This is a genomic window from Paenibacillus radicis (ex Xue et al. 2023), assembly GCF_024722015.1.
Taxonomy (GTDB): domain Bacteria; phylum Bacillota; class Bacilli; order Paenibacillales; family NBRC-103111; genus Paenibacillus_S.
This window is the reverse complement of record NZ_JANQBD010000011.1, coordinates 115,343-230,685: the sequence shown is the minus strand read 5'-3', so window position 1 is coordinate 230,685 and position 115,343 is coordinate 115,343. Positions and strand designations below refer to the sequence as shown.

Here is a 115,343-nt window from a genome sequence, read left to right as displayed (position 1 = left end):
AGAATACTACAAGCCCTCCCACGACAAAATTAAGCTGTAGACCTGTTCGTACCGCCTGCTGGAGCATCTCGCCCAAAGATCGGCCATCCATCATACGGGCTGTATGCATCGCATCAAATGCCCGAATCAGTATGCTGCGGGAAGCTGTGTTGGACTTTTTCGTGATCGGCATCGGGTCGTGGGTCATGGCGGCTTGCGATCCACCATGGAAACGCATCAGTAAACCTAGCAGTATCGCCGTCCCATAATGAGCCGCGGCTAAAATTCCAGCCAAGCTGGCATCATGGAAAAAGCCTAGAGATACCGCTCCAATCAGAAAGATAGGATCGGAGGAAGTAGTGAATGCGACGAGTCGTTCTCCCTCCTCGCGATTGATGAGCCGCTGCTCCCATAGCTGTGACGTAAGTTTCGCAGCTACAGGATAGCCAGCAGCGAAACCCATAGCCATAACGAAGCCGCCGATTCCAGGAATCCGAAACACAGGACGCATTAGCGGATCAAGCAGCGTGCCAAAGAAATGGACAAGACCGACACCCAACATCATTTCGGAAATAACGAAAAAGGGAAAGAGTGCAGGAAACAGGACATCCCACCATATGGAAAGCCCCTTTAGCGATGCATGAAATGACTCCGTTGGGAAGAATAACATCAAGCATAGTAAGCTTAGACCAAGTAAGGCGATGGCATATACGATTGGAAACCTTTTTAACAGCATAGTGGGTGTCCTCCTGAGAGTTTCGCTCTGGCGAAATGGCATCGTAAGCATGAGCTGTCTTTGTGTAAGAAATTAACAATGCATGGGCTGGGCTGGAATGCTTTTGAAGCTTTGAGGCTTTAGGCCTCATCAGTAACTATATGTACAAGGCTATATAGACATGCATGCTCAAAGTAGGACAAACAGGTATAAAAAAATAGCGCATACCTGTAAATTTGCTGAATTATCAAAATGTTTATGGTACAATAGTACCAATATGAGAGTAGGAGTTGATCCTTGTGATGGGTGTAATTGCTGGGATTCTCGTATGTGCGTTCGTTTATGTGATCAGGGAAACATTGATGACCTCCGGCGAGGAGGATTTGTAAACTGAAGCAGGCGTTTAGTTTGTTTCACTTAGTAGTAGATGCTAATCGCCGAGGCATTAGCATCTATTTTTGTTTTGAAAAAAATATATTCACAAGTCAGGTGAAGAAACGATATGTCCGATCAACAGAATTCACAGCAAGAGAGAACATTGTTCGAAATGATCGGTGGAGAGACAACAGTCCGCCGCATAGTGGAAGCATTTTATCCGCTTGTACAGGCTCATCAACTGCTCGGGCCTTTATTTCCCGAAAATATAGAACCAGTCATGGAGAAGCAATATTTGTTTTTGACACAGTTTTTTGGAGGACCCCCATTATTCTCCCAGCAATACGGACATCCCATGATGAGAGCCCGTCATATGCCGTTTGAGATTACTCCGCAGCGTGCCGACGCTTGGCTTGGGTGCATGGAGCAGGCGCTTACAGACATCGGAATAGATCCCCAATTGAGAGAACTGCTGCTGCAGCGGCTGCAAGGTCCAGCGTATCATTTTGTTAATACGGATAATTAGTTTATTGATGATGGGGATGGACTACTTTTATCATAAGGAAGTGAGCTAATGGTTGAACCGTTATTTCATGTAAAGGTGGAGTGCGTGTATTGCAAAGCTACATACCGCACTTCAAGAGTAAGGCCCAGCTTTAAAAAGGCCAAGCATACGGATACCGATTTCTGCATTCATTACAAGGAAATAAATCCTGATTACTATGTGGTTCGTGTATGTCCTTTGTGTGGATACGCGGATTCAGAGAATTCTACCAACAAGCTAACTGCCCCTCAAATGCAGGAGTTTCGTGAGAAGGTTGCTGATAATTGGCTGCAGAAGGAATTCGGTAATGAGCGTACCTGGGAGGAGGCCATGCAGACTTACAAGCTTGCGCTGGTTTGTGCCCAGATTCGAAACGAGAAGGGGCGCGTAATCGCCGGATTGCTGCATCATATCGCGTGGTTGTACCGTTACGGCGAGCAAGAGGAGCAGGAGCTTCGATTTCTGCAATTTGCCTTGGACGCTTATACGAATGTTTTTGAAACGGAGGCGGGGGAACTCAACAATGCACGTCTCATGTATTTACTTGGGGAACTGAACCGTAGGGTAAGAAACTATAAGGATGCGGTGAAGTGGTTCGGCAGAGTTATTAATGATAAAAGGATCATGGACGCAGCTATGATTCGCGCTTCAAGAGAGCAGTGGGTAGTAACAAGGGAAGATATGCTGGCTAGACAATTAGAGCTGCCTGAAGAAATGCTAAGTGAGAAGAAGTAGTCTTGGACAAGCTTGATTCATACATAACAATTAACTTGGATACATATTTATAGAAAAACACTTCATGCAGCATCCGCTTATGGAAACCTGCATCAAGTGTTTTTTGCTGTTGCTATTATGTCGCTATAAAAGGTGTAGCGGTTTTTGCCACTGCCTTTGGAGGAGTACAGGGCTTCATCGGCCTCAGATATGATGTGCAAAAGCTCGTCGTGCTTGCTCCCCGAGATGGAGATACCGACGGATATCGTTGTTGTCGGTTCTTCCAAGCCAATTGATTGATACGCTTTCACGGTGTGGCATAACTTCCCGGCATAGTGTGCTAACTCGGAATAGTCGGTTATTTGACTCATAATAATAAACTCTTCTCCGCCATAACGGGCTACATAGTCGTGCTCGTAGATCGTAGTCCGCAGGATCTGCCCAATTTCCTGCAGCAGTCGATCCCCTTGAAGATGTCCGAATGTATCATTATATTTCTTGAAATTGTCAATGTCGACCATCATGATGGTGACAGGCCTGAATCGCATCGTGTTGCTTGCGATATTCATAAAGCTTCTAAGATTTGGCAGACCCGTAAGACCATCCTGATTAGCTTGAAGCTCCAAGCGGCGTTGAAGCATCCAACTGCGATTCTCATCGTTGTACATGACAATCAATGTATGTATGGCTAAAGCAGAAAGAATCAGAATAACGAGTTGAGTGCTGAAAAAGGAAAAGGATACATTTTGCTGCATAAATCCGTTCATTGCTAATCGTACAATGGCCAGAATGATGCATATCTTGATTCCATCCCAATAGGGAATGACAGCATGACCTGATTCATTCTCCTTACGGTGGAACATGGAGCTAATAACGGCAGGGATGATGAAATCCTGCGCAATACGCATCCACCCATAGGGCTCTTGTATCACATAGATGTATAGGGAGGGGATCATTGCTGACAGAAGTGAAATCAACCATCCGAAGCGTAAGCCTGCCATTATTATGGGAGCAAAAGATAAGTCAGTTGCCAGTTCGTAGTCAGGTAAGGGCTGGAGCATCATGATGATGCAGGCCAAGCCAGTTAAGAGGGGAGCGGTTACTGATTGGTATCGCTCCATAAACAGCCTGTTTTTTAATTTTAATGCGATATAACTCAGTGCAATTAGGACGCAGGCATTGGCAAACGGTATCGGGTACATGACTGTTTCCACTCCTGATAAAGCCGGCAATCGCTGTGGAATTCTCAGCGTCGGTTTCTTAATGGTTGATTGGCAAGCAAATAATCCTGATCGGCGTCCACAAGCGTAATCTTATTGTGGCAGCATGGAAATACGAGCAGCCGTTTTGTACCCCGGCTAATTTCGGGTAAATCTGTGCGCTTGAGCGGCAGAAGTACATTAGGCTGATTGCAGAAAGGACATTCATGCACATATACATCCTGCTGAATCAATTCATAAGGCCAGGTGCAATCAAATGGAATCATAAATTAAGACTCCTGCTTGGGTGAATCCGTGGTAGAATCCTGGTTTGTTTGCTCGCTGGGAGCCGTTGAATTTTTTGCAAGCTCGGCCAACTTTTGAAGCAAAATATGTTGAGGCATGTGCATCAAATGCTCTAAAGGAACATTTAACTGTTTGGCTAGCTTTTGTGCCGTTTCAGGCGAGATCTGTAAAGGTTTCATGCTGCTGTCAACTCCTGTCAATAGATCTATAGTCACCATTTAATCATATGAACTGTAACAATACAACCAAAATTTGGAGGGTCTGGATTTTGGCTGTGACTTAATCTATGGTTTAATTAGATTGTATATATTTTTTTCGAAAGGTGTGATGCTTACATGCAGAAGCAATTGCAGCAAACATGGGATTTATCTGTATTTTTTCCGGGTGGAAGCACTTTGGATGCGTTCCGGGCATTCCTCGAACAGCTTGGAACGGATGTAACCGGCTTTAACGAGCTGCTGGGCGGGCTTAAAGCTTCACAAATCCTCAAGGCAGCAGATTTGCAGCCGGTTTTGGCGCTGCTTCAGTCTATCGCCAAAAAGATCAGAGAAGCCGACTCATTCGTCGCTTGCTTGGCGGCTGAAAATCAGGCTGACAAGCAAGCCGTAATTTTGGCGGGCCGAGTCAAAACATTATCGGCAGCCTACACCTCGGCTTTGACGAAGTTCGATCAACAGCTGACTGAAATCAGCGATGCTGTATGGGAAGAGCTGCTGCAATCGCCACAGCTGCAAGAAATTGCATTCCCGCTCGACGAACGGCGGGCTTTGGCCGCAGAGAAGCTGCCTCCAGAGCAGGAAGCGTTAGCCAATGAGCTTGCCATCGATGGTTATCATGGATGGGGCGAAGCCTACAACACTACAGTCAGCAAGTTCCGTATACTGTATGAGGACAATGGCAAGACGCAGGAGCTCTCCGCCGGGCAGGCGGCGAATAAGATGCACAGCCCTGATCGCGCCGTCCGACAGCAGCTGTTCAAGCTGTGGGAGGACAAATGGGCGGATCACGCGGATTACTGCGCCGATGCGCTCAACCATTTGGCAGGCTTCCGCTTGAAGCTGTATGAGCGCCGCGGCTGGGAAGGTATACATAAGGAACCGCTCGCGATTAATCGGATGTCCAAGGAGACATTAGACGCCATGTGGGGCGTGATTGACCGAGGCAAGGACATCTTCGTGCAGTATCTTCAGCGTAAAGCCAAGCTGCTCGGAATCGAGCAGTTGAGCTGGTACGATGTAGATGCTCCCGTAGGAGAAGGGAGCAAGCATTTCAGCTACGACGAAGGCGCGCAGCTTATCGTCGAGCAGTTTCGCCGCTTCAGCCCCAAGCTGGCGGATTTCGCTGTTGCAGCGTTCGAGTCGCGCTGGATCGAGGCCGAGGACCGGCCAGGTAAAAGGCCGGGCGGGTTCTGCACATCGTTTCCGATTGCAGAGCAAACGCGTATCTTTATGACCTACGCGGGCACAGCCTCCAACGTGGCTACCTTGGCTCATGAGCTGGGTCACGGCTACCACCAGCATGTAATGAATGATCTGCCTGCTCTGGCGCAGGATTATGCCATGAACGTTGCAGAAACGGCTTCTACGTTTGCTGAATTGGTTGTTTCTGATGCAGCCATGAAAGGAGCTTCCAGTGCAGAAGAGCGGTTGACACTGCTGGAAGATAAGATTCAAAGATCTGTAGCTTTCTACATGAACATTCATGCGAGATTTATTTTTGAAACACAGTTTTATGAAGAACGCAGCAAAGGGCTCGTAAGTGTGGAACGATTAAATGAACTGATGGTGCAGGCTCAAAAGCAAGGCTACCGCGACGCTTTAGCCGAGTATCATCCGCATTTCTGGGCTTCCAAGCTTCACTTCTATATAACTGAAGTTCCATTTTACAACTTTCCGTATACATTTGGCTATATGTTTAGCGCAGGGATTTACGCAGAGGCACTGCGTCAAGGAGCTGAATTTGAAGCAAAATACGTCGCGCTGCTTCGTGACACCGGCCGTATGACCGTAGAGGAGTTGGCTCAAAAGCATTTGGGTGTTGATCTTCGGCAGCCTGATTTCTGGCAGCGTGCGATGGATTTATCTGTCGAGGATGTTGTTGAATTCCTTCGTTTGACGGAGTAGTTCTATGTTTGTGGTTTAAGGTTTTTGTGGTTTCAGGGTTTAAAGGTTTTAAGGTTTGAGGGTTTGAGGGTTTGAGGGTTTGAATGGTTGGCTCTTGCCCTAATAAAAAGAAGCCGGGGCTCGAAGCCCCCGGCCTTCTTTCTACTAATAAGAAGAAGAAATTTGTCTGGCTTAGCCTAGAAAGAAGAAGCGACCGCAGAGCGGAAAGGGAATGTACCGTAGAGTTTACGAGTCCCATTTTGATGCCGTGTTCCAGCCACCTAGTCTAATCAAAGGAACACGGCTTCAATAGGGACCGGAGGTACATCCCTTTCCCGCGGCAGCGTAAGCTTCTTCCATCACTAAGCCGGACAAATTTCCACCACCTACAGTTTGAAAAGCTGCATAGTCTGCTGTAGCTTGGTAACCAGCTTGGTCATTTGCTCCGATTGATCAACAATATCTTGAACTGCATGGATTTGCTCATTCATTGAAGCCGAAACTTCTTGAGTACCTGCAGCCGATTGCTCTGTGATGGCTGAGATACTTTCCATAGTACCGGAAATACGTTGAGCACTGTCCAGCATTTGTTGACTTTCGCTTGCGAAGGATGCTATCTGCTCTGAAATAAACTTGACGCTGCTGACGATTTCGGCAAAAACCGTTTCCGTTTCAGAGATCAATACCGTTTGTCTATTTACGATTTGCTCGTTCTCTGCGATATGGGTCAGCGCTTGACGGATTCCTTCTTCGATGCTGCGAACCAGCTCGAATACCTCTCTTGTAGAGGTTGTGGATTCCTCGGCAAGCTTACGAACTTCTTGGGCTACTACGGCAAAGCCTTTTCCGTGCTCGCCTGCACGTGCCGCTTCAATGGAGGCATTCAGGGAAAGCAGGTTGGTCTGCTCCGCAATTTCAGAAATGGATCTTGTAATTTGGGAAATATTATTGGCTTTTGAAGCGAGCTGATCAATCGTACGTGATACATTAGAGGTGGCCTCTACGTTGCGTTTCATACCCGTTCCTTGATTTTCGACGGATTGAATCCCTTTTTCGACCAAAGAAAGCATTTGTCCGGATCGTGAATTCATTTCCTGAGTTGAAGTTGTTAGGCCTGTTACTTTTTGTTCAATATCTTTGGTTGCGATGGATATATCCGAAATTTCCTCGGAAATTTGGTTAGCGCCTGATGCGAGCTCATTAGAGGAAACGGCTACCTGCTCCAAAACAACCTTCAAATTTTCATTTTTGAAAAAAATATCTCGGCTAGAGTCGAAAACATGCTTCGACATACTGCCCGTATCCTGCAAAATCTCGCGAAGCTTGTCCATCATTTTGTTAAAGGAAGTTCCCAGCTCGCCTAGTGCATCGTCAGATTGAACGGTAACCTTTTGTGAAAAGTCGCCTTTGGAAATGTTTAAGGCAATGCGGGAAATGTTGCTTATCGGTTCTGTAAGCGCTCTCTCAAACCAGCTGATAAAAGGAAAGCTAAGCCCAATCATAACCACCAGGAAGATAATGCCTAAGACCATGAGATCAGGAGACTTTGTAATCAGAATAATTAATGCGATAGAATAAAGAGCAACTATCGCGTAACATCCGAGTTGAAGCTTCTTTTTAAATGAAAGGGCTTGAAAATTCATTAGCATATCTCCTTTGGGATGTATGTAAAAATCTTACTTATGAGAGCATTATATCACCCAATAGTACCATGGTCTATAGTTCAGATCCCGATACTTCAGCATGGTTCGACCTTTTTAGCGTTAATAGGACTTTTGATGCAATACACTAATACGAATGGAGTAGATGAACATTATGATTAATTATTCAGGGATTCATCATGTAAGCTTGACTGTGCGAGATTTGGAAAAGGCCAAAACCTTTTATGCAGAAGTGCTTGGATTAAAAGAAATCGAGCGTCCTCCGTTTGATTTTGCCGGAGCGTGGTATGCGGTTGGGGAGGGAGGTCAGCAATTGCATTTAATCGTTCATGAGGGGGAGACGCTGAGGGAAGGTGAGATTAACACTCGTGACGGACATTTCGCGATGAGGGTCGGCAGCTACAAGGCGGCGATTGCTTGGTTGGATCAGAAGGGGGTTCCCTATGAGGCCAGACCGTTTGCCAAGGCGGGCTTTCCACAAATCTACGTGCTTGATCCGGACCGTAATATTATCGAATTCAATGCCGAGCGGTATGATGGGGAGTAGTGTGGAGAGGTTTTCCGAATCCTTGCGAAATATTGATGGAGATACATAGGTGCATACACTCGTTTAGCTTGGAATTTTGGCTCCTCTGTTGCGTATGATGAAGACAGGTTGCTCGTGACCGCCAGAAGATGACCTATTCTGGCGGTCTTGGGCATTTCTTTCTGTATGTTTAGTTTTCTGGTGATAGACATAAAACCTCGAAAAAGTAAAAATGTATTAGTAAAGCTATAACGGTTTTACAGGCACGCATATTTCACAAAAATTATTATTAATCATATGACCTGTGTATCTTTCTAAAATCGGTTTGTGGTCAATTTGAGATGGTATAAAATTATATTCATATGTTTTTTTGGAATTGATGATTTTCTTTGGTGTTTTTGTAATTTTATGTATTAATTTGTTGCATTATAGGAAGTTTTCTGAATATTGAAAATTTTTGTTGAATAAAGGAAAATTATTACATATAATGGGGCTACAGCCCTAGAGGCTGTAGGAAAAATAATTCAAAATTAGGTAGGAGGATGTTAATGATCTTAGAAAATGTGCCTTTGGCCAGACAGCTTGAAATTGTATTCCGGGAAATTAAAGAAGAGCTGACACAACTGACTTCAGGAACGGTGTTTGTACAAATCCGCAACAATGTTGTGGGCAAATTTGGGGTCAGAGCTTTTCCCCTGGAAAGCAAGGGAAGCCAATTGCACAAAATGGAAAGGGGGCTTTCGGATCCTGAACTGCAAACCTTTCGAATGACGGCTATGGAATCATTAAAGCTTAAGAACTGGAGCCATGGCGAGATCCAGTTCGAATTCGCCAAACGGCAGGACAAGCTGTGCACTAGCGTTGCTTTTGAATCCAACTACAATATGGCGAGCATCATCACGGATAAAGAAAAAGATCGGCATAACAAATAGTATTTAATTTTTATTATTCCGCACTTATTTCTTATTAATTTGGAAGAGAGCACCTCATCGTTTTAGTACTTGGAAGCGCTATGCTGACAGTACTGGCGGCGGGGTGTTTTTCATATTTCCACCGATTTTTTTGATTGGAATAAGTCTTGAAATTTGCCGAAAACGACGATTTATGGTATAATTTCATTGAAAACACGAAGAAAGGAGGTGTAATTGAATGATATCTCTTCATAGGTCGTCTAATCGTTGGTTTTCTATTATTATGATTGCCGTATTTATGCTTTTCACCACACCAACCCCTAGCCTTGAAATCCATGCTGTCGAGACGGTTCACAGTTCCTCCTCTTCACAAGGAATTGAATACAATACGAACCTGGTTGTTCGAAAAAATACCGTCTCCGAGAGCAAAAGGTTCGCCTCCTACGTTCCTGCCTTATTATTTATGTTATGTGCTGTCATTCATTTCTCTTTGTGCGGCTTACCGGCAGCCCGTGCTTCGTTTCGCCCCCAGATTGCCCGTCGATTAACCCGTATGCTGTTGCTCCCCATCAAATTCACCTCCCTTAACGTGTAGTTTTTGTTAGCCCCTTGTATGTTTCTACCACCCACATTTGAACATCCTGTTTGTGCTGTTTACTGCTGAAAAATTTTCACGCAGACTATGGTTTATTTAGTGCTGCCTATGCTTCGACTTAAACTGAAAATAATAGACATGAGGGTTATTTATGCTGCCAGTATCTTGTTTTTTGAAAAACAGGATATGAGGGTCTATTTGGTGCTGCGCACTAATAGTTAGCCATTTTGGCTGGACCTATCACTTCTCATGATTAATATAAGCAATTTTATAGCTGTATTTAAAAAGTTCAGGAGGAACCTTTAGGAGGATTTATATATGAATATTAGAGAAATTGAGCTTCCGGGAATTGGGAAAAAGTTTCAAATGACCACACGCGGAGGCGACAAGCTGGTGATCGTTATCCATGATGACGGCCGAAGGGAATGCTACCATTTTGATCATGAAAACCTAGAGGAAAGCATTTCTTTAGTTACTTTGGATGATGATGAGGCGCGTCTGATTGCAGGTATTATTGGCGGAATGAACTACAAACCGAAGGCTTTGGAGACTATTGAAGTTGCGCTGGATGATCTGGTTATTGAATGGTATCGGGTGGAGTCCGGATATAAATGCGTTGGTCAAACGATTGGTGATTTAAAAGTTCGTCAGAACACAGGAGCTACGATTATTGCCATTGTAGAGAAGCAAAAAAAGATTATAAATCCGGGACCGGACGTTGTCATTATGGTAGATTCTACCCTGGTAGTCGCAGGAGAGAGGGGGCAGCAGAAGCATTTTAAAACTATTTTAATGAATGGATGTGGTTGAACCTATGAACTATATGGTATTTGAAATAGGGCTGGCGATCGGACTTATTGCACTTGCTGGACTGCTGTCGGCTAAATTGCGTTTCTCGGTCATCCCCTTTTATATATTGGTCGGCATGGCAGTGGGACCTCATTCCATTAATTGGTGGCATATAGATTTGCGTTTTATAGAAAGCGCGGAGCTCATCGAGTTTCTTGGAAGAATCGGAGTTTTGTTCCTGTTGTTTTATTTGGGGCTTGAGTTCTCGGTAGGAAGGCTTATCAAATCAGGAAAATCCATTGCTGTTGGCGGGACGATATATATCCTGATCAATTTCACACTGGGCCTATTATTTGGTTGGCTGGTTGGGCTGCCCATGCTTGAAATTTTGATTGTTGCCGGAATTACTACCATTTCATCGAGTGCGATAGTGGCTAAAGTACTGGTTGATTTAAAGCGTACGGCAAATCCGGAGACCGAGATGATACTGGGCATCATTATGTTTGAGGACGTATTTCTTGCGGTCTATATTTCAATCGTGTCCGGGCTTGTGCTGAGCGGGTCTACTTCGATTGGCGGAGTCGTTCTCTCGGCTCTCATAGCTCTTGGATTCATGCTGTTAGTGCTCGTAGTTGGGCGCAAATCCGTCCCTTTCCTCAACCGGGTCTTGCATATACGCTCCAATGAGCTGTTTTTACTCGTTATATTCGCTGTGCTGTTTATAATTGCGGGTTTCTCCGAAACGATCCATGTGGCGGAAGCGATTGGAGCGCTATTAGTTGGACTGGTATTGGCCGAAACGGAGCATATGAAACGTATTGAGCATCTCATTTTACCGTTCAGGGACTTTTTTGGGGCTATTTTCTTCTTCAGCTTTGGATTAACGATCGACCCGTTCTCACTTGGCGGAGCCGTATGGTTATCATTAGGGGCTGTGCTATTGACACTGGCAGGAAATTTTGCCGCTGGGATGTGGGCCGGTCACTCGGCTGGCTTGTCTCCTAAAGCATCGGTAAATATTGGTCTTACCATTGTTGCCCGCGGAGAGTTCTCCATTATTATGGCTAATTTAGCTAAATCCGGACATCTTCTGCCAGTTATACAGCCATTTGCGGCACTGTATGTTCTTATTCTGGCTGTGCTCGGACCTCTGCTTACAAAAGAAAATAAACGTGTTTATGCAGCAATGGACTTTCTGTTTAAAATATCGGCTTTGGGCGGTAAAAAGGCTAAAAAAGCTGAAACACAATGACGAAATCGGATACCTCTACTAAGTAGATCAGAACTTCTATTCCTTTATGGGTAAGGAGGAGTTGGATGAAAACAATAAAAGAATATATTTTGGGTGGGGACGGAGCGGTATTTGGCAAACAGGCACTGTATACTTTAACTAGCAATGAGGCTGGGTTAAGAGACGGGGGTTCGGTGCTTGATCATATGCAGGATACGAGCACAGTAGCGGCTTACGTCATTGCAATGGCTGTCGGGCTTTATTGTGTTAGCAAGCTTTCCAAACGATCGTCTTTAGTCCGTATATTAAGAATAAGCAGCGGAAGGATTGTTGAAATTAGTGAGGAAATTACAAAAGTGACGGGTCGCAAGGCAGTATTGCTTGGCAGAAAATCGGATAACAAGGGAGTAGCCCGACAAACACTTCGATTGGAGATTTACAGATTGGAGGAAGTCATGCTGTATGATTTAATACTTGCTATCGACCAAGAGGCAGAAATAGAGATTCTCTCCGTTACTTCCTTGTATGGGGAAAAGGGAAGCAGATAAATTCATAGTATTCAAGCCTCGCTGACAGTTATTGTTGGCGGGGTTTTTCAATTGGAAAAGGCGACCCCTGGGGAGTCACCTCGTGTAAGTATGGAAGCCAAACATTATCTTGAGAATTTGCCTGCAAGTTGTTGCTCAGCGATTTGTACAAGACGACGGGTGATGTGGCCACCGATTGCACCAGTGTCACGAGTCGCCATGAAGCCATAGTAACCATCTTGCGGGATTTGAATTCCCAATTCTTGTGCTACTTCGTATTTGAGCTGCTCTAAAGCTTGGGAAGCTTGAGGTACAACCAAAACGTTGCTGCTGCGGGATTGTCCTTGTGCCATAGTTATCACCTCCGTTCCTTAGGTAGTATGTGTCAAAAGATGAAATATACTCATAGGAAAAAATGGAAAATGAATCCAAATGATTTTAGATGGATAGCGGCAACTATACAGTGCTTTTGAGGTTGCTTATAATGAAGGGATACTTATGGTACCGGACGTCTTATTAAACGGGGAGTGGAAACTTATGTTTAAATTAGAGTGCAAAGGCTGGTCATGGGATCAAGACCTGCAAATAATTCATGCTGACGTACGGCTAGAGGTGGATGGAGAGGTACTCATAGACGAACCGCTATGTGTGGATGTAGGGCTGCCCGCCTTGCTCTACAGCTTAAATCATGAAGTGGAGCCGAATCGTTGGGCATCACCCGAGGAGTGCTTTCGTATGCCCTTTTTCTGCTGCGGCTGCGGTGATCCGGAATGCCGGGCATTTTCGTTCCGTACCCGGCATCTTGACGGGGGGCAGGTAGAATTGACGGAGATGGAGGAAAGGCAGCATGGAGAAGCCAAAGCTCTGGCGACCTACATCATTCCATTGGAGACATACAAGTCTCAAATCATACCTGTCGCCCATCAGTATTTGTCTTTTGTAGAAGGGTTGGAATACCGTCCTTATTTTGCCGACACCATTAAGGTTGTTAGACAACTGGTAAATGGACATTCATAATTGACGATGGAAAAAGATATTTATGTGCAGGGGGAGGAATACTGCAATGCATTCACAACCAAGTGAAAGAATAGACCAGCGAGCGATTGCAGTATGGCAGTGGGGTGCCGCTATTACAAGTGCATTGTTGGCAGCTGTAGGTGTCGGTGCTATTATTGTTTCCATTAAGTTCGCTTGGCCTTGGTGGATTCCGGTGCTTATCTGTGCCGCAGTTGTACTGGAAATGGCTTTGGATATAACCATTATGCCGCCTCTCAGATGGAAGCGTTGGCGCTATGAAATACGGGAGGAAGAGATTGATCTTCTGCAAGGTGTCATATTCGTTACAAGAACGGTTATTCCCATGGTTCGGATTCAACATGTCGATACGCATCAGGGGCCGATTTTGCGCAAATACGGACTTACGAGCGTAACGTTCTCCACAGCAGCGGGTAAGCATCATATTCCAGCGCTTGCTGATGATACGGCCGCTCGGGTGCGCAAACAAATTGCCGAGCTCGCAAGGGTGACCAATGAAGATGTCTAAACCCATTCAAAACGGTAAAAGGATGCATCCGCTAGCTGCGGTTCTCTCCTCGTTAGGGTTGATTAAAGAGTGGCTGATTCCCTTGATTGTCTTTTTAGCTACATGGGTTTTTCGCGGCGAGGGACATACTGGAGCAGGGTACTGGAAAATGTTAATAAGTGCAGCGATTGTTGTTGTCATGATCGGGTCCGGTATTTTGACGTGGCTTCGTTACCGGTATGAGGTTTCTGATGGAATGCTTAAAGTGGAACACGGTATTTGGGTAACCAAAAGACAGTTTATCCCGCTTGAACGCATTCAAACAATTGATTTGACCGAAGGGCTGCTGCACCGAATGTTCGGGGTTACGAGGCTGCAGGTTCAGACCGCAGGGGGCAATAAACCGGAGGTGGTGCTATCTGCGTTAACACTTGTCGAGGCTCAACGTCTTAAGGAACAACTGCGTGGAGATAAACCGGCTGTTCGAGATGAGCAGACTACTGTGTCCGCCGATCAGTCGGCAGGTCCGGAGGGGCGTTTGCCAGGGCAGCTGCAGGAAGATCAGAAGGGGTTTGAAGACGAGCTGAAGCCCAGGTATAAGAGCACGCTGGGCAGCTTGTTCATAGCCGGGATGAGTTCAGGCAGCATGGGGTTAGCGATATCTCTGGTTGCAGCGCTGGTGTCCAAGGTGGATGAAATTTTCCCTGACTTGAAAGTTTTTCATAGCGTAGCAGACCTCTTTGAATTTGCGGCTATACCGGTGATCATCGCAGGTGGATTATTGATAGCCTGGATTTTAGGTGTTTGCTTGTCGATTATTAAGTTTGCTAATTTTACCGTTATTCGTTCGGGGAATGAGCTGATCATCTCACGGGGACTTTTGGAGCGAAGACAGGTTACGCTTCCCCTTGCACGAATCCAAGCGATTCGGATCGTTGAGGAGGTTTTGTGGCAGCCCTTTGGGTTTGCTGCGATTCATGTGGAAAGCGCCGGATACGGAAATGAGAAGGGGGAAACGACCTTATTGTTCCCGCTGCTCCGACGTAGAGAAATTGAACCGTTCCTGCAGCGAATGGCGCCGAGGTTTGCTGTGCAGCCGTTGCAATTGTTTGAAGCATTGCCTGCCAAAGCATGGAGGGGCTATGTACTGCCGTGGACCCTTTTTCTCGCGATAGCGACTGTGGTGACAGTTTGGTTTACGCCATGGGGATGGGGCGGTGCGATACTTGGCTTAGCTGCCGCTGTTTTCGGCTACCGGAAATATAGAGATGCAGGTTCTGTACTGACGAACGACTTGCTTATGCTCCGCTTTCGCCGGCTTGCATTAATCACGGTCAGGGTACCGAGAAATCGTATCCAATCGTGCAGGATTGAAAGTGATCCGCTGGAACGCCGCTGGGGGCTCGCTACACTTGGCGTTGCTGTAGCATGCCGTTTCGCGGGCGCCCAGTTCGAGCTGCCTGGTTTGCAATTATCAAAGTGCCACGAGATCATGAACTGGTATCGTCCGAATCGCAAGTGAAGCAATAGCTATTTCGGTGGAAAAGTCATGCGTATGACGGTACCCGCACCGGAAGTGCTTTCCACCTCTATGGTGCCGCCATGTGCTAATACGAGCTGTTTAGCGATCGCCATGCCGAGGCCGGGGCTCATGCAAAATCCGGCCAACCGTTTGTGGCTTGAACATGCCGGGAGTAAAGGCGGCTCTACAGCCTTCGTGCTGACACAAGCGATTTACGCGACCGATAAGGAGGGGAACCGGACGGAGCTCGCTATCTTCTTTAACGATCTGGATGAAATGCAAATGGAAAAGCTGTCCTCCAGCTTGAATGTATTCGGACAGAAGCTGCTCCAGGACGCCGAATTCCGCGATAAAGCTGCTGCGGGTATGGATAGCAGACCCTGATAGACATTTGCAGAGGGCTCACCTATACACACAAAGTGATGAGGGTCTTATCGCATTATTATGTAGTCACAGGGAATGATTTGAAAATATGCAAGGGTACACAGCATGGAAAAAAGCCTCTATCCCTTGGATGGCTTCGTCTAAGTATGACGATCCAGGGATAGAGGCTTCAAGCTAGCTGTACTGACGTTAAGTAATTATGAAGTTAAGAAATTAGGGAAAATACCGCAGCATTCACTTACAAATATTGATATCCAGGCAAGGTCAGGAAATCTACGAATTCCGAGTCTGTGGTCATCTTGGCGAATAAGCTGCTCGCCAGCTCGAACTTGCCTTTATTGAAAGCTTCCTCTCCCCAAGCCTGCTTGATGTTCTCAAGCTCCTCTTGAAGAATTTGCTCGAATAGCTCAACGGTTACTTTTCTCCCGTCCTCGAGCACGCCCTTAGGATGACGAATCCATTGCCACACCTGGGCTCTGGAAATTTCCGCCGTTGCCGCGTCCTCCATGAGGTTGTTGATCGGAACTGCGCCGTTACCTCTCAGCCAAGCTTCTACATATTGAATGCCGACGCTTACGTTGAGCCGCAAACCGGTTTCTGTAATCGGACCGGTAGGCACCTCTAACAAATTGGCGGCTGTAATTACCACATCGTCCAGCTGCTTGCCGACCTGATTAGGTTCCGGCATGATTTCATTAAATACTTTCAAGGCAACAGGAACGAGGCCTGGATGGGCAACCCATGTTCCGTCATGACCATTAGTTGCTTCACGCAGCTTGTCGGCATGTACTTTATTCATTGCTTCTTCGTTTGCTGCCGGATTATTCTTAATAGGAATCTGTGCAGCCATACCGCCAATGCAATGCGCAGCACGTTTATGGCAGGTTTGGATCGCGAGAAGTGAGTAAGCCTTCATGAAAGGGGAGGTCATAGTGACCAAACCACGATCCGGCAAAATAACATCAGGCTGGTTGCGAAGCTTCTTAATGTAGCTGAAAATATAGTCCCAGCGTCCGCAGTTCAATGCAGCAATATGCTCGCGCAGCTCATACAAGATTTCGTCCATTTCAAATGAACCAAGAATAGTTTCGATCAATACTGTAACTTTGATGCTTCCTTGCGGAATGCCTAACGCTTGCTGGGCATAGACGAACACATCATTCCATAAGCGGGCTTCCAGATGGCTTTCCAGCTTCGGAAGGTAGAAGTAAGGGCCGCTGCCGTTTCTCAACAGCTGCTTCGCGTTATGAAAAAAGTACAAGCCGAAATCAAATAAGCTGGCCGATATCGGTTGACCATCCAACTGCAGATGCTTTTCTTCCAAATGCCAGCCGCGGGGCCTTGCGATCAGCACAGCAACCTCATCATTCAGCTTGTAGGTTTTCCCTTCAGGGCTGACAAAGTCAATGGAGCGGAGAATGGCATCACGCAGATTGATTTGTCCTTGTACAGAATTCTCCCAAGTAGGCGAGTTGGCATCTTCAAAATCAGGCATAAACACTTTAGCGCCGGAATTGAGCGCGTTGATAACCATCTTCCGGTCTCCGGCAGGTCCGGTAATCTCGACTCTGCGGTCCTGCAGATCCTGCGGCACCTTGGCTACCTTCCAGTTGCCCGAGCGGATCGCTGCGGTTTCAGGGAGAAAATCGGGCAGCTCTCCGGCATCGATTTTTGCTTGTCTATCGGCTCTCTTTTGCAGCAGTTCCTTACGAACCGGGCCAAACTTACGCTGTAGGGCGGATACAAATTCCAATGCATCCGGGGTCAAAATTTCCTGAAATGCCGGGTTTAGTTTTCCTTTAATTTCAATACGCATCGATTCAACACCCTCTCAAGTCTGTTTTATGCAGGTTACATTCCTTGATGAACCAAATCCAAGCTTTAAGCGGTAATAACAGGGTTGCGCAAAACGCCGATTTCTTCAATGATACAAGAGATTTCGTCGCCTTTTTTCATAAAGTCTGCACCTGACGGCGATCCGGATAAAATAACGTCACCCGGCTGCAAAGTCATAACGCGAGATAGATAAGAGATAAGGAAAGGGATGTTTAAAATAATTAAATCAAGACCGCTGTCCTGCTTCATAACTCCGTTGTGAACAGCCTGTACTCGTATGGAGTCCAGTTGAAGCTCCGTTTCAATGTAAGGGCCGAGAGGTGTAAAGGTGTCGAATGATTTACCTACCATCCAATGACCATTAGGATGAAAAAATTGCGATGCCGTTACATCGTTAGCTATCGTGTAGCCGAACACGTAATCCAATGCATCCTGCTCAGAAATATGGCGCGCAGTTTTACCGATAATAACCGCCAGCTCCGATTCGAATTTAACTTCATCTATGCCGGCAGGAATGACGATAGGCTCTTCGGAACCGATGACCGAGCTTAGGGATTTATAGAAAAATACAGGAATTTGTGGAGGCTGCTCCGGCTTGACGCCCCCCTGAACTATGTAGTTGCTTCCAACTCCAATAACCGAACGCGGTTCCAATGGAGAGAGCAGGGTCACATTATCTAACTGGTTGGAGGGACCGGTATAGGTCCAGCCGTTAAACAGATCGCCTTCGATTTCATACAGGGTTTCCTCCCTGAGGACAGCGCTTTTTATTAAACCTGTCTGTTTCTCCTGATAGCGGGCGAATTTCATCGGTTCATCATCTCCCTTTAGTTAATGAAATTTAAGTTCAATATAATGAACTAAGTTCAATAAAATCGTATAATAAATATATCACCATCAATATGTGGGGTCAATATGAAGACAAAGAATGTTTTTAGAATAAAAGGACCTCTAATTCCACATTGCCAGTGGAATTAGAGGTCCTTCTGTTTCCGATTTGGGATTCATGCGAGCACTTGGAGGCTTCACCAGCGTTATTCAAGTTCGCTTGCGGCATTCGTGCTGAAGGAGAGCTTGTTCGCGAGGCTAAGGATGAGCTTCAGAGCCTGTTCACGCTTCTCCTCCCAATTATGCAGAGGCATAGAGAAGCTGATCGCGGCTATCATCTTATTGCCTGATTGGTAGACGGGCACGGCAATACAATTGAAGCCCATAACTCCTTCCTGGAGGTCAAGGGCATAGCCTTGCTGCCGAATAGCAGCAAGCTGCCTGAACAGCTCCTGCTTGGTCCTTAAAGTAAAGGGAGTCAGGCTTGACAAGGAATCCTCAGAATAGAGCAGCCCAAGCTGGGATTCATCGAGGGAGGACAGCAGCATTTTCCCAAGCCCTGTCGCATGGGCGGGCAGCCGCGTGCCTGGGCCTGATACCATCTGCACAAGAGAAGGGGCCGCTTCCTTGGCCATATAAACAATTTCATTCCCCTCTAAGCTTGCAAGCTGTATCGATTCATTAACCTCCCGCATATAAGAAGGAGCTTCCTTGCGGAAAGCATCGATCAAATCGAACTGCCGGAAGAAGGCGCTGCCCATCATTCCAAAATGCATGCCGAGGGTGTAAGTATCGGAACGATCGCGGGCCAGCCAATGGAGGGCTTCCATAGTTTGCAGCAGAGAGAACATAGAGCTCTTGCTAATGTCGAGCCGCTTGCATAAATCTGTCAGCTTCAGTTGGCCGGGCTCTTCAGCCACAAGCCGTGTGACTGCGTGCGCTTTTTCTAATGCCGGCACCCAATATTTTTTATCCATTAAAGTCCCATCCATTTCTCTGTGCTTCTATATTAAATAGTGAAATTAGTTCATTATAGTGTACCGATATCTTATCATCACCTTTTAATCCTAGTCAAACCATGCACTTTTGCGGCTTGATCGCTTAGGACAAAAAGTGTCTCTGTTATGCCGTTTAGCTCAATGCTAACATGAGACCAGCAAGGCAGTGGTGAGCAAGCTTATAAATTTTTTGGGAGGAAATGTCCAATGAAACTCATTTATGATCATCGTGATGCCTCGATTTGTTTTGGTGTCGAGCAGCTTAAGAAAAGCTTGGAGCGTCAAGGCAGTTATTTTATTGAGCAATTTAATGGACAAGGAACGGTAGTGCTGCCTGTGAGTGGTATTATCATTCAGAAAGTGCATACGCCAAGAAACCAGTCACCCCGTTATGAAGATCAAGCGTATCGTATTTATCGTTCCGGGGAGCGTATTCATATAGAAGGCTCGGATTCGCGGGGAGTGATGTATGGCTGTTTGGAATGGGCAGAACGGCTGGCACGCGGGGCCACGCTTGATGATGGAGCCGAGATCAGCAATAAGCCGGCGCTTGGCATACGCGGGATTAAATATAATCTTCCTTATGCTCCGTTCGATGATGGAGATCCGTTCGTACGTAATTTAGAGACTTGTATGGATATGGAGTATTGGCGTGCCTTTATCGATATGCTTGCATTGAACCGATATAATTGTCTCAGCTTATGGTCAGAGCATCCGTATCATCTAATGGTGGTATCCTCGAAATTTCGCGCAGCGAATCCGTTCAGTGATGTAGAGATTGATCGGAATATCCGGTTTTTTCGTGAATTATTCCGGTATGCGGCAAATCGAGGCATTGATGTTTATTTATTCACTTGGAATATACGCCTGACTCCTGAGGTGGCTAAGGGATTGGGCTTGCCTGAGAATGTAGGGGATTACGGCAATATGTACGATGATCTGATTCATCGGGTAGGATTGCCACTCAATCGCTACCGCGGACAGTCTGAAGTGATTCGAGACTATATCCGCGAAATGGTGCTGCAACTATTGCTAACCTATCCAGAGCTTAAGGGGCTTGGCACCTCTGCCAGCGAATGGATGGACGGTTCTGGTTACGAACGAGAACAGTGGATTGTCGACACTTATGTAGAAGCTATCAAGCAATCGGGAAGGGAAATCCCGTTTATCCATCGTACGAATATGCAGAATGCAGGTAAGGAAATTAAAGAGCTGGTGCAGACTCGGTTCGATCCGTCGCAGTTCTACATCAGCTGGAAATATTCCAATGCCCACTGTTATTCGCATCCCCAACCTCAGTTTGAGAAGCTGTGGAATGCATGGAACGGAATTGATCTATCCACCACTCAGGTGTTATTTACGGTTCGCAATGATGATGTATTTACTCACCGTTGGGGCGATCCGGACTTCGTGCGTTCTTATGTGTTGGGGATGCAGAAGCCTTATGTAAAAGGCTTCTATTGGGGAGCGGACGGCTATATCTGGGGAAGTGATTTTCAACATGTTGATCACGGGCACAAAACATGGAAGTATGATTTTGAACGGCATTTATTTCAGTTCCAGCTGTGGGGGCGGCTATCCTACGATCCACAGACCGATGATGAGACATGGACGCATTTACAGGAGGGTCATTATGGACCGGAGCATGCTCCCGTTTTTCTGGATGGGCTTAGGAAGGCTTCGCGCATAATTCCTGCTGTGAATCGGTTATTCTGGATCGATTATGACTTTCAATGGCATGCGGAGAGCTGCTTGTCTCAAGTAAGCGGCTTTAAAACGATACTGGATTTTGTAGAAGCAGTCCCGATGCCGGGAGTTGGAGTGATGGGCTTGCCTGAATTTGCTCAAGCAGAAGCAGAGGGAAGGATTAACGAACGGATGCTTCAATATGAAGAAGCTCCGACTGATATTTTGCAAATACTGGAGGAGTCTTCCTCGGCCGCGGAACAAGCGGCTCAGCAGCTGGATTCAAGCCTTGGGGAATGGAAGGGCGGTCATGCGGAATGCACGCTGCATGATTTGAAATCCTATGCTGCGATGGGGCGCTACTACTTGTGTAAGTTTGGTGCGGCTTTAGAGTTGAACAGATACAAGCACACGGGTGATGTTACCCATAAGGAGCGGGCAGTAGCATTGCTGGAGGAAGCTTGCGGCCATTGGGATAGGCTCGGTTACTTGTGGAGCTTGCATAACAAGCCCTACTATATGGCAAGGGTGAAGCATACCTTTGGGTATCCGTATTATGCTGATGATGTGCGCAGAGATGTTGAATTGGCCAGACTCGTATAAGCAGAGGATTCCTGTGGTAGTTACTTGCAACAAGAAAGCATACGTTTAAGCTGGAGGTGAACTATAGGCAACAACAAAAACAACCTTGGCAGGCTGCCAAGGTTGTTTTTGTTGTTAAAGATGCAGTTACAGTTAGTGCATCTTAGGTGCAGCCTCGACGATTGCATAGGGGTCATAATGATCGTATTTTTACCAATCATGGTCCATACAATCGTCGGCATCCCTTCTCTAGATGCAGTTAAGTGCATCTATGCCGTTCACAGCTGGGTTAGGATGTTTTATATACAATCCTTAAGGCAACTTCCAATTCTAAGGTATTGCCTGGCTGAATTCCGCGAACACCGGTTACTTCTGCTGGTTGATCTATATTCGGGGCATTAGTAACCCAAGTATAGGGCTCCAGACAAATGAAATCATGGGCTTCACCCTTTGTATAAATAACCCATTGCTTAAAGAGGTCAGACCCGCTGTAACGAATTTCGACGTCATCTCTGGATAAAATTGCGATGCACGGATTGTCTCCAACCTGGAAGACGGTGTCCATGTCATGGCCGCTCAGCGCATTTCCTTCGATCAAAGCATCATAGCGGCCTAGCGGAATAATCTCTCCTGTCGGGATATTTTGCTCATCCAATTCCCAAATTCCGCTGACTGGCAGCTGCAGCTTCCAGCTTTCCGGTTTACCGTCCAACAGAAACCATGTATGCAGACCATAGCCGAATGGAGCTGTTTCTGTTCCTCTATTCGTAGCCTTCAGCGAGTGAATCAGCTCACTGCCATCAAGTGTATAAGTTACTTCTAATTCCAGCGCATGCGGGTATTGACGTTGTACATTAACATCATCGTTCAAATTGAATGAGGATGTGATGAACAGCTTGCCATCCTCTGACACACCAGCCTGAGTCACTGTCCAAGACTGCTGCCTTATAACGCCATGGATATGGTTCCCGGTATTTTGCTGGGTAATGTTGAATTGATAATTGCGTCCGTCAAATTGGAAATTGCCTTTGCGAATCCGATTAGGCGGCATTAGAATCGGCGTTCCATACTGAACAAATTGTTCAGTCATCGCAGTTGGACTCTCGGGTGTGCGAAGCAGCTCCCGCTGCAATTTTTTATCCCAAATGCTGTAAACATTGTTGCCAATAGCAGGGCAAATGGAGACGATCAGTTGATCGTTTTCCAGAATGTAAGCCGGAGTTCCCTGCCAATCAATTTGTTTAGCCATAAGTTTGGGCTCCTTTGTAGGGCTGTATTTTTAAATTCCATAATTAACCTAACAGCTGCGCTCCTATTGTAACAAAAGGAGCGCAGCTGTGTCATCAGGTAAAAAGGAGAGGCTCCATAATAACAAGCGAGCCTGGTTGGTTTTATACGCAGTCCTATGTGCCGAAATCAATATTAGGGTAAACGTATTGTGTTTTAGCCGGTTCCGCTTTGGCTACCTTTTCTACTTTTAGCAGCATGATGTCCATGTCGTTGAACTTCGTTTTTTGAATCGTGCCTGTAACGGTTACCCAGGAATCATCAGCAAAATTTTTGGCGCGGTCATATTCCACAAGGACTCCAAATGGCGAGGCATCCGCGGAGCAGCATTGAATAGAGAAACGGCCGACGACGAACTGGTTATCCTTCATATCCTCTTGACGGTATACAAATCCGGTTAACTCCAGCTTTTTCCCGATAAATTGATCCAAATATAAGTCGAGGGTAGTGAGCGTTTCGATATACATGTTTTCTTTGACCGGAATGACTCCGGATTTGTACAATTCCTTGGCATATTTAGCATAATGCTCGGTGAATCTGTCCGATGGGAACATGGCATCTTGATTCCCTGAAGAGGAAGGAGCAGTCTTTCCGGCTGAATCTCCGGGCGTTACAGCAGCTCCTGGTGCAGCAGCAGAGCCTGTCGTTCCAGAGCCATTGCTTGAAGCCGCGCCTCCTGATGATGGAGCTGCCGGGTTAGGAACAGGTGCTGACGGCGCCGTGGAGGACGCTTCCTTTTTCACATTGCTCGAGCTGCTCAAGTTCATTCCTTTCTTAGCCGCAAGACTGCTGCCCATCGATGTATCGGGGAGAAGAAAGCCAAGCAGCAGCGGAAAGAAAAACAACCCGTAGATAACCGTGTTTTTGAGCAAGGATGAGGAGGGAGTATGATCATGATCACAATCGCAAGCAGCGGCAGAGCCGAAGAACGCCCGAATAGCCTGGTACACCTGATACACGGCAATGGCGTAAAAAGCGACAGCGGACCATTTGACATAATCAACCATCCGCGGAGCAATATAAAACAAGATGTTATCTGTTCTGACCAGATGGACTATGTACATGGCAAAGCCAAACAGGATGGAAGCTTTGATAAAATGATGCAAGCTATAAATACGCGGACTCACAATAGCACGCTCCTTTTTATATGAGTAGGTTATGCAAAAAATATTCGTTCAAACAAAAGGGAGCAGACTAACACTACAACGATGACTAACCCGGATAACGCCAAAACAAACTTGGTACGGAAGGTGGACAGCAGCATTAGTAAGCTTTTAATATCGAGCATCGGTCCGAAAACAAGAAACGTCAGTAGAGAGCCTGTAGTGAAGGTTGAGCCGAAGGAGGAGGCTACGAACGCGTCCGAAGTAGAGCACAAGGATAAAATAAAAGCAAAGCCCATCATAAATAAATGCGATCCAAGGGCGCCTTGCCCGATGGAAACGAGACTTTCCCGATCAACTAGCGTTTGAATAACGGCTGTAATGAAGGCCCCGAACATCAAGTATTTACCCATGTCAAAAAATTCATCGGAAGCGTGCCCGAGCACTCCGAACAATCGTCCGGTAAAGCCTGAATGGCTATGATCGTGATGATGGCTATGCTGATGAGCTTGCTGCTTATTGTTGGTGCTGGGATCAGCCCCATGCTGGTGTACTTGCTGCGGCTTGCTTTCTGTCAAATGTGCTTGATGGTGGTCATGATCTGTGTGATTATGATGTCCGTGGTTGTGATTGTGATCATGACTATGATCATGACCGTGATCGTGACTGTGGTGTCCATGCTGCTCTGTCAGCCCAAGTGAAAGTGTTCCGCGTAAGGGACTGAATTTGAAATACCGGTAAATGATTAATCCGATTACAATGGCAACGATAAAAGCAAGAGCCATACGGGAGTAAGCAATTTCCGGGCGGGTGCGGAAGGCCATGAAGGTGGATGCATAAACAACTGGGTTAATAATGGGTCCAACCAGTATAAAAACAATTGCCACATAAAGAGGCATGCCTTTACGCAGCAATCTTCGGATTACCGGAATCATACCGCATTCGCACAATGGAAATATAATACCGACCAGGCAGGCGAACAAAATACCCAGAAGCGGGTTTTTGGGCACCAGCCTGCGTATCGTTTGCTCGGAAACAAACATTTGGAGCAAGGCCGATACGAGCACCCCAAGCAGAATGAACGGGAAGGCTTCGAGAATGATGCTTAAAAATAATGTTTTAAAGTTTTGGAGATTGTCGCTGTTTATAAAAGTTAAAGTAGGCTGCTGCTTTTGAGTAAAAATAAGGAACAATAGAACAAGGCAAATGAGTGCTAGTACATTGGTAGTTATGCGTTGGACTTTCGAATGCAATGGACATTTCCCCTCCCGTATTCGTAATTATTATTATAGCTTATGTCAAAAAGTACGTACATAGGACATGCAGAACGAAAAAAAACGCCCAAGCCTGGATGAAGGCACGAGCGGCTTATGGTCGAATTGACAGAACGGACGGCATTGATTATGATAATAAAACAAACAAGCAATGACAGGAACAAGTAAACGATGGCGATTCTTTCAGAGAGCCGGTGGCAGCTGAGAACCGGTAGATAGCTTACGTCGAATGGATCCTTGAGCTGACGGTTGAACGATGCGTGCGGGAGACGTTGTCATAACATGACTACGGCTTAACACGACGGGTCTAATGCCGCTCCGGGGGCTCCCCGTTACAGGAGCTTAAGGTTTTTTGCCGCGATTGATGTCCGGCGGAAAACGAAATAGGGTGGCACCACGGTCCTTCGTCCCTTTGGCGGAGGCTTTTTTGCGTTCGAAAAAGTGCTTGGGAGAGTTGCCGCTAACCCTTTTTAACCCTTTAAACCCTTTAAAACCTTAGTGTTGAAAGCTGTGTGAGTTCCGGGGGAAGGGATGTGCTGCGGCCGCTGTTGAAAACGGGTTATCTGATTGGACTCGATTAAGGTAATAACCCGTTTTCAAAGGCGGCACGTAAACTCTCCGCACATTCCCTTGCTCCCTCCACTCACACTTTTCAACGCTAGGGGAAGGGCTTCAGGCGAGATTTGGAGGCTCTCTCGCAGGGCTGTACGTTTTTCAAACGAAAAAAAGTGGGATTACTAGAGAGCAAGAGCGTAAGAGCGTAAGGGCACAAGAGTCCGAGAGAGAAAAAGCAAAAATAAAAATATAAGATAACGGAGGAAACAAAAAATGAAAAGAGTACTATCCGGCATGCAGCCAAGCGGACAGCTAACGTTAGGCAATTATATTGGGGCATTGAAAAATTTCACTGAGCTGCAGCATACACATGATTGTTACTTTATGGTGGTCGATCTGCACGCGATTACAGTGCCGCAGGAGCCGGCTGCACTTCGTGAGCAAAGCGAGGCCGTTGCGGCGTTGTACATCGCGGCGGGCATTGATCCGTCCAAGGCGAACGTTTTTCTGCAATCCCACGTGCGGCAGCATGCCGAGTTAGGATGGTTGTTCACCACGCTTACTTACATGGGTGAGCTGGAGCGAATGACGCAATTTAAAGATAAGTCAGCCGGTAAAGATTCGGTTGGAGCAGGTCTGTTCACGTATCCTTCCCTAATGGCCGCAGACATATTATTGTACAATGCCGATTTAGTTCCGGTTGGTGATGACCAGAAGCAGCACTTGGAGCTGACTCGTGATTTGGCCCACCGGTTTAATCAGCGTTTTGGAGATACTTATACGATTCCGGAGCCTTATATCCCCCAAGTAGGCGCTCGAGTTATGTCATTGGACGATGCCTCCAACAAGATGAGCAAGAGCAATCCGAACCAAGGCAGCTTTATAACCATGCTGGATGCACCGGATGTTATTCGCAAAAAAATCAGCCGTGCCGTTACCGATTCCGGGCGTGAAGTTAAGTTCGATCCTCAAAATAAGCCGGAAGTCAGCAACTTAATCAGTATTTACGCTCAATGCTCGAAAAAGCCTGTTGCCGAGATAGAAGCTATGTATGATGGGCAAGGCTACGGACCGTTCAAAAAGGATTTAGCGGAGCAGGTAGTAGGACTGCTTGAGCCGATTCAAGAACGGTATCGCGATATTCGCGCTTCAGGAGAGCTTCACAGCATACTGCGTGAGGGTGCGGAGCGCGCTTCAGTGCAAGCAGAGAAAATGCTTCGTGCTACAAAAGAAAAGATGGGATTTTTAGTACTATAAGTTGCTGCCTAATTGAGTTTGTAATCCATACTTTTGGGACACCTGAGCAACGATAGGAACAGCGAAGCTCGCTAGCACTAGGATGCTATGATAGTATCGGATCCCTAGTAGCGCGAAGAAGTCGTATTGGCCGGACTTCAGGTAAGGTTCTTCACTGGTAAAAATGAGGCGACGGAGCAGAGTGTACTCTGTCTAGAGAGTAGACATAACGTACAGGAACAAAGAGTATTTCTATCCATAGGGTAGACATAACGTACTACAGGAATAGAGAGTTCCGTTATTCGATCAACCGCGTCTAATTTAGGGCCTTAGCGGAAGTCGCAGTTCCTTTATTTAGTGGAAAATGGGTTTATCGCTAACAAAACGGACCGATAACGGAAGCAGTTCTTCCCTTATCGGTCCGTTTTGCTGTGCTTTTGAGGCATAGCGGAAGTATTGCTTCCTCTATAACGTGGTTACTCCCTTCCTTTATTGCTTTCGTTCCCTTGGTACAGCAACAGCTGCCTTCCCCTTACCAAGACAAATGTTTCGCTCCCTGATTCAGCTTGAACGATCGAATACGTTTGTCACCTGATGCGGGCAGTAATAGCTTCGCTTGTACAAGACGATGAAGCAGTGTTCGTGCATGGCGGTCAGAGATTCCGATATACTTGGACACATCCAATGGTGTTAAAAGCTCTTGTTTACGTATCATGAGGCGGATAATCTGCTGTTCTTTCGGCGACAAGGACAACTGCTGCGCTCCTTCGGCAAACCAGATGCCAAGGAATTGCTGGATAAGCTGCTGACAAAGCCGCGGTTTCTCTGCAACGTCATCGTAAGAGAAACGAATGATGCGCCAACCGTCAATCACCAGATGGTTTTGGCGCATGAGCTGATCAGCGAACTGCCAGCGGGACACATCCCTGCCGTGGGGACCGTAACCATCGATTTCGATACATAGCTGCAAAGGAAAACGGAGATAGGCAAAATCGAGGACCGTGTGCCGTCTTTAAAATCATGTACCTCATATTCCGGATGCAAATAATCGAAATTGCCGATCGCTGGCCACCAGACATGCTCCAAAAATGAGCGCTCTGCATGTCCATGCCCTTCCTGTAAGCGGCGAAGATATTCACCTGAACGCCCTTCTGCTTGTTTTCGAATAAATAACCCATATTCTTTCTTGAACAATTTCACTAACCCCCTCCTATGAGATAACAGCTGCAAAAATTGAAAAAGCCACTCTATCCCCATCAATATGGGAACGAGCGGCGTGTTCTTCACGACGTAAATGTATGACCTGACTTAAGATTAATAATATCCTATAAGTGAACTAGCTTCAACTATTATACAACGCGAGCAATCCCGGGTGCGCGTTGAGGTGTTGTATGGTGGTCGGTCGAACCCCACGAAATGATATCACCGTAAACTCATAGAACAAAAACTTTTAGAATGCTCAGCTCAACTTGGAGAGATCCGTTCGGCCTTAAGAGGAGCTAACTGTCTTTAGTTGAACTAGACCGAACTAGAGGCTATTGAAAGCTTTAACCGCCGTTCCGTCTTCTTAGCTTAGCCTTAACAATGAAGCCGAAGCCGATGAACGATATAGACAGTATGGAAAACAGCAGTACCAGCCACACATTTCCTATGCTGATTGAATAGCTTATACAGGCTAAGAGCGCAGTGCCGCAAATGGCAAATAAGAGAGCGAGTCCTTTGTTCATAGGGGTTGTCCACCTTTTTAATCGAGTATTTGAAAATATAAAAAACATTTTTCAGAATGTGCGTATACTTTTTTCTCTACGTCACATAATAAGTTTGCAAGCTTGCAAATACATCAAAGATATTCATTCAGATTGAAAGGAGTGCTGATCATCATGGCACAAGGACAATCCCGCAGCAGTAATGTATTGGTGGTTCCACAAGCAGCTTCAGCTCTAGACCAACTAAAATATGAGGTAGCTCAAGAGTTGGGTATACAAATTCCACAAGATGGTTATTACGGTTATATGGCTACTCGTGACACAGGTGCAATCGGTGGTCACATTACTCGCCGTCTGGTGCAAATTGCGGAGCAATCACTTGCAGGCGGCCAACGCTAGTTATCGTAACGTAAGCTTCATCATAGAAGCTCAAGGAGAAATCCTTGGGCTTTTTGAGTTGAAGAGGACCATAAGTTATGCCATGCCATAAGGAAAGGGCTGCCTCAACAGCCCATCATTCATTCTATAGAAACACAGTTGTTTTGTGATCTCACAAATTGACGCGAAGCTTTTTACTCAAACGAGAATCGTTTACCCAACCAACGTAAGAATCAAGCGGCATTAGATCGTTATCGAGCAGCAGTACGGCAACAAAAGGATATTGCTTCCGGTGACGGTATCGCACATCCGCCCAATATACCTCGTATCCCCAATCATGACTGCGCAATTCGGCACAGGCAAATGAGCTCAGGTATAGAAATGCCGCGACATCCGTATGCTCCCTGGAAGCTTCCACAGCAGGATGAACAGCGGATGTTACCTCATCCACCCATTTGATCCGGCTGAATTTATATTCTCCCAATACGTAGTGATCATTCGGTTTTCTTTTAACAATTTGCCAAACATTCAAGTGAAACGTGGGAATCAAATAATAGCGATCGCCTGGTTCATAGTTGAAATCCTTCTGATATAGCCTCGATTCCAGATAATAATGATACCATGATCTCCATATATAATATACCGCCAAAAAACCATAAAGGATAGGGAACAAAAGCTCAGGACGGACTAGGTGGACAGACCACATGAAAATAGCTACGATATGGGAAAGAAAAATAATGGGATCAAAGATATGGATGATGTTCCAAGAGATCCATTTTTCCGACAATGGCCGCATCGCCTGAGTACCATAAGTGTTAAAGAGGTCTGTAAATACATGAAAAGCTACAGCAACAAATACCCACAAAGCAACATGCCCCAATGGCAGCTCTCCAAACCCCAGCATTAAAGCAATTGTAATCAATGCCGTCCATAGTGCTAATGCAGGCAAGGAATGGGATAGGCCACGGTGATTTTTGATATAAGAAGCGTTGCTTTTTAAGCGAAGAAGGGTATCGACATCGGGTATTTGCGATCCGATAACCGTTCCGATCAGAACGGCGGTGGAAACCGTAGGGTCTGCTGCAACGATGGGATCGATGTAAGCCAAGCCGGCCAAACCGAATCCGATCACAAGATGTGTTCCGCTGTCCATTGGGGGTCCTCCTGAGAACTTTGCTTGAGCAAAGTTTACTTCGTAAGCATCTGCCTGGTTTCCGATTAGGAAAACTAACTTTCGTAAGGAATTACCAATTTGCTTTTTAAACATAGTAACAGTTTATCATTTTCTTCTTGAAAATTCTTCTGCAAAATAAAGTAATAGGAGCGAAAAATGATGTCTATAACGTTTATCGAATATCAAGTATTACCAGAGCATAGGTCAGCTTATTCGCATTGGATCAAGCAGGTGAGGGCGAATTACCCTGAGCTTGAAGTTTATGAAGGGACGGATCAGCCCGGTTTATTCGTAGAGCTCTGGAAGGGACAGTCTCATGAGGATTTTGGGAAGCTGAAAGAAGCTCGTGTTAATCGATCCATTAAGGTGGAAAATGAGCAGCCGGAAAAGGGGAAGTTCGACAAAAATGATTGGAATCAGCTGCATAATTGGGCTTCAGGTGGAGCGGCGAAAATCCATATTTGGCATTTTGGGAAAGTAAGATAGTCCATAATCTAAGATAATTATATCCATGGTAAGTTTCTTCCAATCGCGGTAATCTTACAATAGCCTTATAAACGATACGGCCATTGCTAACAAAAGAGAGCTTTCAATCGCGAAAGCACGCGGAGGAGAACGGATGGAGAGAGAGAATATTTTCAGGAATCATATTAAAAGAAACCGATGGTCTTACTTGATAGGCTTTGCATTATTGTCCATATCCAGTTTGCTCCAATTGTTTATTCCTTTATTGTTGGGACAATTTACAGACAAATTGCAAGGTTCGACATTGACGTACAAGGAAACGATTACATTTGGATTATGGATGGCTGCGGTTGGATTGGGTGTCGCCTTTTTTCGATCGACTAGCCGAATTTACCTGTTTCGTTTATCACGGATACTTGAGACGCGAGTAAGGGGAGAGCTGTTCACTCATTGGGAGAAGCTATCGGCGCAATACTTCAATAATCAGCGTATTGGCGATCTTATGTCGCATGCGATTAGTGATGTCGGTGTTGTCCGAGAAGTGACAATGCAGGGATATTTCAACATCATGGAAGCTATAATGCTGATTATCATTTCTGTGGTGGCCATGGTTTATTCTGTGAATCCTATGTTGACGCTGCTAACGATGCTTCCGCTGCCGTTACTCAGTATATTGGCGTACCGGTTTAATAAAAGGATGCAAAAGCAGTCGACGGATGTACAGGCTGCGGTTTCCGACTTAACCAGCCGAGTTCAGGAATTTACAGCTGGCATTCGTGTTGTAAAAGCGTTCGTGCAGGAGAAAGAGGAGCGGAAGCTCTTTACTAAGGATAATCAGCATGCTGTGAATATGAACCGTATATTTGCCAGATCCAACTCGATGTTCAGTTCGCTCAGTACAGGGATAGTAGGCTTTAGCTTCCTGGTTTCCATTGTGCTGGGTGGAGTTATGGTTTTGAAAAATATTATTACGCTTGGAGAATTTGTTGCTTTTAATACGTATCTTTCGTTGCTGATGGGACCTATCGAAAACTTGGGCAAAGTAGTTAACCTGCTGCAGCGCGGCAAGGCTTCCGAGGTTCGTCTTATGGAAATTTTCCGAACTCAGCCTGAGGTTGTTGATGATGTAGTCGCTAACCAGGAAATTGAACAAATAGATGGTGATATTGAAATTCGCAATCTGACCTTTTCTTATCCTGAAGCAGACCGGCCAACTCTGAGAGATATTTCTTTGAAGGTGCCCAAGGGCAGCAGCTTAGCTATCGTTGGACGAATTGGCAGTGGTAAAAGCACATTGGTGCACTTGTTGGTTCGGATGTATAACCCTCCTGAGGGAACGGTATTTTTGGATGGACATGATATACATGAGATTCCTTTGCGGACATTGCGAGGGCAAATCGGGATCGTACCCCAGGATCAGTTTCTGTTCTCCTCGACCATTCGCGATAACATCGGATTTGACCCGAACCCTTATACGGACGACCAAGTCATTGAAGCATCGAAGGTGGCCCAGGTTTATGACAATATCCTTGAGTTTCCGGAACAGTTCGATACCGCCTTGGGTGAACGGGGGATCTCGTTGTCAGGAGGGCAGCGCCAGCGTGTCAGTATTGCACGGGCTATTATCAAACGGCCTTCGATATTAATTTTTGACGACAGCCTGTCGGCGGTGGATACAATAACGGAGGATTTGATCCTCGAAGGCTTGCAATCGGTAATGAACAAGCGGACGACAATCATCATCGGACATCGTGTATCCTCGGTTCAAGCAGCAGATCAGATCATCGTAATGGATGAAGGCAAAATCGTCGAGCGAGGGACGCATGAGCAGCTTATTCGCCGCAACGGAATATATGCCGATATGTACCATAAGCAATTGCTTGATCAGGAAGCGGAACGGCAGGATGGACAGGACCATGAGCCTCTGACGCAAGTACGAGCTATGCAGGGGGGAGCGGGCGCATGAATATTCATATAGAAAAAGACGTTAAGAAATATAAGGATTCACAGCTGCTATTGCGGCTGTTAGGATATGCCAAGCCTTATTGGAAAATGATCGCATTATGTATTGCGATGGCTTTTCTGGTCGTTGTGGCCGATCTAGCCAGACCTTATTTAATTAAAGTAGCGATAGACGGGCACATTAATGGGCTGAATAAGCCAATGCTGGCCGTAGAAAGCAGTAATGGGAAGAAGCTGGAATCCTACGGAACTTCAACCTCGTGGGATCAATACGAATATGTCAGACTCGAACCTGAGGCTGTTGAACAAGGCGGCTTTCCGGCTGGAGCGGAAAAGCGGCAAATAGTTAAGCTAGAGAACAAGGAGTACATGATTTCCGGCTGGCTGCCTTCTCAGCAATCGATACTGAAGCTATCGGAAGCTGGAGGTAAACCGCTTATCACGGCGGAGGGTCAGAGCTTTGCAGCAGTAGCGCTTGACGAGCAAGCATCGGAGCTTTTTCGCAAGCAGGATTATACCGGTTTCTTAACGTTAGGGATTTTATTTTTATTGACGGTTATTACAGCTGCGATACTCAGCTATTTGCAAAGCAACCTGCTGCAGTATACGGGCCAGACCATTATTTTCAACATACGTGAGCAGTTATTCAAGCATCTAAGTCGCATGCCGATGTCCTATTTTGACCGTAATCCGGTTGGACGGCTGGTAGTACGCGTTACACAGGACACTGAGGCATTGAACCAATTGTACTCCCAAGTCGTTGTCAATCTGGTGAAGGATGTTATCGTACTTATCGGGATTATCATTATTATGCTGCAGTTGAATTTGAAGCTGGCGTTTCTATCGTTCGCGGTTATTCCATTTCTGGCTGTACTGACTTTCTGGTACCGCAGCGTAATTCGGGAGGCGCAGCGTACTGCCCGAGTTATTTTATCCCGGTTAAATTCCTTTCTTGCTGAAAATTTATCTGGAATCCGTATCACGCAGCTCTTTATTCGAGAAGAGCGGCAGCAGGAGCAATTCGACAATCATAATATGCAATACTACCGTGCAGGAATGCGCGGGACTGTGATCAACTCGATCTTTCAGCCTGCCATTGGTTTTCTTGGCAATCTTGCTATAGCTCTACTGCTATGGTACGGAGGCGGCAGCGTTATAGATGGAGGCATTACCTTCGGTGTTGTGTATGCTTTCACTCACTATGTCAGACAGTTTTTCCAGCCGTTGATGAGCTTGGCGGAGAAGTATAACCAAATCCAAACCTCGATGGTCGGTGCGGAACGGATTTTCGATATGCTGGATGAGAAATCTACAGTTAATGATGCCGTTAATCCCAAGAGCTTGCCTAAACAGGTCCGTGGGGAAATTACATTCGACCATGTCTGGTTTGCGTATAATAAGGAAGATTGGGTGTTGAAGGATGTGAGCTTCACGATCCAGCCCGGTCAGACTATAGCCTTCGTTGGTGCAACAGGAGCAGGAAAGAGCTCTATCATTCAGTTAATTAACCGCTTCTATGATATACAAAAAGGCAGTATTAAGCTCGACGGGATCGATATACGCGATATTCCATTAGATGAGCTGCGGAGATGCATCAGTATCGTGCAGCAGGATGTATTCCTGTTCACGGGGGATATTTCCTCGAATATCCGGTTGAACAACCATGATATTAGTGAAGCTCAGGTAGAAGAAGCGGCGAAGATGGTAAACATCGACGAGTTCGTTAAGCATTTGCCGCAAGGATATCAAACACCGCTCGGTGAGCGTGGAGTCAATCTGTCGCTTGGACAGCGCCAGCTGCTTTCATTTGCCCGGGCGATTGCGTTCCGTCCGGAAATTCTCATCCTCGATGAGGCGACTTCCAACATTGATACGGAAACCGAGCTGGTTGTTCAAGAAGCTCTGCATAACATATCGAAGGGACGGACCACGCTTATCGTAGCTCACCGGCTGTCGACGATTCAGCATGCTGATCAAATCATCGTCATGCACAAGGGGAAATTGCGAGAGATCGGTAACCACTTCCAGCTCCTGGCTCAGCGAGGTTATTATTATCGCTTGTATGAGCTTCAGTATAAGGAACAGAAGCCTATGCCTGCGGCTAAGTGATGCTGTGCAGGTTGGATTATCATGTTAGCTGTAATTAATTTTGTCGGTAGTCGGATGTTAAAATGTCGGTAGGTTTGAACATAAATGTGGCTAGCCTGAACCCTCGGTGGTTCAGGCTTTTTTTATGTAAATCTCTTCCTAAAGATTTAAACGATACATTTTGGACAAGAATTGGTACTAGAAAGAGGTTAAAGATTTGATGATGATTTGACGTTTTTAAGGGGGATCTGCTTGGATTGGTCAAGTAAAAAGTTCTGGGAGCAAGAAGATGCACTATCCCACTGTCTCGTTAATTATTTCATCATGGACTCCTTTACATGTAGCGGTGGATCTCTTGAGGAGCATCTGGCAAGTATGGCTTAAAAGTAAGAGGTCCTCTGCGTTTGATGCCCCCGGTAGCAGCTTGCTACGAGGATGAAATCGTGTCGTTTTACGGACAAAGGTCGGCGTCCATGTTAACTAAAAGCCCGGTGTCCTCAAATAATAAAGTTTTAGATTAAAAATTATCAAGACCTTAGTTTAAGGTAAATTTATTAATATAAGGGGATCTACATATTATGCAGAGCTGATTTGATGCAGCTCTTTTTTTGATTTCGATGAAGGGCAGTTTAGCTAGAGGGCATTTATGAAAGTATGTTTAAGATTGAGCTGCTGGGTAAGCAATATATGGGCATCAGGATGAGAAGGGCTTGAAAAATAAGTCCGTACCAAAAGTAATTAACTACTTTTTGGTACGCCACTTCACGTTGATAACGCTTACTTTATGACAAAAATTGGTAAGTGTGCAAAAGTGCAAGAAAAGACATTAAAACAAGTTATAGTTGACGCCCCTGTAATTGTTCGGCGATTATTAAGTTGGGGAGCTAAATTCGTTAGAAACTTTTTAAACCGTTGATGGTCATATCGTTTTGTTGCTGCAGGCTATTCTGTAATTATTCCTGAATGAGTTCCCGTTAAGCGGTTATTTCAGCTCATGTAATGCCGTCCCCATCTACTAAACATAAGGATGAGTGAGACTATGACATTTAACATCAACCAACTAATCCGTAAGATCAAGATTCAAAACAGGCTGCTCATCTCCTTTGCTGTTCTTTCCTTGCTCCCCATGCTCATTATTGGAATATTTTCTTATTACATATCAAGCGATGCAATAAGAACGAAAATTAGCACGGCCTCCATCCAACTGATGTACCAAGTCAGCGAAAATATAGTAAATGAACTTATAAAGCTTGAAAATGACAGCGTTGACATTGCATTCTCCGATCTCGTTCAACAAATAATGGGTGGCTTCAATACAATGAGCGAATGGGAAAAGAATGTGGCGCAAATCAAGATTCAGGAAATGTTGGCTAAACGATTTTCTTTTTTTCACAGTGTGTCCGATGTTCTAGTTTATACAAGAAACAAGGAGAAAGTGATTGCCTACGGGGATATTAGCTTCAAATTTAATTTGAAATCCGATTATTTAAACGAACTATTTGAAGAAACGATAATTAAAAATGGCGTTCCCGTCTGGACAATTCAAAATCAGGATAATGAAGAGCTTGCACGGAATACAAGCTCCCGTTTCAGTAATTACGGGGAAGCGGGGATTTTGTTGTCCAGAAGCTTTAAATCGTTTGAAGGACTTCCAATTGGGTATATGATCATGAGAATTGACGTGAAGTATATATTCAATAAGTTCAGAGACATTACTCTGGGAGCTGGTTCCCATATTTTTATAGTGAACGGGAAAGGTACCGTTATATCGAGTCAAAATCCGCAGCATAAGGTCGCCACGCCTTACCCTGATGACACGCTGATTGATGAGCTTAAACAGAATAGGGTTACCGAGACATACTCATTCAACACCACGATTGCCGGTAAGCGTCATTTGATCGCGTATACATATATACCACGTGCCGATTGGTATGTAGTAAGCACCATACCCTTTTCTTATTTGGATCATGAATCGGTAAAAATAAGTTTTTATATATTGGTACTCGGTATTAGTTGTTTTGTGCTTGCGCTGCTTCTGTCTTATTACGTATCCAAAAGCATCTCCTCTCCTCTAAAGTGTCTTATCGATTCGATGAATAACGTGAAGCTGGGCAATTTAGTCGTCCAGATTGACGATAGAAGCAGCGATGAATTGGGGAAAGTAACGACAAACTTCAATCAAATGGTCAGTGAGCTGCAATATTTGATTGATGAAGTCAAAATGAAGGAAAAATTGAAAAGGCTTGCAGAACTAAAATCGTTACAAGCACAGATCAATCCGCATTTTTTATCGAATTCCTTGAATACCGTCAGATGGCTGGCTAATGTACAGAAGGCCAACAACATATCCAACCTCATCACTTCCTTGATCAGCTTGCTGCACGGATGTATGGGAAAAGGTAGCGAGCTGATCAGTATTAGAGAGGAGATCGAATATGTCAAAAACTATTTAAACATTATGGCTTACCGGTATTATGACAAGTTCATGGTGCATTTTGAGATTGAGGAGGATATTCTGGATTGTCATATTTTGAAGTTCGCTTTGCAGCCGATTGTGGAAAATTGCCTGCTGCATGGAATTGAGCCTATGGAAGGACAGGGCTTGATTATTATAAAAGGTTACCGGGTTCAAAATGAATTAAAAATTACGATTACCGATAATGGTGTCGGGATGGACGAACATACGTTAAATAGTCTGCTGCAGCAAACAACAACGATTAATCAATCTAGATTCAGCGGTATAGGGATTCGGAATGTTGACGAAAGAATAAAGCTGTACTTCGGTGAAAAATTCGGACTATCGATTCATTGCGTGCCAAATCTGTTTACGACTGTTGAAATAACAATTCCTACCGCAGGAGGTGAAGACGATGTCAAAGATGCTGAAGGTGCTCATAGTTGATGACGATGCGGTTTCCAGAACCGTTTTGAAGACGATGATCCATTGGGAGAGCGCGGGGTTTTATATAATGGAGGATGCCCATAACGGAAACCATGCCGTCCAGCTTATTCAAAAAGAAACTCCCGATATTATCATTACCGATATCAATATGCCTGGATTAAACGGCATCGGATTGATCGAATATTTGGAAAAAAACTTCCCGCAGATCAGTATTATTGCACTGAGTGCTTATGACGATTTCGATTATGTACGACAAAGCATGAAGAATGGCGCTATGGACTACGTGCTAAAGCATCGTTTGGATGCGTCATTTTTATTGAATATTTTGAATACGGCTCGGAACTCTATTCATTCGTATTGGAATGAACGCGACAGACAGAGCAATATCGATAAAGAGCTGACGACCAGCAAGGCTGTTTTGCGTCAAACGTTTATCCGGAAACTGCTGGAGGGGAGCCTGTCGGATGTGGAGGAGATCACAGGGAGGCTGCACGCTCTTGATGTGAAGCTGGAGACGGAAAACTTGATGGTGACTATAGCCGAAATTGATGATTTTCGATTGCTTGAAGAAAAATTTTCTTCTCAAGAAGTGGACGTAGTGCTCCACACCTTCATGGAGATATCGAAGGAAATTCTAAAGGATTGGGAAAAATCCGTCATCGTGCATATGGCAAAAGGAAAGTTTGCAATTATTTTCTCATTAGGTCCGTTGAAGAGCACGATGTATATCTACAATACCTTGTATACGATTCTAAACCGAGTGAGATCGGAAATTAAAAAATATTTGAATATAACGGCATGTTTCGGCGTAAGCAAGGTTTGCACGGAATTGACCAAACTGCCTCAGGCTTACAACCACGCGGAGACCGTATTGAGGGACAAGTTTTACAAAGGAAAAAACAGTATTTTTATAGAGAGTACCCCTCATAAAAAGGACGAAAGCTTTTTCTGTTTGGATATAAAAGATGAAAAAGCCATTTATGCAGCCCTAAAAAACCAAGATGAGAAGGAGGTGAAAAGCAGGTTGGATGTCATTTTTGGCAAGATCTCGAGTATGAGGCTGGGTAGCAAATCTACCCAGATGATATGTGCCGAATTGATCAATATTGTAAACAAAATTTGCAAGGACACGGGAATCGAGATAGCCAGGCTGTATACGGCAGAGGACATTCCTTACAATCTGATACAGAAGTACGAAACCCTTATGGATATTAAAGCTTGGGTCGTGAATTTATACGATAAACTGATATCGATGCTAAGGCTAATGAAATTAGAGAGTGGACTAAGCAATATAACGAAAAAAGCTGTCGAGTATATACATCGCAACTACAGCAGCGACTTTTCCTTGAAGGATGTCGCTGATTTCGCGGGTGCAAGCAGCTCCTATATCAGCAGACTGTTTAAGGAAGAATGCCGAATAGGCTTTGCTGAATATTTGAATCATGTCAGGGTAGAGTATGCTAAACAGTGTATCGAGAACGGCGAGCTTAAGCTAAAGGAAATTGTCAGCAGTGTTGGGTTTAATAACTATAATTATTTCTTTAAAGTGTTTAGGGAAGTAACGGGCATGACACCCCTTGAATATGAGCAGAGCTGTAGGAAGTGAAGCAGAAATAGACGGGATCGATTCACTTATCAAAAATTTATAGTTTTTTATAAAAAAATGGAGTTCGGCAAAGTGATGTTTGTTTTTATAATTAGTTACAGGTAAACAAACGTTTCGTTTACTTAACAACATCTTTTTTAAGGGGGAACGATTCTATGAGAAAAGCAACTTCTATTGCAGCTGTATCCGCAGTTCTGTTGACAACCATTCTGTCGGGCTGCAGCAGTGACGGGGCCAGTGAGGCCAAGGACAGTAATCCGGGTGCGCCGAAACCGGTTAAGCTGTCATTGTGGACCTTCCAGGAGCTTCATAAGAAGTATTATGAAAAAACGGCGGAGCTTTGGAATAAAAGTAATCCCAATCAGCCGATTGAACTGACGATTGACACGTATCCCAATGCGGAAATGCACAATAAGCTGCTCATCGCCCTTCAATCCGGAGTAGGAGCACCGGACATTAGCGATATCAACATTAACTATTTTCAAAACTTTCTTAAAGGCGATATCCAGCTGGTAGAATTGAACAACATTATCGAGCCTGAGAAAGATAAGTTCATTCAATCCCGATTCGATATTTACAGTAAAAACGGAAAGTATTACGGGATCGATTTCCATGTCGGCGCTACAGTCGTGTATTACAATAAGGAGCTTCTGGATAAGGCTGGCGTAAATGCGGATACCATAAAAACCTGGAATGATTATATCGAAGCCGGCAAAAAGGTGCTGGTTGCAACCGGCAAGCCGATGACCTCCTTCGAGGTAACAGGTCAAAGACCATTCTGGCCTATGATCATTCAGCGAGGATCCGACTATTTGGATAAAAAGGGCGATGTTACGCTTGACAACGAAATCAATATCAAGACGCTACAGGCGATGAAGGATATGATAGATAAGGACAAAGTCGCAGTCCCGATGCCGGGTGGCAATACTGGAGCGGAGGAATTTTTTACATTTATGAACAAGGGAGGAGCGGCTTCGCTGATCATGCCGATGTGGTACATGAGCAGATTTTTGGAATACATGCCTGATTTGAAGGGGAAAATTTTGGTTCGACCGATGCCTGTTTGGGAAAATGGCAACGTAAGATCCGCAGGTATGGGAGGAACCGGCACGGCCGTTACGAAGCAGAGCAAAAACCAGGACGCAGCCACAAAGTTCCTTGCGTATGCGAAGCTGACCAAGGAATCGAATGTGAGGATTTGGCAGGAGTTGAAGTTCGACCCGATCAGATGGGATGTCTGGAATAATCCGGAGTTGCAGAAGCCCGACCCCTATTTCAGCAATGAGGTCATATTCAATGTACTTCTGGGCATGAAGGATGAGATCAAATCGCCGAATATGAGCGAGCTGAGCTCCGCTTCCCAGGACTTGGTCAATTCCAATGTCATGTTCAAGTCGTTGAAGGATCAATCGCAAACTCCCGAACAGGCATTAAAAGCTGCTGCAGCCGAGCTCCGCAAACAGAAGAAGTAGCAGGCAGATTATATTGCTGACGGCTGCAGAAACGGAGATATGCAACCGCTTTCAACAGCCGTCATGCTTATGGAGATGAAGTATTTGAATAAAGAAGCCATTCGACAGGTTTATGGCCAAAAGCCCAGGTCAAACAAAGCATTCAGTTTGAAAAGAATATTTTTCTCGGAAAAGTTTGCCCCTTATCTCTTTGTAGCGCCATTTCTTTTATCGTTTCTCATCTTTTTTTTGTACCCTACAGCGTCTACGATCAGCATGAGCTTTCAAGAGGTGCACGGGCTTAGCAGCAGCAAATTTATAGGTCTCGATAACTACCGAAGAATGTTTGACGAGCATTTTTTCAATGCTCTGAAAACGAATACGATCTACACGATTTTATCGCTTCTGTTATTAATCCCGATCCCGATTGTGTTCGCCGTTTTTCTGAATTCCAAATTGACCAAAGGAAAAACATTGTTTAAGTCGATCATTTTCATCCCGGCATTAACCTCCGTTATCGTAGCTGGTGTTTCCTTCAGGCTTATGTTTGGTGAAGCAGATACGGCATTCATTAATTCCGTTATCGCCAAGTTCGGTATTTCTCCCCAAAATTGGATTCTTAACTATAGTACGGGAATGATGCTGATGGTCATTCTCAATACATGGAGAACTGCCGGTATTAATATGGTATATTACCTGGCCGGTCTTCAAAGCATCCCTGAGGAATTATACGAATCGGCTGAAATGGACGGAGCCAGTGTGTTTTCCAAGTTTTACTGGATAACGCTACCGCTCTTAAAGCCCATTATCATCTACACCTTGACGATAGGCATCTTTGAAGGATACAGAATGTTCGGAGAAAGCTATGTGTTCTGGAACGAAGGCATGCCGGGAGATATCGGGCTTACCATCGTCAGGTTTATTTACCAGCAAGCATTTCAACGAAATGATATGGGGATGGGGTCCGCAATTGGCATTACCTTGCTCCTGATCGTACTGACGGTTAATTTGGTACAGTTGAAAATGTTCGGACTGTTTAAGAAGGAGAGTGAATGACGGTGAATACTAATACTAGAAGGAAGTTGTTAATGGTATTAATGATTACTTTCTTCCTCATCGTATGCTTTATTGTCCTATTTCCTCTCTACTACATGTTTATGGCATCTTTTAAGAGCTCCAAGGAGCTATTCCGAAGCGGTATGGATTTCAGGATTATCCCGAGCCTGATGAATCTTGACAACTATAAGCTTTTATTCTCAGGCAAGGGTAGCGTTTATTTGTACTGGTACAGAAATAGTCTTGGCATAACTGCTCTTCATACCGTATTCTCTCTGTTGCTTTCCTCATTGGTTGGCTACGGCTTAGGGGCATATAACTTCAAGGGGAAAAACTTGATTTTTATGCTGGTGCTGTTTGTTATGATGGTACCACTTGAAATTTTGATGCTGCCTCTCTATAAGCTCACGGTGAAGATGGGCATAATCAATACGTATTATGGAGTTATCTTGCCGTTTGTCGTTTCGCCTATGGCGATCTTTTTCTTCCGGCAGTACGTAACGGGCATTTCCAAGGACTTTATGGATGCGGGAAGGATCGATGGATGCTCGGAGTTCGGTATATTTTTCCGAATTATGGCCCCCTTGATGCAGCCGGCGTTCGGTGCAATGGGAATACTGCTGGCGATGCAGAACTGGAACAGCTTTATATGGCCTTTGATCGTGCTCCGTACCAATACGATGTTTACGATTCCAATAGGTCTTGCTTCACTAATGTCGCCTTACGGCAACAATTATGACATGCTGATTGCCGGAGCCGTGCTCGCGATCATTCCTATTATTATTTTGTTCCTGTTAAATCAGAAGGCTTTTATTTCAGGCTTGTCCACTGGCGGCGTTAAAGGCTAAACCACCATAAATTATTTCAATCAGGAGGCTGACAATATGAAAAGCAGCATTAAAATCAATACGCAAGCGGCAATTCACAAAATAGATCGAAACATTTACGGACACTTTGCCGAGCATCTGGGACGTTGTATATATGAGGGGATTTGGGTCGGCAAGGATTCCGGTATTCCCAATACGCGAGGAATCCGAAATGATGTTGTTCAGGCTTTGAAGGATTTGAACATTCCGATGCTGCGTTGGCCGGGTGGGTGTTTTGCCGATGAATATCATTGGAAGGAAGGCATTGGGCCTCAGGAATCGAGAGCTCGAATGATTAACAACCATTGGGGTGGCGTCGTTGAGAATAACCATTTCGGTACCCACGAATTTTTCGATTTGTGCGAATTGCTGGAGACCGAGCCGTATATTTGCGGGAATGTCGGAAGCGGAACGGTTTATGAGATGCAACAGTGGGTCGAATATATGACCTTCGACGGTGAATCGCCGATGGCGAACCTGCGGCAAGCAAACGGAAGAGAAAAGCCTTGGAAGTTGACATATTTCGGTATAGGCAACGAAAACTGGGGCTGCGGCGGCAGAATGAGAGCGGAATATTATGCGGATCTTTACCGGCAATACAGCACGTATGTAAGGGATTATGGAGATAATGCCATCTATAAAATCGCTGCTGGTCCAAGGGGGGACAATTACCACTGGACGGAGGTGCTCATGCGGGAAGCGGGACCTTTCATGGATGGATTGGCGCTCCATTATTACACGAGGTTAAGAGATCACAGCATCGTAATCGAAAATCCCGACGGCAACCGAATTTATTTGAAAAAACCGGACGCAGTGAGAGGACAAGCCGTCGACTTCGACGAAAGCGAATGGTTTGGCATAATGAAGGCGGCCTATTTCACAGAGGAGCTTGTGGTGAAGCACTCGGCAATCATGGATAAATATGATCCCGAGAAGAAGGTGGCGCTGATCATCGATGAATGGGGTACATGGTTCGACGTTGAACCAGGCACGAATCCCGGCTTTCTGTATCAGCAAAATACGATGAGAGACGCGGTTTCTGCGGCGATTAGCCTGAATATTTTCAACAATCACTGTGACCGTGTAAGAATGGCAAATATTGCTCAGACGATCAATGTGCTGCAGGCCGTTATTTTAACGGAAGGGGAAAAAATGATCCTGACCCCTACCTATCATGTGTTTGAAATGTTTAAGGTACACATGGATGCCGTTATGCAGCCGATAGAGATTCAGTGCGGTACCTACATGTTCAATGGGGAAGAACTACCGCAGCTAAGCGTGTCCGCATCCATGGATGTGGCAGGCAAGCTAAATATAACCATCTGCAATACGGACCCGAAACAGGCCGCGTCGCTGGATTGCTATACGGAAGGATTCGTCGGCAAGCAGGTTACGGGTAGAATACTGGTCTCATCCAAGATGAACAGCCATAATACGTTTGAACATCCGAATGATGTCAAGCCGGAGCTGTTCACGGGCGTACAGTTGAATGAAGAAGGATTCCATGCGGATATTCCACCGATGTCTGTTGTCGTGCTGACGATCTCTTAATCGCGAGGGAGGTACCCCGATGAAAAGACAGGGGCCATGCAAGGACTGTTCGGAAACGATACATGTCACACCGGAGAAAATAAAGGCTATGCTGCAAATGCTGATCGATTCTCGGCATGTAGAGCTTGCCGACGAGGCAACAAGCACCAGGCGCCTTGCTCAATGTGCCAGTTGCACGGGTTATACACTCGGAGGAACGTGCAAATATTGCGGCTGTTTTGTGCAAATCCGGACTAAAATAAAGGATAAGGGATGCCCCTATCCTTTGACTCCCAAATGGTAAGGGCAGGAGAATGAGGATGACTAAAATTGACATTAGGCTGGGAGAAGAGATAGGGCTCATTAATCCCGACATTTACGGACACTTCGTAGAGCATTTAGGTGGAGTCGTATACGACGGAATCTGGGTAGGCGAGAACTCCGAAGTCGCTCATATCCAAGGCTTCAGACAAGAGCTTATTGAGAAATTGAAGGCCATACAACCTTCTGTTATCCGCTGGCCAGGTGGCTGCTTTGCGGAGACGTACAACTGGAGGGACGGGATCGGTCCAAAAGAGCAGCGTCCGACAACCGTGAACTGGTGGTATATGAACGACGGAAAGTTCGAATCGAACCAGATCGGCACTCATGAGTTTATCGAGTTTTGTAGGCTTGTGAATGCTGAGCCGTATTTTGCGGTAAACGCTACGACAACAACTGTATTGGAAGCCAGAAACTGGATTGAATACTGTAATATGCCGAGGGGAACAACCACACTTGCGATGGAACGTGAAAAGAACGGAAGCCCGGAGCCGTTCAACGTCAAATACTGGGGGCTAGGCAACGAAAATTGGGGTGGCGGCGGCTGCATGACACCCGAGGATTACTGCCATATTTACCGAAAGTACGGTATTATCAGCAAAAGTGTCGGACCGGAGCTTCATTACATAGCATGCGGGCCGTACGAAAATATTCCGGAGTGGACGGAAAAGTTTTTTGACAAGTATAAGGAGATGTATACAGTGGGGCGGGTTTCACCCATGTTTGGATACTCTCTTCACTACTATGTGTCCAATACGGGAAAAATGGGCTCGGAGTTGGAATATACCGATGCACAGTGGTATGAAATGATGCGTGTCGGGCTGGAGATGGAGCCGTTTATCCAATCCCAGTTTGACATGATTCAAGCTGCAATGCCCGGAGCATCCATTGGACTCATCGTCGATGAGTGGGGGGTGTGGCATTTGCAGAACGGCAGGCATCCACTACCGGGCAAATACTTGTTTGAGCAGCCGAGTACGATGCGAGAGGCGGTTTTGGCGGCACTTTCCTTGAACATTTTCAACAATCACTGCGATAAGGTTGTCATGGCCAACGTGGCGCAACTTGTAAACTGTATCCATTCCCTGTTTCTTGCCAAGGGTGACAAATGTGTGGCCACTACAAGCTACTACGTGTTCGATATGTATAAAATTCACCAGAATGGAATGAGCCTTAAAACGGCAGTCGATTGCAGTGACATCACCTATACAATAGAAAGTGAGACGCATTACGTTCCAAGCATCTCCTGCTCGGCATCGGTCAAAGACGGCATGCTGGCGGTTACACTTGCGAACTTAGCCGTAGAGGAGGATCAGGAGGTTAAGCTTAATCTGCACGGTGGCCAGTATGCAGGCACAGGGACAATGGTCGTATTGTCTTCATCCAGCCACAAGGATGGCAACAGCTTTGATGAGCCATTCAAGATTACGCCGATGGAACAGCCTTTATCGGTAGCAGGCTCGGAGCTTACGGTGACAATTCCTAAGGCGTCTGTAGCTTTGGTCAGGCTGGACGTTTCAGCCGAGCAGTTGATGTAAATCTATAAGCCATGTTTGGTCTAGAGGGAGCGCAGCATCTCTGCTTTTCATGTTTCATCTTCCAAGTGATCCTGCTGTTCCATTTACCGACGCACGTAGATCCTGAGCGTGCGTCGGTAAATGGTGGTTGTCGGGGATGTCGAGCATCGCTTTTTTTAGGATTTTCGTTAATTGATTCTAGCAAACTTAACAAATGGGTCATGGGAGATGATATAAGCTATTGTAGATCTCTATTAGAAATATGCGCTTTTCTTAATACTTAATTTACGAAATCTGATGAGATTTTAATTCGAAAACTCGCGTGGGATCAACACATCCAGCCTAATACATTGTTTTTTTCCAGAGTTAGTTAGCCTCAGTTCTTCACCAATATTGCATATTTGCATGTGAGTATTTCTATGGGTGTGTTCTCAGCAGTGTCAATCGGCAATGTCAAGAACTTGATCCGATTTCCGATATGATATAAAGGTCACGTTAAGCTATACCAGCTAATAGCTTGTCAATATTTAATTATTAATCAATACAATAAAGGATGCTATACTGAAAAAAGTGCATAACAAATAACCATCCCATAGATATTGGGAAGGTTTTCCTCGATGTCTAAACTTTGCTTATTCAGTCTAGGCGGAAAGTTTCTTTCTTGGTTAAGATTGCATATATCCAATGGAGTAGCTTATTTACACAAGCGATCACAGCTACTTTAAACAGTTTGCCTTCTGCACGCTTTTGGTCGTAATAAACTCTCAGTTTTTATTACGTGAGCTTCGTAGAGCACACCTTACAGGCTGATATAAGGTTGTCCGGAGCCTCCTGGAGCCTCGTTTGGTGAATTTGTTTCGTGTTGCCGTAAACTTGGCTGAAGAAAATACACTCGGATTAACTCCAGCAAATGCATGATCGTACTGATCGATTTCCTCGATCTCAGCTAAAATTATTGCAGCAATTTTGGTGCCAATGCCGGGGATCGATTGGATTAACTCACTCTGGAAAAACCTGATCCAGTACAGTCTTGAATTGTAGCTTTACCTGAACATACATACCCGTCAATGATTCATATTGGCGTGTCAGGTAACGTAGATTCATTAGATATTGACCACGTTTTTTGTAAGGCTCTAGCTCTTCTTTGTAGAATAATTCCCCCAACTGATACGCATCAGCAACATCTGTTTTCACCTTGCGTAAATGGGTCTTTTTCGCTTGGTGTGAAATGAATGGATTTATGACGATATACAGATAATGGTGCTCATCCAAAAACTGTAGGATTGAACTGTGATAGTGGCCTGTTGCTTCTAAAACAACAGCCGGACGTTCACCAGTAAAGGATTCTAGATCTTGAATATAACGGAGGAAGGAAGCTAATCCCTCCAAATTGTGCTCAAAACGGAATGTCTTTTTGAATGGAATTCCTCGATCTGAAAAAGCTTGTGCGTGACTTTCCCCTTTAGATACATCCAAACCAATGACAGGATTCATTAAACCACTCCTTCTCTTATTTTCACCGGCAACCCCTAATCTTCTTGTCGTCCACAGTATCGCATGTGATTCGGGATCCTTGTCCCAACCAGCCTAATCATGGTTTAACAAGTAGGGGGATGAACTGAATAGCTTTCGGGATCCAAGTCCCACGGGCAGAAACGTTTGATCCCCGGCTACCGCTATCTTGCGACCACACAGAAAAAGAGGTCTACCAGAAAGATCTGGTGACCTTATAATACGAACGGGAAGAATATGGTACTATTGCCGATTTGATGATGGTCTAAACGAATCTTTTACGGGTAACATTGATACAGATTTCACCTATACAACTTCCGATAATACGACATTGCACAGAATAGCTTTATCGAAAAGGGAAAGCTAATGCTTTGTAAATATGGGGTAGAAGTAGATGACTACGCGCCGGATGCGAATGTTGATTACAGGATAGTTTAATAAAGGCAGCATCTCACACATAACTGCCATTTATTTAGTCGAAGGGGTTACTTAAGACTAAAGTAATGAGCAATGTGACAATTATGTCATATTGAATTGAATATTGTTAGGTTAATCGATGGGTATATATTGATATCCCCCTTATACTGGAAATTGTTAAACGAGTTTAATTCCGTAAGGGGGATATCCACTGATGACTGATGTAATTAAAGCAATAATACTTGGCATAATAGAGGGCTTAACTGAATTTTTACCGGTATCGTCTACTGGACATCTTATTTTAGCAGGCAATTTGCTTAGCTTTGAGGGAGACGCTGCAATAACTTTTAAAATTGTTATACAGTTGGGTGCAGTGATGGCAGTTCTAATTCTTTATTGGAAAAGGTATTTGGAGATTGGGGCTAATCTGATTAGAATGGATTTTTCCCAAAGTAAAGGATTAAATGTCATTCATATGATTTTGGCTATGTTACCAGCATTGATCGTATATCTTCTCTTCAAGGACACAATAAAAAGCCAACTATTCGGTCCAACCCCTGTTTTGATCGGTCTAGTTGCTGGTGGCTTGTTGATGATCATCGCAGCACGGAGTAGGAGAACTGAAACCGCTGATACGATTGATGGGATTAATTATAAACAAGCTTTCGGGATTGGGATATTCCAAGGTTTAGCTTTATGTCCAGGGTTTTCTAGATCAGGTTCGACGATTTCAGGTGGCCTTTTGCTTGGCACTAGCCAAAAAGCGGCCGCAGATTTTTCGTTCCTTATTTCCGTGCCTGTTATGTTTGGTGCAAGCTTGTTGGATTTGTATGATAGTCGCGATTTGCTGAATTCTGACGATTTCTTTCTAATATTAATTGGCTTTACGGCATCCTTTCTTGTGGCAATGATTGCAGTAGTGACTTTCATCAAACTGATTAAGCGAATTCGATTAGAATGGTTTGCTCTATACCGTTTTGTCTTAGCAGCTCTCTTCTATTTAATAGTCATACAGTAACTAGTTTTGTAATTACGAAGCTTATTTTGTCGTACGTAGTAGGTTTGTTTCAATAATACGTTATAGAAACAAATTTCCTGTTTGATTCGTTAGGTTATTAAAGAAGGGAGGAACTATACACTGAAAAATAAAATGATCATAATTGTATTATTGGTTTGCTCGTTTATATTGTCATCTTGTATGACCACAGGTGGCAGCAAGTGCCCTGATGAAGAAATTAATTATGGGCATGCATTGAAACTAAATGATATTCATTATACCCGTGATTATGAAAGCGATTTATCAAATGTAAAAAAAGGAAAGAAAATCGGGGAAGTAGGTTTTAAACTGTCTGGCAATAGTTGCTCTAACTATAGAATGAAAAATGGGGATGCAACACTGCTTCCTGTGAGTACAGCTATTTACGAAGTTGCTGATTATGCGCAGGAGTACCGGGTTATGGCAAACGGTGAACTGTATGAGGTTACGGATAACCCCAAGGCAAAGACCATTGCTGATTTGTATGACATAACGGGGAAGGTTACCAAGGTTAGTTTTGAGAGCACTGGAGATGGCTCACATATTTCAGATTTCTCTCCGGAGGCAACAAATGAGTTTGCAGTAGAGTACCTCAAACTAAAGTACATTGGGTTTGATGAAATGTATAAAAAAGCAAGTGGGAATAACTATTTTCTTCGAATATACCTAACTGACGGTACTTCATTTCGCATCAGTTATTGGAGTGATCACCAGGCTATTTCTCCTGGAGCATTTGGAACGGATGAATTGAAAAAGATCATACAAGAACAAAGTCAACAGCGGTAAATCGGTTGCCGATTTTTGTATCGCTGAACTTTGTTGTTGTGTCCATCCCAGCGATGCAAAAGGATTACATAGTAATGGTCAAATATATATCAAAACTTAATTCCCTATTTTGAATATTTCGTTTGATTAGTCATTTCGAATTATTATGGGGATTTCAAATTGTTTGATTTTGGTGTTGTGAAAATAAACTTATCAAAAAGAAGTATTTAAATGAGACAGAGCTCTAAATCTGCTTCGATTCTGACAATTCTTTTTTTTTATTACAACGGTAGGGGTAGCCAGTGCAGCGGGATTGCAAGATAATAGATCACTTGAAGAGAAAACGAGCAGAGCAGTACAGGAGGTACGGAAACAAAATCTTGAGGAATCCGCCAAGGGCATCGTTCAAGATTATTTAAATAGCATTATCCAGGAACCAGACGTTGGATGGACCCCGTTAGCCTCCTTTTCATTGGGGAGAGTGGATACTTCAGATCCAACTGAGATCAAAGTATCTGTGACATTGAAATACAAAGATAACGAAATGCTTCCGCCGGTTGATTATTCTGTCGTTCGAGTTAAGAATACGTATCAGGTACAGAAACAAGTTTGCGTCTTCAACTCCATTCCAAATTCCCCCACGAAAGGAACCGCTCATTGTAGTAAAAGCTATGCTACCCATGATGATGGTGGGGTCTCTGTTAGTTTTTAGCCAAACTTTTCAAGTTTTCGCGGTGGTTCCATTTCGTTTATAATCGTTGTAAACAACGCGGAGAACTGAATCATAAAGAAATCATTGAGCTAACGGCTAAATCCCTTCCCTGTAGTTTCAAGTCTGATATTCCCTCAATTCCCGCCGCGGCAGCCGATTTTACTCCCGTGGAACAATGACAAAAAAACGGCTCTGTTCGCATCGTTTGCGAAAGAGCCGTTTTTCGTTTTTCTCCCGATTGCTCGAGATAGCTACCCAACTTACAAAAAAAAAGGACTGGACATGTTCACAAAATAAGGTATTTGATACATATGTACTGCCGGGCGTTAAGCTAACTGGCAGTAAAGTTTAATGGTATAAGGTAATAACACCCTATTTACAAAGGGGAACATATGTTCTAAGACGTGGGGGTGATGTCATTTCCAATTTATAGGAGGTATTGATTTGAAGAAAACAATTACTTTTAGTTTCAAATGGTTTGACCATGAGTTTGAATCAATGATCGCTTCGAAGCTGAGTAAAAAGCCGAATATTAGTTTTTTCATGAAAACAGTCCTTTCCTTTAATAAATTCATAGTGAGTAGGGAAGTGAAAATCGCTTATAGCAGAGTGGAAATAACTATGTATTACTAATAACATTAACATTATTGTAGCTTGATATGTAATAAAATGGTATTAAAGGGTATGATATGAAATTAAATAAAGTGTCTATTGTTGCTATTTTATTAGGAATCACAATAGCAACTACTTCTGCTGCAATTGCTCAAAATAGGGTAATCTGGCACTTATCGGTGATCTCATTAATGCGAAAGCAGTTATGATGATACTCGCTAACACGATCGGTCGACAAGTTGCCCATGAAAACGTTCATGATTCAGCCCATTAAGTGGTGAAAGGCGGAGCGAAGGTAACTCTTTTGACGTGCTTTCTAGGGATCAAAGGGTTAGTGAGTATCTTGGATCCGAGGAGATTGTAAAACTTCTAGATCCTGTAACACATACAGGTCTTAGCAGCGTGATTGCTAGCGGAGTTGATAAGTTTTAGGAGTTGAAGTTTCTATATTTCTCTTATACACTTTCGAAGAAGGAACGACGATTGTCTGTGTATAAATAATGATTACAAGAAGGAGTTATGTGATGCTTACAAATCCCCCAGTGTTTAAATCTATCCGGTTCAAACTCATAATTGGTTTATTACTCTTAATCATACCTCTGATACTGTTTCTAATTTACAATAACTATTACGCTATGAATGTAGTTCGTAATCAGGTTGCCGGCTCCAATAAAAGTCTGCTCACACTATATATGAATCAAATCGATCGCAATTTGGATGAGGCGGATAAATACTTGTATAATATGGCAGCCCTGGAGAATGATTTACTTAATCTGGATTATCCCAAGGAGGATATTAATGCTTGGTACCTATTTGCAAAAATTCGCTTAGTCAATAGGATCGAAACCGATATAAAAAACTATAAACCGCTGGATTTGTTTTTTATATACTCTTCTGTTAACGATGAATTAATGACTTCCAAAATCCCCGGAGAGACATACGACGAACGAAAGGCTCTGGAAAACGGAATACTGGATTTGCTACATGACATCCAAATTTCTGACAAGAAGCTAAGTAAGCAATGGTTTGTAAGTAAAATTGATAATCAATACTACTTATATCATATTATACAATCCGGGAATGCCTATATAGGAGGGATCGTCGAAGCTTCGAAGTTAATGGTACCTCTAAGCTTAATTGAACTCGGCCAATCTGGAAGATCTCTGCTTGTTACTGATGCTCATGAGGTAATGACCAATGATGATTTTCTTAAAGAAAACGATATTCATTTGGGTTTAGAAAAGAATGTGAATCGCTTTACTAGCAGGGGGCAGGAATATCTTCAGGTCAACGAAAAGTCAACTAAAGGAGACTTTTTACTGATGATTTTTATCCCGGAGGGTACTATCCTGGAAAGGCTTCCGGAGCTTCAAAGAATTACAACGTTTATTTTATTGGCAGCGTTATTGCTGCTTCCTGCATTTTACACATTCATTCGAAAGGTTATATTGCTCCCCATCAATCGGATTGTTACAGCTATGCGAAAAGTCCGGGATGGGTTTATGGAGGACAGAATTGAGCTATACAGCACCTCTTACGAATTTGAAATCATGAACGAGACATTTAATACGATGGTATCGCAAATAACCGATTTGAAAATAAGTGTGTATGAGGAGCAGTTGATCAATCAAAAAGCAGAACTCAAGCATCTTCAGCTCCAGATTAATCCGCACTTCTTTCTCAATTCATTAAACATTATATATAGCCTTGCTCAATTGAAAAGCTATGAATTGATACAGGAGCTGTCAATGAGCCTGGTTCAATATTTGCGGTTTATGTTTCGAAGCAGCTTAAATTTCGTTAAACTATCAGAAGAGATCGCTCATACGAATAATTACTTGCGAATTCAAACGATGAGATTTCCTGAAAATTTTACTTTTGAAATCGAAGCAGCCGATTTATTATCGGAGGCATTGGTTCCCCCGTTGTCCATACAAACCTTTGTGGAAAATACAATTAAGCATGCGGTTAGCATGGAGGAACGGATCCATTTGCAAATAACCGTTGATGGCTGCGAAGAAGCTGGCATTCCATTCATGAAGGTTGTCATTTCAGATACAGGAAAGGGCTTCCCGCCGGAAGTTTTACATGCTGTTCAGTCTGAAGAGGGTATAGCGGATGAAAATGGAGAGCATATAGGGATATGGAATGTCCGAAGGAGATTAAATTTGCTATATCAAGATCAAGCCCGATTATGGATATCGAACAACACTGGCGGAGGAGCCGAGGTGGAGCTTCGTCTTCCTATAAGGTTTGAGAAAATGGAGGATGAATAGTTATGTACCGGTTGCTTATTGTTGATGATGAGGTTCATGCGGTCCGCGCGGTTCAATCCGGTGTCGACTGGGAAAAGCTATCGATTACGAATGTCTATGTCGCTTACAGCGTGAAGCAAGCTAAAGAGGTGTTCTTGCAAGAGCCTATCGATATTATGATTTGTGATATTGAAATGCCCCAAGGGAATGGACTTGAATTACTGACATGGGTAAGAGAGCATTATAATGCAACCGAATCTGTATTTTTAACCTGTCATTCCGATTTTACTTATACCAAAAAAGCTATTCAACTGGGAAGCCTTGATTATTTGCTTAAGCCGGTCAGATACGACGAGCTGGAGGAGGTTATTGAAAAAGCGATTGAACGTGTTGAGTATAAAAGGGAACAGATCGCCTTTAATGAAAATTATGCTCATTATTACAGCCTGTGGTCCAAAAATCAGCCCATTCTGATTGAGCGGTTTTGGAAGGATTTGTTGAACTATAGGCTGCTCTCCAATTCAAATCAAATTAAAGAGCTTCTTGTCATGGAAAATATACCCTATCAAGAAACAGATCAGTTTATACCGGTCCTTATAAGTGTTCAGCGGTGGTACAAAGTGTTCACTCCAAGAGATATTACGATTCTGGAGTATGCTCTGCAAAACGCGGCGGAGGAAATCATTTTTACCGATTATCCGAACAGCCAGATGGTCCATCTAAAAGAGGGGACTTTGCTGGGCTTAATTCCTGACTTCATGGCTGATAGGAACAAAGTTGAACCAGACCAGCTTAGAAAAGCTTTCGAGACGTATATAGCTTCCTGTAATCGTTATTTTTATTGTGATCTGTCTTGTTACATAGGGGAAAGTAGCTTTTTATGGGAAATTGTTAAAGAGGTTGAGCTGTTGACCCAAATGGAGATTAATAATGTGACTCAGAACAATAAAGTATTTGTTAAAAATGAATGGCTTAACCATGTCGGGACGATTACAAAGCTGATCCCCATGGCCGGGTGGTTAGAAATGTTGAAATCAGGAGCGTTCGAAGCCGTATTCACGGCAACGGAAGAATATTTAAACTCTTGGCGAAATATGGAACTATTGGATGCTAAGCTGCTTCAGGAATTTCAACAAAGCTTTGTTCAAATTCTTTATCATTTTCTTCAGGTTAAGGGTTTTCATTCGCATCAAATTTTTACCGACCATATGTCTCCGGAACGGATATCCACAGCAGCACGCTCTGTAACGGACCTTCAGGCTTGGGTTAAGGATTCCTTGAAAACAACAGTCGAATATTGCCGCGTGTCTGAGGAGTCGGAAACCATCGTAGACAAAGTGAAGTGGTATATCAAACAAAACCTGGGAGATTCTCTGTCGAGAGATGATATCGCAAAATACGTTCATGTACATCCAGATTACTTATCCAGATTATTCAAGAAAGAGACGGGAATATCCCTAATCGATTATATATCGGAGGAACGCATTGAAATCGCCAAAGAGTTATTGGCCAATACCGACTTGTCGGTCAGTGGAATAGCGGTGTCGGTTGGCTATTCGAACTTTTCTTATTTCGCCAAAATGTTCAAAAGAGCAACCCAGCTCAATCCACAGGAGTTTCGAGAATGTAATATGTCCAATAAGTAAGCATCCTATTCTATGATGGGATGCTTTTTCCTATAAGAAGAGGTCAGAATTGTAGTAGAGTGAGGTCAGAATAGTGGTGGGGGCTTATCCTTTTATGGCGTAATCTATAGATATCACAGAAAGCAATTTGAAGGGAGAAACGCCATGACATCATTGTTGGACAGAAATCGTTTGCGTAATATCAAAAAAAACAAAGCACTGCTCTTAATGGTAGTGCCAGGTATCCTTTATCTGCTCATCAATAACTACCTTCCAATGCTTGGAATGGTTATTGCATTCAAGGATATCAATTTTGCCAAAGGCATCTTGGGGAGCGATTGGGTTGGATTTAAAAATTTTGAATACCTGTTTAAAACAAGCGATGCCTACATCATCACAAGAAACACAATCTTATATAACGTGGTGTTTATTGTTTTGAATTTAATAGTTGCTGTAGCTTTGGCCATTCTGTTAAACGAATTAAAAAACCGAGTGTTCTCACGTTTCTATCAAAGCGTTGTGCTGCTTCCTCATTTGATTTCATCCGTTATTATAGGTTATCTGGTGTTTTCCTTGCTGAGTATGGAGCATGGATTTATTAATAAAAGCATACTGCCCATGCTTGGTATCCAAGACATGATGTGGTATAGCGAACCCAAATACTGGCCATATATTTTAACAACAGTTCAATTATGGAAGCATGCAGGTTATTTATGTGTAATCTATTTGGCGGCTATCATTGGGATCGATCAAGAATATTACGAAGCAGCTACCATTGATGGAGCCAGTAAGCTGCAGCAAATTATGAGTGTTACGATCCCTTTAATCTCACCTGTTATCATCATTATGACGCTGTTGCAAGTAGGTAAGATTTTTAGCTCAGACTTTGGGTTATTTTATCAGGTTCCGTTGGATTCTGGTATGCTTCAACCAACGACGAATGTCATTGATACGTATGTATACCGTGCTTTATTGAAGAATGGGGATATCGGCATGTCTTCCGCGGCTGGACTTTATCAATCAGTTGTTGGTTTCGTACTGGTTTTCATATCCAATGTTGTGGTAAGAAAAGTGAATCGGGAAAACGCATTATTTTAAAGGAGTGAGCTTCAGTGAAAACAAAGAACGCCGGGCAATGGGTTCTTAACCTGCTATTCATTATTATCTCCTGTTTTTGCTTGATACCGCTCATTCTATTAATTACCGCTTCCATTACGGATGAGCAAACTATTATAGTAAACGGATATTCTTTGTTTCCCTCAGAGATCAGCTGGGAAGCGTATGAATTTTTGTTTAGAGACTCGGCAACGATTGTACGAGCTTATGGTATCTCGATTCTGGTAACGGTAATAGGAACCGTAACAAGTCTTGTGATTACATCCTTGTTAGCCTATCCGATTTCAAGAAATGAAATGCCTTTTCGTAACTTTTTATCATTTTTCGTCTTCTTCACCATGCTGTTCAACGGCGGCTTAGTACCTACGTATTTGGTTTATACGCAACTGATACCGCTGAAAAATACATTTTGGGCTCTTATCATACCAGGCTTATTGCTCAATGCCTTTTATGTTATCTTGATGAGGACGTTTTTCACTCAATCCATACCGACGCCTGTCATTGAATCTGCCTATATAGACGGAGCCGGCCAGCTCAAAATTTTTTACAAGATTGTTATGCCGCTTTCCTTGCCTGTACTAGCCACAGTGGGATTGTTTCAAACTATTCATTACTGGAATGATTGGTTTAACGGATTGATCTACATTACGGACAGCAAATACTATAGCATTCAAAATTTATTAAACCGGATATTGCTGGATATTCAATACTTGAAAAACTCAGTAGCTGAATCCGGTCAGGTTGGAGACCTCGCTGCAATCCCTAGTGAGAGTGTGAGGATGGCTATTGCGGTGATGGGGGTCATTCCTATCCTTATGGCATATCCTTTTTTTCAAAAGTATTTTATTAAAGGGCTCACTGTCGGTGCGGTTAAAGGATAAGGAACGGCTATTATTCAGTTCCAAACTGAATTGGCATATAAAATAGGGAGGTCCGATTCATGAAAAAAATGAAGAGCTTAACTGGGACTGTTGTCACAATGCTGGCTGCAGGTATGGTTTTGGCTGGTTGTGCAAAGTCAACAGATCCCGCGAAAGATGCAGCCGTAAATGATGCATCAAAGAACAACACTAATTTGTCCCCTTATGAAGTTGCTATTGTGTTCAGAGGGCCGAGCCAGAAGGATTTGAAAGCAGTCGAGGAGGAAATGAGTAAGATTACGAAAGAGAAGATGAATGCAACCATTAAGTTGGTTTCCATCGATTCAGCTGCGTGGGAGCAGCAATCCACACTCATGGTTACGGCAAATGAGAAAGTTGATCTTATATATACACGCGCACAAAATTACAGCTCGCAGGTATCCAAAAGTCAACTGCTGCCTCTCGATGATTTATTGAACAAGTCGGGACAAGGAATTCTCAAAGCGGTAGATCCGGAAATTTTGGCAGCAACGAAGGTGAAAGGGAAGACGTATGGGGTTCCGAGTATACGGGATTTTGCTTCCTTCGGTGGTATTGTGATGCGCAAGGATCTTTTGGATAAATATCAAATTGACGCTGGCAAGATCAAGACGCTGGATGATTTGGATGCGGTTTTTAAAGCTATCAAAGAAGGAGAGCCTAATCTTACATTATTGGGGCCACATTTGGCTGGAACTTCGCCGATTGAATATTACAATCTTGGCATGATGGATAATTTGGGTGACGACTTCGGTGTATTAACCAATCTGGAAGAGCTGAAAGTGGTAAATTGGTATGAAACACCTCAGTATTCAGAAGTGCTTAAAAAGATGAGAAAATGGTATCAAGCCGGATATATCTCCAAGGACGCGGCAACAAGTAAAGAAACAGGGTACGATCTAATTAAGGCAAATAAAGGGTTTAGTGTCATCGTAAAAGGTAAACCGGGTATTGAGTCGCAGGTCAGCGAGCTTACTCGTCAGCCGATGGTGAGTGTTGAATTGACACCCTCCATTGCAACAACGCGCAGTGTTACGGGAACGATGTTCTCCATAACCCAGAATTCCCAAAACCCAGAACGTGCCATGATGGTATTGAACTTATTGTATTCGGATAAGCAATTGGTCAATCTGTTGGCATGGGGAATTGAAGGCAAGCATTATGTGAAGAAATCCGAGAATGTCATCGATTATCCGTCTGGAGTCGATGCCAAGAACAGCGGCTATAACCTAAGGCAAGGCTGGATGTTCGGCAACCAATTGTTAAATTATCTTTGGGCCAACGAAGATCCGGAAATATGGAATAAGATGGATAAGTTTAATAAGGGCTCAAAGAAATCAAAAGCGTTAGGCTTTACCTTTAGCACTGACCCGGTAAAAACAGAAGTAGCAGCAGTAACGAATGTAGTCAATCAATATAAAATTGGCTTGGAGACAGGAACTATTGATCCAGAGGTCAATCTTCCGAAGTTTATAGCTGCATTAAAAGCGGCAGGCATAGATAAAATTGTTGCTGAAAAGCAAAAGCAGCTTGATGAATGGGCTAAGAGTAAATAGCAGCAGTCTATCAGAAATCGTATAGAATCGAAAGTCCAGTATGTAGGTTCATATTGGGCTTTTCAATACTGAGCATGAGCGTGAACGATGAAGGAGGATACCAAGAGTATGGAGGTAGCAATTAATTTATTTTCGGTAAATTCCCAATTAAATGATAATTACTTCGGGACCTTAGAGAAATTGGCACAGATTGGGTATAGAAATGTTGAGCTAATAGCAACGGATAAATCCCGAAAGCGTTTTAGCGATGCGATTCCTGCAAATGAATTGAAAAAAAAGCTCGTCGAATTGAACCTGAACCCAATTGCTTCACATGAAGGTATCGCACCGGGGCTTCAAGTAGACGATTTGGATTGGGATTTTATCATTCCTTATAACGCTCAATTGGGGGTACAACGGATTGTCCTGCCCTCGCTTCGAATAACATCACGCGAGGAAGCGCTGAAATTAGCGGAAAAAGTGAACGTTATCGGAAGACGTTGTCATGAGCACGACATGTCTTTTTATCTGCACAATCATGCACTTGAGTTCAAGCAGGACGGTGAAAATACGCTGTTCGATATGCTGTTGAATCATACAGATCCTTCGTATATTAAGGTGGAATTGGATTTGGCATGGGTTATTCGAGGCGGTTTAGATCCAATAGCCCTGTTAGATCAATTAGGAGAAAGGTGCGACCTCGTGCATCAACGTGATATGAAAAAGGGTCTAACGTATCCATTGAACCTTTTTGATGAGCTGTCAGAAAAGGATTATACGGCGCCGTACCATGAGGTCCATATGAAATATCGAAAGCCGGATATGTTTGTTGATCTGGGTCAAGGCTTGTTCGATTTTGGCACGGTTTACGGAAGGATTAAGGAGCTTGGCCATGTCCTTTACACCATTGTGGAGAGCGATGGGGAGCGAGAGGATAAGTTCCAAAGTGTTGAAAGCGACATGTTATTTTTACAGCATTATGTGTAGCTACCGAGAGGTATGATGAATTGAAGCTATGACTAAATTTTCGGAGAGTAATGAAATGGAGACTATCAAAGTTGGCATTATTGGAACTGGGTTTTCGGCAAACTTTCATATGGAAGCATTAAGGCGTGTTCCAGGTGTAGAAATCCTTGCGGTTGCAGGCAGTACGATGGACAAAGCGTTGGTATTGGCTGAGCAATATCGAATTCCGTATGCCTATGAAACTTATCATGCATTACTGTCCAATCAGGAGCTGGATGTAATTCATAACTGCACGCCTAATTATCTTCATTTTGAAATTAATAGAGCTGTTATTTTAGCTGGTAAAGACTTGCTGTCAGAAAAACCGTTAGCTATGAATAGTTCAGAATCAGGCGAGCTTGTAAGCTTGGCTGAGCAAATGGGAACGATCCATGGAGTTTGCTTTAACTACAGACACTTTCCTATGGTGATGCAAGCTCATACTATGCTGATGAGCCGACAAAACGGTAAATGTCATTTGGTAACCGGAGGGTATCTACAGGATTGGCTCTTATTCGATACCGATTACAGCTGGAGGCTTGAACCTGAATTAAACGGACCTTCCAGAGCGATAGCAGATATTGGATCGCACTGGTGCGATACCATGCAATTTGTCCTTGGTAAAAAAATAGTCGAGGTCTTTGCCGACCTAAAAACGATCCATCCCATTCGGAAGAAGCCATCCAACAACATGTCCACCTATGCAAAAGGACTGAATGATGTGTTCGAGGAAGTGGACGTTTCGACAGAAGATTGCGGTTCGGTGCTGGTTCATTTTGAAGATGATATTAGCGGTGTGTTCACCGTCTCCCAAGTTAGTGCTGGACGTAAAAATAAATTGCATTTTGAAATATCATCTGCGGACTCTACTCTATACTGGGATCAGGAAAACCCAAACACGCTGTGGGAAGGCAGAAGAAATGAACCGAATAAAGAATGGTATCGTGATCCTGCCTTGCTTTCACCTCAAGCTGCAGCGTTGGCTCATCTCCCTGGCGGGCATCAAGAAGGCTGGCCTGATGGCTTGAAGAATCTATTCCTTGATTTCTATAATGAAATAAAGAGAAAACGAAGGAGCCAGACCATTGAAGGGGAGCGGAACTTTGCAACGCTTGCCGATGGACATCACAATATGAAAATAGTTGACGCCATTCTAATGAGCAGCCAACAAAAAGAATGGATTAGGGTTTGCTGAAACAATAAAGCAAAAGGGAGTAGTGACAGAGAATGGGATCTGCAGATAAATTGAAACTTGGTGTCATTGGAGCAGGCAATATTGGAAATGTTCATATTAAGGAATTTCTGAAGCTGCCTGATGACTGTGTTATAACAACTATTACAGATGCTTACATGCCGCTTGCCGAGGTTCGCGCTCTTGAGTACGGTATTTCACATATAGCCAAAAGTCCGGATGAGCTCATTCATAGCTCTGAGGTTGATGCGGTTATTATTGCGGTCCCGAATCAATTTCATGCACCATTAGCTATTCAAGCATTGGAGGCAGGCAAGCATGTCCTGCTGGAAAAGCCAATGGGGCTTAATGCTGACAGCTCACGCCAAATTTTGGAGGTAAGCAATAAATCCGACAAAGTATTGATGGTAGCTCACCAACGGCGGTGGCAGTACGTACCGATGCAAATTAAAGAGCAACAAGCTAGAGGTGAGCTTGGTCGAATATATGCAGCCAAAGCAGGATGGCTGAGGCGTAAAGGTATCCCAGGTTGGGGAACTTGGTTTACAAGCATGGACCAATCGGGTGGCGGACCGTTAATTGATATTGGTGTGCATATGCTGGATATGGCCCTTTATTTAATGGGCAATCCGAAGCCTGTATCTGTATACGGTTCAACTTATGCAAAATTCGGCCCATACAAAAAAGGGATCGGTACATGGGGGAAACCAAACTGGGATGGAATCTTCGATGTTGAGGATTTGGCCACGGCCATGATCAAAATGGAGGATGGAAGCACGCTATCACTCGATGTAAGTTGGGCTGCTCATATGGAAACCGATAGCAAGCCTTATATTCATTTATTGGGTACGGAGGGAGGAGCAAGCTATAGAGAAACTCATGGCAAGTTTTTTACCGAGAAATTCAATCGGCCTATGGAAACGGATTTCCACGTTCCTGACAATGATGAGGGAGACCGACTTCGGATGTGCCGTCACTTCATAGAATGCATTCGTGAAGGGTATGATCCCATTTGCTCGGCATTGACAGGCTTTACGAATAATTTAATTTTAGATGCGATTTATGAATCATCTAGAACGGGTAATGAAGTAAAGCTTAATTGGGATATATAGTTAGTCTGTCCAACAATTATCCATTTTGATGAAAAAAACTATCTCCAAGGTCAATTGATCTTAGTGATAGTTTTTTTGAATTTAATACAGAGGTTTCTCCTAATTTCAAGAAAAATTGGTGATCGGGGAGTTTATTTTAATATCAGCAAGCGATCATTTGGGACTCATGGAGATATCATGACATTGATGATAAATTTTTTTGATCAGACGTATGACATAGAGACTATGGGACTGATTTTTGGAAGCAATTCGGAGACCAATGGCATCAGCTAACCACGTTTTCCCGCTGCGGAGTTACGCTCCTTAAAGTCTTGACCTAATCTCGGCGAGAAGCAACATTTTTTCTTCCTCGCTGATAGCATCCGCACATAGTTTACGCGCCGCAACAGGCATGATCCAGTTTTCAACTTCATCCAGAGAATTGCCCGACAAACGGCGATACTCATCGCAAAATATTTGAATGATATGCGCTCTCAGGGAATCGAAGTTGGAAACCGCGCTGCTCGGAGCGTGGGGTGGCAAGATGGCATAACGGATCATAATGACATATTCGGCCAAATCAGCCTCGGGGTTGCCTATCGAAGCGTTCATCCAATCGATGAACAAAGCTTTGTTCTCACGAATCATGATGTTTCCCGGATTAGGGTCTCCATGGCAGACTTGCTTTTTGATAGGCAATTGTTCCAGATGACGGATCACCCGTTCTTTCTCGGATGCGGTTAAATAGCCTGCCGAGCGAATGGAGTATATCATCATTTCTCTTTGAGAAGGCAATGGAAGGTTGCCAAAACGATGCGTTTCGTTCAATAATCTTGCAGTGATTTTTAAAAATTCACTACTATCGCCATATTGACTTTTTTCGGAAGGAGGCTGCATAAGGTAACGGAAGAAATGCTCCATCAACGATTCCCCGTGAATTCTTTCCATGACAATCGAGGGACGGCCATCGACTTCCAGTAATTCATAGGGACGGGCCGCAGGCAATCCGTTCTCCCAAACGAGCATGTTATTGGAAAATTCTCTTTTCACTGCATCCACATTCGTGTTGCCCTTCGCTACTTTCACGATTTGTTGATTCCCGCCCCATTGGAATACTTCCGAGCAACCGCCTTCGCCTACTTTTTTTCCGACCATTTGCGTCATGATTGTGGTCTCCCTTCATAGGACAATAATGCCTCGTACATTTCTCTAACCATCTCTATAGTTTCATGGAAATCCATCTTTAGCGTGCCTGAATTGATCATTGTGCCAATACCAGTGAGATAGATCGAAATTTTGATAAAAATATTTTTTTGCTTTTTCTCATCAATAGCTCGAAATCGCTCGCTATGAAGCATTGATTTCATACTTAACGTGTCTCCCATAAACACTTCGTGACTTAAATCAAAACTTTTGTATCCAGATAAATACACGAACTGAAAAATATATCGCTCTTGCTTCGCAAAATGCAAAAAACCGATCGCCATATTCAACGCTGGCGAGTTTTGGTCATCCTGATGGCTGAATATTTGATCCCGCATAAGACTTACAGCCATTCCATACACACGATCTTTAACTTCATCCATATTATCGTAGATTCGATACACAGGTTGAGTCGAGCAATTGAGTTTTTGTGCGATGTTTCGGGCAGTCAAGTACTCTAACCCTTGCACCCGGACAATTTCAAATGCTGCCTTTAAAATCTTCTCTTCCGTGATAACTGCTGTTGGGGGCATTGCTTCAACTCCTTAATAATAACATACGTTATGTAACAGATGTTATTTAAAAGTGGCGTTTGTGTCAATCATTTTTTCCAAAGCCCCTTGCTAAATAAACGTCGCCAACCAATTCCGATAAAGAGTCATCAATAGGCCGATAGCGACTTCTTGGAATAATAAGATCATAAAGACCATTCTATTCAAATTATTAAATTCACATTGGATTACTTTAATTTATTTTCGTGCAATTTGATTAATTGGAACAGGATTGTTGATATCTAGGAAAAAGAGGTATGTATCCGCTTTCATAAATTATGTTAATATGAATAAGCAGACATTCACAGTATGGAGTCATGGAATGGAAAGCAATCATGAACAGGGGCGATTTTACATGTGGCTAAAAAGGAGCTTGTTTGCTAAACTCTTGATCGGTATGCTCATCTCAGTAATCATCCCGTTATCGCTGTCTACGATGATTTCTTACAAGACCACCTCACGATCCATGGAGCGTCAGGTGATCGAGCTTAATCAGAGCACGATGGATAGCGGAATGGACAATATCAAGCAGTATTTGAATGATTTGAATCATATATCGCTTTCCTTTTACTATGATCAGACGCTAATGCGGTATTTGAGATCGCGGGAAATTGTTCCTGCCCATGTGATGGCTACAAGCAGTCAGCTGGTTAACATTTACAACAGCCGTCCCGAATTTCGCGCAGTACGATACGTGAGCGCTTTGACCGGGGAAACGATCGTGAACGCGGATATTGCCCGGGTTGGAGTCAATATGGTACTTCCCAGTACAGCGATACCTCAAAATGAGAGTGAGGTTATGGATTATGCCAGATGGTATGAAGTGAACAAGATCGGAGGTGAGCTATCGCTTGCCTTTCATAAACCGATTGTCGATTATCCCCATTCCGAGGTGCTGGGAATGGTATCGATTTATGCCGGGCTCAGTGAGATTGAGAAGAGGCTTCGACCTTTAACCATTCCTGCGCATCATCAAGGCGAACATGTCTTTTTGTATATGCAAAAAGACATGAAACTTCTATATTCCTCGGCTGATGTACCTGCTGAACGAGCTGGTGAAGGTCTAATGCCGGAGCTTCCTGGGGATAGGGGCTCGATCAGCGGGAAGTGGAAAGGCAGCAGCGGGATTTATATTTATGTGAGAGACCACTATCTGGATTTGCCTCTCACCATAGTTAAATTCGTCCCGCTTACAGTTGTGAATGAATCTGCTGTCCAGACACTAAGCCGTTCATTAATCATTCAGTTCATTGCTGTGGTCTTTGTGCTCGTACTGGCCGCGATTTTGTCCTATTTCACCATTGCTCCTGTAAAAAGGCTTCTTCGTAGCATTGCCCGTGTGGAAACCGGAAACTTTGAGATAGGGCCTTCAACCGGACGTATGGATGAGTTGGGTGTGCTGGAGCATCGTTTTCAATCAATGGTACTGAATTTGGATGACTTGATGAATCGGGAGTACCGGAATCGGCTGGAACTATCCACCGCCCGTTTGAAAATGCTGCAGGCCCAGATCAATCCGCATTTTTTATATAATACGTTTCAGTCCATCGGCACTCTCGCTCTTCGCCAAGGTTCGGTAGAGGTCAGCGAAAAAATTGCCGAGCTGGGAGCTATTCTGCGCTACAGCATGGATTTGCAGACGGAGACCGTGCCGCTACAAAAAGAGATCCAACACATCGAGCATTACTTGTCCCTGCAGATGGGACGGTTCAAAAACAAGCTGTCGTACACGCTGTCCTGTTCACCCGATGCAATGAGCATGCATGTGCCGAAGATGATCCTGCAACCTTTGGTGGAGAACAGTATTATCCACGGCTTTGAAAAGGGACGAGGATCCGGCACCATACACATCGGGATTGAGGCAGATCAGCAGCTTTGTATCCGTGTGATGGACAACGGAAAGGGAATGAACGCGTTGATGGTACAACGAATCAAGCAGGAGTATGCCAAGCACCAGTTCCATACCGGTCAGGATGGTGGGATCGGCTTGATCAATGTGCTCACACGGCTGCGTCTTCATTACGATCCAGGATTCGATTGGGATATTCAAAGCGCACCTTATGAAGCCACAGTGATCTCTCTCCAAATTCCCATTGTCAGCCTAAACAAGGAGGCGAATTAAATATGAAAGTATTGATTGCCGATGATGAAGAGCATGTAAGAGAGGGCATAGAATTAGCTATAGATTGGGATAAGTTCGGCATTACCGAACGCTTGACGGCAGAGGATGGGCAGCAGGCGCTAGAATTGATCCGCCTGCACAATCCGGCAGTGCTTTTCTGCGATATGAGTATGCCGAATATGGAAGGAACAGAGCTGTTGCGGCTGCTCCGTGAGGAAGGCTGGTCGACCCAGGTAATTGTCGTCAGCGGTTATGACGCTTTCTCCTACACGCAAGCGGCGATCCGGGCGAACGGTGTGGATTATTTGCTGAAGCCTTTTAGCAAAAGTGATCTGGAGCATGCGCTCATACGAGCGGTTACAGCATGGCAGCAGAAGGAAAGCAGTCTTTGTGAGAACCGGGAAACCGAATATCGCATACGCAAGGCGGACGCACTGCTGGATGAGCAGAAATTGGCTTCCTATTTCATTGGCGAGACCGCGCTGCACGAAGGAATCCGGAGCTTGTTCTTCAAAATCGGCTTGCCCATGGAACAGTTGAGGGTAGCATTGGTGCTGCCCCGCAATCGTATGGGACTTATCGAACGAAGGTTTTTTGGAGATGGAGAGCTCTTCGTCTTTGCGGTCAACAATATTACCCATGAAACCTTAAAGCTGTATAATTCCCACTACTTGTGCCGATTAGATGGGTATCAATGGCTGCTGATAACCGCAGCAGAGGGGAGCATTAGGCTGACTTCGGGCGAGCACAGGCGCTGTATGGACAAAATTAAGGAAGCCTGGCGAAACACGTTGGGGCTCGAGGTGCTTATTGGCTTATGCGATACGGAAGCATCCGTGGAAACACTTCCTTCTGCGGTCGGCGCGGCCCGTACAGCGCTGCTGAAATGCAATCTGCTGAATCCTGGCAGTCGGGTGGTGTCAGGAAAGGAAGCTCCCCGGTTGACAGCACAGCAAATCTTGCTGCAATCCGCTTTGAAAAACGAAAATAAAGCCTACGTTGCGGACATCATCCGCTCTTTTACACAAGCACTGCGGGAACGGGGTGAGCTTAGCTTGAAGGAGCTGCAGTCTTACACGATGGAAGCCAACTTATTGTTGGAGCAGGCAGGACGTCTGCACAAATCGGACAACGAAGAGGTTGACGCTTTTATGCCGCAATGGATAAGTGATTTGGACGAGTGGGAAAAGCAGCTGGTCCAAATGTTTTGGATGCTGATCGAGGAGGAAGGAAACGGGAATGCCGGCAACCGTGGCATTCAAGCGATTTACGATTATATACATCGCCATTTTCAAGAGGAGCTTTCCTTGTCGATGCTGTCTGAACGATTTCGCTTCAGCCCGCAATACATCGCCAAAAAGTTTAAGGAGCTGTACAACACCACGCTCATGACGTATTTGACGGAGTTGCGGATGGAAAAAGCGAAGTCGCTCCTTCTCCATACGGATATGCCAGTATCGACGATGGCTGGTTCTCTGGGCTATACCGATGATAATTATTTCAGCAAGGTGTTCAAAAAGCAAACCGGGGTTTCTCCCCTGCAGTACCGGAAGCAGCGGCGAGATTCATAGATTCCTTTTTTTGGCGAAAATAATCTCTACCGTTCCTTAAGACAAACTTATAGACTAATTGGTGAAGGGAACCAAAAATTGACTATAAGGGGAATGAGGATTTATGAAAAAGAAGTTTTCCATGCTGACCGTTGCAGCACTGCTTTTGACTTCGCTCGTCGGTTGCGCTGGTGGAGATGAGCCGCCAAGTAATTCAGGGTCTAAAACAGGTTCCAACTCCGGAACGAGCACACAACCTGCAACAGGCGGCGCAAACGGGCAAAAGGTGACGCTCAAGCTGCTGCAGTTTAAAGTCGAGATTACTGACAAGGTTAAAGCGATGTCCGCTGATTACATGGCGCAAAACCCGAATGTCATCATTGAAGGCGGGGCTACCTCTGATTACGATACAATTGTAAGAACCCGATTCGCTTCAGGCGATGCTCCAGATATTTTTATGTCCAAGGCGTTTACGGATATTAAGGATTGGTCAGATAAAATAGCGGATTTGTCGAACGAACCGTGGATGTCCAAGGTATCGCCTTCGGCTGTAGAGGGAATGACGGTAGACGGCAAAAAGCTTGGCTTTCCTGTTGCTTTTGAGGGCTACGGCTTTATCTACAATAAAGATTTGTTTGCCAAAGCAGGCATCGATAAGGTGCCGACAACGCTTGCCGAACTGAAGCAGGTGAACGAGAAGCTGAAGGCTGCGAACATTTTATCCTACTCGGAAGGATATAAGGAATGGTGGATACTCGGCCAGCACTTGTTCAATCTGCCTTACGCCTATGAGAAGGATCCTATAGGAATGATTCAAAAAATCAACAAAGGCGAAGCTAAAGTCAACAATGTAGCTAACATGAATGGATTTTTCGATGTACTGGATATGACGGTCAAATACGGCAAAGGCGCAGAATCGGTCGGTATTAGCTACGATAATCAGGTATCGGAATTTTCCACCGGTAAAACAGCCATGATGCAGCAAGGTGTCTGGACGATTGATTCGATTGTAAAGATCAACCCGAACCTCAAAATCGGTATGTTCGCTATTCCACTCAATGACAATGCTTCTGACACGAAATTACCTGTAGGCGTACCGGGATATTACGTGCTGAACAAAAATTCCAAGAATCTGGATGAGGCTAAAAAATTCCTGACTTGGCTCCATACGAATGGACAAAAATATTTGGTTGATTCCTTCAAGCTCATTCCCGCATTTACAGATTTGAAAACGTCTCCAGACCTTGGACCGCTCGCTCAGGATTTGAGCGGATATGTTGAGAAAAATCAAACGATCCCATGGGCCCATACGTTGTGGCCATCCGGCTCCAATCAAGAGTTTGCCAAGCCGCTGCAAGCTTATGTGGGCGGTCAGTTAAACAAAGAGCAGGCCTTGACTGAAGTTCAAAAAATCTGGACGGACCGAGTGAAAAAATAACCTTTCCTGAAGATGACGTGGTGCATGGCTTTCAAAACGAGACTGTGCACCGTGTTTATCAACCTACACCATGAAAGGAAAGGGAGAAGCCCATAATGAAAATGAAAACTCGACAATTGTTCATATATTCAGCTTTTGTGGCTCCGGCAATCCTTTTTTTCGCAGTGATTATTCTGGTTCCGTTCCTGCGGGCGATCATGTATTCGTTTCAGGATTGGAATGGAATCAGCAACGATATCCGTTGGGCCGGATGGGGAAATTATCAAAAAATCGTACAGGACAGCGGTTTTTTTAAATCTTTTTATTTTACCTTTAAGTATGTATTGGCGACGACAATATGCTTGAATGTGTGCGGGCTTTTTCTGGCACTGGTGCTGAACATGTCGCTCAAAACCCGAAATATGCTCCGTACCATATTTTTCTTGCCATACGTGATCGGTTCGGTCATTATCGGTTTTATTTGGCAGTTTATCATCGTGCGACTGTTTGGTGAGATCGGAAAATCAACAGGCTGGCTGCTGTTCCAAAAAAACTGGCTCAGCTTGCCCGAACAAGCCTTCTGGTCGCTCGTTCTCGTTACGGTATGGCATTCCGCCGGATATTTTATGGTGATCTATTTGGCCGCCCTTCAAGGTGTTCCCAAAGATATGCTGGAGGCTGCGGAGATTGATGGAGCCGGGCGTATTAAAAGGTTTTGGCATGTCGTTCTGCCGTTGATTCGTCCTGCGATGACTATCAATCTGTTTCTCGCTATTTCCAGCGGGTTTAAAGGATTCGATCTTAATTTCGCTTTGACCAAAGGCGGACCATTCGGGACAACGGAATCGCTTGCCTTTCATATTTATTTGGATGCATTCACGAAAAACCTGTTTACGTATGCAGCAGCCAAGTCTGTCGTATTCTTCCTGGTGCTGGCTTCCATTACGCTCATCCAGGTGGCTGTGATGAAGCGCAGGGAGGTGGAGATGTGAATCAAGATCGTTATTCTATCGGTAAACTTATCATTGAAGTCCTTATGATTCTGCTTGCCTTGCTGGTCTTTGTCCCTCTTTATATCACTTTTATCAATGGACTGAAAACATACAATGAAGTTGCAACCTCGACTTTGGCGTTGCCTCATGTATTTCAGTTTGCAAATTTTGCGGTTGTATGGAAACAAATCAACTTTCTAGGCGTGTTTATGAACTCGCTTATTATTACCGTGATCGCCGTGTCCGGTATTTTGCTCGTCAGCTCTGCGGCCGCTTTCCAATTGGTGCGCCGGCCCGGGCTCGCTAGCCAGATTATCTTTCTTGTCATTCTGTCCTCACTCGTGATCCCATTCCAGACGATGATGATACCGCTGGTGAAGGTGGCTCAAGAGCTGAAGCTGATCAATACACTGTACGGCATCATCATTATGTACTGGGGCTTTGGCGTACCGTTCGCGCTTTTCCTGTTTCATGGTTTTATCAAATCCATACCGCGAGAGCTTGAGGAGGCTGCCTTGATCGATGGCAGCGGAACCGTTGGCGTGTATTTCCGCATTTTACTACCGCTTCTAAAGCCGATTACGACAACCGTTGCGATTCTCAATTCGCTTTGGATATGGAACGACTTTTTGCTGCCGTTGATTACATTAAGCTCCAAAAAAAATCAAACGATTCCCCTTGCTTCATCGGTTTATTTCGGGCAGTACACAAACGAGTGGCACCTGGCTATGGCTGCGCTGACGATGGCCGTGATACCGATCATTATTTTCTTCCTGTGCATGCAGCGGTATATTATCCAAGGCATAACAGCCGGGGCGGTGAAAGGATAGGAAGTGCGGTTTGCACCCGCAGTGAGTTTTTCCTTTGATACGTCAAAACCGATATATTTGTGGTATCCTTCATAATAAACCGACTCTCCTTTTTGTTTGTAGCTCTGTTTTTGGTTAAATGGTTCTTTGTTTCAGTACCATTGTTGACCATAATCAACCTACGTAACATAAAATGGTGGTCGGTTTCGTTCATTATAACTATTTCCGCATGCTCAAAATAAAGGCCACTTAACCCTTAAAACCGAGGGACGGGCAGAATAAGTTAATACATGTTTTCCAAAATTATTGGACAAATTAACCGGAAAAAGTGGCAGTATCTGCCCTGCTAGGGGTTGGGTGAAATGTGGCATTACATATGCCGGGGTTCAACTTTTACAAATATAACAGGAAATCTGTATATGGATTTGTTAATCTTAATGATATTAGGTTTGGTGTTCATTGGTTTTAGTTTCCCTGAAGTTTATTCCGAGTATAAGGACGTAAAGCAGGAAGAGAATCGGATATTTAAAATAATTTGGGTGTTGTTGATGACGGTCTCTCTTAATATGGGGGCACTTGCTTTCGGTTGCATTCTTTTCTTGGTTTCGATCTCAAGTATGATTTTAGAATTGACATGCTAACTGAGCATATTTTTAACCTCCAAGATGCCCCCCTTGTGATTGGAGTGTATGCAGATATTACATACATTTCCTTTTCGGGAATGGAACGTATGTTCCAATATAAGTAAATGATAATATTCCTAATTTATAGTAAGTTAAATGATTCTGGATGATTTTTGATCTTACATCCTAGATCTCAACATAGGCAAGAAGTGTTTGAAATAATCACAACATGGAAACTCGAATTTTGAGAAATTCAGTACAGAAAGCGTGGGGCTGTCCCAAAAGTCATTTTGAGACAACCCCTCCACCATTTTATCCTGAATAGATGGTTGCAAAAGAGCCCTCAATTCCACTTTAATAGTTGAAGGCTTTTTTTGCATATTCTTGTGTATTCTTAGTGATGAATAAGATGAGGTCGCTTTCCAGCGTGTACTCATCGCGGGCATCGGGTTCGTGGTTCGGTTACGGCATTGCATGGCAGTCTGGCGCACTTCGTGCATTTATCAGGAAAATGTCAAGTTAGTTACTCCGAAAATAGCGTTCCAAGTCTTATAGCTGGAATTCCTCATGCTAATTCTACGTATTTTGGCTGATATCCACCATTTCACCTATATTAGAGTTAGTTTTTCCAGTTAGATTGATTTCAGGCGATATCCAAGCTGGATTAGCGTGAGGATTTCCATCTATTTTCTTTCCTTCTGCAGCGGCCCCGACAAATCATGGTCTCCTCTAGATTGAAAGCAGCCGTCCCATCACTTAAGTAACATCCAAAAAGCGGCCGGACTCATTTTGGGATTTTCGAACCCCCACTCTGATGGGAGTTTCCCTACAAAAAAGACGCTTCCATTTCCGCTTACATGGTGGTTTTGGAGGCGTCTTTGTACATAGTTTGGGACTGATTCATTCACTGATACCCTTTTGGGACAGCCTCTTTGTGCGTCGCGCGAATATTTGTAACAACAGGTCTTTCTTGGACCCTCTTCGCGAAACTCTGGATAAAGCGGGCAGATTACTGTGATTTCCAGTGCTGTCTATTTGAGCAAAGGTAAACTCCGAGAGGTAATATTTATCTGTAATGTTGTATTATATCGTCTTATTCATGTTTGTTTCCGCATTTGCAAATTTTGATGAGCAAAGTGTGGCCACTTAAGGATTTTATCAATCCGAAAGCCGCTAATTAAAGGACAATATGACAAGTAATAAGTCATATATTACATTGTTTGCCCAAAACCTGCGATATATAATTTCCTTGTAACAATATAGTACAACAGGACAACATATAACAACTGGTTACAGTACAAGTGCGTACGAGGAGGAAAAATATGCGTTACATGGTCGGAGTAGATGTCGGAGGAACCTTTACTGACGTAACATTGGTTGATTCATATTCGGGAGAGATATTGAACCATAAAGTTCCTTCCACGCCTGAAGACCCATCCCGGGCTATCATGAACGGCGTTGTGCAAATTATGGAGCTGAACGAAGTTCCTGTGTCGGAGCTTCGTTATCTGGCTCACGGCACAACAGTGGCCACCAACTCACTGATCGAAAGAAAAGGAGCACTCACGGGGCTTCTTGTCACAGAAGGATTCCGTGATTTGCTTGAAATCGGGCGTCAAACCCGCCCAAGTCTGTACGATTTTTTCAAGGAAAAGCCGGAACCGGTCATTCCCGGCCATCTGCGGTTGGAGGTCGACGAACGCCTGTATGCGGACGGCAGCGTACGAAAACAGTTGGATCGTGACCGTCTGCGTGAAGCGATTGAACACTTGAAGAGTGAAGGTGTACAATCGATCGCGGTATGTTTTCTCTTCTCCTACCTCAACCCGGAGCACGAGAAACAAGCGGTAGAGGAAATTAGGAGGCTGTACCCGGAAGCCTATGTTTCCGCTTCTCATCAGGTGGTACCGGAGTTTAGAGAATACGCACGTTTAAGCACCACAGCTCTCAACGCGTACCTTGGTCCGGTTATGCAGCGTTATATGGAAAATTTTCAGGAATCCGTCCGTAAGGCGGGTATTCCGGTAGATCCATACATTACTCAATCGAACGGCGGTATCATTTCGATTCAAGAATCTGTAGCAAATCCGGTACGTACTGCAGTGTCCGGACCAGCAGCTGGTGTCGTGGCGGCAGCGCATCTGGCCGAACTGACAGGTTATAAAAATATGATTACGTTTGACATGGGAGGCACTTCGGCTGACTTTAGTTTAATTGAGAACGGCGAGCCCAAAATTTCGATGGAACGTGAAGTCGAAGGTTTCCCCGCACGCATTCCGATGTTGGATATTCATGCATGCGGTGCGGGAGGAGGATCGATTGCATGGCTGGATGCCGGCGGTGCGTTGAAGGTAGGGCCGGAAAGCGCCGGGTCCATGCCTGGACCCGCAGCTTACGGACGTGGCGGAACGCGGCCGACTGTGACAGACGCTAATACGATACTCGGCCGTTTGAATCCAGATGGTATTTTAGGCGGAAGAATGATTCTAGATGTGGAAGCGTCGAAACGGGTCGTGCAGGAGCACATTTGCGACCGAACGAATCTATCGCTGCTTGAAGCGACAATGGGCATCCTTTCTGTGGTGAACGCAAACATGACACGGGCGATCCGCTTAATTTCCGTGGAGAAAGGATACGATCCCCGGGAATTTACGCTCGTTTCCTTTGGTGGTGGAGGTGGGCTTCACTGTGGCGCATTGGCGCGTGAACTCGGTATTCCCCGGATTCTGGTTCCGCCTTCACCGGGTACATTTTGTTCGCTGGGCCTTCTGGTGACGGACGTTCGCTCCGACTATGTCCGGTCCTCGCTGCTTGAATCAAGTGCAAGCAGTATGGAGACAATCCGCGGGCTTTTTGCCGGTATGGAGCAAGAGGGAGCAGCGATGCTGGAGAAGGAAGGCATAACAGAAGCGAAGCGCAGATTTGTACTTGGACTGGATTTGCGGTTTAAGGGACAAAATTACGAACTAACGATCCCCGTCGAATGGTCTGAATTGACCGGCGAAGGGATGCAAGGGATTTTGACACGTTTCCATGAGCAGCATGAGAAAAATTACGGATACTCCAACCGGACAGGAATTGTGGAGTTCGTCAATTATCGGGTCACCGCTCTTGGTGAGCTGCCCAAGGCGACACTGCAGCGTGGGGATGAGAACGGCAGCCGGACGGTGCAATCATCATTGTATCGTGAAGTGTACTTCTCGGAAGCAGATCGTCCGGATTATTACCAGACGGCTATTTATCAGCGGAGCGATCTGGTTCCCGGGGATAGGGTCACGGGTCCAGCTATCATTGAACAGATGGATTCTACGATCCTGCTGCTGCCGGGGCAAACCATGCAAGTGGATGCATACCGCAATCTGCTGATTCATACCTTTGGCGAGGAGGAACAACAATGAAACGGATAGATCCCATTACATTAGAAATTGTAGGAAATTTGCTGCTCTCCGTTGCGGAAGAGATGGGCGTTACGTTGGTGAAGACGGCTTACTCCACCAATATTAAAGAGAGAAAAGATTGCTCGACAGCGCTGTTTGACGGAAAGGGACAAATGATTGCGCAAGCTGAATATGTGCCTATGCATCTCGGGTCGATGCTCGGCGTCGTCACCGAGGTGTTAAAGAAGTTCCCGATGCAGTCGCTGCGTCCTGGTGATATGTTCATTACAAATGATCCTTATGCTGGAGGCGGGACTCATTTACCCGATATCACGATGGTATCACCTGTTTTTATCGATGAACGGTTGGTAGCTTTCGTGGCAAATATTGCGCATCATTCGGATATCGGCGGGATGGTACCCGGCAGTGTATCGGCGAATTCGGACAACATCTATCAGGAAGGGCTGCGGATTCCATTAGGACGGATTTGTCAGGCGGGAGAGCTTGTCCAGGAAACTTATGACTACATTATCCTGAATACCCGAACGCCTGTGGAGCGGAGCGGAGACCTCGATGCGCAAATCGCCTCGAATATTGCAGGAGCGAAACGGATGGGTGAAGTCGTGCGGAAATACGGTGCGGATTATTTTGCCGAATGTACCGATGCTCTGCTGGACTATGCGGAACATCTGATGCGCGCCGGGATCCGTACGCTGCCGGAGGGAACCTACACGTTTGAAGATTATTTGGATGATGCAGGCGCTAACTCGGATACTCCGATTCCGATTCGGGCTGCGATCACGATCGTGGACGGCATGGCTAAAGTGGATTTCACGGGAACGAGTCCGCAGGTGCCTGGTCCGCTGAATATGACATATTCGGGACTTCTGACAACGGCCTTCTATTGCTTCAAAGCGGTTGCCGGACAATCAATCTTTGCGAATCAAGGGATTTACCGGGCTTTGCAGGTAACGGCACCCGAAGGATCGATTGTCAACTGCAAGCTGCCGGTTCCAGTGGGACAGAGGATCGATACAGCCCAACGGGTGGTAGATGTGATCTTGGGGGCATTAGCCCAAGTGGCCCCAGAACGTGTCCTGGCGGCGTGCAACAGTGTCGTGACATCGGCTATTTTCTCGGGTACAAACCTGAAGACAGGCAATTATTTCGTTTATCTTGAAACGATCGCAGGGGGGGCAGGGGCACACAGCCGTGGAGATGGGTTAAGCGGCGTTCAAGTGCATATGACCAACACATCGAACCTGCCGGTGGAGGCGTTGGAGCGCGAATACCCGGTATTGGTGGAGCGGTATCAGCTGCGGACAGATTCGGGAGGAGCAGGACGGTTCCGGGGTGGCCTCGGCATTCAGAGAGACTTCCGAATTTTGAACGATGGAATGAGCTATACAGGTCTTGGTGACCGCCATAAGTTCTCTCCATGGGGCTTGGAAGGCGGAAAAAGCGGAAGTCCGGGCAGTTTCAAGGCCGCTCTGGGCGGAGGCGAACTCAAGCAGTTGGGCTCTAAAATATCCGGGATTACGCTGAACAAAGAGGACTTGGTGAGCGTTTGCTCACCGGGATCAGGCGGTTACGGAAATCCATATGAACGCCCGGCGGAGTCAGTGCTCACAGATGTGCGTGAGGGGAAAGTTTCCTTGGAATCGGCGCAAGGGGATTACGGGGTTGTGTTGGTGAATTCCCCTGCGGGCTTACAGATCGACCAATTGGCGACTATTGAATTACGAAACGGAGTAAAGGCCTAAAAGAGGTGAAAGCGAGACAATGAAGCTGATTGGAATCGGAGATAACGTTGTTGATTATTATCAAGACCAAGGGCTGATGTATCCGGGAGGCAATGCTTTGAATGTGGCGGTCGCCGGTAAACGAAACGGTGCGAGTGCATGCGCTTATCTGGGAATCGTTGGGGATGATGCGGAAGCGGAGCATGTTGTGAAATGCATGGGGGAAGAAGGAATCGATTTCTCCCGTATTCGCCGGGCATACGGCCTTAGTGGCAAAGCAGTCGTTGCTCTAAATGAAGAGGGCGACCGGATTTTCGTAGGTACTAACAGGGGAATCCGGGTACAGTCCTTGCTTATGCTTAAGCTTACCCAGGATGATCTCGACTATATCAACGAATATGACGTCGTGCATACAAGTGTCAATAGTGATATCGAGCACGAGCTGTCCCGTTTGGCGCATAAACCGATTTCATTTGATTTTTCCACAACAAAGCGATGGAATAAAGCATATTTGCAGCTTGTTTGCCCGTATTTGACCTATGCTTTTTTCTCGGGCAGCGACATGTCTCACGGCGAAATCAGTTCCTTGTTCGAGGAAGTTCATCAGTTGGGAGTAAAAGTGGTTGGTGTGACAAGAGGGGCGGAGCCTGCTATGTTTTCGAAAGACGGCATCATCAGCAGCCAACCTCATATGACGGGCGATGTCATCGATACGATGGGCGCTGGCGATTCTTTTATCGGGGGATTCCTTGCACATTATCACGAGTACCGGGATGTGCAGGCTGCTCTCATTCAAGCTTCACAGTCGGCTGCGGTAACCTGCGGGCATTACGGAGCTTTCGGATACGGCAAGAAAAAACAATAATCAAGATTACAGGAGGACTATCCAAATGGTAAACTCAGCACCTTATATGAATGCAAATACGCAGCTTGAACAGATCTTTGAGGCTTTTAAACAAAGAACGATTACCCGAGTGTTTTACGTGGCGTGTGGCGGTTCATCGGCACTTATGTATCCGAGTAAATATTTCATTGACCGCGAATCCAGCAAGATTACAGCTGAAATTTATAGCTCCAATGAATTCATTCACAGAAATCCCCAATCATTGGGCGAGCATTCATTAGTTATTTTATGTTCGCATAAAGGCAAAACTCCGGAAACGACGGAGGCCGCCAAATTTGCTAAAAGCAAAGGTGCTTTAACAGTTTCGCTGATGTATGTGGAGACGGCCCCGCTTGCCGATGAGTCTGATTTCATTGTTAACTACAGCTGGATTTCGGCCGGAAATATGGAGCCGCTCCCGGAAATTATGAACTATGCGATCCTTTATAAATTGGCTATGGGGCTTCTGTATGTGAAAGAAGGCAACAAAAAGTATGAAAAGCTGCTTAGCAGCCTGGAGAACCTTGCCACTGTATTCGAGCGAGTCATGAAGCAGAATGCAGAACAGGTACAAGCATATGCCGAGCAATATAAGGACGAAAAAATCATGTATACGATGGCTAGTGGAGCAAGTTACGGCATGGCGTACTCCTTCGCTATATGCATATTAATGGAGATGCAGCGGATTCATTCTCATGCCATTCATGCAGGGGAATTTTTTCATGGGCCGTTCGAGATACTGGATAAGGATGTTCCATTCATTTTGCTGATGGGCTTGGATGAAACTCGTCCTTTGGAAGAGCGGGCGCTAACGTTCCTAAAACAATACGGTGAAAAGCTGATTGTGGTCGATGCCAAAAATTTTGATCTTACCGGCATTGATGAAGAAATGAAAGGATATCTGGCTCCGCTCGTCATCAATGTCGTACTGCGCATGTTTGCCCTGGCGTTGTCGAAAAGTAGAAATCATCCTCTCGAGACTCGGCGTTATATGTTCAAGGTTCCTTATTAATATAGAGCAATCTTAAAACCATCCCTGCGGACATGGCACAGATGTATTCACTGTGCTGTGGCCGTTTTTTGGACAAAGAGCAGCCTGAAGTAATACGTAAAGGCAGGTGAAAGACAAGTGAAGAACAAGCTGGACCCCACTATTTCAACTCCGCTGTATATCCAGTTGGCAGAGCAGTTCCGGGAATTGATTCAATCGGATCAGCTGCAGTTTGGAGACAGATTTCCCGCCGAGATGGATTTGGCCGGGGAGTATGAGGTTTCCCGTATTACCGTCCGCAAGGCGATTGAAGATTTGGTGAATGAGGGGATATTAGCCCGGAAGCAGGGCAAAGGGACTTTCGTATCCAAGCCGAAAATCGACCGGGAGCTTGTGAACGTGACTAGCTTCACCGATCGTATGCAGGCACGAGGGATGACTGCAGGAGCCAGATCGATGGACGTCAAAGTAACGCCGGCATCCCTGAAGATGGCATTATTACTGGGAGTACCGGAAAACTCAGAGATCGCTGAAATTCAGAGGCTTCGGCTCATTAACGACGAACCGGTTTCGCTGGAAACCTCCTACTTGTCGTTGGAACGGTGTCCGGGGATTCAGCATGAAATTCTGGTTGATCAATCCCTATATCAGATACTGGATAAAAAGTACGGGCTGCGGCCTGCATATTCCAGTAAAACGCTGGAACTCGTCTATGCCTCGCCAAGCGAGAGCAGGCTGTTGAATACTGTAAAAGGCGCGTCCATGTTTCTGATGACCGCATTAGTCTATTCGGAACAAAGACAAGTTATGGAATACGTTAAAATTATTTCACGCGGAGACCGATTCCGATTTCAAATGTAAAATGTACCTCCCTTCATCAATACAAGACGATAATACAACAAAATCTGAATATAGTAGAAGAAGCTAGAACCGTCTGAACCAGCTGATTCCGTACCATGCTTTTTTTACAAAATACGATATGAATTTACAAGGAAAGCATACAGTATTGCATGGAATGAAATGTGACATGAATATATAATGAGTTATAGATAGAGAAGTGAATTGTGTTATATTCATGTTAGATATGTGTCGATGCAAATAGTCTTGAAGCGATTGCATCGTTGGTAGGCGAACAAAGCTGGGAGTGATACTCATGAATGATGCCCTATTGAAAATTAGCAACCTTACTGCAGAGTTTAAGACGGACAAGGGTGTATTCCCGGCTATTAGCGGAGTTAATTTAACGATTGATAAAGGGGAAATATTGTGCATTGTCGGTGAAAGCGGGAGCGGAAAAACCGTGGCGTCACTTTCCTTGATGAAGCTCATTCCTGCGGTAGGGAAAATAACGACAGGCGAGATCTCGTTTGAAGGTCGGGACTTGCTGAAGGTTAGCCAAAAAGAAATGTCACTAATCAGGGGGAAGTCCATTGCGATGATTTTTCAGGACCCGATGATGGCTTTGGACCCCGTATATACATGCGGCAGCCAGGTTATTGAAGCGGTTCGAATTCATGAAAAAATATCTCATCAAGGTGCCTATGACAAATCGGTAGAGCTGTTGAAGCAAGTTGGCATCCCTCACCCGGAAAGATGTATGAATGCATATCCACATGAGCTTTCCGGGGGCATGTGCCAGCGAATTAGTATTGCGATGGCGCTGTCATGCAACCCTAAGCTTCTTATCGCAGATGAGCCGACCACGGCGCTTGATGTAACGGTACAGGCGCAAATTCTGGAATTGTTGAAAAAAATCAGGAAAGAAATGAATATGAGCATTATGCTGATTACGCATGACCTCGGAGTAGTAGCCGAAATGGCTGACCGCGTTGCCGTTATGTATGCCGGAAAAGTTATGGAGGAGGGGGATGTCAGATCGATTTTCCACAATCCGCAGCATCCCTATACCCAAGGCTTGATTAAATCGATTCCTCATATGGGGCAAAAGAATGAAAAGCTGTACAGTATAAGCGGTACCGTTCCAAGTATCAGCTCCATGCCGGATGGCTGCCGGTTTAGCCCCAGATGCCCGGATGCGGCAGATATATGCCGGCAAAAGGAACCGGAGATGATGCAGGCCTGTCATAACGGCAAGGCTCGCTGCTGGAAGCTGGATCAGGCATGGAGGGAAGGTGAAACAGGATGAAGGAGATTCTTTTGGAGGTTAACAACGTTAAAAAGTATTTTCCTTTAAAAAAGGGTGTTTTTTCCAAACAGCTCGGATATGTCAAGGCGGTTGATGATGTTAGCTTCTCCATATTCAAGGGGGAGACATTTGGACTTGTCGGTGAATCCGGCTGCGGGAAGAGCACACTGTCGCGCGTCATTATGCGGCTTACCGATGCTGACAGCGGTGAAATTAAATTTGACAATATCGACCTGTTAAATCTGAAAGGCGAGCAATTAAGGAAGCAGCGCGGCAAATTTCAGATGGTGTTTCAGAAGCCGTTCGAATCGTTAAATCCGCGAAGAACGGTTGGACAAATAATCGGAGCGCCGTTTGAAATTCACGGTGCCGCAGCCGGAGCAGACAAGGAAAAAAGGGTGAAACGGCTGCTGGAATTAGTGGGCTTAAGTCCACAATATATAAACCGTTATCCTCATGAATTTTCAGGCGGCCAGAGGCAGCGGATTGGAATAGCTCGGGCAATTGCGCTAAATCCTAAGCTTGTCGTATGCGACGAGGCTGTATCCGCTTTGGATGTGTCTATCCAATCCCAGATTCTGAACTTGCTCGACGATCTTCAGAAAGAATTCGGTTTGACCTACTTGTTTATTTCCCACAATTTATCGATCGTCAAGCATATGAGCAACCGTATAGCGGTCATGTACCTCGGGAGTATTGTCGAGATTGCCGATGCGGAGGAATTATATGCTAATGCCAGACATCCGTACACGAAAGCGCTGCTGTCCGCCATCCCTATGCCGGACCCCGATTTCAACAAGGAGCGCATTATATTAAGCGGCGACGTTCCAAGCCCAGTTAACCCGCCGACAGGCTGCAGGTTTTGTACAAGGTGCAAGGATGTCATGCCGATTTGCAGCGAAGTTGCTCCGGAGTTTATTGAGCTAAGCGACAAGCATGCCGTGGCATGCCACTTATTTACAAACGCAAGCGCAGAAATACAACAACAACAACCGGTTTTGCTGAATAGAGGGTGATCGAATGGTACGTTATTTGGGTGAAAAAGTAATGCTGCTTATCGTTCAGGTGCTTGTCGTCGGTACTTTGGTGTTCTCGTTGATTCACTTTATGCCGGGGGATCCTGCAGTTCTCGTGCTGGGTACGGAAAGAGGAGGAGACGCTGCGGCAGTGGCGGAAATGCGCCATACACTTGGGCTGGACCAGCCTTTGACCATGCAGTATTTGAATTGGCTTGTTAATTTTGCGAAATTTGATTTGGGGCAATCCCTTTTTGATAAAACCCCGGTCAACACATATATCATGCAAAGACTTCCGAATACAATAGAGCTGGCGCTTGTATCCATCATTCTCGCCATGATCATCGGTGTGCCATTGGGCATTGCCGCTGCCTTGAAACGGCAGAGCTTTATTGACTTGGCGCTTTCGTCTATATCGGCTCTGGGCGTTTCTTTCCCTGTCTATGTGTTAGGCGCCTTTATGATTCTCGTGTTCAGCTTCAAGCTTCAATGGCTTCCTGCCAGCGGTTTTGTCGAGTTTACAGATAACCCGGGGAAGCATATGCTGCGCCTGGTCCTGCCTTCTTTAACGCTAGCATTGGGCTTGGCGGCTTCGATCGCAAGAATGACGCGCTCGTCCATGCTGGAAGTATTAAATAAGGATTTTATTCAGACGCTTAGAGCAAAAGGGGTACCGGAGTGGAAGATTATCTCCAAGCATGCTTTCCGGAATGCGATTATTCCCGTTATCACGATAATCGGCTTGCAGCTCGGTAACCTAATCGGGGGTACGGTTCTCATCGAGTATTTGTTTAACTGGCCGGGAATGAGCACGATGTTGGTCAAGTCGATAGCAAACCGCGATTATCCTTTAATTCAAGGCTGTATCGTCGTCATGGCCACATTCTTTATCGTAGTTAATATATGCGTTGATCTGTTGTATGGACTCATGGACCCAAGAGTTCGCTAAAGCCGAAGGCAGCGCATGCTGTGAGATGCCGAATATCGTCAAGGAGTTGGATGTATGCTGAACAAGTGCATCAGGAACAGAACGTTTGTCATTAGCTCTATAGTACTGCTTCCTATATTAATCATTGCCGCGATTGGACCATGGATACTACCTCATGATCCGCTTGAAATTCATCCGGATATCGTGCTTAAATCTACCCTGCCGGAATATCTCCTTGGCACGGATGAATTTGGCAGAGATATATTAAGCCGGCTAATTCTAGGAATACGCCCCTCACTTATTGTAGCGATAGGCTCAACTATAGTAGCATTTTCCGTTGGGCTGCTGCTCGGAATTGTATCGGGTTACTTCCGTGGTATTGCCGAAAAAACGATTATGAGGGCTGTGGATATTATTTTGTGCTTCCCGCCGATTTTGTTGGCGTTGATGGTAGTTGGATTTTGGGGAGCGGGCATCAAAAATCTGATCATTATTATCGGAATCGTTTATGCTCCTCACTTTGCCCGAATCGCCTATTCGTCGACATTGCAGATCAAGCAGCAGGAATATGTAGAAAGTGAGTTGTCTTTGGGAGCGTCTCATATGCGGGTGTTGTTCGGCTGTATTTTACCCAACATCATGTCCCCGCTTATTATCCAAATCAGTTTGACTATAGCTGCCGCCATTCTTCTTGAATCGGGACTTAGCTTTCTCGGATTAGGCGTAATTCCACCTGAACCTTCATGGGGCCAAATGATTGGACAATCTAGGGGTTATATCAGCTTAAATCCGATGTATGCCGTCTGGCCTTCCTTATGTTTAGGTATCACCATTCTAGCCGTCAATTTGTTGGGTGACAGTCTAAGAGACATATTGGATCCGAAATTGAACCGTTCTTAAGCTTTGGTAATAAAGGCGGCCATTTCTAATGGCTGTCCCTATTATAAATACCGTATTATAAATAACAAGGGGAGGCATGCAGTATGGTGAAACGTTTGTCTAAAATGATGTTTTTAATTATGGTCGTTGTCTTGATAGTGAGCGGCTGTGGAGGGGCGGTACCGAATAAAGCCGCCGATTCCGCCAAACCGGACAACTCGGATAAAGGCAGTGCTAAAAACGGCAACCTCGTCTTCGGTCTATCCGGTGAGCCGGCGACCATGGACCCGCTGGTGCAAAACGGGACGCATGGCCGAACGATCAAACTGGCTATCTATCGCGGTCTTGTTAATTATGACAAGGAAGGAAAGCTGAGCAATGAATTGGCAGAGACATATTCCTTGTCGGCCGATAAAAAAACGTACACGTTTAAGCTTCGCGACGCTAAATTTCAAAACGGCGATCCAGTTACCGCAGAGGATGTGAAATATACATTCGAGCGAATCGCTAATCCAAAAAATAACGCGACTTTCCGCAACGAATTGTCCGTCATTGAAAAGATTGAAGCAACTGATGCTAAAACGGTTGCCGTAACACTGAAGGAGCCCTCTGCTCCGTTTATTCACTACTTGGCTCTTCCTGAGTCAGTTATTGTATCCAAGAAATACACCGAGGAGAAAAACGGCGATTTGAACGCGTCTCCGATGGGAGCAGGTCCCTTCCAGTTTGTTAAATGGACGAAGGGTCAAGAATTCGTAGTGAAGAAATTCGACGGATACTACAAGAAGGATAAGGGAAAATTGGATACTTTGAGATTCGTCTTTTATCCGGATGAAAATACAAGAGTCAATGCGCTCAAAGCCGGCGATGTGGATTTGATCGACACCGTACCTTGGAAGGACGCAGCGGCGATTGAACAGGATTCGAAGCTGAAGCTTGACGCAGTAAGCGGGCCGTTTATGCAGCTGCAGTTCAACACGCAGTTCGCGCCGTTCAGTGATCCAAGAGTCAGAAAAGCCATTTCGTATGCGATCGAACGCAAATCGATTATTAACACAGCGTTTAATGGACGTGGAAAACCGATATATGGCATGGCTATTCCAGAAGGCTATATGGGTTATAATGAAAAGAATGAGAAATATTTTGAGTACAATATTGAAAAGGCGAAAAAACTGCTTGCGGAAGCCGGCTATCCTAACGGCTTTAAAGCGCGTCTCTTATCCACATCCCAATTTTCTTATCACCAGCAAACAGCTGTGGCCGTACAGTCCGAGCTGAAGAAGGTTGGAATTGAAATCGAACTTGATCTGCCTGATTGGGCTACCCGTGTGAAGAAAAATACCGAAGGCAACTATGATTTTGTTGTAGCGGGCACAGCGGGAGATATTACAGATGCAGACTGGCTTAGCAACTTCTACACCGGTGGCCCTGCAAGACTTAACAATTCGGCTTTCTTTGATGACGCGCAAATCAACAAGCTGCTAATCGACGGCAGAAAAGAGATAGATGAAGCGAAGCGCAAAGAGATCTACGATAAATTGATTGACCGGGCGCTCGATTTATCGCCTTTCGTATATTTATCATGGCGTGAGCAAGCCTACGGAATGAAGGCGAGCGTCGGCGGATTCAAGAACATGCCGGGATTTTTATCCTTCCAATCCGGAATCACGCTGGAGGATACATTCATTAAGTAATGGCCGCTTGAGTCTTGGCAGCCCCCAGTCTCTTGTCTGGGGGCTGCTTATATAATTGTTGCTGGTCCAATAGGACTCCAGTACAATAGATACAACATGAAGAGAGTCTTTGCTGCGAAAAAGCTCGGCATGTGCTTACGAAGTAAACTTTCCTTACGGAAAGTTCTCGGGAGGGGAAGCCGATTCTGTACAAGATTAAGCAATGGATTGGCTTTTTGTATCGCAATTTGCAGATTCGGATCATAGTCTCCATTGTCATCCTCGTTTTTGCTGCCGTATTCTTTTCACTGAACATCAATTTTAAGCATACGGAAACGTTATTTGAGAAAGAGACCTCCGACCTGTTAATCAGCAACCTTGAGCAGGTAGGTAATCAAGTTGAGAATGTTACTTTGGACATGATGAAGTTATCGAATGTGTTAAGTCTGGATGATACCATTACATCGAATTTAAGTGCTTTTTCCAGAAGTCCGGATTTTAAAGCGTTCAGCAGGATGAAACTTCCGCAGGAGCTGACAACTGAAGATTATTCAAGAATGTCCAAGATTGAAAACCGCCTGAATTATACCAAAAACAACAATTTTTTTAATTATAACGCACATATGATTATAGTCAGCTCGGACGGAATTGTCAGCAATGTGATGGGGAACATTGTAAGCGATATCGATATGAACCAGGAGTATTTGAATTTCAAGCAAGAATTCGGCTCATGGCTAAAAGATGATGAGTGGTTTAATTCTCTCATTCGGCATGAAAGAGATTCGGTCTGGACGGTTCCGTTCCTTTACCATTCTTCCAACTTAAATGACGATAAACAATACGTGTCCCTTGCCAAATCTATAAAAAACAGCTTTACCGGCGAAATGCTGGGTGTCGTTATGATTAATTTGGACTTGGATAATTTCGTGTCCTTATTTACAGTACGTTCCAAAGGATCGATTCTGCTGTTGGATAGTCAGGATCGAATCATTAAGACCTCAGGCGAGGTAGAGATAAACGATATTAATAATGTGAAAAAAGACCTGAAGCTGTACGGTACGCAAAAGGGTTATTTTATCGGAGCCTCTGAAGGAAAGCGGTATATGGTTACTTATCATATTCTGAACCGGCTGAACTGGACGGTCGTATCGGTTATTCCTTATGAAGATGTGATGAAAAATACGTCAAGCCTTAAAAATCAGGTGTTGACTATCAATTATATTGTATTTGGGTTGTTTCTTTTGTCGAGTGTATCGCTAATCCTTTATATTACAAACCCTTTAAAGCTTCTTATTAAAGATTTAAGGAAGAAAAAAATCGGGGACTACAGCCTGGGAACTAAGGATATTACGTACTCCAACGATGTGAAGAGTATAGTGAGAAGCTTTGACCATTTGTTTAAAAGGGTTGATGAGCTGGTTCTTAAGGTAGTCGAAGAGCAAAGCAGAGAACAGGAACTGAAATATGAAGCGTTGAAGGCTCAGATTAACCCGCATTTTCTGTTTAACACGTTAAATATTATTAAATGGACTGCTATGATGAATGGGGCGGTTAGTGCCTCGAATATGATTGCCGATTTGGGAAGGCTTCTGGAGGTCAGTATGAAGAAGGGTGACGAAGAGATCACCTTAAAAGAAGAGCTGCATCTCGTTAAAGCGTACATGAATATTCAAAGCGCCCGCTATAATGACAGTATCGAATTGCATATGGATATCGACCCTAGCCTGGAGAAATATCAGATCATAAAGCTGCTGCTGCAGCCAGTGGTGGAAAACTGTATTTTGCATGGGCTTAAGAACAAAAAGACCGGCGGCAGGATCCAAATCGGAGCACAGTTGGAAGCGGGATGCTTGCGAATCGATGTGACCGACAACGGGGAAGGGATTGAAGAGCGAAGAATCCATGAAATTTTTAATGATGTGAACGAAGATACAGGAACTCAACATAAATTTAGCGGTGTAGGTCTCCGAAATATTGATGACAGATTGCAGCTTAAATACGGAGAGCCGTTCGGATTGCGAATTTCGGCATCTAAGGGGGAAGGGACAACCGTGTCTGTGATGATTCCGGCGATTATCAAAGAGGAAGACAGTTCATATTGAGGCTTGAAGGAAAGGGAGGTCATTCCAATGCTAAAAGTCATTATAGTGGACGATGAAGCTTTAGTCCGAATAGGAATAAAGTCATGTATCGAATGGGAAAGGTACGACTTTGAATTTGTCGGACAAGCGGAGGATGGAATACAGGCATTGGAGCTGATTGAGAAAACTCGTCCTGATATCGTGCTTACCGATATATTAATGCCGAATATGGATGGCCTGGAGCTGATTGGACAACTTTCGACCCTTTACCCGCATATCAAAGTCATCGTTTTAAGCTGTCATAATGAGATGGATGCCGTCAAAAAGGCGATGAGACTTGGAGCCGAGGATTATATATTGAAGCTCTCTATGCAGCCCGATGGTCTTCTGGAGGTACTTCTCAAAGCCAAGGTGCAAGTGGAAAAGGAAAGGGTGCAAAATGAAGAGAAAATCAATTTTGAATCGGTGTTAAGAGCGAATAAACAGGTCATAAAAAACGGCTTGTACAAGAAATTAGTGAGCGGCTCCATAGCTTATTCCGATTTTCAAAAAGAAGCGTCGGTTATGCAGGTTCAGCCGGGATTTGTTCAGTTTCTTGTCATTTACTGCACCATTGACGACTACTTCAATGCTCCGACCAAAAGCAGATTGCGAGACAGTCATTTGTTAAGCTCTTCGTTTCTTAATATTTTGAAGGAAGGGCTTAGCGAATTTACGAAAGCCGAGTTTGCCGAATTGGACGACGGGGATTATTTGATATTACTGGATACATCGGTCCATGCAGCATCAAATCATCAAGTGATGACTGAATTTTACCGGAAAATGAATCATTCTCTCAAGCGCTACTTGAATATCACCGTTTCTTTTGCAGTTTCCGGAAAGACCAATAGCCTGAAGGATGTTCCTGCACTCTACAGTAAAGCAAAACACGTTTCCGGATATCGTTTCTATCAAGGGAGAGAATGTATTATTTTTGCCGATAATATGACCGATTTCATCGATAAAGAAATTATTTTCGGCTTAGAGGAAGAGAAGCTGTTAATTGAATATATCCACGCTAATGACTATGACGGAGTGAAGATTGTCATCGATCGGTTTTTTAACATGATTTTGTCCAATGGGATCCATCATCCGATGAGGGTAAAGATGGCGATATTAAATGTGCTGTATATTTTCATGAAAGTATTCAAGCCTTACGAGGAGCAGATGCCGCCGGCATACAACGATTCGAACATGAAGTGGACGGAAATGATCCTGGACGCAGAAACGCTGCATGACATCAAAGGGTACGTAGAGGAATTCATCGCCGGGTTCATTCAATCTATGCTTTCCATCAAGGGAGAGGCGGCAAGACCTGAAATCATGAGCGTCAAGAGATATGTTTACGACAATATTGAACAAAATATTTCACTTGAGGATGCAGCCAAATTTTCGAACATGAGCAGAAGCTATTTTTCCTACATTTTCAAAAAAGAAATGGGCGATAGCTTTATTAATTTTGTAAATCGAACCAAGATGGAAAAAGCCAGGGAACTGATTATGAAACGAAACCTGAAGGTATATGAAGCGGCAGAGCAAGTAGGGATCAAGGATGAGGCTTACTTCAGCAAGCTGTTCAAAAAATATATTGGTGTCAGCCCTGGAAAAATTAAAGGAAAAGGCGGTACTTATGATTAATTGCAAAATTTGCATGAAGGAACAAAGCAGCGATCCGTATTTCGTTATGGAGAAAGGTCATTATGTGATTTACCATGCTCCTGTAGAAAAGCAATTGGTTGGTTATTTGTATGTTGAACCGAAGAGGCATGTTGAATCGTGGCATAAATTAACATCTGATGAAAAAAGAGAGCTTCCCGAGATTATTTCACAGTTGGAAAATATGCTCTATCAGGAAATTCAGGCTGAAAGGGTATACACGTTGACAGTGGGAGAGGTTGTCAGACATCTCCATATCCATCTTATTCCAAGGTGTGCAGGTGCTGCGATCGATGGTCTCGAGTTGATTCAACGGGCAGCTGGCCCCATGGGAACGGGTCAACCTGTTAGTAAAGCCGATATCCGGCAGTTTATAGAGAGAATACAAGCACACAACGGCAAATAGTGATGTTAAAATAATTGCTGCCCCTTCTACGCCGCCTTCATAATGACGAACTATCCGCTCTCGTCAAAGTCGACAGCCTGCCCCTCATTCGGCTGTCGCAACCCCAGTTTTCGTTGCCTATGCCGAATTAAGCCAACTCCCAAGACCTTTCTCTGCCATTTCCGTATAATCTTTCATACTTTGGATAATATTATAACATCAATGGGTCAATGAGTAGGGGGACAAGTCCGTGAGGGAAGAATCTACAGCCTCTGAGCAGCATGTATTGGCTGCAAGGCTTGACCTGAATATTGAAGAAATTCAAGACAGATTCGGCAGGAGCCAGGATCTGGTCGTAAAAGAGATGACCTATGGTACGACAGACATCGCTTTGGTGTATATCGATGGTTTGGTGGATACACATGTATTGAATCAATCGATTATTGCTTCTTTATTAAACGGCGACAAGCATAGCCGCAGCCTCCCGAGTTATTCAACACCTGCGAATCTACTGGATTTTTTCAAAGAAGAAGTGCTATCGATAGGCGATATCGGTCAGTTGAAGGAGATGAGCTGCCTATTTAACAGCCTGCTCTCCGGGGATGTAGTACTGCTTGCAGAAGGCCATGCCGATGGCTTGCATATCGGTGCTGCCGGCTGGGAGGACCGCAATGTCGGAGAACCAACTACGCAAACGGTTATCCGCGGCCCGATGGAGGCCTTTACGGAAAATATTCGCACCAATACTGCTCTTATTCGCAGGAAAATTAAAGATCCTCAGCTTTGGCTGGAGGGACGTCAAATTGGTACGGTCACCAAGACGAATGTCGCGGTCATGTATATGAGGCAGATAGCTGATGAAGACTTGGTGCAGGAAGTATTCAGTCGGCTGGATAAAATAAATATAGATAGCATACTGGAGAGCGGTTACATCGAGGAGTTTATTCAGGATAAGACATGGACACCTTTTCCGACGGTGTACAACTCCGAGCGACCGGATACGATTGCAGCCGGATTGCTGGAGGGCAAGGTGGCGATTATCGTCGATGGAACTCCGTTCGTCCTACTAGTGCCCGCATTGTTTGTTCAGTTTTTCCAATCCGCCGAAGACTACTATCAACGGGCTGACGTGAGCTCACTCCTGCGGCTCATGCGGTTTATGGCCTTTTTTATTACTATGCTTTCTCCATCGCTCTATATCGCGGTAACTACCTTTCATCAAGAGATGCTGCCCACCAATCTGCTTATTAATTTGGCAGCACAACGTGAAGGCGTCCCTTTCCCCGCATTCATCGAGGCTCTTATGATGGAAGTTACGTTTGAAATCCTAAGGGAAGCCGGCGTTCGCATGCCTAAAACCGTAGGACAAGCTGTTTCGATTGTAGGTACGCTGGTCATCGGTCAATCTGCTGTTGAAGCTGGAATAGTATCCGCAGTCATGGTCATAATTGTGGCCATTACGGCGATTTCCAGCTTTGTCATTCCAGCTGCGGGTATGTCCATCTCCATCCGTATGATTCGATTCATTCTAATGGGTTTGGCGGCTTCCTTCGGATTAATCGGAATTATGGTAGGGCTTCTATTGCTGGTCATCCATTTATCTTGTCTGCGTTCATTCGGTGTTCCGTTCTTAAGTTCTCTTTCTCCTTTTCATGGAAAGGACCAGAAGGACACCTTATTTCGGCTTCCATGGCCACTCATGACAACTAGGCCTATGTCCACAGCTAAGGAAAACCTTTGGCGGCAGCCGGAGACACCCAAGCCCAAGACTTGATAAGAAGGAGTGCTTCAGCATTGAAATTAGGCTTCCAACTTTGTGCTTGGCTTCTGCTGCTGACGCTTTTAACCGGTTGTTGGAATCGCAGGGAGTTAAATGAGCTTGGAATCCAGATGGGAATGGCTATTGATAAGATTGGCGATCAATATCAGTTGGCTGTACAGGTTGTCGTGCCTGGGGAGGTTTCATCGAGGCTAACCACTGGCAGATCACCAGTGACCTTGTATAAAGCAAGTGCGCCGACGATTTTTGAAGCTTTCCGGAAGCTGACTGAGACAAGCCCCAGAAAAATTTATTCAGCGCATACCCGAGTCCTGGTGATTGGTGAGTCGCTTGCCCAAGAAGGAATCGGGAAGATATTAGACTTGCTGTCTCGCAATCCCGAGGCAAGGACGGATTATTATGTGATAGTTTCAAGGGGGATAAAGGCTGAAGAGGTGCTGAAAGTAATGACCTCCCTGGAGAAAATACCTGCAAATAATTTGTTTTACTCTCTGGATACATCCTCCAAGAACTGGGCCCCGACAACAACTGTTACAATGGACCAGGCGATTCTTCAATTGGTAACCAGCGGCTTGAATCTGGTCTTGCCTGGAGTAGAAGTGTTAGGCAACCTATCGACTGGGGATAGCAAATCAAATGTAGATAAAATCGAGAATGCAGGATTGCTGCAATCTGCGGGCCTTGCGATATTCGATGAAGACAAGTTAATCGGCTGGCTGAATGAGGACGAGAGTAAGGGCTATAATTACATAAGAAACAACGTCAAAAGCACTGCAGGTCATATAAAGTGCCCGGACGGTGGAGTTCTTGCACTTGAGACGCTCCGCTCGGATACCAAAATGAAAGTAAGCTTTGATAACGGTGAGCCTCTTATTCTTATTGGTGTTGTCATCGAATCCAACATAGGAGAGGTTGAATGTAAAATCGATATTATGGAGCCCGATACAATTGTATGGCTGGAGCACGAAGCGGAAAAAAAACTGAAAAGTTTACTCCAACATACGATAAATAAGGTTAAATCCAAGTATAATGTGGATGTTTTTGGGTTTGGACAGGCTGTTTACAAAAAGGATCCCAAGGCTTGGAAAAAACTGAAAGGAGAATGGAAGGAAAGATTTCCTCGGTTAAAGGTCAATTATGATATCAATGTAACCATTCGAAGAACGGGAACAACCAACAATTCATTTCAAAACAATATCAAGGAGTAGCAGCCGATGTTCGTTATGGTTACAGGTTTAGTGCTTGCTGTTTCCGTTCTGGCTGCTGCTTTGGAGCTTCCTAAGCTAATCAAACAGAGACAGGGGAGGGAAGCGGCAGTTTACGGGGTTATGTTGGTTATAGGAATGGCTCTCTGCATCATAACAGGCATCAATATTAAGCTGCCGAGTCCCTTTCAGCTGCTGGTATGGGTCTATAAGCCTGTCAATGATTGGTTTGCCGCTATGTTTCCAGGGGGAGGTTGAAAGTACTTGAAGATGGAACAGATCAGCACCAAGCAGATGTCAGTCCTTATTATTTTTTTCGTTATTGGTGATATGCTGCTCTTCCTTCCTTCAAACATGGCAGCAATTACTCATCAGGATGCCTGGATTTCCGGCTTAATAGGTCTCGTGATTGGACTTCTCTTTGCCTGGCTCATATTTGAATTCAGTCAGTGCTTCCCTGGAATGAATCTCGTACAGATTCATAAACAAGTACTGGGGACATGGGTAGGCGGTGCTGTGTCCCTATTTTATATGCTTGTCATGTTTCATGACGCTGCTACTCAAGTTCGAGAAATCGGCGACTTTGTTACAACACAAATGATGACGGAAACGCCGATGAGAATCATTTGTATATTAATGGTAATTATGCTGGTTGTGGCCATTCGCAGTGGGCTGGAGTCGATTGCGAGAACCGCAGAGGTGTTGATCCTTGTTTTTGCAATCATGTTTATTGCGATTATTTTGCTTCTCATCCCCGAAGCCAAGCTGGATCGATTAACACCTGTGCTGGAGCACGACATTCCCACGCTGGTACATGGCTCACTATTTTTCATCGCTTTTCCTTTCACGGAGCTATTCGTAATGTGGATGATTCTGCCTAATGTTAAGGCGAATGAGCATTTGCGAAAGGATTTCATCCTCGCCTCTGTGATCGGAGGGATCGCCATTTTTGCTATTGTCTTATTGTCCTTGCTTGTGTTGGGTGCCTATCTCACGGAGCATCAGATGTATTCAACCTATACGTTAGCCAAAAAAATCGGCATCGGTCATTTTTTGGAGAGAGTGGAGGCTATCCTTGCCATCAGCTGGTTGTTATGTACCTATTTTCGCATGGTTATCTACGGGTATGGATTCATTAAAGGGATAGCTGAACTGCTGCAAATTCAAAACTACCGCTATCTGACAATACCATTCGGGACATTGACCTTCAGCTACGCTTTATTGATCGCGCCTAACGTTGTCTATTTCGATTCAATGAATCCTTACTGGGTTACATGGGATTTCACTTATTTTCCCGTTATTCCATTGATCGTTTATCTAATCTTTAAAATTAGACAGCGAGCAATGCGGAGATAAGATATTCCGTTTGTTTTTTGTTTGACCGTATGAAAATGAAATGATAATCTATATATACCCACTAGTCCAATAGGAATTATAAGTGTCTATCATTCAAATTGAAGATACAACTTTTACCTCATTATTCGATATGAGTTCTAGTTGTGTCTTTTTTTATCTTCAGTAGTGGTAATGTTTCTGGAATTATGGTTAGTGTGAGGAATTACTGAATCATAAAGTAAAAAGCAAGAATATTTATTGTCGAAGTGAAAAAAATTGTTGCTAATAGGAGAGGAGCTTCATTTTGTCTGATTCTGGTACCTTGTTTGGAAGAATTCAAGCTTCACTATCCAATCTGAGCGAAGCGAAGAAAAACGTCGGTCAATACATTTTAGAAAATTGGCAGGATGTATCATTTCTTACAGCATCGAGGGTTGCACAAAGAGTCGGTGTTAGCGAGTCTGTTGTAGTTCGGTTCGCACAGGATGTCGGATATTCAGGCTTTCCCGATTTGCAGAATGCCCTGCAAGCCATATTGCAGAATCGTTTGACCGCTGTCAAAACCTTGGGGGAAGTGAATACTGATGTTCTCATATCGAAAGAAAATGGCTGCTCGGGAATAGCACAGAAAATATTTGATTTGACTGTGAAAAATCTGCAGGCCACCCAACTAAGTAATTCGTCGGATTCGTTTGAAAAGGCTATAGAGCTCATCATGAGCTCGAACCGAATTGCTGTAGTCGGAAGCCGCAACGCCAGAGGACCGGCAACCGTACTAGCCGTACATTTAAATGAAATATTTACGAATACAATCTTGATTGGTTCTGGAACGGATGAGTTATTTGATAGTATTCGCTCCTTATATAGTACAGATCTTTTAATAACAATTGGACTTCCAACCTATGGTAAGCATACTATACTGGCATCTGAACTTGCCTATGAACGAGGGGTCAATCAAATTACAATTACAGACTCCTTAATCAGTCCTCTTGCGAAGCAAGCGGCTGTTGCACTGTTAGTTCAAGGAATGTCCTACTCATTCGCCAATTCCCATATTGCCAGCTTGTTTGTAGTCGATATTCTGTTACATCTGATTACAGTTCGAGGAAAAGGCAGGGTTCTTATGTCGTTGGAAGAAATTGATTTGGTCAATCGCCGTTACGGGCTTGTTTTATCAGAAAATGAAAAATAACTCCCTCGGAGACAAGGAAAAGGGTGGATCTTATGGACAGCAGAAAATTACATTATTTCGCAGAGGTTGCTTCAGCATCCAGCTTCACCAAGGCTTCAGAAAAATTATTGGTCGCTCAGCCTGCTATAAGCAAGACGATTCAAAAGCTGGAGGATGAGCTTCAATTGCTGCTCTTTGACAGATCAGAGAAATCCGCGATTCTGACTCAGGAAGGCAAAGTACTGTTTGATTATGCTAATGACATACTAGGTAAAATAGAGGATGCACGACGTGTGATGGAAGAAATGCGCGAGCTACAGAGGGGTGAGATTCGAATCGGATTGCCCTCCATGTTTGGCAGTGCCTATTTTCTACCGATCATCAAAGAGTTCAAGCGCAGCTATCCTTCACTTAATATTAGCGTTGTGGAAGAAGGAACCAAACAAATTCGTACATGGATAGAACGCAAGGAGATTGATTTCGGCATCATTTCCGCCAATCCGATTGAGACGGAAGTTGAAGTGATACCTTTGCTTAACGATTATATGGTTGCATGTTTTTCGGCTGACCATCCGCTTGCGGATAAAGAAGTAGTGACTCTGCATGAGCTATTAAGCGAGCCGCTAATATTTTTTAAGAATGACTGCTTTCAGAAAAAACTTCTTATTGAAGTCAGCAAAAAAGCGGAGCTTGAAATGAATGTAACCTTTACCACCAATCAGCTGTCGATTATCAAATCCCTTGTTGCTGAAGGCGTAGGCGTTACTATGCTCCTGAGGATGGTTACTATCTCGAACAGCAAGATGAGCACTGTTCCGATCTATCCGCCGATTCCTGTCCAGTTGGTAGTGTGCAAAAAGCGCAACACCTATTTGTCCAAAGCCAGTCAAACCTTTCTTGATTTTTTAAAGCAAAAAGCAGCAGCGTCGAATACATGCACCATAATAGAATTAAATGATCCGGTCTTTCCTTTCGAGACAAAGGAGGTTCAAGATCCATCGCATCAGGATTCATTCTGAAAAGTTATAATATGATGAAATAACAATACTGTATCAGAAATAAGGATTATGCTATATTTAGAACCAATGAAGGGCATAGAACAGGGAGAATGCAGAGATTAAGCGTGTTCTTATACTTCAAAACCGATTAAATAGGTAGGTAAAATAAGAATTAAAGAGGAGAGTTTAAACATGACTACATTGAACGAGTATTTAGCACAAAAAAAAGCTGCGGCTATTGCGCTGCAAGAACAAGCGAAAGCAGATCCTAAGCCTAACCATTTTTCAGCGAAAGTCCGTGCTGCTGGAAGAAGCGGAGTTCGTGAAATTCGCATCCGCGACTATCAGATCATCAGCGATAGCCCGGAAAATTTTGCAGGCTACAGTCTTGGACCTACATCTCCGGAGCTTCAGCTTGGTGTATTGGGAAGCTGCTTAACCCACATTACATTGATTCAAGCCGCCAAGCGAGACGTATCATTGGAGTCACTCGAGGTTGAAGTATTCGGTCAGCAGCATCCGCTCGGCGGACAAGAAGGCTTTGAGGAGACTCCATTCATTCCCTATAACATTCATTACAAGCTGCATATTGTTTCCAATGAATCTGCAGAGACTATCGCAGCGCTGCATGAAGCAGTTGAGCGAGTATGCCCGATTTACAATTTACTGCTTAATCCGCAGAATATAGCTGGAGAGGTTGTTCACACATCAAGCGCTGTCACCCAAGAAGCATAGCCGCAAAGATTCCTTAGCCGCTTATGGATATGTGCGGTAACAGCTTAAAGGACGGAGATCAATGAGTAAGTATTTGTATAAATCGTTTTTGCAGATCATTCCGGTACTTTATATTATTTCTTTGATCGTATTTATTTTGGTTCATGTCACGGGAGATCCGGTTGCATTAATGCTTCCGGATACGGCAAGTGAAGAGGACAGACGGATTCTTTCGGCAGCTCTTGGATTAGATCAGCCGTTGTATGTTCAATATTATCGCTACATGTCACATTTGCTGCAGGGCGATTTCGGCACATCCTTCCGTTACAGAGAAGCAGCGCTCCCCATTGTGCTGGAACGACTGCCGGCAAGCTTTGAGCTGGCAGCTGCGTCTATGGTTGTTGCTTGCTGTATTGCGGTTCCCTTTGGCATTTGGTCTGCGGTTAAACGCAATACGGCAGGAGATATATTAATATCCGGCATCTCGGTTATGGGTAAGGCGATGCCCAATTTTTGGGTAGGCATTATGTTGATTTTGTTGGTTGCCGTTAACCTGGGTCTGGTTCCGGTTTCCGGTCGTGGTACTTTTGCGCACTTAGTGCTTCCGGCTCTTACTTTAGGAATGGGTGTAGCAGCTGAAATGACCCGATTGGTCCGATCCAGCATGCTGGAAATTCTCGGACAAGATTATATCCGGACTGCGAGAAGCAAAGGGGTATGGGAAGCTGCCGTTATTAATAAGCATGCACTTCGCAATGCACTTATTCCGGTTGTTACAATTACTGCGCTTCAGTTAACAAATCTGGTCGGTGGAGCTTTGGTAACAGAAACGGTCTTCTCCTGGCCGGGTATGGGGCAGCTCATTGTCCAGGCAATTAACTCCCACGATATGGCGATAGTACAGGCGGCTGTGTTTGTTATAGCCATAATGGTTATTTTGATTAACCTTGCAACCGATATTGCGTATGGATTTCTTGATCCGCGCATTAAGTACAATCATTAACTTGTTGTACATAAACAAGATGAGCCCGGTGATTCCAAGGCAGTTGACCTTGATATCACCGGGCTATATGTTATTCGTTATACACGGGCATATCGGCTCTTCGGACGAGGCAATCCTAAGTTTTCACGAAGCGTGCGACCCTCATATTCAGTTCGGAATAAACCTCTGCGCTGCAGCTCGGGAACTACAAGCTCAACAAAATCTTCGAGTCCGCCAGGGAAGTAGGGCGGCATGATATTAAAGCCATCGGCGGCATTACCAGCAAACCATTCTTCCATATGGTCAGCAATTTGGGAGGGGGTGCCGAGAATAACGCCGTGTCCACGCGAGCCTGCGACCCGATAGGCCAACTGGCGAACCGTTAATTGCTCGCGTCTGGCTAATGCTGTGAGCAAATGTGATCGGCTTTTGGCGCCATCCGTTTCCGGCAGCTCTGGAAGAAGCTCATCTAGCGGGAATTTGGATACGTCTTGTCCGAGGCGAGCAGATAACGCATCCAGACCGACGGACAGATCAACCCAACTCGATAATTGGTCAAACTTGTCTCTTGCTTCCTGCTCTGTTTTTCCGATAATGGGCATCAGGCCAGGCATGATGAAGAAATGTTCCGGAGACTTTCCGTGCTGTGCTAATTTGCTTTTGATTCCGGCATAGAAGGATTGGGCATCCTTTAATGATTGTTGGGCAGTAAATATAATATCGGCAATTTCCGCTCCGACATCTTGACCCGTATTTGACGATCCAGCCTGAATAAGCACGGGATAGCCTTGAGGAGGTCTGGAGACGTTCAACGGTCCTCTAACTGAGTAATTCGGTCCTTTATGATCCAAGTAGTGAAGCTTTGTTTTATCAAAAAATACCCCGGATTCCTTGTCGTGGATGAAAGCCCCGTCTTCCCAGCTATCCCACAGTCCCTTAACGACTTCCACAAATTCCTTAGCCTTCTCATAGCGGGATGAATGATCTGGATGGCTGTCTTTGCTGAAATTCAGTGCAGTTTCCGCAGACGAAGTTGTCACGACATTCCAGGCGGCCCTTCCTCCGCTCAAATGGTCCAGCGAAGCAAAGGCACGAGCCATATGAAACGGTTCGCCGTAAGTCGTTGAGGAGGTTGCGGCAAGCCCGATATGCTTGGTGACCGCTGACAAAAAGCCCAGTAAGGTTAAGGGCTCAAACCGGGCGACAACGGAGGGAGCAGCGTTAGGCGATGTACCCAATCCGTCTCCAATGAATAGCAGGTCGAATTTTCCACGCTCCGCAGTTTGCGCAATATGCTGCAGCAGAGATAAATTTTCTCCCCCGGCCTGTGCATCAGGATGACGCCATCCGCCTACATGATGCCCTGCAGCTTGGATGAAAAGTCCGAGCTTGATTTTCCTGGTTGAATTGCTCATTGTTTAGATTCTCCTTTGATTGATACTTTTTTGAGGTTTGAGTTGAAGCTGGTGCAATTAAATTCACACTATTCCTATGTGTATTAATAAGGAACTATAATTGGTTAAAATCCTACTTGTCAACTAAAAAAGCCGTAACTTTCCTCATTCCCGCAAGTTATAGCACGATAACAATTAAGTATTATATTGTTTGAATAAGCCTGTGTTATGCTGTATTTATGAATGGTTCTGTGTCGATCAGTCGGCTGAAGACCTCTTTAAAAGCTTTTGAGGAACTATTTTTTTTGAGTTTAAAACCCATTAATCTTCTAGGATATGTAGGTTATTGAGAGTGTAGGAGGTGAGGAGTTGTCTGTAACTATCGAAACTAAGACCGCTCCTTCGTCCTTGCCGGTGCAGTCTGTTGACAGAAAAGGATGGCTGAAGAGCGCCTTTAAAAGGCTGGTTCAAAGTAAAACAGGAGCTGTGGGCATGGTTGTCCTTTTTGTTATTGCGATTATTGCTGTCGCTGCTCCTGTTCTGGCATTGCATGACCCTGCTCAAACTAATGTGGCTCGCAAGCTGCTTCCACCAGCATGGGCGGCTAGAGGTTTGGCGGAATATCCTTTTGGAACAGATAATTTAGGCAGGGATATATGGAGCCGATTAATTTATGGCTCACGTGTCTCACTTATCGTCGGATTTTGCTCTGTCGTAGTTTCAGGCATCATCGGGATTGTTTTGGGGCTGATTTCCGGTTATTACGGCCGTTGGATTGATAGTTTGATTATGCGAATTGTCGATGCACTTTTGGCTATACCGACTATTTTGTTCATGATGCTCTTTATGTTCGTGCTCGGGCCCGGAATTGGAACGCTTATCTTCGTTATTGGCGTAACCAGTTGGGTGAGCTACGCAAGGATGGTCCGAAGCGAGGTCTTGGCTGTCCGCGAGCGTGATTTTGTCCGTTCTGCAAGAGCAGTTGGTGCAGGTGACTTCCGAATTATTTTTGTCCATGTGCTCCCGAACGTTATTTCTTCATTTATCGTCATCTCTACGTTGAGCGTAGGCCGTTTCATCATTGCGGAAGCTTCCCTAAGCTTTCTTGGGCTTGGAATCCAATCCCCGGATGTTTCATGGGGCGGGATGCTGAGCGATGGGCGGCAATATTTGGCCACTAGCTGGTGGGTTGCCACCTTCCCTGGAGTGGTAATTACAATTACGGTTTTAGCAGTTATTTTTGTCGGGGATTGGCTGCGTGATTGGCTGGACCCGAAATTAAATTGATGCCCATTTGTTGAGTGCGAGAAGGGAGGGCATGAAATGCCGGAAACATTGCTGGAGGTCCGGGAACTGCAAACTTCGTTTGTAACGAATGAAGGAATAGTCCCTGCCGTCAATAAAGTTTCGTTCAGCGTTGCCAAAGGAGAAACCTTATGTATTGTGGGGGAATCGGGCTGCGGCAAAAGCGTCACCTCGCTGTCTATCATTGGTCTTGTGGCTCGCCCGGGTGAGATTGTTGGTGGGAAGATCCTGCTGGAAGGCAGAAATCTGCTGGAAATGGACAAAAAGGAAATGCGCAAAATTCGTGGCAATGAGGTATCCATGATTTTTCAGGAGCCGATGACCTCGCTCAATCCGGTATTTACGATCGGCTATCAAATCTCCGAATCTGTCCTTGTTCATACAGGGCTAAGTAAGAAGGAGGCACGCAGAAGGAGTATCGAAATGCTGGAGTTGGTCGGGATTCCGCGACCTGACAAGATAGTCGACTCCTTTCCGCATCAGTTATCGGGTGGTATGAGACAAAGAGTGATGATAGCGATGGCCCTCTCCTGCAGTCCCAAGCTGCTGATTGCTGATGAGCCTACGACAGCGCTCGATGTAACCATTCAGGCACAAATATTGGAGCTGATCGGGAAGCTTAAAGCAACGCTGGAGATGGGGGTTATATTGATTACCCATGATTTGGGAGTTGTAGCCGAAATGGCCGATCGTGTCGTGGTTATGTACGCCGGTGAGGTGGTTGAGGAAGCTGCTGCTGTCGAATTGTTTGATCATCCGCTTCATCCTTACACCATTGGTTTATTAAGCTCATTGCCTCAAATTAATGAGCAGCAGGAGGAGTTGTACTCCATTCCAGGAACGATTCCTAATCTGCGGCATCTTCCGTCCGGGTGTGCGTTTCAAGCCCGATGCTCTGCCGCAACCGAAATATGCAGCTTGCAGAAGCCGGTTCTGGAAGAAAAGGCAATGGGGCATCAGGTCCGCTGCTTTCATGCAGAAGGTAAAGGTGACGTAGTATGAGTTCAATAATTATAGACGAACACCCGTTATTGGAAGTAAAAGACTTGAAAAAATATTATCCGTTCAAGCAGGGCTTATTCTCCAAGGAAACTGGATATGTCAGAGCTGTAGACGGTCTTAGCTTCTCGGTAAAGAGGGGCGAAACACTTGGCATTGTCGGCGAATCAGGCTGCGGCAAATCAACCGCAGGACAAATGATCCTGCAGCTGCTGGAACCCACTGAAGGGGAGGTTTGGTTTGATCAACGGAAATTATCGGGACTAGACAGCAATGAGATCCGTAAGGTTCGGCGTGATTTACAGGTTATTTTCCAGGATCCGTATGCTTCATTGAATCCAAGAATGAAAATTGAGGACATAATTGCGGAACCGTTGCGAATTCACGGTGTATCCAATAAAGACCAGCTGAGGAATACAGTCATCGAGCTGATGGAAGTTGTAGGCTTAAGCGAACATCAGATGAACAGGTATCCTCATGAGTTCAGCGGAGGCCAACGGCAGCGTGTAGGTATCGCCAGGGCATTGGCATTAAAGCCGAAGCTGATCGTATGTGACGAGGCTGTCTCGGCTCTCGATGTTTCGATACAAGCGCAGATTTTAAACTTATTAAAAAAGCTGCAAAAGGAATACCAGCTGACCTATATATTTATCGCGCACGGCTTAGCTACTGTAAAATTCATCAGCGAGAGGATCGCTGTCATGTATCTTGGCAAAATTGTTGAGCTGGCGCACAGGGATGAATTGTTCTCCAATCCAAAGCATCCCTATACGCAATCTTTATTATCCGCTATTCCAGTTTCTCATCCGAAGGAGAAGAAGGAGCGTATCATCCTGCAGGGAGATCTTCCGAATCCTGCCAATCCTCCTGGCGGCTGCAGCTTTCATACACGCTGCCCTATTGCGAAGGATATTTGCCGCAGCCAGACTCCACAATTTGAAATAAATGTTAGCGGGCATGGAGTGGCCTGCCACTTTGCGATATAAAAAAAAGCATCGGCTGTACTTCAGATATTGTACATAGCCACACTATTCATAATTAACATGAGGTGAACCAGAATGAGTAGCAAACGTCAAATGACATTACACTTTTTTATGAACAGCACTGGATTTCATGAAACCGCATGGAGACTCTCCAAAGCAGAACCCGAGCGCGTGACCGATCTGGCCTTCTATAAGAAGATGGCTCAACGTGCAGAGCAAGCCAAGTTCCACAGCGTATTTTTGGCAGACGGCTATGATCTTGGCGGCAGTGTGAAGCATCAAGCGCTTGGACGGCTGGAACCTTATACGTTGTTGTCGGCTTTGGCTGCAGTAACGGAGCAAATCGGATTGATAGCTACCGTATCCACTTCGTATAACGAACCTTATCATACGGCACGTTATTTTGCCTCCCTGGATCATTTAAGCGGTGGACGGGCAGGCTGGAATATCGTTACGACGGGAATTGGCAAAACCCATTTGAATTTCAGTAGGGAGGAGCATTTTGAACATGCGGAACGTTATAACCGGGCGTTGGAATTTGTTCAATTAACAACCAAGCTGTGGGATAGCTGGGAGGATGATGCTTTGGTTGCTGACAAAGGTACGGGAGTCTACACCGATACAGAGAAGATCCATGCGATCAATCACAAAGGCGATTCATTTTCAGTTAAAGGTCCGTTAAATATCCCGCGACCTCCTCAAGGCTATCCAGTACTGGCTCAGGCGGGATCATCAGAAGAAGGCAAAGAGCTCGCTGCCCGAACGGGAGAAATCGTATACACGGCACAACAAACTTTGAAAGAGGCTCAAGCCTTTTATGCAGATGTAAAATCCAGATTATCTCGATATGGTCGTAGTCCGGATGATGTACAAATTGTGCCTGGATTCAGCTCGATCGTAGGAGAAACGGAATCAGAAGCCAAGGAGAAAGAGGCTGAGCTCCATGAATCCATTATACCCGAACTGGGATTGAAGCGGCTTTCAGACCGATTAAAGGTAGATTTGTTCTCCTATCCGTTGGATGGCCCTGTTCCACAGCTGCCTGATCCTGAAACAATTAATGAAACCAGAAGCCGTTTTGAGCTTATGAAAAATATGATTGAAACGGAAAAGCTCACCATACGCCAATTAATTCAAAGAGCTTCCGGAGGTAATGGACACCGGACCTTTGCGGGTACAGCCGTTCAGGTGGCTGATCAATTGGAGGAGTGGTTCCTGAATGGAGCCTGCGATGGTTTTGTTATCAGACCCCAACAGCTGCCGACAGGTCTCGATGATTTTGCCCGTCTCGTTATCCCGGAGCTGCAGCGCAGGGGGCTGTTCCATACGGAATACAAGGGAAGAACACTTCGGGAGAATTTGGGGTTAACCCGCCCAAGCAATCAGTTTGCGGGACAGCGATAATAAAATAGAGGTTAGCATTTGCATTAGATATGCATATATTCGGAGGGGACAGAAAAGATGAATTGGATTCGTAAATTTCCGGTCATAACACTATTGATCCTATTGGCGATTACAGGCTGCAGCAGCACTAAAGGTGCGGGAACAGGAGCAGCAGAGACGGGTAAAGAGAAGGTGTTGACGATTGCACAAACAACCGACAATGTAACCTTTGATATCCATAACCACGGCAATACGCAAACGGAAGCCATTCAAGTCAATCTATTTGATTATTTGGTTAAGAAAGACGGATCGGACCCGCAGAAGAAAATACCTAGTCTAGCTACTTCATGGGAACGTACGAATGATACGACGTGGAGATTCAAGCTGAAGCAGGGAGTGAAGTTTCATAATGGTGATCCGTTCACCGCAGCTGATGTGAAATTTACACTAGAGAGAGCCGCTAACGATAAGAAGCTTATTGATTATTCCTCTTATTCCGTTATTAAAGAAGTTAAGATTGTAGATGATTTTACGGTCGATATTATTACGAAGGAGCCCGATCCAATTTTATTGGCGCGTTTGAGCAGGATCAGTTCAGGTATTTTACCGTCGAAATATTTTCAAGAGCAGGGGCTGGACAATTTTATGAAAAATCCGGTCGGAACAGGCCCTTACAAATATGTCAAATGGATTAAGGATGACCGGGTGGAACTGGTAAAAAATACAGATTATTATGGCGGAGCTCCGAAATGGGACAGACTCGTATTCCGTACTATTCCTGAATCAACGACGCGTATTTCCGAGCTGTTAACAGGCGCAGTAGACATTGCCATCACCATACCGCCAGAGGACATCAAGCGTGTAAAAGATAGTGGTACCACTTACTTTACACAGCAAGATAGCGCACGGGTGCAAAGCTTGCTGGTTCGGCAAACTCCTGGGACCCTAACAGAGAATCCAAAGGTTCGCGAAGCAATTGAACTGGCTATCGACAAGAAAACACTGGTAGATAATGTGCTGGGAGGTGCAGGAGTGCCAACCCAAGAAGGTATAGGTCCCGGGATCTTAGGCAATAACCCGAAATTGTTTAACACGAATATTTACAATAAAGAACGCTCCAAACAATTACTTGCGGAAGCCGGCTACCCGAATGGTGCTGAATTGACATTAAGCTCACCGGTTTCGTTTAAAGAGATCGCAGAAACAATTGCTGCTAATTTGAAGGATGTCGGTTTCAAAGTAAAGCTTGAAATATTGGAACAAACTCAGTATAAGCAGCGTGATAATTCCAACACGTTCAAAGAGCTTGCTTTGCAGGGTAAAGGAAATTCGATGTTTGAATCGCCACTGCCGCTGGAGCCGTTCATCACAGAAAGAGCAAAGCAGCAAACGGATTACAGCAATCCGGAAGTGGACAAACTTCTGAAAGCTGCTTCGAGCAATCTTAATGATAAGGAAAGAGAAGAACAGTATAAGAAGGTACAAGAGATTCTTGCGGACGGCCGTCCGAGAATTTATCTTTATCAAAACAAATTTACGTATGGAGTCAATAATAGAATCGAATTCAATCCGAGAATGGACGAAATGTTCTATGCAGAAGATATTAAGCTGAAGCCAGCCAAATAAAGCCATGAATGCAATCATACATTTCAAGGAATGAAGGTGTTCGTCGAATATGAGTCAAACGGTTAGACAACTAAAATTCGGTTTATTTTTACAAGCTGCTGGACATCATGTTGCCGGTTGGAGACATCATGAAGCTCAAGCAGGTAGTGAAAACTTCGAATTAATTCAGCAATTGGCCCAGACGGCGGAGCGGGCTAAGTTTGATATGGTTTTTTTGGCAGACGGATTAACGACTTCGCCTGATTCTCCTGCATCGGTTGTTGCACGGTTTGAACCTATTACGCTTCTTGCGGCGCTATCCAAGGTTACGGAGCGTATTGGCTTAGCTGTCACGGCTTCCACTACTTACTATGAACCATTTAATCTGGCTCGCTTGCTCGCTTCAGTGGATCTATTAAGCCGGGGCCGGGCGGCCTGGAATGTAGTAACGACTTCGACATTGTCAGCAGCGCAAAACTTCAATAGAGATCAGCATGAGGAGCATGGGATCCGGTATGAGCGTGCAGAGGAATTTGTTGAGGTTGTCAAAGGTTTGTGGGACAGCTGGGAGGAAGATCCTTATATTGTCAATAAGACTACCGGTGATTACATAGATAGGAATAAGCTGCACACATTGAACCATGCAGGCAAATATTATTCCGTGAAGGGGCCTCTGAATGTGACACGAAGTCCTCAGGGACATCCGGTCGTTATTCAAGCCGGCTCTTCCGATACCGGGCAAGATCTCGCCGCTCGAATTGGAGAGGTTGTGTTCACAGCCCAACAGACGTTAGAGGAAGCGCAGCTTTTTTATTCCAGCTTAAAAGGCCGCTTACAGCAGTATGGCCGTTCTCCCGAGCATCTGCTCATCTTGCCCGGACTCCTTCCGGTTATTGGTAAGACTGAGCGGGAAGCGAGAGATAAATATGAATATTTGCAAAGCTTTGTCGATGATTCCAGAGCGATTGCTTCCCTTTCTGAAAGATTCCAATTTGATCTAAGCGGGTATTCGTTAGATGATCAGCTTCCTGACATTCCGGAATCGAACGGACGGAAAAGCCGCCCGCAACTGCTGCTTAATCTCGCGCGCAGGGAAGGGCTCACTCTTCGCCAGTTGTATAAGGAAGTGGCCGGAGCGCGCGGGCATCGAATCGTGGTTGGTACACCGGTGCAAATAGCGGATCATATTGAGAAATGGTTTGCTGGAAATGGAGCAGACGGGTTCAATATCATGCCGCCTTACGTTCCGGGTGGATTAGAGGATTTCGTTGACGGAGTCATCCCGGAGCTGCAGAGCAGAGGGTTGTTCCGTACCGAATATGAGGGCCGCACACTTCGTGAAAATCTGGGGCTGCCGATTCCCGTTAACCGGTATACGCGTGTGGAAACAAAATAACGGAGTGGAAAGGGGAAACTCAAATGTCTGCAATTGAAAACCAATTTCTTGAACTTCCAACTACAAGTATTTCGGATGCTTTGAACGGCCTTACCAATCTGGATCCTGCCATCAAGCCGTTAAAGGAAGAATACAAAATTGCAGGGAGAGCCTTCACAGTTAAAATACCTGTCGGCGATAATTTGGCTGTGCTTAGGGCTATTCGGGAAGCGAGTCCCGGAGATGTTTTGGTCATTGACGCCAAGGCCGACACTTACCGCGCGGTAGCCGGTGATTTTGTTGTCGGACTAGCTCAAACCTTGGGTCTGCAGGGGATCGTAGTAGATGGCGTGATCCGTGATATTAAGGGAATACGCGACCTTGGTTTTCCTGTTTTCTCCAGAGGAACTACGGTAGCGGCCGGCAGTAAGTTTGGCGGGGGAGAAACGAAAGTAGCTGTTTCCGTCGGAGGAGTAAGCATTAATTCAGGTGATATTATCGTCGGAGATGTTGACGGAGTCGTTGTCGTGCCGCAGGATAAAGAGCAGCAGGTTGTTCGTGCAGCTCAAGACCGGGTTGCCATGGACCAAAAACGTGAGCAAGAGGTATCAGGGAATAAGGAAGCCGTTCTCCGTTATCTTGATAAAGTTTTGGCTAATTAGGCGACGGAAGGCTGAGTATTATTGACTGTCTGCTAGTCTTTATATTTACTTGGGGTTATCTCGCAAGCAGTAGGAAACTGCTTGTGAGGTAACCCTTTTTAATTAAATCACAGTTCCTGAAAAGTTCAAAACTTCTTTAGATTTCATGCTAGAATAGGATAAGAACTAATCAAACGCTGCCCACGAGAAAGGACCTGTCCGGCATGAAGTCGCTAGGAATCACGCGCACCTCCCTTTCCATAAGAAAAAATACATTCATGAAACTGCTCGTGTCTTTCATTATCCTGAACATCCTGAATATTTATCTAGTATTCGGTCTGTTTTATTATAAATCTCAAAATATTTTGGAACGAGAAATTAAAGACTTATCCCACAACATGCTTTTTCAGACGCAGAATATCTCCAACTACTTATACACCTCTACGGTCAAAATAGGCTACGATCTTTACTATAACGATATTATATTTTCAGCAATGTTCTCACATGACGAGATGGATACGTTTATGCAAAGCAATCTCGGCACCCGGTTGAACATGACGCTGCAGCTCAATCCAATCGTTCAATCGATTTATTTGTACAACATACAGCAAAATGTCGTTATTTCGACCAAGTATGCGAATATGCGAGTCAGAGATTTTGCGGACACCGAAATGACGGCAATATTAAGCGGATACCGGTATACCTCTCCGAAAATTCAATATATTTTGCGCAAAGGTCCGCCCGGGAACGATTCGGATGGACCACTGCTGTCGCTTATTATAACCGAACCTTCACCTAGCTCAAGGGAGATTCAAGGGGCGATGGTTATTAATATTAACAGCCACAAATTTCAGGCTCTTATCGATCAGATGGTGAATGATCCGCTGAATCAAATGTTCATCGTTCAAAACGATGGGGAATTTGTAACGAAGCCTTCCTCTAGCCTGTTTACCGGGGGGAATGGGAAGTTTGCTTTCTTTGAGCGGATTCAGCAAAGTGCAGAATCCAACGGCTCATTTATCGAGAATGTAAATGGCAATAAGTATGTCGTGTCTTTTCAGAAAACAACCATGGAAAGCACCGGCTTTCATTATGTGAGCATTTATCCGTACACCGAGATGTTCAAAAGCCTCATCAATATTAAAAATATCACATTAATTAGTACTTCGGTGCTGCTTGTGGCGAGCTTGATCATCTCTGTCATTCTATCGCGGGTTATTTATTCACCAATCAGGTCGCTCATTCAGCTGGTCAAGCGGCAGACGAATGGACTAGCGGGTATCGAGATGGAAGGGGACATCGAAATCGTTAAAAGAGCCTTCTCCAAGGTGGTTGTAGAAAACGAATCGCTGGAAAATTTCTCGCATCGTACGCAGGTGCTGCTAAGAGAGCAGTTTTTGAAGAGCTTGTTATTGGGTCATCACGATAGCCGAGGCCGGTTTGACGAGCAGATTAAGGAGCATCACATTCAGCTGGAAACCGACAACCAAGCTGCTGTCATCGTCTTACGCATCGATCATTACAATCGGTTCGAGGAGCTTTTTGACAGTAAGAGCAGATATTTAGTACGGTTTGCCATGTGCAATATTGCAGAAGAAACGATGGAACGGAGCTATCGCAGTCTGCCTGTCAATATAGCGGCGGATCATGTGGCGGTTATTATCAATAACTGGGAGGATGATCTTCAGAACCTGAGTGAGGTATTATCCAAGGTACAGTCCAATATTAAGCACTATTTGAATATAAGCGTAACGATTGGCATTGGGGAATCGGTCGAAACTTTGTACGAAGCCGAATACTCCTACGAGGGGGCTTTGGCAGCAACGCATCATCGCATATTTAGAGGAGCCGGTTCCATCTTGGACTACGTAAGTTTGCGGCATCTGGAGAAATCGGGGTATCCGCATGATAAAGAAAAAGCCATCATCAACGAGATAAATTTGGGAAAACTGGATAAGGTAAAGCCTGCTGTCGAAAGTTTGCTCCAAGGGCTGGAAAGCTATCCTTATCGGGATATGCTTGCAATTACAAGCGAAGTTACGATCAGTGTGCTTAAAAGTCTGCCGCCTGCGTCCAAAGGTAACCCGCTACCGACTCTGTCCTATCAGGAGATGTATGATCAGCTTATGAAGCTCGAGTCCGTGGAGGAAATCACGTCTTGGATCAATGAATTCATTCTGGATGCGGTAAACGTACAGGAAAACGGCAAAAAGACAAAATCCAATGAGATGATAGTCAGCGCACTCACATATATCGACGAGAATTATACGCGGGTAGAGTTTTCTGCCACAGACGTAGCGGAATACTTAAAGTATTCGGTAAGCTACATGAATGTCCTGTTTAAAGAGCAGACGACAGTATCTGTTCATGACTATATCAACCGTAAACGGCTGCAGAAAGCCAAGGAGCTGATCGAGCAGTCGGATATGCTGATTAATGCCATCGCGCACGCGGCTGGATTTAACTCAAGCAACTATTTTTATTATGTTTTTAAGAAAGAATACGGATTAACACCCAACGCTTACCGAAGACTGAATAACACCAAATGAACCAGGCCGCGATGCTTGGTTCTTTTTTTCAACAATTCGCTCTATCAGTTGCTGCAAAAACATCAGATTTAAGGATTTCTGAGTAATAATCATATTTTGAAGTATATTTTTCGGTTGTAAAAGGCTACGATACACCAAGAAACGACCCCCAATATTCCTACAGGAGGGAACTTCGTGAACAGAAAGACGCTAATTGCATGGCTGTCCTTAATAACAGCGATACTGCTGCTCTCTAGCTGCAGCGATACCTTGTCCTTATACAACAACGGCAATGCACCATTATTAAGCAAAGCCGTGACGGATGGCAAGCGGAATAACGAAGTCATTTTAAAGCTCGTATTACCGGGTGAGACACCGCCCCATTACAGTGAAGTCATGGAGGTACTGAATAAGAAGCTTTCTGCATCTATTCATGTGACGTTGGATATTCAGTACATCCCCTGGAGCAGCTACAACAACCAACTGCTTGTAAAAATGGCTGCCGGCGAGGACTACGATTTCTTCTATAACGGGTACTGGCAGAATTATTCGCAGATTTTGAACCGGATGGGAGCCAAAGATGTTACCGATTTAATTGAAAGTTACGCTCCCGATTTATATAAGGGGCTTACCCCTGAATATATTAACTCTAATAAATATAACGGAAAGCTGTACGGGATTCCGATTCCAGGCCCGATCGAATATCCGCAGGGTTTTCATTTCCGAGCGGATCTTGCAGAGAAATACGGATACAGTTCTAGCAACCTGGGTTCGCTTCAGCAGGTGGAGGAATTTCTGAAGAAGGTGCTGGCCGCAGAGAAGGCAAACGGCAGAGTAGGCATCAGATACAACGGCGAATACACGGGAGACTATAAAGCAATGGCTTTTCTCGGCACACAGCGTGAATTTGTTCCCAGCTATGATTTTAACTCCCCGGGTTTTCTGCTGAATAACGAACCCGTTGTCATCAATCAATTCGAGACCCAGCAGTACAAAGATTTTCTGAAATTGAAGAGACGGTGGTGGGATGAAGGGCTGATCGACAAGGATTCGTTGTTCAGCAAATCCTCTCTGGCGTCGGAACTGATCTCCGACACGAAGAGTCTGGGTTACATCAGCAATGCTCCGGAAGGCTATACGGGAGAAAACAGCGCGGGGCGGGCGAAATTTGATCCTGGAGCGAGATTGGACTATGTGTCCATCGAAGGAGAAGGTTTTAAAATGGTCAGCTCGTTTAAAGCCGGTAATTTTATCGTCATTACGCCCTCTTCCCGCAACGCCGAGAAGGTGCTGATGTTTCTGAATTTGCTGTATAAGGATAAAGACGTTAGAGACTTGTATTTGTATGGGATTAAAGGAAAAGACTTCATCCCGGTGGGCGATAAGGAGTTCAAATACCCGGACGGTATCGATCCTTCCAAAGTGTTTCAAAATTTATGGTGGATGGTAACACCTTGGTCCAATGCCCGAATTCCGGCATCTGCGACAGCTTCGGATAAGAAGTTTATCCAGATGAGCACCGATCCGAATAATTTTACCCAATCGGTCATATCGGGGTTTGATTTTAACCCCGATCCAGTCAAAACGGAAATATCCAGGGTGAACACGATTGTGGTGGAATACCGCAAAACGCTGGAAAGCGGCTCCGGAACCGATGTGCAGCAGAATGCCAAGTATAAGGAATTCATAGATAAGCTGAAAAAAGCCGGTGTAGACAAGATCATTGACGAGAAGCAAAGGCAAATCAATGAGTTTTTGAAAAAGTAAGAAAAAAAAGTTGATTTCAACAAGGGGGTGATGTTTGGTTGTAAAATTAGCACTCTTCAATATAGATTGCTGCTAAAAACTTAAGAAACATAACATTCTTGGCTTGGATTAAATCAAATGGAAAGGGGAAGCACGAATGAAGTTGTCTGTATTCACTGCATCGACGCCGGACTTAACATTGGGTGAGACGATTTCAGCAGTAAAGGAAGCAGGTATAGACGGAATTGAATGGAGATTTGCTGATGTCCCCCAGGATGCGCTAGACGAGTCGCCATCCTTTTGGAAAAATAATCGCTGTTCCATTCCCATTGCATCCGAGAAGACGAAATGGTTCGAGTACAGGTTGGCGGCAGAAGAAGCGAATATAACTTCGGTTGGCGTCCTGCCGAATATGGCTGCAGGAGACCTGGTGACAACGGAGCGCCTCCTGCAGGCGGCAAGCTTCATGGATGCTTCATTTATCCGGTTGGGCGTTCCGTTATACAACGGGGACGAATCTTATTCAAAATTGTATGAAGAAGCGCGGGAATATTTGAGCAAATCCGAACTATTATGCCGTAGTTACGGGGTTAAAGGAGTTGTCGAGATTCATCACAACACGATCATCAGCAGCGCTTCGGCCGCCCGCAGGTTATGCGATGGATTCGATCCGGCATTCATTGGCATCCTGTACGACCCGGGGAACATGATCTACGAAGGGTACGAGAACTTTAGGATGGGCCTCGACATAATGGGTCCGTATCTAGCCCACGTCCATGTAAAGAATGTGAGCTGGAGCCGGGTAGATGGTGCAGAGGGGAATGATATCTGGAAGGCCGATTGGGCTGGCTTGCGCAAAGGCTGCGTCCCGTGGCCTCAGCTCGTCGGCGATTTAAAGGCAGTTGGCTACGATGGGTATTTGGGTCTGGAGGATTACAGTGGAGAATTCGCAACGAAACAAATGCTTCATGAGTTTGCCCAATACTTTAAAACATTGTTAGGTTGAAAAATCCAAAACGTTTCGGGAGGACTGTTTTTATGAAGAAAACTAAACAATTGGTTGCGGGTTCCCTTTCCGCTCTGCTGCTGCTATCGGGCTGCGCCACAGGCGACACGAAACCTGCAGCATCCGGCACGAACGGCGGTACTACTGCTTCAAGCGCAGCTAAAGAAGCGCCTAAAAGCGATGTGACACTGACGATTTCCAGATGGGCGGGACCCCATGCAGACGATCAGGCTGAGCTGCTGAAGGAATTTGAGAAAGAAACGGGCATCAAGGTGAAGATGGATGCGATTGATTTTGGCCAATTGAAGCCTAAGCAGACTTTGAATATGTCGGGTAAAACCGGGCAGTACGATTTAATCTGGGCACAGGAATCGTGGATCGGGGAATACGTCAAATCGGGTTTTCTGGCCCCGCTGGATGATTATGTGAAGGAAGCTGGAAGCAAATACGATGCGGCTGATATGAACCCGAGCGCAATTAAAGCGTTTACCGTCGACAACAAGCTGTACGGGCTGCCGAATTTCGAGCAGATGCCGCTGCTCGTATATAACAAAGAGATGCTTCAGGCCGAAGGACTGCAGCCTCCGCAAACGTGGGACGATACGCTGAAAGTGGCGAAGCACTTTTTTGACAAAGGAACGGGGATCGGTATTCCCGGAAAGCAAGGCAGCGCCAGCGTCAGTATCTTTACCATTTTGAAGCGCACTAATGGTTCGGATTATTTCAACGCTTCCGGTAAGCTGGAATTGGCGACGCCTGCGAATATTGAAACGATGCAATTTTGGAAAACGCTTGCTTCATATTCAATGAAAGGCAGCACAACATGGTGGTGGGATGAGGTCACGAAAGCTTTGCAATTCGGACAAATTCCGCTTGGCATTACGCAATCAGGACTGTTCTCGCAGTTGGAGGACCCGACCAAGTCGAAGGTCAACGGCAAATTGGGATACGCACCGCTGCCATATAAGAAAAGTCCGGCTGGCTTAATCAACGTGTGGAGTTGGTGTTTGCCGCAGGACAGCAAGCATCCTAAAGAGGCGTTCCAGTTGGCAGCATGGCTGACCAGCAAGGAAACGGAGAAAAAGATGAGCCTCAAAAATGCCAGCCATATCAGTCTGCGCCAATCTCTCTTTAACGATCAGGAGCTTGTGTCGAAGGCGCCGTGGTTGCCTGCCGTTGGAACTGCTCTAAAAGACGGTATCACATCACCGCTTCAACCAAACGCGCCTAAGCTTGTCGAAGCACTAGGCAACGGTATGTCGAGCATTATTACTTCGGGCGCCGATCCTAAGGAAATATTGGAGAGAGTACAACAAGAGATTGCCTCGCAATTCTAAAAATCACATACGGGGGAGTAGAAAAAGTGGATAAACCCCAAGGCGGAACAGCAGTCATTAACTATCAGCAAAGCCGCATGATGAAGAAAAATCAAGCCAGCTTTCTGGCCGGTTTTCTAGTCCTGCCGGCAGCAGTCATCGTGTTTATTGCGATGATTGTCCCTCTCGTTTATGCGTTGTTTATGAGTTTCTTTCAATACGGTTTAGGACAGGAATCCAAAGCAGTATTCGTCTTTTTTGACAACTACATCCGGTTTTTTAAGGACCAGACGGCATTACACTCCCTGTGGAATACATTTCTGTTTATGGGGATGGCACTATGCCTGGAGCTTCTGCTCGGAATCGGTATAGCTGTATTACTGACGACTATCCCGGCGAAGCTGGCCAACTTCATGAGAGCATTATTTACAATGCCACTGCTCATTTCCCATGTCATTGTTGGTTTAATCTGGCGGTATATGTATGATCCGACGTACGGTCTTGTTTATTATGTATTGTCCTGGTTCGGTCTGGAATCATTCGGCGGATTGCAGAAAACAAGCACAGCGTTATTCAGCATTGTGATCGCCGATGCCTGGCATGCGACTCCCTTCTTGATCCTTGTCGTCTCTGCCGGATTAACGTCCATACCGCATGATTTGTATGAAGCGGCCAAAATAGACGGAGCGGGAGCTTTCCAGACATTAACGAAAATTACACTGCCGATGTTATCGAAGGTTATTATTGTTATTACTTTGATCCGGGGAACCGATGCGTTCCGCGTCTTCGATATCATTTTTGCGCTGACCGGCGGCGGGCCTGCCAACTCAACATCTTCGCTTAGCATTTATGCCTACAAGCAAGCATTTGAAAATAATGAGATGGGCTATGCGATGGCTGTGTCAGTCATTACACTAGTCGGCCTGCTCCTGATTTTTGGCTCGTTGATGAAAAACTCCCCTTCCGGCAAAGCAGGGTAAAGGAGAGATAATGAATGCTTAACCGCTTGCTCGGACACGGGTTCAAAACAGCTGCGCTAGGTTTGTTTACCCTATGGACTATCGTTCCTATCGCGCTTGTCATTAGCAACTCGTTTAAACGTGAAATGGACATTTTTACAAAGGTGCCTAAGCTATTTTTCACACCAACTATGGATAATTACGTCAATGCGTTCTTAAAAGGGGATTTCTCTTCTTATTTTAGCAATAGTGCGCTTGTCGCCATTGTGTCAACGTTTATTGCCATTATTTTCGGTACATTGGCAGCTTACGGTTTGGTTGGTTTTAGTTCAAGATGGTCGGGTACGATTGCAAACGGCTTTTTATTAGGAAAGCTGGTACCGGCCATATCGATGCTGCTGCCATTGTTTACATTAGTCAGAGTATCGGGATTACTGGGCACGCTGACAGGACCGATTATCGCTCATGCGGCTTTGAACTTGCCCTTTATCATTTGGTTGATGATGGGATTTATCCGCGATGTGCCTACTGAACTCAGTGATGCGGCCAAGATCGACGGCTGTACGCCAATGCAGACATTTTGGAAAATCATTGTTCCTATCATTTTGCCCGGCATGGCGGCTGCCTTCATACTGGCTATGCAGTATTCATGGAACGAGCTGCTGTTCTCGATGCAGTTGACCAGCATGGACACGTATACGCTACCTGTTGGCATCTCGACCTTCGTTGGCGCAATTTCAGTGGACTGGGGAAAAAGCAGCGCTGCTGCTACGATTACTATGTTGCCGATGATCATTATCGGGTTTTTCGTACAGAAGTATATCGCAACGGGCACAACCAGTGGTGCGGTAAAAGGATAATATCATTCATATTCGGATACAGGGAGGAAATGAGCAATGACAGTCATTACAGAAGAAATGAAGTTATTTTTCCAAGAAAACGGTTATATCTTAATTAAAAATGCAGTACCTAAAGAAAACTGCGAGCGTGCCGTAAACGCAATTTGGGAGTTCATGGGCAAGGATCCGGGAAACCAGGAAAGCTGGTACACTCCGCCGGCAGGCATGGACGAAT

At 44.9% G+C, this 115,343-nt stretch carries 97 protein-coding genes, 2 pseudogenes and 1 other annotated feature (2 of these 100 running past the window's edge); of the genes and pseudogenes, 78 read left to right on the top strand and 21 right to left on the bottom strand.

Features of this window, described 5'->3' with window-relative positions; genetic code table 11:
* A protein-coding gene (gene ylbJ / locus NV381_RS16800) for a sporulation integral membrane protein YlbJ (protein ID WP_258214443.1) crosses the window boundary here: on the bottom strand, positions 1-715 show its 5' portion. Its footprint begins 542 nt before the window's first position; 715 of the gene's 1,257 nt are visible here — the first part of the coding sequence; its start codon is at positions 713-715; its stop codon lies beyond the left edge, outside the window.
* A 481-nt stretch (positions 716-1,196) separates the two neighbouring features.
* Between ylbJ and NV381_RS16795 the strand changes: the two genes are divergently transcribed.
* Both NV381_RS16795 and NV381_RS16790 read left to right on the top strand, forming a co-directional pair.
* Complete coding sequence (locus tag NV381_RS16795) at positions 1,197-1,595, top strand: globin (protein ID WP_258214442.1); 399 nt, start codon at positions 1,197-1,199, stop codon at positions 1,593-1,595.
* A 48-nt stretch (positions 1,596-1,643) separates the two neighbouring features.
* Positions 1,644-2,348, top strand: coding sequence for a DUF2225 domain-containing protein (locus tag NV381_RS16790; RefSeq protein WP_258214441.1), 705 nt, complete (start codon positions 1,644-1,646; stop codon positions 2,346-2,348).
* Between the two features lie 92 nt (positions 2,349-2,440).
* Here the strand turns inward: NV381_RS16790 and NV381_RS16785 are convergent, their stop codons facing one another.
* The 3 genes from NV381_RS16785 to NV381_RS16775 are packed head-to-tail and all read right to left on the bottom strand — an operon-like array spanning position 2,441 to position 4,011.
* Positions 2,441-3,529 (bottom strand): GGDEF domain-containing protein, encoded by a 1,089-nt coding sequence (locus NV381_RS16785; RefSeq protein WP_258214440.1) that lies wholly within the window; start codon positions 3,527-3,529, stop codon positions 2,441-2,443.
* A 44-nt stretch (positions 3,530-3,573) separates the two neighbouring features.
* Positions 3,574-3,813, bottom strand: coding sequence for a hypothetical protein (locus tag NV381_RS16780; RefSeq protein WP_258214439.1), 240 nt, complete (start codon positions 3,811-3,813; stop codon positions 3,574-3,576).
* A 3-nt stretch (positions 3,814-3,816) separates the two neighbouring features.
* Positions 3,817-4,011 (bottom strand): YycC family protein, encoded by a 195-nt coding sequence (locus NV381_RS16775; protein ID WP_258214438.1) that lies wholly within the window; start codon positions 4,009-4,011, stop codon positions 3,817-3,819.
* Between the two features lie 156 nt (positions 4,012-4,167).
* Here NV381_RS16775 and NV381_RS16770 point away from each other — a divergent pair, with 156 nt between their 5' ends.
* Positions 4,168-5,955, top strand: coding sequence for a M3 family oligoendopeptidase (locus NV381_RS16770; RefSeq protein ID WP_258214437.1), 1,788 nt, complete (start codon positions 4,168-4,170; stop codon positions 5,953-5,955).
* Between the two features lie 365 nt (positions 5,956-6,320).
* On the opposite strand, the gene NV381_RS16765 is transcribed toward NV381_RS16770, so the two are convergent.
* Positions 6,321-7,577, bottom strand: coding sequence for a methyl-accepting chemotaxis protein (locus NV381_RS16765; protein ID WP_258214436.1), 1,257 nt, complete (start codon positions 7,575-7,577; stop codon positions 6,321-6,323).
* Positions 7,578-7,749: 172 nt separating this feature from the next.
* Here NV381_RS16765 and NV381_RS16760 point away from each other — a divergent pair, with 172 nt between their 5' ends.
* The 6 genes from NV381_RS16760 to NV381_RS16735 all read left to right on the top strand — a co-directional run bounded on the left by NV381_RS16760 (position 7,750) and on the right by NV381_RS16735 (position 12,195).
* A complete protein-coding gene (locus NV381_RS16760) occupies positions 7,750-8,142 on the top strand; it encodes a VOC family protein (RefSeq protein ID WP_258214435.1) in 393 nt (130 codons plus the stop codon).
* A 527-nt stretch (positions 8,143-8,669) separates the two neighbouring features.
* Positions 8,670-9,053 carry an O-methyltransferase gene (locus tag NV381_RS16755; RefSeq protein ID WP_258214434.1) on the top strand — a complete coding sequence of 128 codons (384 nt, stop codon included), beginning with the start codon at positions 8,670-8,672 and terminating at the stop codon, positions 9,051-9,053.
* 217 nt (positions 9,054-9,270) lie between these two features.
* Positions 9,271-9,627, top strand: a complete 357-nt coding sequence (locus NV381_RS16750; RefSeq protein ID WP_258214433.1) for a hypothetical protein — start codon at positions 9,271-9,273, stop codon at positions 9,625-9,627.
* Positions 9,628-9,945: 318 nt separating this feature from the next.
* Positions 9,946-10,437, top strand: coding sequence for a cation:proton antiporter regulatory subunit (locus NV381_RS16745; protein ID WP_258214432.1), 492 nt, complete (start codon positions 9,946-9,948; stop codon positions 10,435-10,437).
* A gap of 4 nt (positions 10,438-10,441) precedes the next feature.
* Positions 10,442-11,668 (top strand): cation:proton antiporter, encoded by a 1,227-nt coding sequence (locus NV381_RS16740; RefSeq protein ID WP_258214431.1) that lies wholly within the window; start codon positions 10,442-10,444, stop codon positions 11,666-11,668.
* Between the two features lie 65 nt (positions 11,669-11,733).
* On the top strand, positions 11,734-12,195 hold the full coding sequence (locus NV381_RS16735) for a hypothetical protein (protein ID WP_258214430.1): 462 nt from the start codon (positions 11,734-11,736) through the stop codon (positions 12,193-12,195).
* 104 nt (positions 12,196-12,299) lie between these two features.
* Here the strand turns inward: NV381_RS16735 and NV381_RS16730 are convergent, their stop codons facing one another.
* The gene (locus tag NV381_RS16730; RefSeq protein ID WP_133226880.1) at positions 12,300-12,527 is read right to left on the bottom strand and encodes an alpha/beta-type small acid-soluble spore protein; all 228 of its coding nucleotides are present in this window, start codon (positions 12,525-12,527) and stop codon (positions 12,300-12,302) included.
* 184 nt (positions 12,528-12,711) lie between these two features.
* On the opposite strand from NV381_RS16730, the gene NV381_RS16725 reads away from it, so the two are divergent.
* Genes NV381_RS16725 through NV381_RS16715 form a run of 3 tightly spaced genes read left to right on the top strand, consistent with a single transcriptional unit; the run spans position 12,712 to position 15,218 of the window.
* Positions 12,712-13,191, top strand: a complete 480-nt coding sequence (locus NV381_RS16725) for a hypothetical protein (protein WP_258214429.1) — start codon at positions 12,712-12,714, stop codon at positions 13,189-13,191.
* Between the two features lie 46 nt (positions 13,192-13,237).
* Complete coding sequence (locus NV381_RS16720) at positions 13,238-13,717, top strand: PH domain-containing protein (RefSeq protein ID WP_258214428.1); 480 nt, start codon at positions 13,238-13,240, stop codon at positions 13,715-13,717.
* Positions 13,710-15,218, top strand: a complete 1,509-nt coding sequence (locus NV381_RS16715; protein ID WP_258214427.1) for a PH domain-containing protein — start codon at positions 13,710-13,712, stop codon at positions 15,216-15,218. Before NV381_RS16720 ends, NV381_RS16715 begins: the two co-directional genes overlap by 8 nt.
* 8 nt (positions 15,219-15,226) lie before the next feature.
* Here NV381_RS16715 and NV381_RS16710 read toward each other — a convergent pair.
* Positions 15,227-15,340, bottom strand: a pseudogene (locus tag NV381_RS16710) (ATP-binding protein); the annotation flags it as partial.
* A gap of 7 nt (positions 15,341-15,347) precedes the next feature.
* Here NV381_RS16710 and NV381_RS16705 point away from each other — a divergent pair.
* Positions 15,348-15,602, top strand: a complete 255-nt coding sequence (locus tag NV381_RS16705; protein WP_258214426.1) for a hypothetical protein — start codon at positions 15,348-15,350, stop codon at positions 15,600-15,602.
* A 238-nt stretch (positions 15,603-15,840) separates the two neighbouring features.
* Here NV381_RS16705 and aceB read toward each other — a convergent pair whose 3' ends face one another.
* The 3 genes from aceB to NV381_RS16690 form a co-directional block, all read right to left on the bottom strand.
* Positions 15,841-17,418 carry a malate synthase A gene (aceB, locus tag NV381_RS16700; protein ID WP_258214425.1) on the bottom strand — a complete coding sequence of 526 codons (1,578 nt, stop codon included), beginning with the start codon at positions 17,416-17,418 and terminating at the stop codon, positions 15,841-15,843.
* Between the two features lie 65 nt (positions 17,419-17,483).
* A complete protein-coding gene (locus tag NV381_RS16695) occupies positions 17,484-18,248 on the bottom strand; it encodes a fumarylacetoacetate hydrolase family protein (protein WP_258214424.1) in 765 nt (254 codons plus the stop codon).
* Between the two features lie 224 nt (positions 18,249-18,472).
* The gene (locus NV381_RS16690; RefSeq protein ID WP_258214423.1) at positions 18,473-19,243 is read right to left on the bottom strand and encodes an IclR family transcriptional regulator; all 771 of its coding nucleotides are present in this window, start codon (positions 19,241-19,243) and stop codon (positions 18,473-18,475) included.
* Positions 19,244-19,471: 228 nt separating this feature from the next.
* Between NV381_RS16690 and NV381_RS16685 the strand changes: the two genes are divergently transcribed.
* The gene (locus NV381_RS16685; RefSeq protein ID WP_258214422.1) at positions 19,472-21,553 is read left to right on the top strand and encodes a hypothetical protein; all 2,082 of its coding nucleotides are present in this window, start codon (positions 19,472-19,474) and stop codon (positions 21,551-21,553) included.
* A 268-nt stretch (positions 21,554-21,821) separates the two neighbouring features.
* Here the strand turns inward: NV381_RS16685 and NV381_RS16680 are convergent, their stop codons facing one another.
* The 3 genes from NV381_RS16680 to NV381_RS16670 all read right to left on the bottom strand — a co-directional run bounded on the left by NV381_RS16680 (position 21,822) and on the right by NV381_RS16670 (position 25,175).
* Complete coding sequence (locus NV381_RS16680) at positions 21,822-22,781, bottom strand: aldose 1-epimerase (RefSeq protein WP_258214421.1); 960 nt, start codon at positions 22,779-22,781, stop codon at positions 21,822-21,824.
* 154 nt (positions 22,782-22,935) lie between these two features.
* Positions 22,936-23,946, bottom strand: a complete 1,011-nt coding sequence (locus tag NV381_RS16675; protein ID WP_258214420.1) for a TIGR03943 family putative permease subunit — start codon at positions 23,944-23,946, stop codon at positions 22,936-22,938.
* Positions 23,947-23,975: 29 nt separating this feature from the next.
* Positions 23,976-25,175: a permease gene (locus NV381_RS16670; protein WP_258214419.1), complete on the bottom strand. Its 1,200-nt coding sequence runs from the start codon at positions 25,173-25,175 to the stop codon at positions 23,976-23,978.
* Positions 25,176-25,338: 163 nt separating this feature from the next.
* Positions 25,339-25,611 (top strand) — a binding site (T-box leader).
* A gap of 413 nt (positions 25,612-26,024) precedes the next feature.
* On the opposite strand from NV381_RS16670, the gene trpS reads away from it, so the two are divergent.
* On the top strand, positions 26,025-27,008 hold the full coding sequence (trpS, locus tag NV381_RS16665; protein WP_258214418.1) for a tryptophan--tRNA ligase: 984 nt from the start codon (positions 26,025-26,027) through the stop codon (positions 27,006-27,008).
* 511 nt (positions 27,009-27,519) lie between these two features.
* On the opposite strand, the gene NV381_RS38230 is transcribed toward trpS, so the two are convergent.
* The 3 genes from NV381_RS38230 to NV381_RS16655 form a co-directional block, all read right to left on the bottom strand.
* The gene (locus tag NV381_RS38230; RefSeq protein WP_308861958.1) at positions 27,520-27,879 is read right to left on the bottom strand and encodes a hypothetical protein; all 360 of its coding nucleotides are present in this window, start codon (positions 27,877-27,879) and stop codon (positions 27,520-27,522) included.
* Positions 27,858-28,187, bottom strand: coding sequence for a hypothetical protein (locus NV381_RS38225; protein WP_308861957.1), 330 nt, complete (start codon positions 28,185-28,187; stop codon positions 27,858-27,860). The genes NV381_RS38230 and NV381_RS38225 overlap by 22 nt, the downstream gene beginning before the upstream one ends.
* 347 nt (positions 28,188-28,534) lie before the next feature.
* Positions 28,535-28,714 (bottom strand): DUF5325 family protein, encoded by a 180-nt coding sequence (locus NV381_RS16655; RefSeq protein WP_258214417.1) that lies wholly within the window; start codon positions 28,712-28,714, stop codon positions 28,535-28,537.
* A 153-nt stretch (positions 28,715-28,867) separates the two neighbouring features.
* Here NV381_RS16655 and NV381_RS16650 point away from each other — a divergent pair, with 153 nt between their 5' ends.
* Positions 28,868-29,092, top strand: coding sequence for an alpha/beta-type small acid-soluble spore protein (locus tag NV381_RS16650; protein WP_171654000.1), 225 nt, complete (start codon positions 28,868-28,870; stop codon positions 29,090-29,092).
* 151 nt (positions 29,093-29,243) lie between these two features.
* On the opposite strand, the gene NV381_RS16645 is transcribed toward NV381_RS16650, so the two are convergent.
* Positions 29,244-30,224, bottom strand: coding sequence for a metal-dependent hydrolase (locus NV381_RS16645; RefSeq protein ID WP_258214416.1), 981 nt, complete (start codon positions 30,222-30,224; stop codon positions 29,244-29,246).
* Positions 30,225-30,401: 177 nt separating this feature from the next.
* On the opposite strand from NV381_RS16645, the gene NV381_RS16640 reads away from it, so the two are divergent.
* The 11 genes from NV381_RS16640 to NV381_RS16590 all read left to right on the top strand — a co-directional run bounded on the left by NV381_RS16640 (position 30,402) and on the right by NV381_RS16590 (position 46,030).
* The gene (locus tag NV381_RS16640) at positions 30,402-30,731 is read left to right on the top strand and encodes a hypothetical protein (protein ID WP_258214415.1); all 330 of its coding nucleotides are present in this window, start codon (positions 30,402-30,404) and stop codon (positions 30,729-30,731) included.
* Between the two features lie 133 nt (positions 30,732-30,864).
* On the top strand, positions 30,865-32,676 hold the full coding sequence (locus NV381_RS16635; RefSeq protein ID WP_258214414.1) for an ABC transporter ATP-binding protein: 1,812 nt from the start codon (positions 30,865-30,867) through the stop codon (positions 32,674-32,676).
* Entirely contained in the window at positions 32,673-34,781 is a 2,109-nt protein-coding gene (locus tag NV381_RS16630) for an ABC transporter ATP-binding protein (RefSeq protein ID WP_258214413.1), read from the top strand. Before NV381_RS16635 ends, NV381_RS16630 begins: the two co-directional genes overlap by 4 nt.
* A 1,018-nt stretch (positions 34,782-35,799) precedes the next feature.
* Positions 35,800-37,662, top strand: coding sequence for a sensor histidine kinase (locus tag NV381_RS16625; RefSeq protein ID WP_258214412.1), 1,863 nt, complete (start codon positions 35,800-35,802; stop codon positions 37,660-37,662).
* The gene (locus NV381_RS16620; RefSeq protein WP_258214411.1) at positions 37,631-39,268 is read left to right on the top strand and encodes a response regulator; all 1,638 of its coding nucleotides are present in this window, start codon (positions 37,631-37,633) and stop codon (positions 39,266-39,268) included. Before NV381_RS16625 ends, NV381_RS16620 begins: the two co-directional genes overlap by 32 nt.
* Positions 39,269-39,423: 155 nt before the next feature.
* Positions 39,424-40,740: an ABC transporter substrate-binding protein gene (locus tag NV381_RS16615; protein WP_258214410.1), complete on the top strand. Its 1,317-nt coding sequence runs from the start codon at positions 39,424-39,426 to the stop codon at positions 40,738-40,740.
* A 75-nt stretch (positions 40,741-40,815) separates the two neighbouring features.
* A complete protein-coding gene (locus NV381_RS16610) occupies positions 40,816-41,775 on the top strand; it encodes a carbohydrate ABC transporter permease (RefSeq protein ID WP_419182275.1) in 960 nt (319 codons plus the stop codon).
* 2 nt (positions 41,776-41,777) lie between these two features.
* On the top strand, positions 41,778-42,623 hold the full coding sequence (locus NV381_RS16605) for a carbohydrate ABC transporter permease (protein WP_379368602.1): 846 nt from the start codon (positions 41,778-41,780) through the stop codon (positions 42,621-42,623).
* A gap of 36 nt (positions 42,624-42,659) precedes the next feature.
* Entirely contained in the window at positions 42,660-44,192 is a 1,533-nt protein-coding gene (locus NV381_RS16600) for an alpha-N-arabinofuranosidase (RefSeq protein ID WP_258214408.1), read from the top strand.
* Positions 44,193-44,211: 19 nt separating this feature from the next.
* Entirely contained in the window at positions 44,212-44,475 is a 264-nt protein-coding gene (locus NV381_RS16595) for a DUF6171 family protein (RefSeq protein ID WP_258214407.1), read from the top strand.
* A gap of 16 nt (positions 44,476-44,491) precedes the next feature.
* Positions 44,492-46,030: an alpha-N-arabinofuranosidase gene (locus NV381_RS16590; protein ID WP_258214406.1), complete on the top strand. Its 1,539-nt coding sequence runs from the start codon at positions 44,492-44,494 to the stop codon at positions 46,028-46,030.
* A 615-nt stretch (positions 46,031-46,645) separates the two neighbouring features.
* Here the strand turns inward: NV381_RS16590 and NV381_RS16585 are convergent.
* A pseudogene (locus NV381_RS16585) lies at positions 46,646-47,503 on the bottom strand (IS110 family transposase).
* Positions 47,504-48,152: 649 nt separating this feature from the next.
* Between NV381_RS16585 and NV381_RS16580 the strand changes: the two are divergent.
* From NV381_RS16580 to NV381_RS16530, 11 genes are all read left to right on the top strand, one after another.
* Complete coding sequence (locus NV381_RS16580) at positions 48,153-48,956, top strand: undecaprenyl-diphosphate phosphatase (protein ID WP_258214405.1); 804 nt, start codon at positions 48,153-48,155, stop codon at positions 48,954-48,956.
* 180 nt (positions 48,957-49,136) lie between these two features.
* Positions 49,137-49,760, top strand: a complete 624-nt coding sequence (locus tag NV381_RS16575; protein ID WP_258214404.1) for a hypothetical protein — start codon at positions 49,137-49,139, stop codon at positions 49,758-49,760.
* Between the two features lie 1,135 nt (positions 49,761-50,895).
* Positions 50,896-51,084, top strand: coding sequence for a hypothetical protein (locus NV381_RS16570; protein WP_258214403.1), 189 nt, complete (start codon positions 50,896-50,898; stop codon positions 51,082-51,084).
* Between the two features lie 503 nt (positions 51,085-51,587).
* On the top strand, positions 51,588-53,339 hold the full coding sequence (locus NV381_RS16565) for a sensor histidine kinase (protein ID WP_258214402.1): 1,752 nt from the start codon (positions 51,588-51,590) through the stop codon (positions 53,337-53,339).
* A 2-nt stretch (positions 53,340-53,341) separates the two neighbouring features.
* Complete coding sequence (locus NV381_RS16560; RefSeq protein WP_258214401.1) at positions 53,342-54,964, top strand: response regulator transcription factor; 1,623 nt, start codon at positions 53,342-53,344, stop codon at positions 54,962-54,964.
* Between the two features lie 144 nt (positions 54,965-55,108).
* Positions 55,109-56,041, top strand: coding sequence for an ABC transporter permease (locus NV381_RS16555; RefSeq protein ID WP_258214400.1), 933 nt, complete (start codon positions 55,109-55,111; stop codon positions 56,039-56,041).
* A 14-nt stretch (positions 56,042-56,055) separates the two neighbouring features.
* Complete coding sequence (locus NV381_RS16550; protein WP_258214399.1) at positions 56,056-56,940, top strand: carbohydrate ABC transporter permease; 885 nt, start codon at positions 56,056-56,058, stop codon at positions 56,938-56,940.
* A gap of 59 nt (positions 56,941-56,999) precedes the next feature.
* Complete coding sequence (locus NV381_RS16545) at positions 57,000-58,514, top strand: ABC transporter substrate-binding protein (RefSeq protein ID WP_258214398.1); 1,515 nt, start codon at positions 57,000-57,002, stop codon at positions 58,512-58,514.
* Positions 58,515-58,622: 108 nt separating this feature from the next.
* A complete protein-coding gene (locus NV381_RS16540) occupies positions 58,623-59,480 on the top strand; it encodes a sugar phosphate isomerase/epimerase family protein (RefSeq protein ID WP_258214397.1) in 858 nt (285 codons plus the stop codon).
* 55 nt (positions 59,481-59,535) lie between these two features.
* Positions 59,536-60,693, top strand: coding sequence for a Gfo/Idh/MocA family protein (locus tag NV381_RS16535; protein ID WP_258214396.1), 1,158 nt, complete (start codon positions 59,536-59,538; stop codon positions 60,691-60,693).
* Positions 60,694-60,725: 32 nt separating this feature from the next.
* On the top strand, positions 60,726-61,802 hold the full coding sequence (locus NV381_RS16530; RefSeq protein ID WP_258214395.1) for a Gfo/Idh/MocA family protein: 1,077 nt from the start codon (positions 60,726-60,728) through the stop codon (positions 61,800-61,802).
* Between the two features lie 303 nt (positions 61,803-62,105).
* Here NV381_RS16530 and NV381_RS16525 read toward each other — a convergent pair whose 3' ends face one another.
* Together NV381_RS16525 and NV381_RS16520 are read right to left on the bottom strand one after the other, a co-directional pair.
* Positions 62,106-62,945, bottom strand: a complete 840-nt coding sequence (locus NV381_RS16525) for a phosphotransferase (protein ID WP_258214394.1) — start codon at positions 62,943-62,945, stop codon at positions 62,106-62,108.
* A complete protein-coding gene (locus tag NV381_RS16520; protein ID WP_258214393.1) occupies positions 62,942-63,517 on the bottom strand; it encodes a TetR/AcrR family transcriptional regulator in 576 nt (191 codons plus the stop codon). Before NV381_RS16520 ends, NV381_RS16525 begins: the two co-directional genes overlap by 4 nt.
* Before the next feature lie 373 nt (positions 63,518-63,890).
* On the opposite strand from NV381_RS16520, the gene NV381_RS16515 reads away from it, so the two are divergent.
* The 26 genes from NV381_RS16515 to NV381_RS16390 all read left to right on the top strand — a co-directional run bounded on the left by NV381_RS16515 (position 63,891) and on the right by NV381_RS16390 (position 97,050).
* A complete protein-coding gene (locus tag NV381_RS16515) occupies positions 63,891-65,657 on the top strand; it encodes a cache domain-containing sensor histidine kinase (protein ID WP_258214392.1) in 1,767 nt (588 codons plus the stop codon).
* Between the two features lie 2 nt (positions 65,658-65,659).
* On the top strand, positions 65,660-67,228 hold the full coding sequence (locus NV381_RS16510; protein WP_258214391.1) for a response regulator transcription factor: 1,569 nt from the start codon (positions 65,660-65,662) through the stop codon (positions 67,226-67,228).
* Between the two features lie 103 nt (positions 67,229-67,331).
* A complete protein-coding gene (locus NV381_RS16505) occupies positions 67,332-68,645 on the top strand; it encodes an ABC transporter substrate-binding protein (RefSeq protein ID WP_258214390.1) in 1,314 nt (437 codons plus the stop codon).
* A 95-nt stretch (positions 68,646-68,740) separates the two neighbouring features.
* Positions 68,741-69,616, top strand: coding sequence for a carbohydrate ABC transporter permease (locus tag NV381_RS16500; RefSeq protein WP_171654405.1), 876 nt, complete (start codon positions 68,741-68,743; stop codon positions 69,614-69,616).
* Positions 69,613-70,446 (top strand): carbohydrate ABC transporter permease, encoded by an 834-nt coding sequence (locus tag NV381_RS16495; RefSeq protein WP_258214389.1) that lies wholly within the window; start codon positions 69,613-69,615, stop codon positions 70,444-70,446. The genes NV381_RS16500 and NV381_RS16495 overlap by 4 nt, the downstream gene beginning before the upstream one ends.
* A 1,924-nt stretch (positions 70,447-72,370) precedes the next feature.
* Entirely contained in the window at positions 72,371-74,446 is a 2,076-nt protein-coding gene (locus tag NV381_RS16490) for a hydantoinase/oxoprolinase family protein (protein ID WP_258214388.1), read from the top strand.
* On the top strand, positions 74,443-76,188 hold the full coding sequence (locus NV381_RS16485) for a hydantoinase B/oxoprolinase family protein (RefSeq protein ID WP_258214387.1): 1,746 nt from the start codon (positions 74,443-74,445) through the stop codon (positions 76,186-76,188). Before NV381_RS16490 ends, NV381_RS16485 begins: the two co-directional genes overlap by 4 nt.
* A 19-nt stretch (positions 76,189-76,207) precedes the next feature.
* Complete coding sequence (locus tag NV381_RS16480) at positions 76,208-77,032, top strand: PfkB family carbohydrate kinase (RefSeq protein WP_258214386.1); 825 nt, start codon at positions 76,208-76,210, stop codon at positions 77,030-77,032.
* Positions 77,033-77,057: 25 nt separating this feature from the next.
* Positions 77,058-78,062 carry an SIS domain-containing protein gene (locus NV381_RS16475; RefSeq protein ID WP_419182273.1) on the top strand — a complete coding sequence of 335 codons (1,005 nt, stop codon included), beginning with the start codon at positions 77,058-77,060 and terminating at the stop codon, positions 78,060-78,062.
* A gap of 117 nt (positions 78,063-78,179) precedes the next feature.
* The gene (locus tag NV381_RS16470) at positions 78,180-78,902 is read left to right on the top strand and encodes a GntR family transcriptional regulator (protein WP_258214385.1); all 723 of its coding nucleotides are present in this window, start codon (positions 78,180-78,182) and stop codon (positions 78,900-78,902) included.
* A 292-nt stretch (positions 78,903-79,194) separates the two neighbouring features.
* Entirely contained in the window at positions 79,195-80,187 is a 993-nt protein-coding gene (locus NV381_RS16465) for an ABC transporter ATP-binding protein (RefSeq protein WP_258214384.1), read from the top strand.
* A complete protein-coding gene (locus NV381_RS16460; protein WP_258214383.1) occupies positions 80,184-81,203 on the top strand; it encodes an ABC transporter ATP-binding protein in 1,020 nt (339 codons plus the stop codon). Before NV381_RS16465 ends, NV381_RS16460 begins: the two co-directional genes overlap by 4 nt.
* Positions 81,204-81,207: 4 nt before the next feature.
* The gene (locus tag NV381_RS16455) at positions 81,208-82,152 is read left to right on the top strand and encodes an ABC transporter permease (RefSeq protein WP_258214382.1); all 945 of its coding nucleotides are present in this window, start codon (positions 81,208-81,210) and stop codon (positions 82,150-82,152) included.
* A 54-nt stretch (positions 82,153-82,206) separates the two neighbouring features.
* On the top strand, positions 82,207-83,031 hold the full coding sequence (locus tag NV381_RS16450; protein WP_258214381.1) for an ABC transporter permease: 825 nt from the start codon (positions 82,207-82,209) through the stop codon (positions 83,029-83,031).
* 83 nt (positions 83,032-83,114) lie between these two features.
* Positions 83,115-84,704, top strand: a complete 1,590-nt coding sequence (locus tag NV381_RS16445; RefSeq protein ID WP_258214380.1) for an ABC transporter substrate-binding protein — start codon at positions 83,115-83,117, stop codon at positions 84,702-84,704.
* A gap of 215 nt (positions 84,705-84,919) precedes the next feature.
* Positions 84,920-86,785, top strand: a complete 1,866-nt coding sequence (locus NV381_RS16440; protein WP_258214379.1) for a sensor histidine kinase — start codon at positions 84,920-84,922, stop codon at positions 86,783-86,785.
* A gap of 27 nt (positions 86,786-86,812) precedes the next feature.
* Positions 86,813-88,441, top strand: coding sequence for a response regulator transcription factor (locus tag NV381_RS16435; RefSeq protein ID WP_258214378.1), 1,629 nt, complete (start codon positions 86,813-86,815; stop codon positions 88,439-88,441).
* Positions 88,434-88,865 carry an HIT family protein gene (locus tag NV381_RS16430; protein WP_258214377.1) on the top strand — a complete coding sequence of 144 codons (432 nt, stop codon included), beginning with the start codon at positions 88,434-88,436 and terminating at the stop codon, positions 88,863-88,865. The genes NV381_RS16435 and NV381_RS16430 overlap by 8 nt, the downstream gene beginning before the upstream one ends.
* A gap of 229 nt (positions 88,866-89,094) precedes the next feature.
* Entirely contained in the window at positions 89,095-90,618 is a 1,524-nt protein-coding gene (locus NV381_RS16425) for a spore germination protein (protein WP_258214376.1), read from the top strand.
* Positions 90,619-90,638: 20 nt separating this feature from the next.
* A complete protein-coding gene (locus NV381_RS16420; RefSeq protein WP_258214375.1) occupies positions 90,639-91,832 on the top strand; it encodes a Ger(x)C family spore germination protein in 1,194 nt (397 codons plus the stop codon).
* A gap of 6 nt (positions 91,833-91,838) precedes the next feature.
* Positions 91,839-92,087, top strand: coding sequence for a hypothetical protein (locus NV381_RS16415; RefSeq protein WP_258214374.1), 249 nt, complete (start codon positions 91,839-91,841; stop codon positions 92,085-92,087).
* 12 nt (positions 92,088-92,099) lie between these two features.
* Positions 92,100-93,185, top strand: coding sequence for a GerAB/ArcD/ProY family transporter (locus NV381_RS16410; RefSeq protein WP_258214464.1), 1,086 nt, complete (start codon positions 92,100-92,102; stop codon positions 93,183-93,185).
* 283 nt (positions 93,186-93,468) lie between these two features.
* Positions 93,469-94,356, top strand: coding sequence for a MurR/RpiR family transcriptional regulator (locus tag NV381_RS16405; protein ID WP_258214373.1), 888 nt, complete (start codon positions 93,469-93,471; stop codon positions 94,354-94,356).
* Positions 94,357-94,388: 32 nt separating this feature from the next.
* The gene (locus tag NV381_RS16400) at positions 94,389-95,354 is read left to right on the top strand and encodes a LysR family transcriptional regulator (RefSeq protein ID WP_258214372.1); all 966 of its coding nucleotides are present in this window, start codon (positions 94,389-94,391) and stop codon (positions 95,352-95,354) included.
* 171 nt (positions 95,355-95,525) lie between these two features.
* Positions 95,526-96,068 (top strand): OsmC family protein, encoded by a 543-nt coding sequence (locus NV381_RS16395; RefSeq protein ID WP_258214371.1) that lies wholly within the window; start codon positions 95,526-95,528, stop codon positions 96,066-96,068.
* 61 nt (positions 96,069-96,129) lie between these two features.
* Positions 96,130-97,050 (top strand): ABC transporter permease, encoded by a 921-nt coding sequence (locus NV381_RS16390; RefSeq protein ID WP_258214370.1) that lies wholly within the window; start codon positions 96,130-96,132, stop codon positions 97,048-97,050.
* Positions 97,051-97,127: 77 nt separating this feature from the next.
* Here NV381_RS16390 and NV381_RS16385 read toward each other — a convergent pair whose 3' ends face one another.
* A complete protein-coding gene (locus NV381_RS16385; protein ID WP_258214369.1) occupies positions 97,128-98,444 on the bottom strand; it encodes an LLM class flavin-dependent oxidoreductase in 1,317 nt (438 codons plus the stop codon).
* 348 nt (positions 98,445-98,792) lie between these two features.
* Here NV381_RS16385 and NV381_RS16380 point away from each other — a divergent pair, with 348 nt between their 5' ends.
* From NV381_RS16380 to NV381_RS16315, 14 genes are all read left to right on the top strand, one after another.
* Positions 98,793-99,710, top strand: coding sequence for an ABC transporter permease (locus tag NV381_RS16380; RefSeq protein ID WP_258214368.1), 918 nt, complete (start codon positions 98,793-98,795; stop codon positions 99,708-99,710).
* Between the two features lie 36 nt (positions 99,711-99,746).
* A complete protein-coding gene (locus NV381_RS16375; RefSeq protein ID WP_258214367.1) occupies positions 99,747-100,730 on the top strand; it encodes an ABC transporter ATP-binding protein in 984 nt (327 codons plus the stop codon).
* Positions 100,727-101,713, top strand: coding sequence for an ABC transporter ATP-binding protein (locus NV381_RS16370; protein WP_258214366.1), 987 nt, complete (start codon positions 100,727-100,729; stop codon positions 101,711-101,713). Before NV381_RS16375 ends, NV381_RS16370 begins: the two co-directional genes overlap by 4 nt.
* A gap of 72 nt (positions 101,714-101,785) precedes the next feature.
* Positions 101,786-103,114, top strand: a complete 1,329-nt coding sequence (locus NV381_RS16365; RefSeq protein ID WP_258214365.1) for an LLM class flavin-dependent oxidoreductase — start codon at positions 101,786-101,788, stop codon at positions 103,112-103,114.
* Positions 103,115-103,171: 57 nt separating this feature from the next.
* Positions 103,172-104,719 (top strand): ABC transporter substrate-binding protein, encoded by a 1,548-nt coding sequence (locus NV381_RS16360; protein WP_258214364.1) that lies wholly within the window; start codon positions 103,172-103,174, stop codon positions 104,717-104,719.
* A gap of 49 nt (positions 104,720-104,768) precedes the next feature.
* Positions 104,769-106,094, top strand: coding sequence for an LLM class flavin-dependent oxidoreductase (locus NV381_RS16355; protein WP_258214363.1), 1,326 nt, complete (start codon positions 104,769-104,771; stop codon positions 106,092-106,094).
* Positions 106,095-106,117: 23 nt separating this feature from the next.
* Positions 106,118-106,735 (top strand): RraA family protein, encoded by a 618-nt coding sequence (locus NV381_RS16350; protein ID WP_258214362.1) that lies wholly within the window; start codon positions 106,118-106,120, stop codon positions 106,733-106,735.
* 257 nt (positions 106,736-106,992) lie between these two features.
* The gene (locus tag NV381_RS16345) at positions 106,993-109,263 is read left to right on the top strand and encodes a helix-turn-helix domain-containing protein (RefSeq protein ID WP_258214361.1); all 2,271 of its coding nucleotides are present in this window, start codon (positions 106,993-106,995) and stop codon (positions 109,261-109,263) included.
* A 174-nt stretch (positions 109,264-109,437) separates the two neighbouring features.
* On the top strand, positions 109,438-111,009 hold the full coding sequence (locus NV381_RS16340; RefSeq protein WP_258214360.1) for an extracellular solute-binding protein: 1,572 nt from the start codon (positions 109,438-109,440) through the stop codon (positions 111,007-111,009).
* A 136-nt stretch (positions 111,010-111,145) separates the two neighbouring features.
* Entirely contained in the window at positions 111,146-111,994 is an 849-nt protein-coding gene (locus tag NV381_RS16335; protein ID WP_258214359.1) for a sugar phosphate isomerase/epimerase family protein, read from the top strand.
* A gap of 32 nt (positions 111,995-112,026) precedes the next feature.
* Entirely contained in the window at positions 112,027-113,331 is a 1,305-nt protein-coding gene (locus tag NV381_RS16330) for an ABC transporter substrate-binding protein (RefSeq protein WP_258214358.1), read from the top strand.
* A 26-nt stretch (positions 113,332-113,357) separates the two neighbouring features.
* Positions 113,358-114,290: a carbohydrate ABC transporter permease gene (locus NV381_RS16325; RefSeq protein ID WP_258214357.1), complete on the top strand. Its 933-nt coding sequence runs from the start codon at positions 113,358-113,360 to the stop codon at positions 114,288-114,290.
* A gap of 14 nt (positions 114,291-114,304) precedes the next feature.
* Positions 114,305-115,129, top strand: coding sequence for a carbohydrate ABC transporter permease (locus tag NV381_RS16320; protein ID WP_258214356.1), 825 nt, complete (start codon positions 114,305-114,307; stop codon positions 115,127-115,129).
* A gap of 36 nt (positions 115,130-115,165) precedes the next feature.
* Positions 115,166-115,343 carry the beginning of a phytanoyl-CoA dioxygenase family protein gene (locus NV381_RS16315; protein ID WP_258214355.1) on the top strand. It continues 716 nt past the right edge of the window, so only the first 178 of its 894 coding nucleotides appear in the window; the start codon lies at positions 115,166-115,168; the stop codon falls past the right edge of the window.

Coding starts and splice junctions, on each gene's coding strand:
- NV381_RS38230 (WP_308861958.1), bottom strand. CDS start 27,879: ATGCGCCAAAACCATCTGGTGATTGACGGTTGGCGCATCATTCGTTTC.
- NV381_RS16735 (WP_258214430.1), top strand. CDS start 11,734: ATGAAAACAATAAAAGAATATATTTTGGGTGGGGACGGAGCGGTATTT.
- NV381_RS16690 (WP_258214423.1), bottom strand. CDS start 19,243: ATGGATAAAAAATATTGGGTGCCGGCATTAGAAAAAGCGCACGCAGTC.
- NV381_RS16370 (WP_258214366.1), top strand. CDS start 100,727: ATGAGTTCAATAATTATAGACGAACACCCGTTATTGGAAGTAAAAGAC.
- trpS (WP_258214418.1), top strand. CDS start 26,025: ATGAAAAGAGTACTATCCGGCATGCAGCCAAGCGGACAGCTAACGTTA.
- NV381_RS16335 (WP_258214359.1), top strand. CDS start 111,146: ATGAAGTTGTCTGTATTCACTGCATCGACGCCGGACTTAACATTGGGT.
- NV381_RS16560 (WP_258214401.1), top strand. CDS start 53,342: ATGTACCGGTTGCTTATTGTTGATGATGAGGTTCATGCGGTCCGCGCG.
- NV381_RS16375 (WP_258214367.1), top strand. CDS start 99,747: ATGCCGGAAACATTGCTGGAGGTCCGGGAACTGCAAACTTCGTTTGTA.
- NV381_RS16555 (WP_258214400.1), top strand. CDS start 55,109: ATGACATCATTGTTGGACAGAAATCGTTTGCGTAATATCAAAAAAAAC.
- NV381_RS16770 (WP_258214437.1), top strand. CDS start 4,168: ATGCAGAAGCAATTGCAGCAAACATGGGATTTATCTGTATTTTTTCCG.
- NV381_RS16540 (WP_258214397.1), top strand. CDS start 58,623: ATGGAGGTAGCAATTAATTTATTTTCGGTAAATTCCCAATTAAATGAT.
- NV381_RS16345 (WP_258214361.1), top strand. CDS start 106,993: ATGAAACTGCTCGTGTCTTTCATTATCCTGAACATCCTGAATATTTAT.
- NV381_RS16640 (WP_258214415.1), top strand. CDS start 30,402: ATGATGTCTATAACGTTTATCGAATATCAAGTATTACCAGAGCATAGG.
- NV381_RS16625 (WP_258214412.1), top strand. CDS start 35,800: ATGACATTTAACATCAACCAACTAATCCGTAAGATCAAGATTCAAAAC.
- NV381_RS16515 (WP_258214392.1), top strand. CDS start 63,891: ATGTGGCTAAAAAGGAGCTTGTTTGCTAAACTCTTGATCGGTATGCTC.
- NV381_RS16475 (WP_419182273.1), top strand. CDS start 77,058: ATGGTAAACTCAGCACCTTATATGAATGCAAATACGCAGCTTGAACAG.
- NV381_RS16720 (WP_258214428.1), top strand. CDS start 13,238: ATGCATTCACAACCAAGTGAAAGAATAGACCAGCGAGCGATTGCAGTA.
- NV381_RS16575 (WP_258214404.1), top strand. CDS start 49,137: ATGACCACAGGTGGCAGCAAGTGCCCTGATGAAGAAATTAATTATGGG.
- NV381_RS16435 (WP_258214378.1), top strand. CDS start 86,813: ATGCTAAAAGTCATTATAGTGGACGATGAAGCTTTAGTCCGAATAGGA.
- NV381_RS16330 (WP_258214358.1), top strand. CDS start 112,027: ATGAAGAAAACTAAACAATTGGTTGCGGGTTCCCTTTCCGCTCTGCTG.
- NV381_RS16480 (WP_258214386.1), top strand. CDS start 76,208: ATGAAGCTGATTGGAATCGGAGATAACGTTGTTGATTATTATCAAGAC.
- NV381_RS16620 (WP_258214411.1), top strand. CDS start 37,631: ATGTCAAAGATGCTGAAGGTGCTCATAGTTGATGACGATGCGGTTTCC.
- NV381_RS16520 (WP_258214393.1), bottom strand. CDS start 63,517: ATGCCCCCAACAGCAGTTATCACGGAAGAGAAGATTTTAAAGGCAGCA.
- NV381_RS16740 (WP_258214431.1), top strand. CDS start 10,442: ATGAACTATATGGTATTTGAAATAGGGCTGGCGATCGGACTTATTGCA.
- NV381_RS16490 (WP_258214388.1), top strand. CDS start 72,371: ATGCGTTACATGGTCGGAGTAGATGTCGGAGGAACCTTTACTGACGTA.
- NV381_RS16595 (WP_258214407.1), top strand. CDS start 44,212: ATGAAAAGACAGGGGCCATGCAAGGACTGTTCGGAAACGATACATGTC.
- NV381_RS16355 (WP_258214363.1), top strand. CDS start 104,769: ATGAGTCAAACGGTTAGACAACTAAAATTCGGTTTATTTTTACAAGCT.
- NV381_RS16390 (WP_258214370.1), top strand. CDS start 96,130: ATGAGTAAGTATTTGTATAAATCGTTTTTGCAGATCATTCCGGTACTT.
- NV381_RS16410 (WP_258214464.1), top strand. CDS start 92,100: ATGGAACAGATCAGCACCAAGCAGATGTCAGTCCTTATTATTTTTTTC.
- NV381_RS16505 (WP_258214390.1), top strand. CDS start 67,332: ATGAAAAAGAAGTTTTCCATGCTGACCGTTGCAGCACTGCTTTTGACT.
- NV381_RS16450 (WP_258214381.1), top strand. CDS start 82,207: ATGCTGAACAAGTGCATCAGGAACAGAACGTTTGTCATTAGCTCTATA.
- NV381_RS16630 (WP_258214413.1), top strand. CDS start 32,673: ATGAATATTCATATAGAAAAAGACGTTAAGAAATATAAGGATTCACAG.
- NV381_RS16615 (WP_258214410.1), top strand. CDS start 39,424: ATGAGAAAAGCAACTTCTATTGCAGCTGTATCCGCAGTTCTGTTGACA.
- NV381_RS16785 (WP_258214440.1), bottom strand. CDS start 3,529: ATGTACCCGATACCGTTTGCCAATGCCTGCGTCCTAATTGCACTGAGT.
- NV381_RS16730 (WP_133226880.1), bottom strand. CDS start 12,527: ATGGCACAAGGACAATCCCGCAGCAGCAACGTTTTGGTTGTACCTCAA.
- NV381_RS16365 (WP_258214365.1), top strand. CDS start 101,786: ATGAGTAGCAAACGTCAAATGACATTACACTTTTTTATGAACAGCACT.
- NV381_RS16725 (WP_258214429.1), top strand. CDS start 12,712: ATGTTTAAATTAGAGTGCAAAGGCTGGTCATGGGATCAAGACCTGCAA.
- NV381_RS16400 (WP_258214372.1), top strand. CDS start 94,389: ATGGACAGCAGAAAATTACATTATTTCGCAGAGGTTGCTTCAGCATCC.
- NV381_RS16535 (WP_258214396.1), top strand. CDS start 59,536: ATGGAGACTATCAAAGTTGGCATTATTGGAACTGGGTTTTCGGCAAAC.
- NV381_RS16430 (WP_258214377.1), top strand. CDS start 88,434: ATGATTAATTGCAAAATTTGCATGAAGGAACAAAGCAGCGATCCGTAT.
- NV381_RS16525 (WP_258214394.1), bottom strand. CDS start 62,945: ATGACGCAAATGGTCGGAAAAAAAGTAGGCGAAGGCGGTTGCTCGGAA.
- NV381_RS16565 (WP_258214402.1), top strand. CDS start 51,588: ATGCTTACAAATCCCCCAGTGTTTAAATCTATCCGGTTCAAACTCATA.
- NV381_RS16655 (WP_258214417.1), bottom strand. CDS start 28,714: ATGAACAAAGGACTCGCTCTCTTATTTGCCATTTGCGGCACTGCGCTC.
- NV381_RS16610 (WP_419182275.1), top strand. CDS start 40,816: ATGAAGTATTTGAATAAAGAAGCCATTCGACAGGTTTATGGCCAAAAG.
- NV381_RS16600 (WP_258214408.1), top strand. CDS start 42,660: ATGAAAAGCAGCATTAAAATCAATACGCAAGCGGCAATTCACAAAATA.
- NV381_RS16580 (WP_258214405.1), top strand. CDS start 48,153: ATGACTGATGTAATTAAAGCAATAATACTTGGCATAATAGAGGGCTTA.
- NV381_RS16790 (WP_258214441.1), top strand. CDS start 1,644: ATGGTTGAACCGTTATTTCATGTAAAGGTGGAGTGCGTGTATTGCAAA.
- NV381_RS16360 (WP_258214364.1), top strand. CDS start 103,172: ATGAATTGGATTCGTAAATTTCCGGTCATAACACTATTGATCCTATTG.
- NV381_RS16695 (WP_258214424.1), bottom strand. CDS start 18,248: ATGAAATTCGCCCGCTATCAGGAGAAACAGACAGGTTTAATAAAAAGC.
- NV381_RS16445 (WP_258214380.1), top strand. CDS start 83,115: ATGGTGAAACGTTTGTCTAAAATGATGTTTTTAATTATGGTCGTTGTC.
- NV381_RS16760 (WP_258214435.1), top strand. CDS start 7,750: ATGATTAATTATTCAGGGATTCATCATGTAAGCTTGACTGTGCGAGAT.
- NV381_RS16745 (WP_258214432.1), top strand. CDS start 9,946: ATGAATATTAGAGAAATTGAGCTTCCGGGAATTGGGAAAAAGTTTCAA.
- NV381_RS16635 (WP_258214414.1), top strand. CDS start 30,865: ATGGAGAGAGAGAATATTTTCAGGAATCATATTAAAAGAAACCGATGG.
- NV381_RS16755 (WP_258214434.1), top strand. CDS start 8,670: ATGATCTTAGAAAATGTGCCTTTGGCCAGACAGCTTGAAATTGTATTC.
- NV381_RS16385 (WP_258214369.1), bottom strand. CDS start 98,444: ATGAGCAATTCAACCAGGAAAATCAAGCTCGGACTTTTCATCCAAGCT.
- NV381_RS16455 (WP_258214382.1), top strand. CDS start 81,208: ATGGTACGTTATTTGGGTGAAAAAGTAATGCTGCTTATCGTTCAGGTG.
- NV381_RS16780 (WP_258214439.1), bottom strand. CDS start 3,813: ATGATTCCATTTGATTGCACCTGGCCTTATGAATTGATTCAGCAGGAT.
- NV381_RS16750 (WP_258214433.1), top strand. CDS start 9,271: ATGATATCTCTTCATAGGTCGTCTAATCGTTGGTTTTCTATTATTATG.
- NV381_RS16650 (WP_171654000.1), top strand. CDS start 28,868: ATGGCACAAGGACAATCCCGCAGCAGTAATGTATTGGTGGTTCCACAA.
- NV381_RS16590 (WP_258214406.1), top strand. CDS start 44,492: ATGACTAAAATTGACATTAGGCTGGGAGAAGAGATAGGGCTCATTAAT.
- NV381_RS16395 (WP_258214371.1), top strand. CDS start 95,526: ATGACTACATTGAACGAGTATTTAGCACAAAAAAAAGCTGCGGCTATT.
- NV381_RS16530 (WP_258214395.1), top strand. CDS start 60,726: ATGGGATCTGCAGATAAATTGAAACTTGGTGTCATTGGAGCAGGCAAT.
- NV381_RS16775 (WP_258214438.1), bottom strand. CDS start 4,011: ATGAAACCTTTACAGATCTCGCCTGAAACGGCACAAAAGCTAGCCAAA.
- NV381_RS16415 (WP_258214374.1), top strand. CDS start 91,839: ATGTTCGTTATGGTTACAGGTTTAGTGCTTGCTGTTTCCGTTCTGGCT.
- NV381_RS16545 (WP_258214398.1), top strand. CDS start 57,000: ATGAAAAAAATGAAGAGCTTAACTGGGACTGTTGTCACAATGCTGGCT.
- NV381_RS16485 (WP_258214387.1), top strand. CDS start 74,443: ATGAAACGGATAGATCCCATTACATTAGAAATTGTAGGAAATTTGCTG.
- NV381_RS16715 (WP_258214427.1), top strand. CDS start 13,710: ATGTCTAAACCCATTCAAAACGGTAAAAGGATGCATCCGCTAGCTGCG.
- aceB (WP_258214425.1), bottom strand. CDS start 17,418: ATGCGTATTGAAATTAAAGGAAAACTAAACCCGGCATTTCAGGAAATT.
- NV381_RS16350 (WP_258214362.1), top strand. CDS start 106,118: ATGTCTGCAATTGAAAACCAATTTCTTGAACTTCCAACTACAAGTATT.
- NV381_RS16460 (WP_258214383.1), top strand. CDS start 80,184: ATGAAGGAGATTCTTTTGGAGGTTAACAACGTTAAAAAGTATTTTCCT.
- NV381_RS16765 (WP_258214436.1), bottom strand. CDS start 7,577: ATGAATTTTCAAGCCCTTTCATTTAAAAAGAAGCTTCAACTCGGATGT.
- NV381_RS16645 (WP_258214416.1), bottom strand. CDS start 30,224: ATGGACAGCGGAACACATCTTGTGATCGGATTCGGTTTGGCCGGCTTG.
- NV381_RS16465 (WP_258214384.1), top strand. CDS start 79,195: ATGAATGATGCCCTATTGAAAATTAGCAACCTTACTGCAGAGTTTAAG.
- NV381_RS16685 (WP_258214422.1), top strand. CDS start 19,472: ATGAAACTCATTTATGATCATCGTGATGCCTCGATTTGTTTTGGTGTC.
- NV381_RS16500 (WP_171654405.1), top strand. CDS start 68,741: ATGAAAATGAAAACTCGACAATTGTTCATATATTCAGCTTTTGTGGCT.
- NV381_RS16320 (WP_258214356.1), top strand. CDS start 114,305: ATGCTTAACCGCTTGCTCGGACACGGGTTCAAAACAGCTGCGCTAGGT.
- NV381_RS16510 (WP_258214391.1), top strand. CDS start 65,660: ATGAAAGTATTGATTGCCGATGATGAAGAGCATGTAAGAGAGGGCATA.
- NV381_RS16680 (WP_258214421.1), bottom strand. CDS start 22,781: ATGGCTAAACAAATTGATTGGCAGGGAACTCCGGCTTACATTCTGGAA.
- NV381_RS16795 (WP_258214442.1), top strand. CDS start 1,197: ATGTCCGATCAACAGAATTCACAGCAAGAGAGAACATTGTTCGAAATG.
- NV381_RS16705 (WP_258214426.1), top strand. CDS start 15,348: ATGCAAAATCCGGCCAACCGTTTGTGGCTTGAACATGCCGGGAGTAAA.